Annotated in this window: 103 protein-coding genes and 2 tRNA genes (1 of these 105 only partly in view); 39 read left to right on the top strand and 66 right to left on the bottom strand. The window is 71.5% G+C overall.

Going from position 1 to position 115,059, the window contains the following annotated elements; genetic code table 11:
• A protein-coding gene (locus ABD466_RS21640; RefSeq protein ID WP_344658939.1) for a TetR family transcriptional regulator crosses the window boundary here: on the top strand, positions 1–170 show its 3' portion. 556 nt of this gene lie to the left of the window's left edge; the window shows 170 of its 726 coding nt (coding positions 557–726); its start codon lies beyond the left edge, outside the window; it ends in the stop codon at positions 168–170.
• On the opposite strand, the gene ABD466_RS21635 is transcribed toward ABD466_RS21640, so the two are convergent.
• The 3 genes from ABD466_RS21635 to ABD466_RS21625 form a co-directional block, all read right to left on the bottom strand.
• Positions 152–370 (bottom strand): hypothetical protein, encoded by a 219-nt coding sequence (locus ABD466_RS21635; protein ID WP_344658938.1) that lies wholly within the window; start codon positions 368–370, stop codon positions 152–154. The genes ABD466_RS21640 and ABD466_RS21635 overlap by 19 nt on opposite strands.
• An 89-nt stretch (positions 371–459) precedes the next feature.
• Entirely contained in the window at positions 460–678 is a 219-nt protein-coding gene (locus ABD466_RS21630) for a hypothetical protein (protein ID WP_344658937.1), read from the bottom strand.
• A gap of 230 nt (positions 679–908) precedes the next feature.
• Positions 909–1,436 (bottom strand): GNAT family N-acetyltransferase, encoded by a 528-nt coding sequence (locus ABD466_RS21625; RefSeq protein WP_344658936.1) that lies wholly within the window; start codon positions 1,434–1,436, stop codon positions 909–911.
• Between the two features lie 91 nt (positions 1,437–1,527).
• Between ABD466_RS21625 and ABD466_RS21620 the strand changes: the two genes are divergently transcribed.
• On the top strand, positions 1,528–1,869 hold the full coding sequence (locus ABD466_RS21620) for a VOC family protein (RefSeq protein ID WP_344658935.1): 342 nt from the start codon (positions 1,528–1,530) through the stop codon (positions 1,867–1,869).
• Positions 1,866–2,330, top strand: a complete 465-nt coding sequence (locus ABD466_RS21615) for an NUDIX hydrolase (protein ID WP_425558696.1) — start codon at positions 1,866–1,868, stop codon at positions 2,328–2,330. The genes ABD466_RS21620 and ABD466_RS21615 overlap by 4 nt, the downstream gene beginning before the upstream one ends.
• Positions 2,331–2,385: 55 nt before the next feature.
• Here the strand turns inward: ABD466_RS21615 and ABD466_RS21610 are convergent, their stop codons facing one another.
• The 8 genes from ABD466_RS21610 to ABD466_RS21575 all read right to left on the bottom strand — a co-directional run bounded on the left by ABD466_RS21610 (position 2,386) and on the right by ABD466_RS21575 (position 9,007).
• Complete coding sequence (locus tag ABD466_RS21610) at positions 2,386–3,735, bottom strand: cytochrome P450 (protein WP_344658934.1); 1,350 nt, start codon at positions 3,733–3,735, stop codon at positions 2,386–2,388.
• 60 nt (positions 3,736–3,795) lie between these two features.
• Positions 3,796–4,275 carry a GNAT family N-acetyltransferase gene (locus tag ABD466_RS21605; RefSeq protein ID WP_344658963.1) on the bottom strand — a complete coding sequence of 160 codons (480 nt, stop codon included), beginning with the start codon at positions 4,273–4,275 and terminating at the stop codon, positions 3,796–3,798.
• Positions 4,276–4,350: 75 nt separating this feature from the next.
• A complete protein-coding gene (locus ABD466_RS21600) occupies positions 4,351–5,004 on the bottom strand; it encodes a histidine phosphatase family protein (RefSeq protein ID WP_344658962.1) in 654 nt (217 codons plus the stop codon).
• Positions 5,005–5,291: 287 nt separating this feature from the next.
• Positions 5,292–5,774, bottom strand: coding sequence for a ribosome silencing factor (gene rsfS, locus ABD466_RS21595; RefSeq protein WP_344658933.1), 483 nt, complete (start codon positions 5,772–5,774; stop codon positions 5,292–5,294).
• Between the two features lie 66 nt (positions 5,775–5,840).
• On the bottom strand, positions 5,841–7,883 hold the full coding sequence (locus tag ABD466_RS21590) for an LCP family protein (protein WP_344658932.1): 2,043 nt from the start codon (positions 7,881–7,883) through the stop codon (positions 5,841–5,843).
• On the bottom strand, positions 7,880–8,539 hold the full coding sequence (gene nadD / locus ABD466_RS21585) for a nicotinate-nucleotide adenylyltransferase (RefSeq protein WP_344658931.1): 660 nt from the start codon (positions 8,537–8,539) through the stop codon (positions 7,880–7,882). The genes ABD466_RS21590 and nadD overlap by 4 nt, the downstream gene beginning before the upstream one ends.
• 38 nt (positions 8,540–8,577) lie before the next feature.
• The gene (locus ABD466_RS21580; protein ID WP_344658930.1) at positions 8,578–8,742 is read right to left on the bottom strand and encodes a hypothetical protein; all 165 of its coding nucleotides are present in this window, start codon (positions 8,740–8,742) and stop codon (positions 8,578–8,580) included.
• Positions 8,743–8,830: 88 nt separating this feature from the next.
• The gene (locus ABD466_RS21575; protein ID WP_344658929.1) at positions 8,831–9,007 is read right to left on the bottom strand and encodes a hypothetical protein; all 177 of its coding nucleotides are present in this window, start codon (positions 9,005–9,007) and stop codon (positions 8,831–8,833) included.
• A gap of 154 nt (positions 9,008–9,161) precedes the next feature.
• Here ABD466_RS21575 and ABD466_RS21570 point away from each other — a divergent pair, with 154 nt between their 5' ends.
• Complete coding sequence (locus ABD466_RS21570; protein ID WP_344658928.1) at positions 9,162–10,244, top strand: M48 family metallopeptidase; 1,083 nt, start codon at positions 9,162–9,164, stop codon at positions 10,242–10,244.
• A gap of 120 nt (positions 10,245–10,364) precedes the next feature.
• On the opposite strand, the gene ABD466_RS21565 is transcribed toward ABD466_RS21570, so the two are convergent.
• Positions 10,365–11,348 (bottom strand): hypothetical protein, encoded by a 984-nt coding sequence (locus ABD466_RS21565; RefSeq protein ID WP_344658927.1) that lies wholly within the window; start codon positions 11,346–11,348, stop codon positions 10,365–10,367.
• A gap of 96 nt (positions 11,349–11,444) precedes the next feature.
• The gene (locus ABD466_RS21560) at positions 11,445–12,704 is read right to left on the bottom strand and encodes a glutamate-5-semialdehyde dehydrogenase (protein ID WP_344658926.1); all 1,260 of its coding nucleotides are present in this window, start codon (positions 12,702–12,704) and stop codon (positions 11,445–11,447) included.
• A 180-nt stretch (positions 12,705–12,884) separates the two neighbouring features.
• Here ABD466_RS21560 and ABD466_RS21555 point away from each other — a divergent pair, with 180 nt between their 5' ends.
• Positions 12,885–13,649: a hypothetical protein gene (locus ABD466_RS21555; protein ID WP_344658925.1), complete on the top strand. Its 765-nt coding sequence runs from the start codon at positions 12,885–12,887 to the stop codon at positions 13,647–13,649.
• Here the strand turns inward: ABD466_RS21555 and ABD466_RS21550 are convergent.
• Positions 13,621–14,016, bottom strand: a complete 396-nt coding sequence (locus tag ABD466_RS21550) for a hypothetical protein (protein WP_344658924.1) — start codon at positions 14,014–14,016, stop codon at positions 13,621–13,623. The genes ABD466_RS21555 and ABD466_RS21550 overlap by 29 nt on opposite strands.
• 90 nt (positions 14,017–14,106) lie before the next feature.
• On the opposite strand from ABD466_RS21550, the gene ABD466_RS21545 reads away from it, so the two are divergent.
• Positions 14,107–14,928, top strand: a complete 822-nt coding sequence (locus ABD466_RS21545; protein WP_344658923.1) for a MerR family transcriptional regulator — start codon at positions 14,107–14,109, stop codon at positions 14,926–14,928.
• 290 nt (positions 14,929–15,218) lie between these two features.
• Here the strand turns inward: ABD466_RS21545 and proB are convergent, their stop codons facing one another.
• From proB to ABD466_RS21505, 8 genes are all read right to left on the bottom strand, one after another.
• Positions 15,219–16,322 (bottom strand): glutamate 5-kinase, encoded by a 1,104-nt coding sequence (gene proB / locus ABD466_RS21540; protein WP_344658961.1) that lies wholly within the window; start codon positions 16,320–16,322, stop codon positions 15,219–15,221.
• 70 nt (positions 16,323–16,392) lie between these two features.
• Positions 16,393–17,898, bottom strand: a complete 1,506-nt coding sequence (obgE, locus tag ABD466_RS21535) for a GTPase ObgE (protein ID WP_344658922.1) — start codon at positions 17,896–17,898, stop codon at positions 16,393–16,395.
• Between the two features lie 103 nt (positions 17,899–18,001).
• The gene (rpmA, locus tag ABD466_RS21530; RefSeq protein WP_344658921.1) at positions 18,002–18,259 is read right to left on the bottom strand and encodes a 50S ribosomal protein L27; all 258 of its coding nucleotides are present in this window, start codon (positions 18,257–18,259) and stop codon (positions 18,002–18,004) included.
• A gap of 16 nt (positions 18,260–18,275) precedes the next feature.
• Positions 18,276–18,596 (bottom strand): 50S ribosomal protein L21, encoded by a 321-nt coding sequence (gene rplU, locus ABD466_RS21525; protein WP_344658960.1) that lies wholly within the window; start codon positions 18,594–18,596, stop codon positions 18,276–18,278.
• Positions 18,597–18,884: 288 nt separating this feature from the next.
• Positions 18,885–22,706 (bottom strand): Rne/Rng family ribonuclease, encoded by a 3,822-nt coding sequence (locus ABD466_RS21520; protein ID WP_344658920.1) that lies wholly within the window; start codon positions 22,704–22,706, stop codon positions 18,885–18,887.
• Between the two features lie 229 nt (positions 22,707–22,935).
• On the bottom strand, positions 22,936–23,763 hold the full coding sequence (locus ABD466_RS21515; RefSeq protein ID WP_344658959.1) for a TIGR03936 family radical SAM-associated protein: 828 nt from the start codon (positions 23,761–23,763) through the stop codon (positions 22,936–22,938).
• Between the two features lie 269 nt (positions 23,764–24,032).
• Positions 24,033–25,982, bottom strand: a complete 1,950-nt coding sequence (locus tag ABD466_RS21510; RefSeq protein WP_344658919.1) for a cell wall-binding repeat-containing protein — start codon at positions 25,980–25,982, stop codon at positions 24,033–24,035.
• 220 nt (positions 25,983–26,202) lie between these two features.
• Entirely contained in the window at positions 26,203–27,462 is a 1,260-nt protein-coding gene (locus tag ABD466_RS21505) for a benzoate/H(+) symporter BenE family transporter (RefSeq protein WP_344658918.1), read from the bottom strand.
• Between the two features lie 65 nt (positions 27,463–27,527).
• Between ABD466_RS21505 and ABD466_RS21500 the strand changes: the two genes are divergently transcribed.
• Entirely contained in the window at positions 27,528–28,091 is a 564-nt protein-coding gene (locus tag ABD466_RS21500; protein ID WP_344658917.1) for a helix-turn-helix domain-containing protein, read from the top strand.
• A 37-nt stretch (positions 28,092–28,128) separates the two neighbouring features.
• On the opposite strand, the gene ABD466_RS21495 is transcribed toward ABD466_RS21500, so the two are convergent.
• From ABD466_RS21495 to ABD466_RS21390, 22 genes are all read right to left on the bottom strand, one after another.
• Positions 28,129–29,244 carry a hypothetical protein gene (locus ABD466_RS21495; RefSeq protein ID WP_344658916.1) on the bottom strand — a complete coding sequence of 372 codons (1,116 nt, stop codon included), beginning with the start codon at positions 29,242–29,244 and terminating at the stop codon, positions 28,129–28,131.
• A 40-nt stretch (positions 29,245–29,284) separates the two neighbouring features.
• Positions 29,285–30,322, bottom strand: a complete 1,038-nt coding sequence (gene galT / locus ABD466_RS21490) for a galactose-1-phosphate uridylyltransferase (RefSeq protein ID WP_344658915.1) — start codon at positions 30,320–30,322, stop codon at positions 29,285–29,287.
• A gap of 14 nt (positions 30,323–30,336) precedes the next feature.
• Positions 30,337–31,560 carry a galactokinase gene (gene galK, locus ABD466_RS21485; RefSeq protein WP_344658914.1) on the bottom strand — a complete coding sequence of 408 codons (1,224 nt, stop codon included), beginning with the start codon at positions 31,558–31,560 and terminating at the stop codon, positions 30,337–30,339.
• 341 nt (positions 31,561–31,901) lie between these two features.
• Complete coding sequence (locus ABD466_RS21480; protein ID WP_344658913.1) at positions 31,902–33,839, bottom strand: TIGR03960 family B12-binding radical SAM protein; 1,938 nt, start codon at positions 33,837–33,839, stop codon at positions 31,902–31,904.
• Between the two features lie 160 nt (positions 33,840–33,999).
• Entirely contained in the window at positions 34,000–35,178 is a 1,179-nt protein-coding gene (gene rodA / locus ABD466_RS21475) for a rod shape-determining protein RodA (protein ID WP_425558697.1), read from the bottom strand.
• Between the two features lie 121 nt (positions 35,179–35,299).
• Positions 35,300–37,510: a penicillin-binding protein 2 gene (mrdA, locus tag ABD466_RS21470; protein ID WP_344658911.1), complete on the bottom strand. Its 2,211-nt coding sequence runs from the start codon at positions 37,508–37,510 to the stop codon at positions 35,300–35,302.
• Positions 37,511–38,092, bottom strand: a complete 582-nt coding sequence (gene mreD, locus ABD466_RS21465; RefSeq protein WP_344658910.1) for a rod shape-determining protein MreD — start codon at positions 38,090–38,092, stop codon at positions 37,511–37,513. It lies immediately after the preceding gene.
• A gap of 187 nt (positions 38,093–38,279) precedes the next feature.
• Entirely contained in the window at positions 38,280–39,158 is an 879-nt protein-coding gene (gene mreC / locus ABD466_RS21460) for a rod shape-determining protein MreC (RefSeq protein WP_344658909.1), read from the bottom strand.
• Between the two features lie 9 nt (positions 39,159–39,167).
• Complete coding sequence (locus ABD466_RS21455; protein ID WP_344658908.1) at positions 39,168–40,205, bottom strand: rod shape-determining protein; 1,038 nt, start codon at positions 40,203–40,205, stop codon at positions 39,168–39,170.
• A gap of 234 nt (positions 40,206–40,439) precedes the next feature.
• On the bottom strand, positions 40,440–41,399 hold the full coding sequence (locus ABD466_RS21450) for a phosphatase PAP2 family protein (protein ID WP_344658907.1): 960 nt from the start codon (positions 41,397–41,399) through the stop codon (positions 40,440–40,442).
• A gap of 220 nt (positions 41,400–41,619) precedes the next feature.
• Positions 41,620–41,973, bottom strand: a complete 354-nt coding sequence (locus ABD466_RS21445; protein WP_344658906.1) for a DUF4233 domain-containing protein — start codon at positions 41,971–41,973, stop codon at positions 41,620–41,622.
• An 11-nt stretch (positions 41,974–41,984) separates the two neighbouring features.
• Positions 41,985–43,502, bottom strand: a complete 1,518-nt coding sequence (folC, locus tag ABD466_RS21440) for a bifunctional tetrahydrofolate synthase/dihydrofolate synthase (RefSeq protein ID WP_344658905.1) — start codon at positions 43,500–43,502, stop codon at positions 41,985–41,987.
• A gap of 28 nt (positions 43,503–43,530) precedes the next feature.
• A complete protein-coding gene (locus ABD466_RS21435) occupies positions 43,531–46,179 on the bottom strand; it encodes a valine--tRNA ligase (protein WP_344658904.1) in 2,649 nt (882 codons plus the stop codon).
• 128 nt (positions 46,180–46,307) lie between these two features.
• Positions 46,308–47,639, bottom strand: coding sequence for an ATP-dependent Clp protease ATP-binding subunit ClpX (gene clpX / locus ABD466_RS21430; RefSeq protein ID WP_344658903.1), 1,332 nt, complete (start codon positions 47,637–47,639; stop codon positions 46,308–46,310).
• Positions 47,640–47,859: 220 nt separating this feature from the next.
• Complete coding sequence (locus tag ABD466_RS21425) at positions 47,860–48,504, bottom strand: ATP-dependent Clp protease proteolytic subunit (RefSeq protein WP_344658902.1); 645 nt, start codon at positions 48,502–48,504, stop codon at positions 47,860–47,862.
• Positions 48,505–48,559: 55 nt separating this feature from the next.
• On the bottom strand, positions 48,560–49,186 hold the full coding sequence (locus tag ABD466_RS21420) for an ATP-dependent Clp protease proteolytic subunit (protein ID WP_344658901.1): 627 nt from the start codon (positions 49,184–49,186) through the stop codon (positions 48,560–48,562).
• Positions 49,187–49,412: 226 nt separating this feature from the next.
• Positions 49,413–50,813, bottom strand: a complete 1,401-nt coding sequence (gene tig / locus ABD466_RS21415) for a trigger factor (RefSeq protein WP_344658900.1) — start codon at positions 50,811–50,813, stop codon at positions 49,413–49,415.
• Positions 50,814–50,942: 129 nt separating this feature from the next.
• Entirely contained in the window at positions 50,943–51,401 is a 459-nt protein-coding gene (locus tag ABD466_RS21410) for a GNAT family N-acetyltransferase (protein ID WP_425558695.1), read from the bottom strand.
• Positions 51,402–51,444: 43 nt separating this feature from the next.
• Positions 51,445–51,975 (bottom strand): DUF3592 domain-containing protein, encoded by a 531-nt coding sequence (locus ABD466_RS21405; protein ID WP_344658899.1) that lies wholly within the window; start codon positions 51,973–51,975, stop codon positions 51,445–51,447.
• Between the two features lie 77 nt (positions 51,976–52,052).
• Positions 52,053–54,920: an acyltransferase family protein gene (locus ABD466_RS21400; RefSeq protein WP_344658898.1), complete on the bottom strand. Its 2,868-nt coding sequence runs from the start codon at positions 54,918–54,920 to the stop codon at positions 52,053–52,055.
• Positions 54,921–54,923: 3 nt separating this feature from the next.
• Positions 54,924–55,073: a hypothetical protein gene (locus ABD466_RS21395; protein WP_344658897.1), complete on the bottom strand. Its 150-nt coding sequence runs from the start codon at positions 55,071–55,073 to the stop codon at positions 54,924–54,926.
• 167 nt (positions 55,074–55,240) lie between these two features.
• Positions 55,241–56,821: a glycosyltransferase family 2 protein gene (locus ABD466_RS21390; protein ID WP_344658896.1), complete on the bottom strand. Its 1,581-nt coding sequence runs from the start codon at positions 56,819–56,821 to the stop codon at positions 55,241–55,243.
• Positions 56,822–57,240: 419 nt separating this feature from the next.
• Here ABD466_RS21390 and ABD466_RS21385 point away from each other — a divergent pair, with 419 nt between their 5' ends.
• Complete coding sequence (locus ABD466_RS21385; protein ID WP_344658895.1) at positions 57,241–60,186, top strand: cell wall-binding repeat-containing protein; 2,946 nt, start codon at positions 57,241–57,243, stop codon at positions 60,184–60,186.
• Between the two features lie 88 nt (positions 60,187–60,274).
• Entirely contained in the window at positions 60,275–60,997 is a 723-nt protein-coding gene (locus ABD466_RS21380) for a DUF2625 family protein (RefSeq protein WP_344658894.1), read from the top strand.
• Between the two features lie 94 nt (positions 60,998–61,091).
• Here ABD466_RS21380 and ABD466_RS21375 read toward each other — a convergent pair whose 3' ends face one another.
• On the bottom strand, positions 61,092–62,522 hold the full coding sequence (locus ABD466_RS21375; RefSeq protein WP_344658893.1) for an aldehyde dehydrogenase family protein: 1,431 nt from the start codon (positions 62,520–62,522) through the stop codon (positions 61,092–61,094).
• Between the two features lie 77 nt (positions 62,523–62,599).
• Positions 62,600–64,741, bottom strand: coding sequence for an MMPL family transporter (locus ABD466_RS21370; protein ID WP_344658892.1), 2,142 nt, complete (start codon positions 64,739–64,741; stop codon positions 62,600–62,602).
• Between the two features lie 183 nt (positions 64,742–64,924).
• On the opposite strand from ABD466_RS21370, the gene ABD466_RS21365 reads away from it, so the two are divergent.
• Positions 64,925–65,398: a ribose-5-phosphate isomerase gene (locus ABD466_RS21365; RefSeq protein ID WP_344658891.1), complete on the top strand. Its 474-nt coding sequence runs from the start codon at positions 64,925–64,927 to the stop codon at positions 65,396–65,398.
• A 156-nt stretch (positions 65,399–65,554) separates the two neighbouring features.
• On the opposite strand, the gene ABD466_RS21360 is transcribed toward ABD466_RS21365, so the two are convergent.
• The 3 genes from ABD466_RS21360 to ABD466_RS21350 form a co-directional block, all read right to left on the bottom strand.
• Positions 65,555–65,625: transfer RNA gene (locus tag ABD466_RS21360), tRNA-Gly, on the bottom strand.
• A 90-nt stretch (positions 65,626–65,715) separates the two neighbouring features.
• Positions 65,716–66,990, bottom strand: coding sequence for a PP2C family protein-serine/threonine phosphatase (locus tag ABD466_RS21355; protein WP_344658890.1), 1,275 nt, complete (start codon positions 66,988–66,990; stop codon positions 65,716–65,718).
• A gap of 148 nt (positions 66,991–67,138) precedes the next feature.
• Positions 67,139–67,969 carry an Fpg/Nei family DNA glycosylase gene (locus ABD466_RS21350; protein WP_344658889.1) on the bottom strand — a complete coding sequence of 277 codons (831 nt, stop codon included), beginning with the start codon at positions 67,967–67,969 and terminating at the stop codon, positions 67,139–67,141.
• Between the two features lie 56 nt (positions 67,970–68,025).
• Between ABD466_RS21350 and ABD466_RS21345 the strand changes: the two genes are divergently transcribed.
• Positions 68,026–68,460, top strand: a complete 435-nt coding sequence (locus tag ABD466_RS21345; protein WP_344658888.1) for a hypothetical protein — start codon at positions 68,026–68,028, stop codon at positions 68,458–68,460.
• A 103-nt stretch (positions 68,461–68,563) separates the two neighbouring features.
• On the opposite strand, the gene ABD466_RS21340 is transcribed toward ABD466_RS21345, so the two are convergent.
• Both ABD466_RS21340 and ABD466_RS21335 read right to left on the bottom strand, forming a co-directional pair.
• A tRNA-Pro gene (locus ABD466_RS21340) sits at positions 68,564–68,637 on the bottom strand.
• Between the two features lie 102 nt (positions 68,638–68,739).
• Positions 68,740–69,375, bottom strand: a complete 636-nt coding sequence (locus ABD466_RS21335) for a mycothiol-dependent nitroreductase Rv2466c family protein (RefSeq protein ID WP_344658887.1) — start codon at positions 69,373–69,375, stop codon at positions 68,740–68,742.
• 113 nt (positions 69,376–69,488) lie between these two features.
• Here ABD466_RS21335 and pepN point away from each other — a divergent pair, with 113 nt between their 5' ends.
• On the top strand, positions 69,489–72,065 hold the full coding sequence (gene pepN, locus ABD466_RS21330) for an aminopeptidase N (RefSeq protein ID WP_344658886.1): 2,577 nt from the start codon (positions 69,489–69,491) through the stop codon (positions 72,063–72,065).
• 94 nt (positions 72,066–72,159) lie between these two features.
• On the opposite strand, the gene ABD466_RS21325 is transcribed toward pepN, so the two are convergent.
• The 3 genes from ABD466_RS21325 to ABD466_RS21315 form a co-directional block, all read right to left on the bottom strand.
• Complete coding sequence (locus ABD466_RS21325; RefSeq protein ID WP_344658885.1) at positions 72,160–72,549, bottom strand: DUF5130 family protein; 390 nt, start codon at positions 72,547–72,549, stop codon at positions 72,160–72,162.
• Complete coding sequence (ctaJ, locus tag ABD466_RS21320; protein ID WP_344658884.1) at positions 72,536–72,952, bottom strand: aa3-type cytochrome oxidase subunit CtaJ; 417 nt, start codon at positions 72,950–72,952, stop codon at positions 72,536–72,538. The genes ABD466_RS21325 and ctaJ overlap by 14 nt, the downstream gene beginning before the upstream one ends.
• A 102-nt stretch (positions 72,953–73,054) precedes the next feature.
• Complete coding sequence (locus ABD466_RS21315) at positions 73,055–73,597, bottom strand: HNH endonuclease (protein ID WP_344658883.1); 543 nt, start codon at positions 73,595–73,597, stop codon at positions 73,055–73,057.
• A gap of 262 nt (positions 73,598–73,859) precedes the next feature.
• Between ABD466_RS21315 and ABD466_RS21310 the strand changes: the two genes are divergently transcribed.
• The 11 genes from ABD466_RS21310 (at position 73,860) to ABD466_RS21260 (ending at position 85,824) form a co-directional block, all read left to right on the top strand.
• A complete protein-coding gene (locus tag ABD466_RS21310) occupies positions 73,860–75,986 on the top strand; it encodes a prolyl oligopeptidase family serine peptidase (protein WP_344658882.1) in 2,127 nt (708 codons plus the stop codon).
• A gap of 5 nt (positions 75,987–75,991) precedes the next feature.
• The gene (locus ABD466_RS21305) at positions 75,992–76,921 is read left to right on the top strand and encodes an LLM class F420-dependent oxidoreductase (RefSeq protein WP_344658881.1); all 930 of its coding nucleotides are present in this window, start codon (positions 75,992–75,994) and stop codon (positions 76,919–76,921) included.
• 54 nt (positions 76,922–76,975) lie between these two features.
• Entirely contained in the window at positions 76,976–77,956 is a 981-nt protein-coding gene (locus ABD466_RS21300) for a mechanosensitive ion channel family protein (protein ID WP_344658880.1), read from the top strand.
• Positions 77,957–78,071: 115 nt separating this feature from the next.
• A complete protein-coding gene (locus tag ABD466_RS21295) occupies positions 78,072–78,938 on the top strand; it encodes an ABC transporter ATP-binding protein (protein WP_344658879.1) in 867 nt (288 codons plus the stop codon).
• On the top strand, positions 78,935–79,870 hold the full coding sequence (locus tag ABD466_RS21290) for an ABC transporter permease (RefSeq protein WP_344658878.1): 936 nt from the start codon (positions 78,935–78,937) through the stop codon (positions 79,868–79,870). Before ABD466_RS21295 ends, ABD466_RS21290 begins: the two co-directional genes overlap by 4 nt.
• Entirely contained in the window at positions 79,867–81,234 is a 1,368-nt protein-coding gene (locus ABD466_RS21285) for a sensor histidine kinase (RefSeq protein ID WP_344658877.1), read from the top strand. Before ABD466_RS21290 ends, ABD466_RS21285 begins: the two co-directional genes overlap by 4 nt.
• Positions 81,227–81,853 carry a response regulator gene (locus ABD466_RS21280; RefSeq protein ID WP_344658876.1) on the top strand — a complete coding sequence of 209 codons (627 nt, stop codon included), beginning with the start codon at positions 81,227–81,229 and terminating at the stop codon, positions 81,851–81,853. The genes ABD466_RS21285 and ABD466_RS21280 overlap by 8 nt, the downstream gene beginning before the upstream one ends.
• Before the next feature lie 22 nt (positions 81,854–81,875).
• Entirely contained in the window at positions 81,876–82,274 is a 399-nt protein-coding gene (locus tag ABD466_RS21275; protein ID WP_344658875.1) for a TIGR03668 family PPOX class F420-dependent oxidoreductase, read from the top strand.
• Between the two features lie 122 nt (positions 82,275–82,396).
• On the top strand, positions 82,397–83,581 hold the full coding sequence (locus tag ABD466_RS21270; protein ID WP_344658874.1) for an ROK family transcriptional regulator: 1,185 nt from the start codon (positions 82,397–82,399) through the stop codon (positions 83,579–83,581).
• Between the two features lie 36 nt (positions 83,582–83,617).
• Positions 83,618–84,886, top strand: a complete 1,269-nt coding sequence (locus tag ABD466_RS21265; RefSeq protein WP_344658873.1) for a 6-phospho-beta-glucosidase — start codon at positions 83,618–83,620, stop codon at positions 84,884–84,886.
• A complete protein-coding gene (locus tag ABD466_RS21260; RefSeq protein ID WP_344658872.1) occupies positions 84,877–85,824 on the top strand; it encodes an N-acetylglucosamine kinase in 948 nt (315 codons plus the stop codon). Before ABD466_RS21265 ends, ABD466_RS21260 begins: the two co-directional genes overlap by 10 nt.
• A 73-nt stretch (positions 85,825–85,897) precedes the next feature.
• Here ABD466_RS21260 and ABD466_RS21255 read toward each other — a convergent pair whose 3' ends face one another.
• Both ABD466_RS21255 and ABD466_RS21250 read right to left on the bottom strand, forming a co-directional pair.
• Entirely contained in the window at positions 85,898–86,326 is a 429-nt protein-coding gene (locus tag ABD466_RS21255) for an OsmC family protein (RefSeq protein ID WP_344658871.1), read from the bottom strand.
• 68 nt (positions 86,327–86,394) lie between these two features.
• Positions 86,395–88,104 (bottom strand): DUF2079 domain-containing protein, encoded by a 1,710-nt coding sequence (locus ABD466_RS21250; protein ID WP_344658870.1) that lies wholly within the window; start codon positions 88,102–88,104, stop codon positions 86,395–86,397.
• Between the two features lie 13 nt (positions 88,105–88,117).
• On the opposite strand from ABD466_RS21250, the gene ABD466_RS21245 reads away from it, so the two are divergent.
• Positions 88,118–88,540: a globin gene (locus tag ABD466_RS21245; RefSeq protein WP_344658869.1), complete on the top strand. Its 423-nt coding sequence runs from the start codon at positions 88,118–88,120 to the stop codon at positions 88,538–88,540.
• Positions 88,541–88,614: 74 nt separating this feature from the next.
• Positions 88,615–88,968 (top strand): DUF6204 family protein, encoded by a 354-nt coding sequence (locus tag ABD466_RS21240; protein WP_344658868.1) that lies wholly within the window; start codon positions 88,615–88,617, stop codon positions 88,966–88,968.
• A 277-nt stretch (positions 88,969–89,245) separates the two neighbouring features.
• On the opposite strand, the gene ABD466_RS21235 is transcribed toward ABD466_RS21240, so the two are convergent.
• Positions 89,246–89,776 carry a MarR family winged helix-turn-helix transcriptional regulator gene (locus tag ABD466_RS21235; protein ID WP_344658867.1) on the bottom strand — a complete coding sequence of 177 codons (531 nt, stop codon included), beginning with the start codon at positions 89,774–89,776 and terminating at the stop codon, positions 89,246–89,248.
• Between the two features lie 89 nt (positions 89,777–89,865).
• Here ABD466_RS21235 and ABD466_RS21230 point away from each other — a divergent pair, with 89 nt between their 5' ends.
• On the top strand, positions 89,866–90,366 hold the full coding sequence (locus tag ABD466_RS21230) for a YceI family protein (RefSeq protein ID WP_344658866.1): 501 nt from the start codon (positions 89,866–89,868) through the stop codon (positions 90,364–90,366).
• A gap of 10 nt (positions 90,367–90,376) precedes the next feature.
• On the opposite strand, the gene ABD466_RS21225 is transcribed toward ABD466_RS21230, so the two are convergent.
• From ABD466_RS21225 to ABD466_RS21205, 5 genes are all read right to left on the bottom strand, one after another.
• Entirely contained in the window at positions 90,377–91,093 is a 717-nt protein-coding gene (locus ABD466_RS21225) for a DUF8185 domain-containing protein (RefSeq protein ID WP_344658865.1), read from the bottom strand.
• Entirely contained in the window at positions 91,090–91,569 is a 480-nt protein-coding gene (locus ABD466_RS21220; RefSeq protein WP_344658864.1) for an acyl-CoA thioesterase, read from the bottom strand. The genes ABD466_RS21225 and ABD466_RS21220 overlap by 4 nt, the downstream gene beginning before the upstream one ends.
• Positions 91,569–93,233, bottom strand: coding sequence for an energy-dependent translational throttle protein EttA (ettA, locus tag ABD466_RS21215; protein WP_344658863.1), 1,665 nt, complete (start codon positions 93,231–93,233; stop codon positions 91,569–91,571). Before ettA ends, ABD466_RS21220 begins: the two co-directional genes overlap by 1 nt.
• Before the next feature lie 41 nt (positions 93,234–93,274).
• Complete coding sequence (locus ABD466_RS21210; RefSeq protein WP_344658862.1) at positions 93,275–94,381, bottom strand: hypothetical protein; 1,107 nt, start codon at positions 94,379–94,381, stop codon at positions 93,275–93,277.
• Positions 94,382–94,583: 202 nt separating this feature from the next.
• Positions 94,584–95,252, bottom strand: a complete 669-nt coding sequence (locus tag ABD466_RS21205) for a single-stranded DNA-binding protein (protein WP_344658861.1) — start codon at positions 95,250–95,252, stop codon at positions 94,584–94,586.
• A 205-nt stretch (positions 95,253–95,457) separates the two neighbouring features.
• Between ABD466_RS21205 and ABD466_RS21200 the strand changes: the two genes are divergently transcribed.
• Positions 95,458–97,323, top strand: coding sequence for an AMP-dependent synthetase/ligase (locus ABD466_RS21200; RefSeq protein ID WP_344658860.1), 1,866 nt, complete (start codon positions 95,458–95,460; stop codon positions 97,321–97,323).
• On the opposite strand, the gene ABD466_RS21195 is transcribed toward ABD466_RS21200, so the two are convergent.
• Complete coding sequence (locus ABD466_RS21195; protein WP_344658859.1) at positions 97,299–98,096, bottom strand: oxygenase MpaB family protein; 798 nt, start codon at positions 98,094–98,096, stop codon at positions 97,299–97,301. The genes ABD466_RS21200 and ABD466_RS21195 overlap by 25 nt on opposite strands.
• A 278-nt stretch (positions 98,097–98,374) precedes the next feature.
• Between ABD466_RS21195 and ABD466_RS21190 the strand changes: the two genes are divergently transcribed.
• Positions 98,375–100,783 carry a phosphocholine-specific phospholipase C gene (locus ABD466_RS21190; protein ID WP_344658858.1) on the top strand — a complete coding sequence of 803 codons (2,409 nt, stop codon included), beginning with the start codon at positions 98,375–98,377 and terminating at the stop codon, positions 100,781–100,783.
• A gap of 21 nt (positions 100,784–100,804) precedes the next feature.
• Here ABD466_RS21190 and ABD466_RS21185 read toward each other — a convergent pair whose 3' ends face one another.
• On the bottom strand, positions 100,805–101,317 hold the full coding sequence (locus ABD466_RS21185; RefSeq protein ID WP_344658857.1) for a GNAT family N-acetyltransferase: 513 nt from the start codon (positions 101,315–101,317) through the stop codon (positions 100,805–100,807).
• Between the two features lie 41 nt (positions 101,318–101,358).
• On the bottom strand, positions 101,359–102,165 hold the full coding sequence (locus ABD466_RS21180) for an SDR family NAD(P)-dependent oxidoreductase (RefSeq protein WP_344658856.1): 807 nt from the start codon (positions 102,163–102,165) through the stop codon (positions 101,359–101,361).
• 169 nt (positions 102,166–102,334) lie between these two features.
• Between ABD466_RS21180 and ABD466_RS21175 the strand changes: the two genes are divergently transcribed.
• The 6 genes from ABD466_RS21175 to ABD466_RS21150 all read left to right on the top strand — a co-directional run bounded on the left by ABD466_RS21175 (position 102,335) and on the right by ABD466_RS21150 (position 109,471).
• Entirely contained in the window at positions 102,335–103,534 is a 1,200-nt protein-coding gene (locus ABD466_RS21175; RefSeq protein WP_344658855.1) for an MFS transporter, read from the top strand.
• A 49-nt stretch (positions 103,535–103,583) separates the two neighbouring features.
• Complete coding sequence (locus ABD466_RS21170) at positions 103,584–104,888, top strand: D-arabinono-1,4-lactone oxidase (protein WP_344658854.1); 1,305 nt, start codon at positions 103,584–103,586, stop codon at positions 104,886–104,888.
• Positions 104,889–105,149: 261 nt separating this feature from the next.
• Positions 105,150–106,868 (top strand): nitrite/sulfite reductase, encoded by a 1,719-nt coding sequence (locus ABD466_RS21165; RefSeq protein WP_344658853.1) that lies wholly within the window; start codon positions 105,150–105,152, stop codon positions 106,866–106,868.
• Positions 106,865–107,047 (top strand): hypothetical protein, encoded by a 183-nt coding sequence (locus ABD466_RS21160; RefSeq protein WP_344658852.1) that lies wholly within the window; start codon positions 106,865–106,867, stop codon positions 107,045–107,047. Before ABD466_RS21165 ends, ABD466_RS21160 begins: the two co-directional genes overlap by 4 nt.
• Before the next feature lie 81 nt (positions 107,048–107,128).
• On the top strand, positions 107,129–108,115 hold the full coding sequence (locus ABD466_RS21155; protein ID WP_344658851.1) for a GH25 family lysozyme: 987 nt from the start codon (positions 107,129–107,131) through the stop codon (positions 108,113–108,115).
• Positions 108,116–108,370: 255 nt separating this feature from the next.
• A complete protein-coding gene (locus tag ABD466_RS21150; protein ID WP_344658850.1) occupies positions 108,371–109,471 on the top strand; it encodes a hypothetical protein in 1,101 nt (366 codons plus the stop codon).
• A 52-nt stretch (positions 109,472–109,523) separates the two neighbouring features.
• On the opposite strand, the gene ABD466_RS21145 is transcribed toward ABD466_RS21150, so the two are convergent.
• Positions 109,524–110,111, bottom strand: a complete 588-nt coding sequence (locus ABD466_RS21145; protein ID WP_344658849.1) for a hypothetical protein — start codon at positions 110,109–110,111, stop codon at positions 109,524–109,526.
• Positions 110,112–110,555: 444 nt separating this feature from the next.
• Here ABD466_RS21145 and ABD466_RS21140 point away from each other — a divergent pair, with 444 nt between their 5' ends.
• The 5 genes from ABD466_RS21140 to ABD466_RS21120 form a co-directional block, all read left to right on the top strand.
• Positions 110,556–111,254 carry a phosphoadenylyl-sulfate reductase gene (locus tag ABD466_RS21140; RefSeq protein WP_344658848.1) on the top strand — a complete coding sequence of 233 codons (699 nt, stop codon included), beginning with the start codon at positions 110,556–110,558 and terminating at the stop codon, positions 111,252–111,254.
• Between the two features lies 1 nt (position 111,255).
• Positions 111,256–112,179 carry a sulfate adenylyltransferase subunit CysD gene (gene cysD, locus ABD466_RS21135; protein ID WP_344658847.1) on the top strand — a complete coding sequence of 308 codons (924 nt, stop codon included), beginning with the start codon at positions 111,256–111,258 and terminating at the stop codon, positions 112,177–112,179.
• Entirely contained in the window at positions 112,179–113,525 is a 1,347-nt protein-coding gene (locus ABD466_RS21130) for a sulfate adenylyltransferase subunit 1 (protein ID WP_344658846.1), read from the top strand. The genes cysD and ABD466_RS21130 overlap by 1 nt, the downstream gene beginning before the upstream one ends.
• Positions 113,526–113,644: 119 nt before the next feature.
• A complete protein-coding gene (locus ABD466_RS21125) occupies positions 113,645–114,778 on the top strand; it encodes an ABC transporter substrate-binding protein (protein WP_344658845.1) in 1,134 nt (377 codons plus the stop codon).
• Positions 114,779–114,806: 28 nt separating this feature from the next.
• On the top strand, positions 114,807–115,059 hold a 253-nt coding region (locus ABD466_RS21120), incomplete at its 3' end, for an ATP-binding cassette domain-containing protein (protein ID WP_344658844.1).

Genomic DNA, 115,059 nt, shown 5'->3' with positions numbered 1-115,059 from the left:
CGGCCGAAGTGGTCGAACACGCCCTGGAGTGGGTGCGGGCGACGTACTCGGACGACGTGCCGTCGGCTCCGCGTGGCGGGGAAGCCGAGGAGGACGTCATGGTCGTCGTGGCGCGGCGGGGGACGCCGATGTGGCGGGTCGTGCAGCGGGTTCAGGAAGCGCTGGACTGAGGTCCGCCCCTCCACCCCGACTCCGGCGGGTTCGGATACGCCGACCGGCTGATGATCGCCGCCGGGTCGTACTCGAACAGCCCCCACAGCGCGGCGACGGTCGGATGCGCCGGGTCGGCCTGGTACGCGAGCCAGCACGCCCACCGCCCCCGCAGCGTGAACCAGCACTGGACGTGCCCGGGGAGCCAGCGCCCGTCCACGCGGATCCAGATCGCGTTCTCCCGCGGCTCGACCCGTCGGGCGTCCCTCGGCGGCCGCTGCAGCCGCCGAGCGTCCTGCCACGGCCCCCTCAACTCGGGTAGACGCGCAGCCGCCCCGCGCCGTCGTCCTCCACCCGCAGCCGCACCCGCCCCAGCTCGTACTGCAGCAGCGCGGCGACCTCGGGGCCGGCCAGCCCTTCGACGACGACCACCGACAACCGGTCGTCGATGTGGACGGCGGCGGGGTAGGCACCCAGCCGGTCGACTTCGGACGCCACCGCTCGGGCAAGGGGGATGAGGGGTTCCACGCCTCCCGATCCTACTCGAACAAACGTTCGCATCAAGGGGGTGGGGGAGATGGCCCAGGTCGTGGGGTTTGTGCGACTGGACTCGATAGCTGGCACCTTGACCCGATAGCCGGCGCCAAGATCGAGACAAGGGGGCTTCAGCGGCTCCGAGCCGAAGGCCAGGGCCGGGAGCCGATGCCAGGTATCGAGTCACGTCGCCGTTCGGCGCTGACGACCGGCTCGCCGGAGCTTCACGGATATCGCGCTTCCGCCTCGTCACGCAGAATGCTGTAGAGCACCGTGTCGTGCCAGCGTCCGCCACCGAATGCGTGGCTCCGCATCACGCCTTCGCGGGTGAACCCGACCTTCTCGAGGGCGCGTTGCTCGGCGAAGTTCGCCACATTGGTTCCCGCCTCGATCCGGGCCACCTGAGTGTGGGCGAACAGGTACTGCACCAAGAGCCGCTGGGCGGTCGTCCCGTGCCCCTTCCCCCGGTGCTCGGCCAGCAGCGCGATTCCGATGTTCCAGCAGAAGGAACCGCGCGCCGTGATGATCTTGCGCCAGGCGACGAAGCCGAGCACGTCACGGTCGCTGACGACCAGCAGCTGGCCGCCGTCGTCGTCGAGAAGACCGTTGACGGCCCACCTCTTGCGCCAGCGCCCCGGGTCGGCGAACCCGTGCCATTCGAACGGACCGACCTCCTCCGGGTCGATCAGGAATCGCTCCAGCGTCGGCAAGTCGTCTTCTAATATCGGGCGCAGTGCTGCGAGGCTCGTCATGGCCGATCACCATACTGGCCGGGCAGACCTGAACGACGGGTTCGACCTGCTACGGGGCCGCTCGCGACGGCCGGTTCGAGGAAGGATGCCGATGAGCCTTCACCTGTTCGCGGGCGTCTCCGTCGACGACTTCGGTGCCGCGGTGGCGTGGTACGAGAAGCTGTTCGGCGCGCCGCCGTCGTCGTTCCCGCACGAGACCGAGGCGGTCTGGGAGCTGGCGGAAGGCCGCCTGGTCTATGTCGTGCGGCGCCCGGAGCACGCCGGGCACGGGACCCTCACGCTCATCGTCGACGATCTCGACGAGACGATGGACGGCATCGCGGGACGGGGGCTGGAGCCGGTGAACGAGGAGCGCTACGGGGACGGGGTGCGGAAGGCCACGTACACCGACCCCGCCGGGAACGAGGCCGGGTTCGGGGAGGTGCCGCGGTGAAGCGCAGTGCCGGGATCCTGATGTACAAGCTCGAGGCCGGGGAGTTGCGAGTGCTGCTCGTGCACCCGGGTGGACCGCTGTTCGCGCGGCGGGATGAGGGATGGTGGTCGATCCCCAAGGGGGAGTACGTCGACGGCGAGGACGCTGTGACGGCCGCGGTGCGGGAGCTGTGGGAAGAGACCGGAGCGAAGGTCGACGCGGCGCGGCTCGTGGAGCTCGGGTCGGTGCGGCAGAAGAGCGGGAAGGTCGTGTCGGCGTGGTGCGTCGAAGGGGACTTCGACGTGACCAGCTTGGTGAGCAACGTCTTCGAGCTCGAATGGCCACCGCGGTCGGGGGTCTTGCAGGTGTTCCCCGAGGTGGACCGCGGGGAGTGGTTCGGCGTGGAGGCGGCGCGTGCCAAGATCAACAGCGCGCAGGCGGCGTTCATCGACCGGCTGGAGGCGCTGCTCGCCGCTGGTTAGTCCCGCCCTCGTCCCCTAGCCGCTGTGTCGGTCCTTGGTCCCTGGTCCCTGTTCCCTAGTCCCAGCGGACCGGCAGGTGCTTCAGGCCGTTCTGGAAGTTGGACGTCAGGCGCACCGGCTCGCCGTCCGGCCGGATCCGGGGCATCCGAGTGACGACCTGGCCGAACATCGCCCGCATCTGGGTCTTCGCCAGGTGCGCGCCGAGGCAGTAGTGCGGTCCGAAACCGAAGCTGACGTGGTCGTTGGGCGTGCGGCCGACGTCGAAGCGGTCGGGGTCGGGGAACACGGTCTCGTCCCGGTTCGCCGAGGCGTGGTAGACCACGACCTTCTGACCGGCGCGGATCTCGCGACCGCCGAGGGTGACGTCGCAGGTGGCCGTGCGGCGGAACTGCATCACCGGGGGCCAGTGGCGGAGCATCTCTTCGACCGCGGGGGCCAGCAGGGCCTCGGGGTCGCGGCGGAGGCGGTCGAACTGGTCGGGGTGGCGCAGCAGGCAGAGAAGGCCGCCCGGGATGCCGTTGCGGAGGGTCTCGTTCCCGGCGACCGCGAACAGGAAGAACATGTTCTCGAACTCGTCGTCGGTGAGGCCCTCGGCGAGGAGGCGGCCGACTATGCCGCCCCCGTCGCCCCCGTCGCCACCGTCGCGCCGGTCGCCACCATCGCCACCTTCGCCGCCGTCGCCGCTCTGGGCGTGGACGGCGGTGGCCAGTCCGTGTGCGTACGCGTACATGTCCGCCAGTCCGGCGCGCGAGCGCGGGCTGAGCGGCCGCCCGTCGGGCCGCGTCATCGTCGCCGGCCGCGCGGCGAGCGCCTCCCGCCCGAGCGGGCTGAGCGCCTCCGCGTCGGCGGTGCTGAGCCCGGCGTACTCCGCGTCCTGATAGCCGATCACCCGGTTGGCCCAGTCGTAGAGCAGCCGCCGGTCGCGGTCCGGCACGCCCATGATCCGGGCCAGGGTCCACACCGGCAGGTCGGCGGCGACCTCGACGAAGTCGGCGCGGCCGGTGTCGACGACGGCGTCCACGAGCTCCCGCGCGCGGTCCGCGATCGTCTCCTCCAGCCGGCGCACGGCGCGCGGCGTGAACGCGGCGGCGACGATGCGCCGCAGGCGGGCTTGGGCCGGCGGGTCCTGGTTGAGCATCATGGCCCGCACGAAGCGCAGGTCCTCGGGGGTCTCCGGATCGCGGATCTGGGTGCCGCCGAGGTGCGAGGAGAACGTCTCGGGGTCGCGGAGCACGCGCTTGACGTCGGCGTGCGCGAACACGCCCCAGTAGCCGGGCCCCTCCGGCCAGGCCCCGACCGCGGGCTCGTCGATCCAGCACACCGGCGTCGTGCGGCGCAGCTCGGCGAAGCGCTCGTAGGGCACCGCGTGCGCGTAGGTCTGCGGCTGGAAAATCTCCACGGTCACCGGTCCAGCGTGCCGCACCGGCGCGCGGGGTGAAAGCCCGTTACCGCAAAGCGCCTCAGGTCACAGTGCCTTGACCCAGCGAGACCACTCAGGCTGCGGGGCGTAGCCACCGGCCCGCCACGCGTGGTGCGCGAGGGCGTTCCCGTCGAGGACCATGGCGTCGGCCCGGGTGCCGCCGAAAGCGCGGAAACGGTCCTCGGCCGCGGCGACGAGCAGGCGCCCGATACCTTCACGCCTGCGGTCGGGGTGCACGGCGAGGCGGTAGACGTGGCACCGCCAGCCGTCCCACCCCGCGATGACACTGCCGATCAGCTCACCGCTCGCCGGGTCGACGGCCAGGAGCAGGGCCTCGGGATCGCGGGCGAGAAGGGCTTCGAGCGCGCTGGACGAGTCCGCGGGGCGATGCGCGTCCTCGGCGGCCAGCTGCCAGAACCCGAGAACGGCGGCGACGTCGGCGGCCGTGGCGGTGCGGAGGATCGGTTGCGGCATGGCGGCCAGGCTAGGACGGCGCCGACGATCACGGACAGCGGCGACCGGGATCCGGACCCCGTCCCCCGGCTCCGGGCCGGACCGGCTCCGGAACACACCCGACCGAACCGGACGACCCTCGTCCGGCTACTCGTCGTCGCCGATGACCGGTTCCAGCAGCGAGCCGGCGTTGTGCTCCAGCAGGCGCCAGCCGGCGCGGGCCTCGCCGAGGACCGACCAGCAGCAGTTCGACAGGCCGCCGAGGGCGCCCCAGAGCTCCTCGGGGAGGCCCATCATGCGGCCGAGGGCCACGCGGGCCGCGCCGCCGTGGGTGGCGACCACGAGGGTGCCGCCGGGTGGGACCTTCTCCAGGCCCCTGAGGATCGCGGGGACCACGCGGTCGGCGACTTCGCTCTCCAGCTCGCCGCCGCCGCGGCGGACGCGCTCGCCGCGGCGGAAGGCCTCGAACTCGTCGGCGTAGCGGGCGCGGATCTCGTCGTCGTCCAGGCCCTGCCAGCGGCCGGCGTACGTTTCGCGGAGGCCCTCGTCGAGGCTGACCGGGAGGTCGGTGAGGCGGGCCAGGGTCTCGGCGGTGCGGGTGGCGCGGATCAGGTCGGAGGCGACGATGACGCTCGGGCCCAGGCCCGCCAGGACGCGGGCCGCGCGCTCGGCCTGGGCCACGCCCACCTCGTCGAGCGGGATGTCGGTCTGGCCCTGGAACCGGCGCTCCAGGTTCCACGCGGTGCGGCCGTGGCGCCACAGCACCACCTGCCGGGAGCCGGGGGCCGGGCGGCGGTCCACGCCGGAGCCGGAGGGAGCGGTCTCGGTGGGTTCGCCGGCGGCACCGGCCCGGGCCGCGGCGCTGATCGCAGTCGTCGCGGCAGCGGAGGCGGCGGCCGATGCGCCGATCGAGGCCCGGGCCGCGCCGGTCGGCCGCGACGCCGGCTTGGCCGCGCCAGCGCCGGCGGTCGCCCCCGCCGCGCCGGCCCGGGCCAGGTCCCCGACCGCAGTGTCCCGGACCGGAGTGTCCCGGACTCCGGACCCGGTGGCGACGCCGGGCCTCGGCCCTATCCCTATCCCGCTCCCGCTCACTCCTCCGAACCGCCCGCGGCCAACGCTTCGGGTTCGTCGGCCTCGTCGGCCTCGTCGGTACCGGCCTCGTCCGCCGCGCCGCCCGCCGCCGTCGCCGGCCGCTCGTTGCGCCCGTTCGTCACCGACTCCGGCAGCTCGATCAGCGGGCAGTCCTTCCACAGCCGCTCGAGCGAGTAGTACGTGCGCTCCTCGGCGTGCTGGACGTGCACCACGATGTCGATGTAGTCCAGCAGCACCCAGCGGCCTTCCTGCTCGCCCTCACGGCGGGCGGGCTTGGCACCGAGCTCCAGCAGCCGCTCCTCGATGCCGTCGACGATCGCGCGCACTTGGCGGTCGCTGTTGGCGGAGGCCAGGACGAAGGCGTCGGTGATCACGAACACGTCGCTCACGTCGTACGCGACGATGTCGTCGGCCACCTTGTCGGACGCCGCCTGGGCCGCCGCGATGGCGAGCTCCCGGGCGCGGTCGGTTGCGGTCATGAGGGATGTCTTCCGTTCGTGGTTGCTTGCGGGGCGGTTACCAGGATCTCATGCGCGGCGGACGGCTCAGTGGGAGTTACCGGCCGTCGGGCGGCGCGAGGTGGTCGCCTTCGCCGTGCTGGACTTGCCGTCCGCGGGGCTGGTCGCGGCGCCGCCGGGCGGGGAGACCTGGCCGGAGCCGCCCGGCGTGGCGTCCGACGGCGACGGAGCCTGGTCGGCCGGCACCTGGCCGAGCTGCGTCCAGTCCGCGCCGAGCACCACCCGGGCGTCGGTGAGCGTGGTGTCGAACGGCTGCACCTTCACCGCGCCTTCCGGCAGCCCCATCGCCAGGGCCACCTGCTTGCCGAGCGACATCGCGTCCTGGTTCGGCACCAGCACCGTGGTGGTCGGCGTCGGCGCCACCACGCCCTGGTCCACCGGGGTGTAGCCGGTGCCGAGCAGCTTCGAACCGGCCATCGCGCGACTGGAGACGGTGTCCTGCCGCCCGGTGCCGTCGGCCACCGAGACCCGGGTCAGCCCGCCGTCGTCCTTGGCCCGGGCCGCGCCGCCGAGCAGCTGCTTGACCACCGCCGAGGCCTGGTCCAGCTCCATCACACCGGAACCGTCGCCGCGCAGCGGCAGCGTCTGCTGGTCGAAGCGCTTGCCCTGTTCCTCGCCGCCGAGCGCGGTGAGGATCCCGGCCAGCCGGTCGTTGGGCAGCGCCGGGTCCGGCACGGCGGCCAGGCTGTCCAGCACCGCCTGCGTGGTGGCGGCCTGGTGCGGCATCCGCGCCAGCATGCCGTCCACCACCTGGGCGAACCGCGCCAGCTGCTTGGACGGCGCCTCGCCCTTGGGCCGGTAGGTGGCGTAGTACGCGGCCTTGTCCCCGGTCATGTCCTGCGGACCGGGCTGGAACACCGGCTGGCCGTTGGGACCCAGGATCGCGGCGGCCGAGGCCGGGTCGACGTCCACCTTCACGCCGATCAGGTTGTTCAGCAGCGAGGCGAACGTCAGCGGGTCCAGCGACCACACGCCGTCGACGTCGACGCCGATCAGCGTACTGAGCGCGTCCTTGCCGGCCGGGGACGTGGTCGGCATGGCGCCGCCGAACGGCTGGCTGTCCAGCGCCGTGGACTCCACGGTCAGCTCCGACGGGATCAGCAGCGCCGCCCCCCGGGCCTTCGGGTCGGTCTTGCCCGCCACCTCGGTCTTGGCCGCGACCAGCACGACGTTCCCGACGGCGTTCCCGTCCGTGTCCTTGACCTGGAGCAGGACGGTGGTCTGGGTGGCCTTGGGCTTGTCGTCGCCGCTGAGCAGGAACCACGCCCCGCCCCCGACGACGAGCAGCACCAGCGCCACGACCGCGGAGACGAGCCGCACCCGACGGCGGCGGGCCCGCTCGGCCTTGGCGTCACCCTCCAGGAAGTGGAGCCAGTTCGAGATCTCGCCGTCGTTCTCGGGTTCCTTCTCCTCCTTCTCGGGCGCGACGACCGGCTCGGTCATCGGCGGGAAGGAGGGGGGAGAGGTGGGCTGCGCGACAATGGGCTGCTCGTAGGCCGGCTGTTCGTAGGAGGGCTGCTGAGACGCCGGCTGGTAGGACGGCTGCTCGTAGGCCGGCTGTTCGTAGGAGGGCTGCTGAGACGCCGGCTCGTACGAGGGCTGCTGTGCCGGAACCGTCGGCTGATAGAAACCCGAGGAGTTGGGGTCCCTATACGGGGTCGGCGTTTCGGGATAGACAGGTGTCGCGTAACCGTACGACTGCTCCTGGTAAGGAGTCTGCGGCTGCTGCTGGTACGAATCCTGCTGGTAGTACCCCTGGTACTGGTCCTGGTACCCCTGGTCCTGCTCTTGGTACTGATCCTGGTACGAGTCCTGGGGCTGCTGATATCCCCCCGACGGGTAGTACGCCGGATCCGCGTACCCGCTGTACTGGTCGTACGCCGCGGCTTCCTGTTCGGCCCGCTGCACGTACTCCGCCGGCCGCTCGAACTCCCCCGAACCGCGCCGCCCGGTCCCGCCCGGGCTCTGCGCGGCCGCGTACGGGTCCTCCGGAGGGCTGTCGGCGCGCCGCCGCCGTCCGCGTCCCCCACCGCCCCCGGTCGGCGGATCGTTCTCCCCCGGCCAGCTCATGTCGTCCCTGTCCCTGGGGTGTCCCGGTAGAGCCCCCGCTTGTTGATGTACTGCACGATGCCGTCGGGCACCAGATACCAGACCGGCTCCCCGTGCCGGACCCGCTCGCGGCAGCCGGTGGAGGAGATGGCCATGGCCGGCACCTCGACCAGCGACACCTTCCCCGGCGGCAGGCCCGGGTCGGCCAGCTGGTGGCCGGGCCGTGTGACGCCGATGAAGTGCGCGAGGTCGAACAGCTCCTCGGCGTCGCGCCAGGAGAAGATCTGCTCCAGCGCGTCGGCGCCGGTGATGAAGAACAAGTCGGTGTCCGGCCCGCGTTCGGCCGACAGCTCCCGCAGGGTGTCGATGGTGTAGGTGGGCCCGCCGCGGTCGATGTCCACCCGGCTCACCGAGAACCGGGGGTTGGACGCGGTGGCGATCACCGTCATCAGGTACCGGTCCTCGGCCGGGGAGACCCGGCGCTCGGACTTCTGCCACGGCTGCCCGGTCGGGACGAACACCACCTCGTCGAGCCCGAACAGGCTCGCAACCTCGCTGGCCGCGACCAGGTGGCCGTGGTGCACGGGGTCGAAGGTGCCGCCCATCACGCCCAGCCGCGTCCGGCGGCGGCGCTCAGGCCGCGCGGCCTGCGGCTGCGGCGGGACAGGAGGGGTCATGGCGCGTCACCCTACCCGGTCCGGGGCGGGCCGTGGGACTACCGATCCTTGTTCAGACGCGTGGTGATGAACAGCAGCACCAGCAGGATGCCCAGCACGATGGCGCCGTTGAGCGGCGGGTTGATGCCGGAGTGCTCCTTGCCCCCGGCCCCCTCGGCGAGGAGGGCGTTCGCGGCGTGGGCGGCGGAAGTGATGACGACCATGGAGGTCAGCATAGGGGGTGCCGGGGTGGGCGGCCTCGGCAGGGGTGCCTGTCGCGCCGGGACTGTCAGCCGCGCGGGCTACCGCCCGTCACCGGCCCTCGGAGTCCTTGTCGCGGTAGCCGCGCAAGCACAGCCAGGCGATGCCGATGATGAGGGCGACGGCGCCCACGAAGAACCACCGGAGCCAGCCGGCTTCCTGCGGACCGGTGCTGGCCGGAGGCAGCTTGGTCGGATCCGCGAGGTAGAGGGTCTGTGCCAAACGCATGTCTCCACAGTACGCCCCGCTCTCCGGGAACTCCCTGGCAGGTCCGCACGTACCTCCCTAGGAGAGAAGGCTCCTTGCCCGCCGCCGGGGGATCCTACGGGGACACGGTCGGGTCTACTGTGAGCCCAAGACATCACACAAGGGGGTTCCAGGCATGCCGGAACGCGAACGGACCGAGAACTCACCGGAACGGAGCCGCCGGCGCTTCCCCGGGATCAGCTCGCGCGCGTACGAGCACCCCGCCGACCGCACGGCCCTGGTGGCGCTGCGCAAGATCGACGGCTTCGACATCCTGCTGCGCAAGCTCTCAGGCTTCATCGACGAGCGCAAGATCCGGCTGTCCCTGCTGGCCGACGGGGTCAAGGTCGGCGACCAGCAGTTCACCCGCCTGCAGGCGATGCTCCAGGACGCCGTCGACGTGCTCGACCTCGGCTTCCTGCCGGAGATGTACGTGGTCCAGGACCCGCAGCCCTTCGCCTACACGATCGGCATGGACCGGCCCACGATCGTCCTGTCCACCGGCCTGTACGAGCTGATGGACGAGGAGGAGATGCGCTGGGTCATCGGCCACGAGACCGGGCACGTGCTCTCCGGCCACGCCGTGTATCGCACGATGCTGTTCTGGTTGACGAACCTGGCCACCAAGCTCACCTGGATGCCCGTCGGCAAGTGGGGCATCGAGATGTTCATCAACGCCCTGCTGGAGTGGTACCGCAAGGCCGAGCTCTCCTGCGACCGCGCGGGCCTGCTGGTCGAGCAGGACCTGGACGCCGCCATGCGGGCCCTGATGAAGCTGGCCGGCGGCTCCCACCTGGCCGAGATGAACCCGGTCGCCTTCCTGGAGCAGGCCCGTGAGCACGAGGGCGGCGGCGGCTTCCGCGAGTCGGTCCTGAAGCTGATCAGCCTGCAGAACCGCACCCACCCCTACACGTCGATCCGCGCCCTGGAGCTGACGCGGTGGGTGGAGGCCGGCGACTACCAGCGGGTGATGGGCGGAGACTACCCGCGCCGCGCCGACGACCCGCAGGCCAGCGTCCGCGAGGAGGCCAAGGCGGCGGCCGGGCAGTACAAGGAGAACTTCGAGCGGACCACCGACCCGCTGCTGTCGAAGGTGCGCGGCTTCGCCGACGAGGTGGCCGGGGTCGGCAGCCGCATCGGCGAGACGATGTACCGCAAGTGGGGCCCGGGGCGCAACGCCGAGGGCTCGGGCGCGCAGTCCGAGGACGGCGAGGACTGAGACCCGAACCGGGGCTCGCGCCTTCGCTAGAAGAACAAGAACAAGAACACGAACACGGTCCCGGCCCGGAGCGCGATGCTCCGGGCCGGGGCCGTTCCGTCGTACGGGTGACCCGGCGCGTCAGCCGATCTGTGCCTGCTCATAAGCGGCGACCTTGTCGGACACGGCCTTCAGCAGGGCGTCGGCGGGTCCGGACACAGCGGCCTTGTCATGGTCGCCGCCGTCGGAGTACTGGGCACCGACCACGACCACCGACCGCACCGTCATCACGCTGCTGGTGTAGCCGGGAGCGCCGTCGGGCACCGGCGGCACCCCGGAGCCGGCCGGCGGGTCCAGCTCCACCAGCTGATAGTCGAGCCCTCCGATCTTCAGGGCGGCCGCGACCGTGCCGGCGTCCTCAGCCCGCTTCATCGACAGCACCGAGACCGTGAACTGCATCCCGCGGTCCGGGGAGGTGTAGAGCCCGGCGGCGAGCTGCTGACAGCCGGCGCCGGAGAAGACGAGGTCGCCGAGCGCCTGGGTCATGGACTCGGTGCAGGTCAGGCTGACCTTGGTGGTGAGCCGGCGGTATCCGGCGCCGCCCACCGCGATCGAGGCGGGCAACGCCGCCGCGGCGTCGATCGCCGGCCACGGCTTGTCCACGATCGCCGCCCGCGACGGGTCCAGCGAGCCACTGGTGAAGCGGACCGAGGGGAGGTCGCTCGGGCGCGCCCCGCCACCGGCCGGCGGCGGTGAGTCCGAGTCCTTCGACGAGGAGAACAGCTTCGGGCCGCCGATGACGGCGCTGGTGACGAGCATGGCCACCAGGACCCAGACCAGGTTCCGCACCCAGGGCCGGCGGCGCCGGGCCGGCACGGTGGCGACGGGCCGGCCGCCGACCGGATACGGACGCCGGTCCTGCGTCGGGCCGTCAGTCCGCCAGCCGGTGTCCTTGGGCTGTTCCCTCTTCCATCGCTCGGTCAGCTCACGCTGCCGGGCCGACGGCTCCTTGTACGCGGCGCTCTTGGTCGACTCCTTGGTGAACGACCGCTCGAACTCCGCCCACTCCTCGTCGGAGAGGATCGGCCCCTCCCCGGGGTCGTTCTCGTCCTTCTGCTTGGCCACCGACGGCCTTCCCCACCCTGGTTCGAGCACGGCGCCCCCCGCCGCACTGTGGACATGACGGCGGAAGGCTACCTTGATCGGCTGGGCGCCGGAGGGCTACTCGCGGATCTGACCGTCGCCGACCATCAGGTACTTGGTCGAGGTGAGCTCCGGAAGGCCCATCGGGCCGCGGGCGTGGGTCTTCTGCGTGGAGATGCCGATCTCGGCGCCGAAACCGAACTCGCCGCCGTCGGTGAAGCGGGTCGAGACGTTCACGCCGACCGCGGCCGCGTCCACGCGCAGCTGGAAGGCGCGGGCGGCGTTCAGGTCGCGGGTGACGATCACGTCGGTGTGGCCGGTGTTGTAGGCGTTGACGTGGTCGATCGCGGCGTCCAGCGAGTCCACGACGGCCGCCGACAGGTCCAGCGACTCGTACTCGGCGGCGAAGTCCTCCTCGGTCGCCGGGACGACGGCCGCGGAGTAGCCGGCGACCCGCTTGTCGCCGTGCACCGTCACGCCCTTCTCGGCCAGCGCGGCGAGCGCCGCGGGCAGGAAGGCGTCGGCGACGTCGGCGTGCACCAGCAGCGACTCGGCGGCGTTGCAGACGCTGTAGCGCTGGGTCTTGGCGTTGATCAGGATCCGCAGGGCGGTGTCCAGGTCGGCGGAGGCGTCGACGTAGACGTGGCAGTTGCCGGTGCCGGTCTCGATGACCGGGACGCGGGCGTTGTCCACGACGGACCGGATCAGCGCCGCGCCGCCGCGCGGGATCAGGACGTCGACCAGGCCGCGGGCCGCCATCAGGTGGCCGACGGCTTCGTGCGAGTCGCCGGGGACGAGCTGGACGGCGTCGGCGGGGAAGCCGGCGGCGGCCAGCGCGTCGCGCATGACGGCGACGAGCACGGTGTTGGACTCCTTCGCGGAGCTGGACCCGCGCAGCAGGGCGGCGTTGCCGGACTTCAGGCAGATGCCGGCGGCGTCGACGGTGACGTTGGGGCGGGCCTCGTAGATGATCCCGACGACGCCGAGCGGCACCCGTACCTGCCGCAGCTCGATGCCGTTGGGCAGCACGGTGCCGCGCACCGTCTCCCCCACCGGGTCGGGCAGCGCCGCCAGCTGGCGCAGCGCCTCGGCGATGGCGGCGACCCGCTGCTCGGTGAGCGTGAGCCGGTCCACGTAGCCGGCCGGGGAGCCGCCGGCCCGGGCCCGCTCGGTGTCCCGGGCGTTGGCCGCGACGATCTCGGCGGTGCGGGCCAGCAGGGCGTCGGCCATGGCGTGCAGCGCCGCGTCCTTGGCGCCGCGCGGTCGCTGAGCCAGGTCGGCCGCGGCCTTCTTGGCTCGGCGGGCGCTGGCGAGGACTTCGGTCTGCAGATCGGTCATGGTCCCAGCGTACGGCGGCGGCCGCCGCGGCGGCGGGAGTTCCAGGGGCTGGGACGGGGCGCCGCGGCCGCCGGCCGGGTCACGCTGGGAGGTTGGCGGGTGACTCATGGTACTGATACGGTCGAGGCCGCTTGGACACCGGGTGAGGTGTCGGTGACCGACCGTGGGGGTGGCGCAGGCATGCGCGGAGCACTGGCCCGGGCGCTGGAGCGGGCGTGGAGCGGCCCCGGGGTCCGGGACCTGCTGGACCGCGCCGCCGGCCGGCCCGCCGGCGACGTCGTGGCGCTGGCGTCGCTGACGGCGACGCACCTGCTCGCGTTCGCCGGGGGCGAGCAGGCGCTGTGGGACGCGCCCGTCGAGCGCGCGTGGTCGGCGCTGTCCGTGCCCGAGAAGTGGCGGATCCAGCGCACCGGCCTGGAGAGCTTCCGCTCCGAGCGCTGGCTGGCGTGGGACGGCACCGAGGGCGGCTGGAACCGGAGGCTGACCGTGGATCCGGCGCTGGCGCTCATCATGCGGGCGCGGACCAGCCCGCGGTCCGTGGTGACGCTCCAGATCAAGGGGATGATGCCGGCGGTCCGCGCCTACGCGATCGACCACGGCGCCGAGCTCCCGCAGTGCTACCTCGCCGAGATGCCGGACCGGGGCCTGACCGCGTCGGTCCGGGGGTGGGACAACCCGTTCCACTGGTGCTACCGGTACGGGGTGGTGGCGCGGGACGGCCTGGTCCGGCTGGTGAAGGAGTACGCCGTCATGCCGATCGCCGAGGACTCCCCCTTCGCGGGGCAGCCCCGGCTGATCTCGGCGTACGTGCCGCCGGTCCGCGAGCAGAACCTGGTGACCAGGTTCGAGGTGCGGGGCGGCGAGGTGCCCTCCGATCTGGAGGCGGTCGTCGCCGGCCTGCTCGCCGTACGCGTCCCTACGCCGCCGCCAGCGGCTGCACCGTGAGCTGGTAGTCCTCCCGCACCCGGCCGTCCTCGGCGAGCACCAGGAACACGCGCGCCGACCAGGCGGTGTCACCGACCGGGCCGGTGGCGTGGTCGAGGCGGATGGTGAAGGTGACGACGTCGCCGTGCCGGGTGGCGTCCTCGCCGCCGACCGCGACGTAGGCGCCGTTGCCGACGAAGGCCTCGTGCGCCTCGGCGACCCGGCCGGTCAGAGCGGCGTGCCCGCGATACTGCACGCCCTCGATGTACTCGACGCCGTCCGGGCGCCAGAGCTCGGCGACGGCCTTGGCCCGGTCGTCGGGGTCCGGGAGGGCCCAGACGGCGAGGTAGCGGTCCACGATCTCGGTGGTCTCGATGCTGTTCGTCATGGCCATGACTCTGCGGGCGGCCGTAACAGGAGGGTCAAGGCCGAAGGCGGGACAAGACTCTCCCCCCGGGGGAGAGTCCACAATCGGATCATGGGCCTGTTCCTGACCATCGGCGACTTCTCGCGAGCGACACACCTGACCGTCAAGACCCTGCGGCATTATCACGAGCTGGGTCTGCTGGAGCCGGCGGACGTCGACCCGTCGACCGGCTACCGCCGCTACACCGCGGCGCAGATCCCGTCCGCGCAGGTGATCCGCCGCTTCCGCGAGCTGGGGATGCCGCTGGAGGAGATCCGCACGGTCATGGACGCGCCGGACGTCGGCACCCGGAACCGCCACATCGCCGCGCACCTGAACCGGCTGGAGGACGAGCTCGGCCGGACCCAGCGTGCGGTCGCCTCTCTGCGCGCGCTGCTGGCGCCGACGGACGACGCGGTGGCGGACATCCGGCTGCGAGAGGTCCCGGACGCCGGGGCGGCGGCCATCACGGAGACGGTCGACATGGTCGACGGCGCCGCGTGGATGCAGGGCGCGCTGGGTGAGCTCTACGCGACGGTCGCGAGCCAGGGCCTGGCGCAGACCGGCCCGGCCGGCGGCCTGTTCACCGAGCAGGTGTTCACCGACCACCGGGGCGAGGCGACGATCTTCGTCCCCTGCGACGGCCCGGTGCGGGCGGTGGGCCGGGTGCGGCCGGCCGTGGTGCCCGCGGCCGAACTGGCGGTGATCGAGCACTCCGGTCCGCCGATCGAGTCCGACCGGGCCTACGGCGCGCTGGCCGGCTACGTCTCGCGCCACGCCCTCGCCGTCCAGGGCCCGATCCGCGAGTACTACCTCGTGGGGCAGCGGGACACCGCGGACGTGACACGGTGGCGGACCGAGGTGTGCTGGCCGGTGTTCCGGGTCGGCGGCTGAGGATCCGTTGCGGATCCGGTGCAACGGATCCCTGCTCCGGCCGGGCTGCCAGGTGGGTGTCATCGCCCTGGTCCCCGAGCCCGCGCCGCTGATCGCGACTGACCGTGCCTGACCGCGCCTGACCGCGATCGGCGGTCCTCAGGGGCTGCTGAAACTCGTCACGTCACCGGGCGACGACCCCGCCGACGGGACGACGGACGTCATTCAACAGTCCAGAGAACGGAAGGCCGGGGCCGCTCATCCAGCGGGCCCGGCTCTTCGTGTCGGAACCCGAAGTCAGACGTCTGTCGTCAGCGCAGCACGACCAGGTCGTCCCGGTGCACCAGCTCCCGCTCGTACTGCGGTCCCAGCGCGGCCGCCAGCTCCCGTGTCGACCGCCCCAGCAGCTCGGGCAGCTCGCTCGCGTCGTAGTTCACCAGTCCGCGCGCCACCGGGATCCCGGCGTCGTCGACGAGGTCGACCGGATCGCCGGCGTTGAAGGACCCTTCGACGGCGGTCACCCCGGCCGGCAGCAGCGACAGCCGCCGCTCGACCACCGCCTGCACCGCGCCGGAGTCCAGGCGCAGCGAGCCGCGGGTGTCGGCGGCGTGCGCCAGCCACAGCAGGCGGGTCGGGGTCCGCGAGCCGGTGCGGTGGAACAGCGTGCCGACCACCTCGCCGCGCAGCGCGCGGGCGGCGTGCGCCGCGGACGTCAGCACCACCGGGATCCCGGCCTCGGTGGCGATGCGCGCGGCCTCGACCTTGGTCGCCATGCCGCCGGTGCCGACACCGGCCTTGCCGGTGCCGCCGATCCGGATGCCGGCCAGGTCCTCGGGGCCGCGCACGTCGGCGACCTGGGACGTGCCCGGCTCGGCCGGGTCGCCGTCGTAGAGCGCGTCGACGTCCGACAACAGCACCAGCAGGTCGGCGTGCACCAGGTGGGCCACCAGAGCGGCCAGCCGGTCGTTGTCGCCGAACCGGATCTCGTGGGTGGCGACCGTGTCGTTCTCGTTGACGATCGGCAGGACGTCCAGGTCCAGCAGCCGCGCCATGGTCTGGTGCGCGTTCCGGTAGTGCGAGCGCCGCGTCATGTCGTCGACGGTGAGCAGCACCTGGCCGACGGTGCGGCCGTAGCGCGCGAAGGAGTTCGTGTACCGGCCGACCAGCAGGCCCTGGCCGACCGAGGCGGCGGCCTGCTGGGTCGGCAGGTCCTTGGGGCGCCGGCGCAGGCCGAGCGGGGCCAGGCCGGCGGCGATGGCGCCGGAGGACACCAGCACCAGCTGGGTGCCCGGGACGCCGAGCCGCCCGGCCAGCGCGTCGACGAGGGCGTCGACGCGCTCACCGGACAGGCCGCCGAGCGCGGTGGTCAGCGACGAGGAGCCGACCTTCACCACGATCCGCCGGGCGTCGGTCACTTCCGCTCGGGACGACACGGTTTCTCGCTGCTGGCCGGACACGGTCGCTCAGGGCCCTTACTCTTCGGTCTTACTCGTCGTCGTCGGTGAACACGTCGATTGTCCCATCGGCGCGGCGCCGGTGGGCCTTGCGGTACGCGGCGTCTCGCGATGTGGGCCGCTCCTCGTGCAGGTGCAGGCGCGGGTCCTCACCGCGGCGGCCGCCGGTGGCGGTCACGCCCAGCGCCGCGGCGCCGGTCGGGATGGAGGGCTGCCAGTCGAAGACCACGGCCCGCGGGCCGTCGCCGATGACGACCGTGTCGCCCTCGTGCGCGCCCATCTTGACCAGCTGGTCCTCGACGCCGAGCTTGTTGAGCCGGTCGGCCAGGTACCCGACCGCCTCCTCGTTGTTGAAGTCGGTCTGCCGGACCCAGCGCTCCGGCTTCGCGCCGCGCACGAAGTAGGCGTCCTCGGGCTCGTCGTAGGTGATGGTGAAGCCGACCTCGTCGACCGCCTTCGGGCGGATGACGATGCGCTCCGGCTCCGGCTCGACCCGGTGCGCGCGGGCCTCCTCCACGATCCGGGCCAGGGCGAAGGACAACTCGCGCAGGCCGGCGCGGGACACCGCGGAGACCTCGAAGACGCTCAGGCCGCGGGCCTCCAGCTCCGGCCGGACGATGTCGGCCAGGTCCTTGCCCTCGGGGATGTCGGTCTTGTTCAGCACCACCAGGCGCGGCCGGTCGGACAGCTTGCCGTAGACACCCCACTCGGTCTCGTCCCGGGCCGCCTCGTAGGCGCGCAGCTCGGCCTCGATGACGTCGAGGTCGGAGAGCGGGTCGCGATCGGTCTCCAGGGTGGCGCAGTCCAGGACGTGCACCAGCACCGCGCAGCGCTCGATGTGCCGCAGGAACTCGTGGCCCAGGCCCTTGCCGTCGGAGGCGCCGGGGATCAGGCCGGGGACGTCGGCGATGGTGTAGACCGACTCGCCGGCGCTGACCACGCCCAGGTTCGGCACCAGGGTGGTGAACGGGTAGTCGGCGATCTTCGGCTTGGCCGCGGACATCGCCGCGATCAGCGAGGACTTGCCGGCGCTGGGGTAGCCGACCAGGGCGACGTCGGCGACCGACTTCAGCTCCAGGGTGAACTCGCCGTCCTCCCCCGGCTCGCCGAGCAGCGCGAAGCCCGGCGCCTTGCGCTTGGAGGTGGCCAGCGCGGCGTTGCCCAGACCGCCGACGCCGCCCTGCGCGATGACGAAGCGGGTCCCGGTGCCGACCAGGTCCGCGACCACTTCGCCGGCCGCGTCCTTCACCACGGTGCCGGAGGGCACCGGCAGCACCAGGTCGGTGCCATTGGCGCCGGTCTGGAAGTCGCCGCCGCCGGGCTTGCCGTTGGTGGCCTTGCGGTGCGGGGAGAAGTGGTAGTCCAGCAGCGAGTTGGTGTTCGGGTCGACGACCAGGACGATGTCCCCGCCGCGGCCCCCGTTGGCGCCGTCCGGGCCGCCGAGGGGCTTGAACTTCTCCCGCTTGACCGAGGCGCAGCCGTGGCCGCCGTTCCCGGCCGTGACGTGCAGCTTCACGCGGTCGACGAACGTCGCCATGGTGAGCGCCTCCTTGCTATGCGTGTCGATTCGAGAACAAGCGGAGGCGGACCGGGGATTCCCCGGCCCGCCTCCAAGAAAAGCTGGCTCGCGCCGCCGGTGGTTACTCCGCCACCGGGACGATCGACACGACGCGGCGACCGCGCATGGTGCCGAACTCCACCTTGCCGCCGGCCAGGGCGAACAGGGTGTCGTCCTTGCCGCGGCCCATGTTCAGGCCGGGGTGGAAGTGGGTGCCGCGCTGACGGACGATGATCTCGCCGGCGTTGACGCTCTGGCCGCCGAAACGCTTCACGCCGAGGCGCTGGGCGTTGGAGTCGCGGCCGTTCTTGGAGGACGATGCGCCCTTCTTGTGTGCCATGGTTCAGCCGCCCCTCTTACTTGTTTCCGCTGTCGATGGCGGTGATCTTGATCTGCGTGTGCTTCTGGCGGTGGCCCTGGCGCACGCGGTAGCCGGTCTTGTTCCGGTACTTGAGGATGTGGATCTTCGGGCCCTTGGTCTCCTCGACCACCTCGGCCTTGACCTTCACGCCCTCCAGCACCCACGGGTCGCTGGTGACCGAGTCACCGTCGACGAGCAGGATCGCGGACAGCTCGACTTCCTGGCCGGCGGGGGCGCCGGGGAGGCGGTCCACCTCGACGACGTCGCCGACAGCCACCTTGTGCTGCCGCCCGCCGCTCTTGACGATCGCGTACACCGCGAAACTCACTCTCTTCTCGTCGACTGTAGGTCGATCTAGGTCGATACCACGCGCTTTGACCAACTCAGCTGCTGGTCACAAGCGTCCGGCGCTTCTTGCGAGGCGCGAGACTGACGACCCATCGAGCCGATCATCATCCGGGCCGCCTCTGCTCGCGCAGGGGCCCTGAGGATGCGAGGCACACGTATCGCATGCCGAAGCTCAAGGGTACGGAAGTCCCCACCTCAGGGTCAAACTGAGGTCGGAGCGCTCCGGCCCGGGTTTCCACCGGGCCGGAGCGGTCCGTCAGCCGTGCGAGGCCGGCGGGCCCGCGGGGCGCTTGGCCGCGCGGCGGACGCGGAGGCCGCGGCGCTTCGGGGCCTCCTCGGCCGGCTCCGGTTCGGCGCCGGCCCGGGACGCCGCCGTGGGCTCCGCCTCGGCTTCGGCGCCGCCCGCGGTTCGGGTCAGGACCTGCCCGGCCTCCTCGGCCTCCGTCTCCTCCTTGTCCGCGGCGACGGCGCTGGTGACGCCGCCCGCGTGCGGGACGTAGAGGGTGTGGGCCTGCGCGTCGCCGACCGCGAGCCGCGCCGCGACGTCGGCCTCCTCGGCCGCCACCACGTCGCCGGGAGTCACGACCGGCGCCACCACGTGGGCGTGGTCGGCGACCTCTTCCACCCTGCTGTGCTCGGAGACCTCGACGACCTCGACGACCTCGGGGGTCTCGGGGCTCTCGGCGGGCTTGGCGGGCTTGGCGCCGTCGCCGGCCCCGCCGCCGTCCGCCGCGACCTTCGTCACACTGGTCACCGTCACGGGGCCGGCCACCGCCTGCTCGCCGTCGGCGAAGTCCCGGAACTCCTCCGGGACGCCGTCGACGTCGTACTGCGGCTCGAAGTGCTGCTGGCGGTCGGCGTGGCCGTGCGACTTGCGGCGCTTGCGGCGGCCGCGGCCACCCTCGTGCTCGTCGTCGTGGCCGGCGCCGGACTCGGCCCGGATCTCGCCGGCACGGGACTCGGCGCCGTTGCCGGCCTTGCCGCCCCTGCCCGGCTGGGCCTGGCCGCCCTGGCCCTTGCCGCCGCGGTCGTGCTGCGCCTCGTCGTGGCCGTGGCCGACCGGCACCGGCTCCATGTGCACCAGCACACCGCGGCCGTTGCACTTGTCGCAGGTCTCGGAGAACGCCTCCAGCAGGCCCTGGCCCACCCGCTTGCGGGTCATCTGCACCAGGCCCAGCGAGGTGACCTCGGCCACCTGGTGCTTGGTGCGGTCCCGGCCCAGGCACTCCAGCAGGCGGCGCATCACCAGGTCGCGGTTCGACTCCAGGACCATGTCGATGAAGTCGATGACGATGATGCCGCCGAGGTCCCGCAGCCGCAGCTGGCGGACGATCTCCTCGGCCGCCTCGATGTTGTTGCGGGTGACCGTCTCCTCCAGGTTGCCGCCGGAGCCGGTGAACTTGCCGGTGTTGACGTCGATGACGACCATCGCCTCGGTGCGGTCGATGACCAGCGAGCCGCCGGAGGGCAGCCAGACCTTGCGGTCCAGCCCCTTGGCCAGCTGCTCGTCCACCCGGTGCACGGCGAAGACGTCCTGCTCGGAGGTCCAGCGCTCCATGCGCGGGGCCAGGTCCGGGGCCACACCGCCGACGTAGTCGCGGATGGTGTCCCACGCCTGGTCGCCGGAGACGATCAGCTGGCTGAAGTCCTCGTTGAAGATGTCGCGCACCACGCGCACCGTCAGGTCCGGCTCGCCGTACAGCAGGGTCGGGGCCGAGCTGGCCGAGGACTGCGCCCGGCGCTGGATCTCCTCCCACTGCGCGGACAGCCGCTCCACGTCGCGGCGCAGCTCGTCCTCGGTCGCGCCCTCGGCCGCGGTGCGGACGATGACGCCGGCGTTCTCCGGCACCACGGCCTTCAGGATCGCCTTGAGGCGGTTGCGCTCGTTCTCCGGCAGCTTGCGGCTGATCCCGGTCATGGTGCCCTCGGGCACGTACACCAGGTACCGGCCGGGCAGCGAGATCTGGCTGGTCAGCCGGGCGCCCTTGTGGCCGATCGGGTCCTTGGTGACCTGGGTCAGGACCGCCTGGCCGCTCTTCAGCACGCTCTCGATGCGCTTGGCCTGGCCGGTGACGCCGGCCGCGTCGAAGTTGACCTCGCCGGCGTACAGCACCGCGTTGCGGCCCTTGCCGATGTCGACGAAGGCGGCCTCCATCGAGGGCAGGACGTTCTGGACCTTGCCCAGGTAGACGTTGCCGACGTAGGACGCCGACTGAGCGCGGTTGACGTAGTGCTCGACGAGGACGCCGTCCTCCAGCACGCCGATCTGGGTGCGGTCGCCGCTCTGGCGGACCACCATCACCCGCTCCACGCTCTCCCGGCGGGCCAGGAACTCGGCCTCGGTGATCAGCGGGGCGCGCCGGCGGCCGGTGTCCCGGCCCTCGCGGCGGCGCTGCTTCTTGGCCTCCAGGCGGGTCGAGCCGCGCACGCCCTGGACGTCGTCCTCCAGCACCAGTCCGCCCTTGCGGTCGCGGCTGCGGACCCGCGACTCGCGGACCTTCACCACGGTGTTCGGCGGGTCGTCCGGGCTGGCCTCGATGGCCTCGCCGCCGGCCCGGCGACGACGGCGGCGGCGCCGGCGGCTGGAGGAGGTGCCGCCCTCCTCGTCCTCGTCCTCCTCCTCGGCGGACTCGGACTCGGCGGTGGCGGCTCCGGTCGGCTCGGCGGCCTCGGCCTGCTCACCGCGGTTCCGGCCGCGGCTGCGCGTCCGGGTACGGCGGGTCGGGGCCGGCTCGGCCTCTTCCTCCTCCGGCTCCGCCTCCTCGGCGGCTCCGGCCTCGGCCTTCGCGGCCTTGGCCGCGGCCTGCTGCGCGGCGGCGGTGGTCAGGTCCGGCGCCTGGAACAGGACGCCGGCGGCGGCCGGAGCGGCGGCGCGGGCGGCGATGACGGCGCGGGCGCGGTCGGCCGGGGAGAGGCTGTCGAGGTCGACCTGCTCGGGGGCGGTCTCCTCGACCGCTTCCTCGGCGGCCTGCTCGGCGGCGGACTCGTCGTGGGCGGGCGGCGGACCGGCCGGGGCGCTGGCGGCGCGCCGGCGGGTACGGGTCTTGGCCGGCTTGGCCTCGGCCTCCGGCTCCGCCTCGGTCCGCGGACCGGCCTTCGGCTCGGCCTTGGCGGGCTTGCCCTCGGACTTCGCGTCGGCGGCGCGGTCGGCCTGCGCGGCCTGGTCGGCGCGTCCGGCCTTGGCCCGGTCGGCGCGCGAGCCCCGCTTGGGCTGCTCGGCCTGTTCGGTCGCCGCCTCCTCCTGCTTGGCGGTCTTGGCCGGGAGCTGCGGCGCCGCGAACGGGTTCGCGAACGGCGAGCTGAGGGCGGCGCGGGCCGCGGGCTCGGTGGTGGGCTCGGCGGCCGGAGCGGGCCGGCCGGTCGTGGCCGCGGCCTCGCCCGACTCGGCGGCCTCCGCGGTCTCCGACGGCTCGGCCGTGCGGCGGCTGCGGGTGCGCGAACGGCGCGTGGTGGGCTGGTCCGCGTCGGCTTCCGAGGCGGCGCCGGTGCCCTTCACCTCCTCGGCCTGGCCGGCGACCTCTTCGGCGTGCTCCGCACCCTCGGCGGCGGTCGAGCCGCCACGCGTGGCGGTACGCCCCTTGGCACGGGACGCACGAGTGGCACGGGACGGCGTACCGGTGGCCGCGGCCTCGTCCGAAGCCTCGGTGGCCTCACCGGCGACGGCGGCGCCACCCTCGGCGGCCTGCTGGGCACCGGCGTCCGGCGCCTCGTCCGCCTTCTTGCGGGTCCGGGTGCGGGTGGTCTTCTTGGCAGCGGGGGCGCTCTCGCCGTCCGCGTCGTCCGCCGGCTCGGGGGCGGCGACCTTCTTGGCGGCGGTCTTGCGGGCCCGCTTGGGCTTGGTCTCGGGCTCGGCCGGGGACTCGGCGCCGTCAGTGGACGCCGTGGCTCCGGCCGGCGCGGCGGACGTGTCGTCCGCCTTCGGCTGCGGCGGTCCGGCCGGGCGGCTGGCCGCCCGCCGGCGCGGGCGCTTGGGCGCCTCGCCGCCTTCGTTCGTCGCGGCCGTACCGGCCGCCTCCTGCAGGTCGCGCGTCTGTTCCGGCTCGTCGCCGGGGACGCCGTTGGGCTCGTTGTCGAGCATCCGGGCGGTTCTCCCGTCATGCCCCCCGGGCGCGCGCGAAGCGGTGCCCCACATCGTTCCCCCGGATACCGGGGCGATGGGCACAGCCAGCGAATCCCTGACAGATCCGGGTGCTCTGCGGCGCCACACAGGTGGCTGTTGTGGTCTTCACCTCGCCGATCCGGGGCCGCCCCGCCTCACGGGGGACCTTTGACCTGACGAGAAGTCTGGTTGGTTGGCGCTGCCGACGTCACCGCTCGGTCGTCGGCCCCGCGGCGGCCCGGTCCGGATCCAACGGATCGGACAACGCCTCCACGCTCACACTGGCCGCCGCCGCCTCGGAACCGACCCGCAGCGGGCCCTGCGCCAGCCGCGTCACCTGGGGAGGGACGGGCGGCACCAGGCCGGCCACACGGCCGAGTCCGGTCAGAACGTCGTCGGGCCGCACGGCGGGTGTCAGGTGCCGCACGACTAGTCGCAGTATCGCACAGGGGCGGTCCGCTTGCCCGTCACCCTCGCCGCCGACGCCCTCACCTGCGGAAACGCCGCCCCCGGCGGCGTCGGCCGCGATCGCCACCACAGCCGCCCGCGCGTCGAAGGACCGGACGCCGTTCTTGGTCATCCGCTCCACCGGCACCTCCCCCGCCGCCAGGAAAGCGGTGACCGCCCCCTCGGCCTCCTCCGGAAGCACCCCGGGCAGCCGGATCTCCCACACCGACGCCTCCAACCGCTCCATCAGGTTGGGCGTCGCGGCCTCCACCACCTCGAGGATGTCCAGGTCGGGCGGCAGCGACCCGTCCAACGCCGCGGCCAGCTCGGCGGGCACCAACGCCCGCGTGACCCCGATCTCGACGTACTCGGCCTCACTCGCCACCCCGGTCGGCGCGGCCCCGGCCCACGAGACCTTCGGATGCGGCGTGAACCCGGCGGAGTACGCCATCGGCACCCGCGCCCGCCGCAACGCCCGCTCGAACGCCCGCTGGATGTCACGGTGACTGGTGAACCGCAGCCGCCCCCGCTTGGCGTAGCGGATGCGAAGCTTCTGGACGGTCGGCGGCGGAGGCGGGCCTTCGGGCATGCGGGCCACGGAGCGGGTTCTCCTCGAGGTGCGGGTGCGGTGCGGTGGGCCGCGCGCGGGGCGCGGGGGTTGCTTGGTGCTGGCTGTCCAGGATAGCGGTCCGGGGCGGGTGGTCACACAGAGTGATTATCGACGTACGTCTGACTACGTCTTATGGCCTACAGCTCAGGGCTCACGGCTCACAAGTCACGGCTCACGGCAGAAGGCGGCGAGGGCGCTGTTTCGCGCCGTCGCCGCCCTCAGGTCTGTCTTCGGGTATTACCGCCTGCTTACCGCGGGCCGGGGTGCGCGCTCGGGTCGTTCTCCTTGTAGACCCACTGGCCGGGCTGCCCGATGAGATCGCCGACCTGGTTCTTGAGGCCGTCGTCGAGCACCGCCGGACCACCGAACATGATGGCGTCGGACACCGACCCCGAGGCGTTGCGAAGGTAGTCGGCCGTCTCGGTGGGCAACGCGGTCGGCCCGGTCAGCAGCAGCGGCCCCCCGACGGACCCGGCGAGGACACCACCGGCGAGCGCGTCCGGGAACTTGTAACCGGTCGCGATCCCGACCACCTGCGGCCCACCGAAGAACGTGTGCGCGACCAACGACGCGGTGACGAACCGGTCAGCACCGGCGACCGCCGGCCCCCCGGCCGGAGTCGCCGCGATGTGCACCGACTGCAACGCGGTGACACCCTGCCACCCGATCCCGTACACAGTGCGCTGCGACACCGCGTTGAGGAAATTGAGCGTGGCCTGCGGCATCGCCTTGTCATTGGTGAGCACCACCACGGTGTTCGGCCGCGACGCCGCAACCGCCCCGGCAGCAAGAGCGTCGGGGAAGTTCATCCCGGTAGCGGTCAGAATCGTCACAGGATCGTGGGTGTAAGTCGGCACGATCGTCTCAGCGACGTCGACCGCCGTCTCGAACCGATCCCGCCCACCGATCCGCAGAGGCCGGAACCCGGCATCAGCGATCTGCTGGAACGTATGCGCCGAAATAGCCTGCGTCTGCCCGAGCACATAAACGAAAGACCCCGGCTTCAGCACCCGCCGCATCTCCGCCAGCGTCCGCTGATCCAACGACCCGGTGTCCGTCAGCAGCAACGGCCCCTTACCACCCTTGAGCTGTCGCGCCAACGCAGTCCCGGACAACGCATCCGCAGCGATGTCAGAACGCGCGATGACCGCCATGTCCGCCTGCTTGTCAGCCGGCGGATGCGAAGCCGCGTCGGCGTAGGACCAGCGGGAGATCTGGATCGCGGTCTCGGTGCGGTCGAGCCCGTCGAGGCGCTCGACGAGGTTGACGGGGTTGGAGGCGGAGGGAGACTTGCTCGGGTCGCCGTTGGCCTGCCATGAGATGCGACCCAGATATTGGCCTGCCCCGATCTCCTTGGCGCCCGCAACCGGTTGCATGGTCATCAGCTCGCCGTTGCCCAGCGCGTTGAAGGCGATGGTGCTGCCGTCCGGCGACCAGGAGGCACGTACGTTCTTGACCGAGGATCCCTGGTCGTTAGTAAGCGGAGTCAGGTTTGAACCGTCGACGTTGACGATATAGAGCTGGGTTGCGGGTGTCGGCACCTGGCCGTCGAGCTTCGAGAAGACGACCTGCTTGGCATCTGGCGAGAGAGAGGGATCGCTCCCAGTGCCCGAATTGGCTATCGGCGAACCGTTGTCGGTACCGGAGTAGCCGTTGTAGATCCAGATTGCGGACGCATGGCTCTTCGCATCGATCCGCTGGAAGACGAGAACACCGTTGGCTCCACCTTGTGGCGCCGAGTCCTTGTCTCCCGGCTGGTGGCTGGCTGAAAGCTTGACCGGCGCGCTACCGCCCAGGCTGGGGACCTTGTAGAGGTCTCCGTTCAGTGCGTAGACAATGAAGCTGCCGCCGTTCAGCCACGTCGGGTGGGAGGCACCGTTCAAACCGGTGGCCACGACTATGAGGTCGCTGCCGTCGGCACGCACGCTCACCAACCGGCCGGACTCGTCCAAGTAGGCGACGCGGCTGCCGTCAGGCGCCCACTCGGCGTCGATGACCTTGCCCGAAGGCATGGTCTCAGTGGTCACACCACCCGCACTCACGAAGTGCAGCTGGTTGTCGCCCGTGGTCACCGTCAGTTTCCCGTTCATTCCCGGGAACGTGTGCGGCGTCGGTGTACTAGCACTGGCCGGCGCCGCCAAAGAAGTGGCTGCGGCGAGGGCGGTCGCGGCGGCGGTGGTGAGCTTCTTCGCGGACACCTTGTTCTCCCCTGTGCGTAGATCCGGGTGCTGAGATCCGGGGGGTCAGCCTATCCATCGAGGGGGCAGGGGTCTACCCTGCGCGATGTGGTGATTGCCGGGCGCCACCGGGGGCTAGCTGCGGTTGTGGGTGGGTGCGGACCATGATGGTCCTGATATCCGGAGCTTTGAGCTGGGGCTCGGTTGGTCAATATGCTGACTTGTTTCGGGTTTGCGAACCTCAAGGGCGGGGTTCGGGTTTTGATGCCGAAAGGGTCAGCAGGGCGAGGCCGACGAGGAGGCCCCAGAAGGGCGCGCCGATGCCGGCGACGGTGATACCTGACGCCGTGGTGACGAAGGTCGCTGTCGCTGCTTCGCGGTGGCGGGTGTCGGTGAGGGCCGTCGTGAGGGAGCCGCCGAGGGCGGGGAGGAGCGCGAGGCCTGCGACGCCCTCGATCAGGAGGGGTGGGGCGGCGATGAGGAGCGCGGTCGCCGTGGCGGCGCCCAGGCCGAGCAGGATGTAGAGCCCGCCTGCTGTGGTGGCGGCGATCCAGCGGCGGCGGGGGTCGCGGTGGGAGTCGGGGCTGGCGGCGAGGGCGGCGGTGATGGCGGCGAAGTTGATGGGGATGCCGCCGAAGGGGGCGGCGAGGATGCTGCCGGTGCCGGTGCCCATCAGGACTTCGCGGATGGGTGGCTCGTAGCCGTAGCTGCGCATGACCGCTATCCCGGCCAGGTTCTGGGAGGCCATCGTCACCAGGTACAGGGGTATCGCGAGGCTGATCAGTGTGCCGAGGTCGAAGCGGGGTGTGACGGTGGTCAGCGTGGGGAGCAGGCCGCCATCGAGGTGGCCGCGGGTGGAGGGGTCCAGCGCCAGTCCGATGAAGGCGGCGGCCAGGGCGGCGGGTACTGACCAGCGCTTGGCGAAGCGGCCCAGGATGGCCCAGACGGCGACCGCGGGAAGCGCCAGACGCGGCAGGTGCACCGCCGCCTGCGCCGATTCCAGGCAGATCGGTCCGATCACGCCCGCCAGCATCGCGGCCGAGATCGGTGCGGGAATGGCGGCGATCCAGCGGGTGAGAGTGCGCGAGTAGCCGGTGACCGCGATCAGCAGCCCCGCCACCGCGAACGCCCCCACCGCCTCGCGATAGCCGCTCGCGCCGCCATGCCCGGAATGCGTACGGCCCGCGCCGACGCTGACAAGGAGTGCGGCGCCGGGCGTGGACCACGCGATGCTGATCGGCATCCGGTGCCGGAGGCTGAACACGATCGCCGCCGCACCCATAAGGACGCATATGGTCAGCAAGCCCGACGCGGCCTGGCGTTCGGTGGCTCCCACCGCACGCAGGCCCGCGATCACGACCGCGAAGGAGCTCGAGAAGCCGACCAGCGCCGTCACGATCCCCGCGCCGAAGGTCGGCCCCAGTCCGGCCAGGCGGCCGCCGGCCTCCGACGTTCCCCTTATGGAACTCGGTGGTGACTCCGAAGACTCGATGGCACTCACGTCGACCCTCCCCTGTTCCGTATACGGAACAAGCTATCAGCTCGACTTCGTGTAAGTTGCCGCTTGTGGGAGACGGCACGGCGGCGGACTTCGCCACGCAGATCGGCGAGCGCATCCGACGCCTGCGGCACGAGCGCGGGGTCAGCCTCTCCGCCCTGGCCGCTGGCGCCGGCGTGGGCAAAGCCACCCTCTCCGGCCTGGAGGACGGCTCGCGCGGCAACCCGACCATCGAGACCCTCTACGCCATCGCCGGACACCTCGGTGTCCCCATCAAAGCGCTCCTCCCCGACCCGCCTCGCCCCGGAGACGCGCCGCTGGAGACGATCCATGGGACGGCCGTCTCGGCCTCTCTGTTGGAGACCTTCACGGATGCGGACGTGGACACCGAGCTCTTCCGCCTCCACATCCGCCCCGGCCACAAGCAGCTCTCCCCCGCGCATCCCCCGGGAACCCTCGAATACCTGACGGTCTTCACCGGCACCGCCCGCGTCGGACCACCGGACGCGCTCTTCGTCGTCCCACCGGGCGGCCACGTCTCGTGGGTCGCCGACGTACCGCACGTCTACAGCGCGATCGGCACCGACGACGTATATGCCAGCTTGCTGATCCGGACGCCGCGAACCGGCTGAAGAATCGGCCGAGGAATCAGCAACGACCAGCTGAGGCTCACTCGCCGCGCCGTCCACCGAACAGAGCGCGCCGAATGTCCCGCCGCGCCGCCCGCAACGCAGCGCGAACCGGCTCCGTGACCTCGTGCCGATACCAGGTCCGGACGGCCCGCAACCGACGGGCGACCGGCTGGGCCACAGCACGCAGTCCCCGCCCGACCCACTTCGCCGCGTCCCAGAAGCCCTTTGCCGCAAAGCGGATCGGTACCCAGAGCGAGTGCTGCCACAGCCAGACGAAACCGCGGCCGACCTTGGCGCCGACGCGTGCCGCGAAGTCGAAAGCCTGCACCAGGACCTGGAACAGCCCCACGATCCAGCTGCCGAAGAGCTTGAGCAGGTACCAGAGCCCGCGGCCCAGCAGGACGAGCGGTCGCGACAGGTAGTAGAGGCCCTGCACCAAGATGCGCCCGACCGCGCGGGCCGCAACGCCGATGGGACGCAGAACGAAGCGATAGATCTGCCGCCCGACCCAGCCGAATCCGTCCCGTACATACCGACCGACCGTGGCCAGACCTTGCCCGATCGGCGTGAGCACCGTGAAGTAGACCCACGTGGCCACGAAGCTGATCCCGTGACCGACCGCGTTCACCCCAGCTGCGACGGCACGAACCGTCGCGGCGATCCCGTGTCCGATCGGCGTCAGAACGACGCGGTAGAACGCAGCGAGCCCTCGCCCGATGACGACGAGCACCCGCCCCGTACCGCGTCCGATCCACCGCACCGGCCACCACAGAAAACGCGTCGCGGCCCAGCCGATGGCCCGTCCCACAGCACGGAACGGCCGCCCGAGCGCCGAGGCCGCCTTCCGGATCCCGCGACCGACGGCCTTCGCCGACTCCCAGGCCACCTGGAACGGCGCGATGACGATGACCGCCACGATCCGGATCGGCCAGCGCAACACCGTCCCGAGCCAGCCCGGGTCGTACTCGTCCTCGTCGTCCTCGTCGTCCTCGTAGACCCCGTCGTGTGCGTCGTGCGCGTCGTACGCACCTAGAGCAGCGGGTTCCGGCACCGCGACCCCCAGCCCGGGATCGGCTGCACCCAACTGCGCGAGATCGATCAGCTCCGCCTCGCGCTCGGGTATGCCGGCCTCCCGGTCCGGTGTCTCCTTCATGCCGACAAGATACCGACAGGTAGGGGGCCCTACCGGGGAGCTACCCCTCCCCGCGCAGCATCGCCGCCGCGCGCTCGGGACTGATGTCGTTCATGAACGCCCCGGCCCCGGACTCGCTTCCGGCCAGGAACTTCAACTTCCCCGGAGCCCGGCGCAGCGCGGCGAGCTGCCAGCGCAGGTGGGACTCGGCGCGGCCGGTCGCGACCGGGGCCTGGTACCACGAGCCGATGTACGGCATCGGCCCGTCGAACAGGGCGTCGAGCCGCTGGACGCAGTCCTTGCCGAGCGCGGCGAGTTCGTCGCGCTCGGCCGCCGTCAGCGCCGGGAGGTCGGGGACGTGGCGGTGCGGGACGATGTCCACCTGGAACGGCCAGCGGCCCGCGTGCGGGACGTAGGCCGTGAAGTGCTCCCCGACCGTGATGACCCGCGTGCCCTCGGCCTTCTCCTCGGCCAGAGCGTCACAGGCTACGCAGCCGCCTGTGCTCTCGTGGTACGCGATCGCCACGTCGAGGATCTTCTGCATGCGCGGCGGCACATACGTGTACGCATAGATCTGCCCGTGGGGATGGTGAAGCGTGACGCCGACCTCGACGCCGCGGTTCTCGAAGCAGTACACGTACTCGACGCCCGAACGCTGCGCCAGTTCCGCGGTGCGGTCCGCCCACACGTCGACGATGCTGCGGATCCGCGCCACCGGCAGGGAGCCGAACGACGAGGCGTGGTCCGACGAGAACACCACGACCTCGCAGCGTCCGGTGTCGCCGGCCAGTGACGGGAAGCGGTTCTCGAACACCGCCACGTCGTAGTCGGCCGCCGGGATCTCCGTGGGGTGCCCCGGCCGCGACGGGTCCAGGGGGCACTGGTCGGCGGCCGGAAGGAAGGTCCGGTCCTGGCGGTGCCCGGCGACCGTGGTGAACTCGCCGGTGAGCGGGTCGCGCCGGAGTTCGCTGGTGGTGGACACGGTCGGCAGGTCGCGCCGGTCAGGAGCGGAACGGTCGTGGCCGGGGGTCTCGTCGTAGTAGATCAGCTCGCGGCCGTCGGAGAGCTTGGTGACGGTGCGCGTCAGGCTGAGGTCCATGGGCGGGGCCTCCATCAGGCGGTCCGGCGCGCGCCGGCGGAGGCGACGGCGGGGAAGAACTGGGGCTCGGTGTATCCGTGCTCGGCGAAGGCGGTGCGGACGGCGTCCTGGACCGCCTCGAGCTGGTCGCGGTCCACCAGGGCGATGGCGCTGCCGCCGAAGCCGCCGCCGGTCATCCGGGCGCCGTGGGCGCCGGCGGCGACGGCGGTGGCCACGGCGAGGTCGAGTTCGGGGGCGCTGACCTCGTAGTCGTCGCGGAGGGAGGCGTGGGACTGCATCATGCGGTGGCCGAGCGGCGGCAGCGAGGAGTCCTCGTGGTTCAGGATGGCGACGAACTGCTGCACGCGGGCGTTCTCGGTGACCACGTGGCGGACGCGCCGCGCGGTGGTCTCGTCGAGGCCGACGGCGACCTTGGCGAAGGTCTCGGGGAGTTCGGCGAGCGGGATGTCGCGCAGGGCCCGGACGCCGAGGAACGCGGCGGCGCGCTCGCAGGCGGCACGGCGGTCGGCGTAGCCGTTCTCGCCGTGGGCGTGCGACACCCGGGTGTCGATGACGAGCAGCAGCGCGTCCTCGGCCGCGAGGTCGAAGGGCTGCGGCCGGACCTCGCCGCTGCGGGTGTCGATGAACAGCACCGCGCCGTCCTCACCGAACGCGGACGACATCTGGTCCAGGGGCCCGCAGGGGACGCCGGCGTAGATGTTCTCGGCGCGCTGGGCGTGGCGGGCGAGTTCGGCCTTGGTGAGGTCGAAGCCGGAGACGCCGGCCAGGGCCAGGCCGGTGGCGCACTCCAGGGCGGCGGAGGAGGACAGGCCCGCGCCGACCGGGACGGTGCTGGTGAGGTAGACGTCCGCACCGCTGACGGGGTAGCCGGCCTGCTGCAGGATCCAGGCGACGCCGACCGGGTAGGCGGCCCAGCCCTTGACGGCCGGGTCGGCGAGCGGCGACATGTCGGAGTCGTCGGCGCCCCGGGTGTCGGCGGCCGAGCCCGGGCCGACGAGGGCGTCGAGCGAGACCTCGACGGTCTCACCGAGCTGCGCGGCGTGCACACGCAGGATCCGGTCGGCGCGGGGGGCGGCGGCCGCGTAGCAGGCGCGGTCGATCGCCATGGGCAGCACGAAGCCCTCGTTGTAGTCGGTGTGTTCGCCGATGACGTTCACGCGCCCCGGCGCGGTCCACACGCCGGCGGGCTCGCCACCGAACTGCTCGGTGAACCCGCGCCGCACGGCGTCTGCGGACACGGCCGATCCGGTCTGACGGCTCACCGCCACCCCTCACCTACGCTGTTGCGATCCGTTTGATTCTGTTCGGATCTGGTGAGGTCAGGGTAGCGGTGAGATCATCCCTCCGACAAGCGAGGTCCAGGGAGGTGCCTCGTAGGCAAGATACCCAGGAGCCGAGGTACCTCGTAGACGAGGTACCCAGCAAGCGAGGTACCGGGCGGGCGAGGTATCTAACTGGCGCCTCGCACGAGATCCGCTCGGAGTCAGGTGCCGCACCATCTTCGACTAGCTCTGCAGAATGACCACCGAGGTACCTCGGAGGCGAGGTACCTCGGAGACGAGGTACCTCGGAGGCGAGGTCAGACCACCGTCAACGGCAGCAACTTCACCCCAGTCGGCCCCACCTGAATCTCCGTCCCCATCTGCGGACACACCCCGCAGTCGTAACACGGCGTCCACCGGCAGTCCTCGACCTCGGCCCCGCCGCCCTCGGCCGCCTCCAGCGCGTCCTGCCAGTCCTCCCACAGCCAGTCGCGGTCCAGGCCGGAGTCGATGTGGTCCCACGGCAGGACCTCGTTGTACTCGCGGTCGCGCGTGGTGTACCAGTCCAGCGACACCGGGGTGTCCGCCAGCGCGGTCTCGGCGGCGTCGGCCCAGCGCTGGTAGGAGAAGTGCTCGCTCCAGCCGTCGAAGCGGCCGCCGCGCTCCCACACCTCGCGGATGATCTTGCCGACGCGGCGGTCGCCGCGCGACAGCAGGCCCTCGATCACGCCGGGCTTGCCGTCGTGGTAGCGGAAGCCGATGGCCTTGCCGTAGTTCTTGTCGGCGCGGATGGCGTCGCGGAGCTTCACCAGGCGGGCGTCGGTGGCCTCGGCGTCGAGCTGGGCGGCCCACTGGAACGGGGTGTGCGGCTTGGGGACGAAGCCGCCGATGGACACCGTGCAGCGGATGTCGCGGGTGCCGGAGGCCTCGCGGCCGGCCTGGATCACCTTGCGGGCCAGTTCGGCGATCTGCAGCACGTCGTCGTCGGTCTCGGTGGGCAGGCCGCACATGAAGTACAGCTTCACCTGCCGCCAGCCCGCGGAGTAGGCCGCGGTGACGGTGCGGATCAGGTCCTCCTCGGTCACCATCTTGTTGATGACCTTGCGCATCCGCTCGCTGCCGCCCTCCGGGGCGAACGTCAGGCCGCTGCGGCGGCCGTTGCGGGACAGTTCGTTGGCCAGGTCGATGTTGAAGGCGTCGACGCGGGTCGAGGGCAGCGACAGCGAGGTGTTGGTGCCCTCGTAGCGGTCGGCCAGGCCCTTGGCGATGTCGGCGATCTCGGTGTGGTCGGCGCTGGACAGGGACAGCAGGCCGACCTCCTCGTAGCCGGTGGCCTTCAGTCCGGCCTCGACCATCTCGCCGACGCCGGTGATGGAGCGCTCGCGCACCGGGCGGGTGATCATGCCGGCCTGGCAGAAGCGGCAGCCGCGGGTGCAGCCGCGGAAGATCTCCACGGACATGCGTTCGTGCACGGTCTCGGCCAGGGGCACCAGCGGCTGCTTCGGGTACGGCCATTCGTCCAGGTCCATGACGGTGTGCTTGGCGACGCGGAACGGCACGCCGTGCCGGTTCGGGGCGACGCGGCGGATGCGGCCGTCGTCGAGGTATTCGACGTCGTAGAAGCCGGGCACGTAGACGTTGCCGGTGCGGGCCAGCCGCATCAGCACTTCTTCGCGGCCGCCGGGGCGCCCCTCGGCCTTCCATGCCCGCACGATGTCGGTGATGGCCAGCACCGCGCCCTCACCGTCGCCGACCACGGCGGCGTCCAGGAAGTCGGCGATCGGCTCCGGGTTGAAGGCCGCGTGCCCGCCGGCGATCACCAGCGGATGGTCCTCCGTGCGGTCCCCGGCCTCCAGCGGGATGCCGGCCAGGTCCAGCGCGTTGAGCAGGTTCGTGTAGCCGAGTTCGGTGGAGAAGGAGACGCCGAACAGGTCGAAGTCCTTCACCGGCCGGTGCGCGTCCACGGTGAACTGCGGGATCCCGCGCTCCCGCATCGCCTTCTCCATGTCCGGCCACACCGAGTAGGTCCGCTCGGCCAGCACGCCCTCGCGCTCGTTGAGCACTTCGTAGAGGATCATGACGCCCTGGTTGGGCAGCCCCACCTCGTAGGCGTCCGGATACATCAGGGCCCAGCGGACGTCGCAGGCGTCCCAGTCCTTGACGGTCGAGTTGAGCTCGCCGCCGATGTACTGGATCGGCTTCTGCACGTTCGGCAGGACCGCTTCGAGCTGCGGGAACACGGATACGACTGGCATCTGGATACTCGACCTTGGGCTTTCTGGCTCTCACCTGGCGAGAGCCGCGGCGGTGTGACGGCTGTCACGGCTCGGGCGCGCTGCGGCGCAGATCCAGCCTAACGCGTGCGCGCAGCGTGCTCTCCCGCGTCCGGTCCAGCGTCACCGTCCCGGGGACCGCTCAGTCCAGCGTCACCGCCGGCCGCGTCGACCGCAGCCGCACGTTCTCGATCAGCCCGATCGCGATGAAGCTGGCGAACATCGAGGAGCCGCCGTAGGAGACGAACGGCAGGGGGATGCCCGCCACCGGCATGATGCCCAAGGTCATGCCGATGTTCTCGAAGGTCTCGAAGGCGAACCAGCTGACCACGCCGGCGCAGACCAGCATGCCGAACAGGTCGTCGCACTGGCGGGCGACGGCGATGCCGCGCAGCAGGAGGACGGCGAACAGGGCGATGAGGACCACGCCGCCGACGAAGCCGAGTTCCTCGCCGGCGACCGTGAAGACGAAGTCCGTCTGCTGCTCGGGGACGTAGCGGCCGTTGGTCTGGGTGCCGTTGAACAGGCCCTTGCCCAGGACGCCGCCGGAGCCGATGGCCAGGCGGGCCTGGGCCGTGTTGTAGCCCACCCCCTGCGGGTCCAGGTGCGGGTCGGCGAAGGCGGCGAAGCGGTTGACCTGGTGCTGGGCCAGCAGGTGCAGCCGGGTGGCGGCCACCGCGCCGGCCGCGGCGGCGACACCGAGCAGGGCCAGCCACTTGACGCTGGTGCCGGCGAAGACCAGCAGGCCCGCGGTGGCGACCAGGATCACCATGGCCGAGCCCAGGTCCGGCAGCAGCATGATGATGGCGGTCGGCACGCCGGTCACCACCGCGGCGGCGGCGATGCGGCGCGGCGGGACGGCCTCGGAGACGTGCTCGGACAGCACTCCCTTGGCCGGCTTCAGGGTCAGCACCACGGCCAGGCCCAGCACCACCGCGACTTTCGCGAACTCGGCCGGCTGGATGGAGAAGCCGCCGCCGAGCACGATCCAGGAGTGCGCGCCGTTGATCGTCGTGCCCAGCGGGGTCAGCACGGCCAGCAGCCCGAGCAGCGCCAGCACGTAGTACACCGGTGCACAGGCCCGCACCCAGGCGTAGGACAGCACCGACGTCAATGCCATCAGCACCAGCCCGATGACCAGGTTCATCAGGTGCCGCTTCAGGAAGAACTGCGGGTCGCCGCCGGTGAGGCTGGTGCGCCCGCGGGTCGCGGACCACACCAGCACGGCGCCGTACACCGACAGCGCGAGCGCCGCGCCGGGCAGGACCCAGTCGAAGCGGCGCAGCCGGCTGGCGCGGCGGCGGGTCTCGGCGACCGGCATCGCGGCCGGGCCCTTGTTGACGGCGGGGTTCAGGGTCACGGGCGGGCCTCACACATCTCGGGGCTCGGGGTGGGGCACGAAGCGGCCACGGCTGCGGCGCTCATGTCGTCGGCCGCGGCGCTCATGTCGTCGGCTTCGTCGCGGCCGCTTCCTGCCCGTTCTGCCCGGTCTGGCCGGCCGGCGGCGGGGGCGGAGGCGTGGGCAGCGTCGTGGCCGGCGGCAGCGCCGGCAGCAGCCCGTCGGGGCGGATCGCCGGCAGCGCGGTCGGCAGCGTCCCGTGCGGGTCCGGCTTGCCCATGTCGACCCCGAACAGCGCGGCCAAGATCGCCGCCACCGACGGTCCCGAGGTCCCGACACCGGTGCCACCCTGGGAGACCATCATCGCCACCACGTACCGCGGCCCGGTCTCGGTCCCGGCGTACGCGACGAAGCACGACGTCGTCTGCTTCCCGTAGACCTCCGCGGTCCCGGTCTTGGCGTACGTCGGGATCACGTTCTGCGGCCAGCCGGCGAACGCCGGGCCCGCGGTGCCCTCGATCGCGGTGCCGTGCAGCGCGTCCTCCAGGAACGACAGCGTCGAGCCGGACAGCGGCAGCTTGCGGGTGACGATCGGCGGCAGGTCCTTCACCAGCTTGCCGTCCGGGCTGATCACCGCCCGGCCGATCTGCGGCTGCATCAGCGTGCCGCCGTTGGCGACGGCCGCGTACACCCGCGCCAGCTGCAGCGGGCTCACCAGGTCGCCGCCCTGGCCGATCGCCGAGATCACGGCGTCGCCGGGCTTGTACTGGTAGCCGTCGGCGCAGTTCTCCTTGGCGATCGCCTGCAGGTACTTCGCGCGATCCGGGTCGGAGCCGGTCAGCTCGGGGTAGCCGTTCTTGGCCCGCTTGCACCAGATGTCGTGCATCTTGTTCCAGGTGGCCTGCTTCTCGGCCCGGTCCTGGATGTCGCCGGCCGCCTCGCCGGGCAGGTCGATTCCGGTCTTGGAGCCCAGCCCGAAGGCGTGTGCCATGGTGGCGATCGGCTCGGCCGGATGCGGCACCGGCTTCATCCCGCCGTCCTTCTGCCACATGTCGAAGGCGACCCGGTAGAACACGGTGTCGCAGGAAACCTCGATGGCCCGCTTCAGGGAGATCGGCCCGAACGCCTCGCCCTCGAAGTTGGTGAACGACTGGCCGCCGTAGGAGAACGAGGGCGAACAGTCGTAGGTGCCGGTGCCGTAACCGTTCTGCAGCATCGCGGCGGTGGTCACCGCCTTGAAGGTGGAGCCCGGTGCGAACTGGCCCTGATAGGCCCTGGACAGCAGCGGGACGCCGGCCGCCTGGTCGCTCAGCGCCGCGTAGTCGGCCTGCGAGATGCCGCCGGTCCAGATGTTGGGGTCGTAGGTCGGGGTGCTGGCCATCGCCACCACCCGGCCGGTGCGGGCCTCCATCACCACCACGGCGGCCGAGTCGGCGACGTACGGCCGGCCGTTGGTCGGCGACGTCTGCGAGCGGGCCCGGGACACCGCGTTGCCCAGCTCCTTCTCGGCGATCGCCTGGATCCGGGAGTCGATCGAGGTCACCAGGTGGTCGCCGTTCACCGGCGGCGTATTGGCGACCGTGGACTGCGCGTGCCCCACGATGTCCACCGACACCTGGGTCACTCCCGGCTTGCCGCGCAGGTAGGAGTCGTACGTCTCCTCCAGCCCGGACCGCCCGACCACGTCCGAGCGCTGCATCACCTCGTTCTTCGCCGAGGCCTTGTCGAGCTCCTTCTCCGTGATCGGCGACAGGTAGCCGAGGATGTGCGCGGCGTTCAGATGGTACGGCGCCGGGAACCGGCGGATGGTGTCCGGGCCGGCCAGCACGCCGGGGAACAGCTCGTGCTGCTCCGAGATCGCGAGCGCCTGCTGCACCGTGACGTTGCGCCCGACCGGGATCGGCTGCAGCGGCGATCCGTTCCAGCACGGCTTGGGGACCTTGGGCGTGCAGGGGCGGATCTGGTCGGAGATCGCCTGCGGCGTCGTGTTCAGGACCGCGGCCAGGCGCGCCAGCGTGGCGGCGCCGTGGTCCTTGCCGCTCAGCAGGGTGTTGCGGTCCACGGACAGCGTCAGCGCCGATCGGTTGTCGACCAGCGGCCGGCCCTCGTCGTCGAGGATGTCGCCGCGGACCGCCGGGGTCACCACGGTCCGGACGTCGTTCGCCGCGGCGGCGTCGCGGAAGGTCTGGCCGGTGCGCACCTGGAGATACCAGAGTCGCGCGACCAGGGTGGCGAGCAGTGCGAGCACCAGCACCCGCAGCACCATCAGGCGGGTGTGGCGGCGGTCGGCCAGGCGGCTCTGCGCGGAGGCCATCTAGAGCACCTGCGTGCTGCCGGCCGAGGCGCGGCGGTTGAGCGTCTTGACCCCGGGCAGCTTGGTGTGCGAGCGCTGCGTGGGCAGACCGCGCGACTCGCCGCGGCTGAGCACGAAGCCCACCACCGGAACCACGAACGGGGCGAGGACGCCGGTGTAGAGCGCCGAGGCCGCGGCGGCGGCCGTCACGCCCTGGAACTCGCCACTCCCGACCGCGTAGTCCAGCGCCCGGTAGAGGAACGGCGCGAGGCCGGCCAGGCAGGCGACGCCCAGGATCGGCCGCAGGACCGTGCCGCGCACCGCCGGGGCGAGGCGGCCGGCCAGGTAGCCGGACAAGCAGAGCACGAACGCCTGGCTGCCGATCGCGTGCGCGGCCGGCGGGGTCAGGTCGGCGGCCAGGCCGAGCAGGAAGCCGAGGATCAGGGCGGCGCGCGGGCCGCGGACGAAGGCGACGGCGGCCACGACGGCCAGCAGCAGGTCGGGGGCGGCGAGCGGGAGGTGCACCGCGGTGAGCAGGAGGTCCTGCAGCACCAGGACCAGGGCCAGGCCGCACAGCAGCGCCAGGATGCCGGTGAGTCTCAAAGTTCTACGTCTTCCGAGTCGGAGCGGGGTGGGCGGACACGGCGGGTCGCCTCGGCGGCACCGGTCACAGCACCGGTCACAGCACCGTTCACAGCACCGTTCACAGCACCGGTCACGGCACCGTTCACGGCGCCGTTCACGGCATCGGGCACGCCACCGGCCAGGCCGGCGGTCACCGCGGCGCCGCTCATTTCGGCGGCACCAGCGCGTCGCGCGGGTCGGTGCGGGGCGGCGCGACCACGACGCCGATCAGCTGGAGCGCGCCGTAGTCGACGTACGGCTTCACGGTCGCGGTCCGCGTCAGGGCCCCGGGCGTGGGCTGCACCGAGGTCACGGTGCCCAGCGGCACGCCGGGCACGAACGGCGACCCGCCGGCCGAGCCGAACGTCAGCACCGGGGTCCCGATCGGGATGTCGGCCTGCGGGTCGTAGAACTGCACGCTGAACCCGGCCGCGCCGCCGCCGGTGGCCAGGCCCACCTGGCCGCCGCCGCCCGGGCCCCCGGCGCCGGGGGTGCGCACGCCGACCGTGAAGCGCGGGTCGTTGGCCAGCAGCACGGTGGCGGAGTCGGAGCCGACCGCGGTGGTGCGGCCGACCAGGCCGTCGCCGTCGAGCACGGTCATGCCCGGCTTCACGCCGTCCACGGCGCCGGCGTCGATGGTCGCCGACCACGTGCCCTGCTGCCGCGGCGAGAACGCCAGCACCCGCGCGGGGATGGTGCGGAACGTGCCGACCGAGGCGACGTGCAGCAGCTTGTCCAGTTCGGAGGCCCGGGCCCGGGCGTCGGCGGAGGTCTCGTTCAGCTCGCGCAGCGCGGCGTTGTCCGCCTTCAGCCGCGCGATCTGCTTCCGGTCGGCGTCGCTGTGCCCGAGTCCGTGCACGAAGGAGGTCACCGGCGTGGCCACCGCGGCGACCGTCCGCTGCACCGGGCCGAAGGCGGCCTCGCCGCCGGAGCGCAGCGGGCGCAGCGGCGACCGCGCGCCGCCCCGGGCGTCCACCGTGATCATGGCGAAGGCCGCCGCCAGCAGTACCGCCAGCAGCAGCCTCGTCCGCTTGTCGTCACGCACGCTCCCGTGCTACCTCCGCCCGGGACGGCGACGGTTGTTGAGCGAGCCGAGCACGGGCGCCAGTGCCTCGAACTCCTCCAGGCAGCGGCCGGAGCCGAGCACCACCGAGTCCAGCGGGTTCTCCGCGATGTGCACCGGCATGCCGGTCTCGTTGCGGATCCGCTCGTCCAGGCCGTGCAGTATGGCGCCGCCGCCGGTCAGCACGATGCCCCGGTCCATGATGTCGCCGGCCAGCTCCGGCGGGCACTTGTCCAGGGTGTCGCGGACCGCGTCGATGATCGCCGCCACCGGTTCCTCGATCGCCTTGCGGACCTCGGTGGAGGACAGCAGGATCACCTTCGGCAGGCCGGAGACCAGGTCCCGGCCGCGCACCTCGGCGCGGGTCTCCTCGCCGGCGTCCCAGGCCGAGCCGACCGTCACCTTGATCTCCTCGGCGGTGCGGTCGCCGAGCAGCAGCGAGTACTCCTTCTTGACGTACTGGATGATCGCGTTGTCCAGCTCGTCGCCGGCCACCCGGACGCTGAGCGCGGTCACGATGCCGCCGTAGGAGATGACCGCCACCTCGGTGGTGCCGCCGCCGATGTCCACGACCATGTTGCCGGTGGCCTCCTGGACCGGCAGGCCGGCGCCGATCGCGGCGGCCATCGGCTCCTCGATCAGGTGCACGCTGCGCGCACCGGCGGCGCTGGCCGCGTCCTCGACCGCGCGCTTCTCGACACCGGTGATGCCGGAGGGCACGCACACGATGACCCGCGGCTGGGCCAGCCAGCGGCGTTTGTGCGCCTTGCGGATGAAGTAGCGCAGCATCCGCTCGGCCACCTCGAAGTCGGCGATGACGCCGTCCTTGAGCGGGCGGATGGCGACGATGTTGCCGGGGGTCCGGCCGATCATCTTCTTGGCCTCGGCGCCGACCGCGAGCACCGCGCCGGTCCCGGTGTCCACCGCGACCACCGACGGCTCGTTGAGCACGATGCCCCGACCGCGTACGTACACCAGGGTGTTGGCGGTCCCCAGGTCCACCGCGATGTCCCGACCGATGACCGCCATCCCGGAGCCCATACGCGATCCCCATCTTCCGTCGCTCTGAGTTGTGCAGAAGTCTTACCGTTCGTCGCCAACCAGATGCTCTGAGTGACGCCTGCGATCGATCCTAACCAGGGTTATGCCCGATGCATCCCGGGGGATCCGATTCACCCCGAAGGTGTACGCCCGAACGGGTGAGAACGTTGATCTCAGCCCTCTGGGCGGCTCCCTCAAGGGGCGGGATCCGGGGTCTTCCGGTCAGTCATCCGGGATCGTCAGGGTGCGCCGCGGCCGTTGCCCCACCGACTCCAGGCGCCGACACACCCCGAGCATCGCGCCGGCCGTCGCGACGGCGGCGCCCACGGCGAGGGCCTGCGAGGACCAGTAGGCGGCGTCGCCCCGCACCGAAGGCGTGGTCGAGCCGTGGTAGCGCAGGGCGTAGCCGGCGCCCACGGCGAGGGCCGCGGTGGCCAGACAGATCAGGAACGCGTACATCAGCCGCTGCCCGAAAGTGCTCCGGGTCTCGCCGCGGGTGGGCAGCACCAACCCCAGCTGCGCCACCACCGCGAGGCCGGCGAGCCCGGCGGCGAGCACCAGCAGGTCGGCGGCGACGGCGTCGGAGAGCCGGTGCCAGTGCGCGGCCACGGTCGCCGCCCCGGCGATGGCGGCGCCGGGCAGGCCGAGCAGCGTCACCGGGACGTACCAGCGGCCGCTGACGACGATGATCGCGGCGCAGAACAGCCCCATCACGGCGGCGGCGTGGCCGGAGGGGAGGGTGTTCGGGGCCTGGAGCGCCGCGTGCCCGGCCCCGGCCGGCGCGCCGAGCACCGGGCGGCCGGGCAGCACGTCCTTCAGGATCCGGGCCCCGACGACGGCGGCGAGCCCGGCGAGCACCCCGCACACCGCGAGCAGATGGCGGCGGCGCAGCAGCCCGACCGCACCGATCACCGCCAGCGACAGCCCGAAGCTCTCGGCGCTGATCCGGTTGAGCCACCGGTCGGCCTCGGCGTACCAGGTGCCGTCGCGATGCTGCCGCGCCCCGGCCAGCGCGGCGTTCTCGAAGTCCTGGCCCCAGCGGGTCCGCACCGCGAGCAGGTAGACGAGGAAGACGCCGACGAAGGCGACGACCGCGGCGGCCAGCAGCCTGGTGCGCAACTCGCGGCGGGCACCGACGGTCGCGGTGTGGCGGTCGACGGCGAGAGCCGGTTGGTAGAGCATGCCGGGGACGTACCCGCTGAGGTGGGGCCGGGTAGCGGAGTTGACCTGAATGAGTGATCAAGTCCTTGACGGGAGGGTGGCAGCCCACGGTTGCGGCCACGACTACCGTGTTCCGCGCGGCGCCGGACGCCGTGCGCCGTGCGCCGGACGCCGTGCGCCGTGCGCCGGACGCCGTGCGCCGGACGCCGGACGCCGTGCGCCGGACGCCGGCCCGGGCTTCTCAGCCCTCGGCGCCGCCGGCCTGCGCCGCCTCGTAGGCCGCGTAGGCCGCGGCCTTCTCCGTGTCGATCTTGTGACCGGCCTTCAGGCCCCAATACCAGAGCAGGGCGAAGAAGCCGCCGATGAAGAACATGTCGACGATCACGAACCCGCCCAGGATCAGGGCCGCCTGGAGGACCCAGCCGATCTGGTAGGCCCAGGGCTTGCGCAGCATGCCGCACAGCAGGGCGGCCAGCGCCATACCGGGGCCGCAGATCGCCCAGACCGTGCCGGTGCCCAGGTCCGAGAGCTTCATCGCCACCAGGGCGAAGAACAGGATCACCAGGACCTCGAAGCAGAGCACCGAGGTCGCCATCCGTCGGACCATCACCGGTCGTCACCGCCGTACTCTTCGTCAGCCGTCTCGTCGCGGTCGCCGCCGCGCTCCCCGAACAAGTCGAGGTCGCGGTCGTCGAAGTCCTCCTTCTCGGCGTCCTCGAACTGGACGTCCTCGAAGGTGTGCCGGTCCTCGACGCGCTCGGCACGGTCCCGCACCAGCAGGGTACGCGCCTCCCCCGCGGTCACCACCGACCCGGTCACGATGACGCCGGCGCCGCTGGAGGTGCCGGCCGGGACGGCCGCCTCGGCCAGGCCCAGGGCCAGGTCGATCGCGTCGTCCAGGCGCTTGGCCTGGTGGACCCGGTCGGCGCCGAAGACCTCCGCGGCCAGTTCGGCGAGCTGGGCCGACGGCAGCGCCCGCTCGGTGGTGTTCTGGGTGACCACCACCTCGTTGAGCACCGGCTCCAGGGTCTCCAGGATCCCGGCGACGTCCTTGTCCCGCATGGCCGCGATCACGCCGACCAAGTGGTCGAAGGTGAAGTCCTCGGCCAGGGCCTGCGCGGTGGCACGGGCGCCCGCCGGATTGTGGGTCGCGTCGATGATCACCGTCGGTCCGCGGCGCACGACTTCCAGGCGGCCGGGCGAGGTGACCTTCGCGAACGCCTCGCGGACCACGTCCGGGTCGAGCGAGGTGCCGCCGCGGCCGGCGCCGAGGAAGGCCTCGACGGCGGCCAGCGCGGTGGCGGCGTTGTGCGCCATGTGCGCTCCGTACAGCGGCAGGTACACGTCGGTGTACTCGCCGGCCAGGCCGCGCAGCGTCAGCAGCTGCCCGCCGACCGCCTGCTGCCGGTCCAGCACGCCGTACTCCAGGCCCTCGCGGGCCACCGTGGCGTTCACCTCGGCGGCACGGCGCAGGATCACCTCGGCGGCCTCGACCGGCTGCTGCGCCATGACGACGAGCGCGTTCTCCTTGATGATCCCCGCCTTCTCGGAGGCGATCTGCGCGGGGTCGTCGCCGAGGATGTGCGCGTGGTCGACGTCTATCGGGGTGATCACCGCGACCTGGCCGTCGGCCACGTTGGTGCAGTCCCAGGTGCCGCCGAGGCCGACCTCCAGCACCGCGACGTCCACCGGGGCGTCCGCGAAGGCCGCGAACGCCATGCCGGTGATCACCTCGAAGAAGGACATCGGGAACTCCTGCGAGCCGTCCACGATGTCGACGTACGGCCGGATGTCCTCGTAGACCTCGACGAAGCGCCGGACCGGGATCGGCGCCCCGTCGAGGGTGATGCGCTCGTTCATCGACTCCAGGTGCGGCGACGTGAACCGGCCGGTGCGCAGGTTGAGCTCGCGCAGCAGGGTCTCGATCATCCGCGCGGTGGACGTCTTGCCGTTCGTCCCCGTGAGGTGGATGACCGGATAGGCCCGCTGGGGGTCGCCCAGGATCTCGGTCAGGGCCCGGACCCGTGCCAGGGTCGGGTCCATCTTGGTCTCCGGCCAGCGCTCCAGGAGCTCGCGCTCGACTTCCTCGTACTGCTCCTGGAGCTCCGGGTCGATGTTCGCCATGGACTCGATGGTTCCTTACTCCGGCCGGTTACGCGGACGGCAGGGTGTCGAGCTGCGCGCCCAGGCGCGCGACGTCGCCCTCGGCGTCGGCCAGCCGCTTGCGGATCTTCTCGACCACCGCGTCCGGCGCCTTGGCCAGGAAGTCGGCGTTCCCGAGCTTGGCGTTCGCCTGCTCGATCTCCTTGCGCGCCGTGGCCAGGCCCTTCTCCAGCCGCTTGCGCTCGGCGGCCACGTCGATCGTGCCGGACGTGTCCAGCTCGACCTTCGCGCCGGGCACGGTCAGCGTCGCGGTGGCGCTGAAGCCCTCCTCGGGGGCCGTGAGGCGGTTCAGAAGCCTGATCGCGGGCTCCTGCCCGGCCAGCTTCGCATCGGTCAGCGTGAGCCGTGCCGCCACCCGCTGGGTGTCCTTCACGCCCTGGTCGGTGCGGAACCGGCGGACCTCGGTCACCACGGCCTGCACGGCCTCGATCACCGCCTCGGCGCCGGCGTCCACCCGGGACAGGTCGGCCTTCGGCCACTCGGCGATCACGATCGACTCGCGGCCGGTCAGCGCGGTCCACAGCGTCTCGGTCACGTACGGCACCACCGGGTGCAGCAGGCGCAGCATCACGTCGAGCACGTGGCCGAGCACGGCACGCGCGGTCTGGGCGTCGGGGTCGTCGGCGGACACGCCGAGCGGCAGGCGGAGCTTCGACAGCTCGATGTACCAGTCGCAGACCTCGTCCCACGCGAAGTGGTAGAGCGCCTCCATGGCCTTGGCGAACTGGAAGTCCTCGTAGAGGGCGTCCACTTCGGCCACCACCTCGTTGAGGCGGGACAGGATCCAGCGGTCCTCGACGGTGAGCCGGTCCGCGGCCGGGAGCTCGGACGGCACGAAGGCGCCGTTCATCATCGCGAACCGGGTGGCGTTCCACACCTTGTTGGCGAAGTTCCGCGCGCCCTGGATCCAGTCGTCGGCGATGGCCTGGTCGGTGCCCGGGTTGGCGCCGCGCAGCAGGCCGAAGCGCACCGCGTCGGAGCCGTACTTGTCCATCCACTCCAGCGGGTCGACCACGTTGCCCTTGGACTTGGACATCTTCTTGCCGAACTGGTCGCGCACCAGACCGGAGAGGACCACCTTGTCGAAGGGCTGCACGCCGTCCATGGCGTACAGGCCGAACATCATCATCCGGGCCACCCAGAAGAAGATGATGTCGTAGCCGGTGTGCAGCACCGAAGTCGGATAGAACTTCTCCAGATCCGGGGTCCGCTCCGGCCAGCCCAGGGTGGAGAACGGCCACAGGCCCGAGGAGAACCACGTGTCGAGCACGTCGGTGTCCTGGGTCCAGCCCTCGCCGGCCGGCGGCTCCTCGTCCGGGCCCACGCACACGACCTCGCCGTTCGGGCCGTACCAGATCGGGATCCGGTGGCCCCACCACAGCTGGCGGGAGATCGTCCAGTCGTGCATGTTGTCGACCCAGGCGAAGTAGCGCGGCTCCATCTCCTTCGGGTGGATCTGCACCCGGCCGTCGCGCACCGCGTCGCCGGCCGCCTTGGCCAGCGTCTCCACCTTCACCCACCACTGGAGCGACAGGCGCGGCTCGACCACGGTCTCGCAGCGCGAGCAGTGCCCCACCGGCCGCAGCAGCTGCTTCTGGCCCACGATCCGGCCCTGCTCGCGCAGCGCGGCCACCACGGCCGGGCGCGCCTCGAACCGGTCCATGCCCAGGAACGGGCCGTGCACGGTGATGACGGCGTGCTCGTCCAGGATCGAGGGCATCGGCAGGTTGTGGCGCCGGCCGATCTCGAAGTCGTTCGGGTCGTGGGCCGGGGTCACCTTCACCGCGCCGGTGCCGAACTCCGGGTCCACGTGCTCGTCGGCCACGATCGGGATCCGGCGGCCGGTGAGCGGGAGCTCCACCTCGCGTCCCACCAGGTGCCGGTAGCGCTCGTCGTCGGGGTGCACGGCCACGGCGGTGTCGCCGAGCATGGTCTCGGCCCGCGAGGTCGCCACCACGATCGAGTCGTCGCCGTCGCCGTAGCGGATCGAGACCAGCTCGCCGGGCTCGTCGAAGTGGTCCACCTCGATGTCGGACAGCGCGGTCAGACAGCGCGGGCACCAGTTGATGATGCGCTCGGCGCGGTAGATCAGGCCGTCGTCGTACATCTTCTTGAACATGGTCTGCACCGCCTGGGACAGACCCTCGTCCATCGTGAACCGCTCGCGGGACCAGTCCACGGAGATGCCCAGGCGCCGCTGCTGGCCCAGGATCCGGCCGCCGTATTCGGCCTTCCAGTCCCACACCTTGCGCACGAAGGCCTCACGGCCCAGGTCGTGCCGGGACAGGCCGTCCTTGGCCAGCTCCCGCTCCACCACGTTCTGGGTGGCGATGCCGGCGTGGTCCATGCCCGGCAGGTACAGCGTCTCGTAGCCCTGCATCCGCTTGCGGCGGATGATCGCGTCCTGGATCGACTGGTTGAGCGCGTGGCCGACGTGCAGCGAACCGGTCACGTTCGGCGGCGGGATCACGATGGTGAACGGCTCCTTGTCGGAGGCCGCGTCGGCGGTGAAGTAGCCGTTCTTTACCCACCGCTCGTACAGCTCGCCCTCTACCTCTACCGGCGCGTAGGCGGTCGGCAGAGTGGTGGCGGCGCCGGCGGCAGCGCCCTGGGCGGCTGGATTGGTGGTCTCATTCACGGGTCAAGCTTAATGGTGCCCAGGTGGGGATTCCGCCGAGTATCCGGACTGCGGCTGGAGCGCGAGGTGCAAAACGGCGGTCCGCCGAAGCGAACCGCCGTCTGTCGTTCCGGGTGAGCGCCGACCGCCTAGGCCGACCGCTCCCGCCGCTCGTTGAGGTTCTGCTGCTGCCCGGTCCGCCGACCCTGCTCGTTGAAACCGCGCTGGTCCCGCGGCACCAGTGTGGGCAGCACGTGCTCGCGCACCACCTCGCCGGTGATCACCACGGTGCCGACGTCGGAGTGGCTGGGGACCTCGTACATCACCGACATCAGCACCTCCTCCATGATCGCGCGCAGACCGCGGGCGCCGGTGCCGCGCAGGATCGCCTGGTCGGCGATGGCCTCCACGGCGTCGTCCTCGAAGACCAGCTCCACGCCGTCCAGCTCCATCAGGCGCTGGTACTGCTTGATCAGGGCGTTGCGGGGCTCGACCAGGATCCGCACCAGGGCGGCCCGGTCCAGCTTGTGCACCGAGGTGACGACCGGGAGCCGGCCCACGAACTCCGGGATCATGCCGTACTTCAGCAGGTCCTCGGGCAGCACGTCGGCGAAGACGTCGGTGGTGTCGATGTCGTAGCGGGAGCGCAGCTGCGCGGTGAAGCCCATGCCGCGCTTGTTCACCCGGGCGTCCACGATCTTGTCCAGGCCCTCGAAGGCGCCGGCCACGATGAACAGCACGTTGGTGGTGTCGATCTGCAGGAACTCCTGGTGCGGGTGCTTGCGGCCGCCCTGCGGCGGCACCGAGGAGACCGTGCCCTCCAGGATCTTCAGCAGCGCCTGCTGCACGCCCTCGCCGGAGACGTCGCGAGTGATCGACGGGTTCTCGGCCTTGCGGGCGATCTTGTCGATCTCGTCGATGTAGATGATCCCGGTCTCGGCCTTCTTGATGTCGTAGTCGGCCGCCTGGATCAGCTTGAGCAGGATGTTCTCGACGTCCTCGCCGACGTAGCCGGCCTCGGTCAGCGCCGTGGCGTCGGCGATGGCGAACGGGACGTTGAGCATCCGGGCCAGGGTCTGCGCCAGGTAGGTCTTGCCGCATCCGGTGGGGCCGAGCAGCAGGATGTTGGACTTGGCCAGCTCGATGTGCTCGCCGCGGCGCCCGCCGCGCTCCCGCTGGTAGTCGCCCGCCTGCACCCGCTTGTAGTGGTTGTAGACCGCCACCGACAGGCTCTTCTTGGCGTTCTCCTGCCCGATCACGTACTCGTCGAGGAAGTCGTAGATCTCCTTGGGCTTGGGCAGTTCGGCCAGCCCCCGGGCGGCCGCGGGCTCGCCCGGCTCCTCCTCGATGATCTCGTTGCACAGATCGATGCACTCGTCGCAGATGTACACGCCGGGGCCCGCGATGAGCTTCTTGACCTGCTTCTGGCTTTTGCCGCAGAAGCTGCACTTCAGCAGGTCGGCGTTGTCGATGCGTGCCACGGTGGAGCTTCTCCTTCGTGAAGATCCCGGTGCTGGACTGACTACGACTATGACGCGCGGACGCGCTTCGTAGTCTGTCCCCCAAGACGGTACCGCTCATACCCCCGGCAAGGCGTGATGTACGTCGATCGCATCGCCGAGGACGGCCGTGGCACCGAATGATAATCCGACACCACGGCCCGTGGCGGGCGACCCCGCCGAATTCCCCGCGGCACAGCGCTCAGCTGAACGCGAGCGTCTCGGTCCGGGTGGTCAGGACCTGGTCGATGATCCCGTAGTCCTTGGCCTCCTCGGCGGACAGGATCTTGTCCCGGTCGATGTCCTTGTGCACGTCCTCCAGCTCGCGCCCGGAGTGCTTGGCCAGCATCTGCTCCATGACGCTGCGCATCCGCAGGATCTCGTTGGCCTGGATCTCCAGGTCCGACAGGTCGCCGCGGCCGCCCTCGCTCCAGGGCTGGTGGATCAGGATCCGGGCGTTCGGCAGCGCCAGGCGCTTGCCCGGGGTGCCGGCGGCCAGCAGCACCGCGGCGGCCGAGGCGGCCTGGCCCATGCACACCGTCTGGATGTCCGGCTTGACCCACTGCATGGTGTCGTAGATCGCGGTGAGCGCGGTGAACGAGCCGCCGGGGCTGTTGATGTAGATGGAGATGTCCCGGTCCGGGTCCATCGACTCCAGCGTGATCAGCTGGGCCATCACGTCGTTCGCCGAGGCGTCGTCGATCTGCACGCCGAGGAAGATGATCCGCTCGTCGAACAGCTTCGAGTACGGGTCCCACTCGCGGAAGCCGTAGCTGGTGCGCTCGCTGAACTTGGGGACGATGTAGCGGGCGTCGTGCTGCGGCCCGCGGTACTGCATGTCGTTCATATCAGGGTCCTCCGGGAAGGGCGGCCAGGGGGGATGTCGGGGCTGGGCCGGGGCGTCAGGACCCGGATGTGCCGCCGCCGCCGGGGACGTCGGTGGCGTGCGTCATGATGTCGTCGATGAGGCCGTACTCCTTGGCCTCCTCGGCGCTGAACCAGGTGTCGCGGTCGGAGTCCTTCTCGATCTTGTCCAGCGACTGCCCGGTGTGCCGCGCGGTGAGCTCGGCCATCCGCTTCTTGCTGCGCAGCAGCCGCTCGGCCTGGATCCGGATGTCCGCCGCCGAGCCGCCGATCCCGGCCGAGCCCTGGTGCAGCAGGATCTCGGTGTTCGGCAGCGCGAAGCGCTTGCCGGGGCTGCCGGCGGTGAGCAGGAACTGGCCCATGGAGGCCGCCATGCCCATGCCCACGGTCACGATGTCGTTGGGGATGTACATCATCGTGTCGTAGATCGCCAGACCCGCCGAGACCGAGCCGCCGGGGCTGTTGATGTAGAAGTAGATGTCCTTCTCGCTGTCCTCGGCGGTGAGCAGCAGCAGCTGGGCGCACAGCGAGTTGGCGATGTCGTCGTCGACCTGGGTGCCCAGGAAGATGATCCGGTTGCGCAGCAGCCGGTTGTAGACCTGGTCGCTCAGGCCGAGGGGGCTCTCTGCGCCCGCGCGGGCCGTCGGGGTCAGCGGCGTCGTCATAGGTTCACCCTGCCTGGTTCGTCGGAAGCGAATGCTCGGACCGCCGATGACGGGCCCTATCGGGGGTCTGATCGCCAGGTCCTAGGACGACCCTAACGCGCCGGTCCCCCGCCACGTCGGCGCCCCGGGTCTTGTTCGCTGACGGCATACGCCCGCGCCGCGGGCGGGGACGCGAAAGCCCTGCCGTGTTACCACGGCAGGGCTTTCGTATTACCGGAGCTTCCGGCTAGTCGTGCTTGTGCCCGTAGTGCTCGTCGTCCGGGGTGCGGCCGTGGCTGTCCGGGTTCTCGCCGTCGGTCTCCTCGACGTCGGGCTCGTTGATCTTCTTGACGTCGACCTCGTTGCCGGAGGCGTCCTTGACGGTGGCGGCCTCCAGCACCAGGTTCAGCGCCTTGCCGCGGCGGACCTCGCCGACCAGGGCCGGGATCTGGCCGGCCTGGGAGATCTGCTGGGCGAACTCGTCCGGGCGCATGCCGGCCTGCGACGCGCGCTGGATCAGGTGGTTGGTGAGCTCGCCCTCGTTGACCGAGATCTCCTTGTCGTTGGCCAGCTTGTCCAGGATGAACTGGGCCTTCACCCCGTCGCGCACCTCGGCGTCGAGCTCGGCGGTGTACTCGTCCTCGGTCTTGTCCTGGAGCTTGAAGAAGCCCTCGCGGGTCATGCCGCCCATGGCGATCTGCCGGTCCAGGGCCTCGTTGCGCCAGGCCAGCTCGGCCTCCACGACCGACTTCGGCAGCGGGATGTCCACGCGCTCCAGCAGGACCTCCAGCACCTTGTCCCGGGCCGAGGCGACCTGCTCGAACTGCTCCGAGCGCTCCAGCGTCTCGCGGACGTTGGCGCGGAACTCGTCCATGGTGTCGAACTCGCTGGCCAGCTGGGCGAACTCGTCGTCCAGCTCCGGCAGCTCGCGCTCCTTGACCGCGGTCACGGTGACCTCGATGGTGGCGTCCTCGCCGGCGTGCGAGCCGCCGAGCAGCTTCGAGGTGAACGAGGCGGTCTCGCCGGCCTTCTTGCCGATGATCGCCTCGTCGGTGCCCTCCACCAGCTGGGTGGAGCCGACCTCGTAGCTCATGCCCTTGGCGGTGCCGTCCTCCAGGACCTCGCCGTCGATCGAGGCGGTCAGGTCCAGCGTCACGAAGTCGCCGTCCTGGACCTCGCGCTCGACCTCCTTGAGCGAGCCGAAGCGCTTGCGGATCAGGTCGATGCGCTCGTCCACGGCCTCGTCGGTCACGGTCGCGTCCTCGACCTCGACCTCGATGTCCTCGTACGCCGGCACCTCGAAGTCCGGGCGCACGTCCACCTCGGCGGTGAACTTCAGCGTCTGGCCCGGCTCCAGCTCCTGCAGGTCGACGTCGGGCTGCCCCACGACCTCGATCTTGTTCTCCTCGACCGCCTGGCCGTAGAACTGCGGCAGGGAGGCGTTGATGGCCTCCTCCAGGGCGGCGCCGCGGCCGAAGCGCTGGTCGATGACCGCCGCCGGGACCTTGCCCTTGCGGAAGCCCGGGATCGAGACCTGCTCGGCGATCTTCTTGTAGGCCGCGTCGAGGCTCGGCTTGAGCTCCTCGAACGGGACCTCAACGGTGAGCCGGACCCGGGTCGGGTCCAAAGTCTCGACAGCGCTCTTCACTGCTGCTCTCCTTGCGGCGCTGCCGGCGCCGGCAGCCTCGAGTCATGGCGCGACGTCGCGCGTGGACGGGATACGAAGCCCCATCGTAACCCGGAGTGCCGCCCCCGAAGGAAACGGTCCCGGAACTCGCTAGAGCTCTCTTTGGTAGCACTGGGAGGTCGGGTCATCCGCATAAGCGCCGAAGCAGGGGACCCGGGCGTAGCCGGAGCGCTCGTAGAACCGGATCGCGGCGGCCTGCCGAGGGCCGGTCTCCAGCTTCAGGGTGGTCCGGCCCCGGGCCGCGGCCCCGGCCTCCAAGGCGGACAGCACGGCGCTGGAGACCCCGCGGCCGCGCCAGTCCGGGACCACGTACATGCGCTTGATCTCGGCCGCCCCGGGCTCCAGCGGCCGCAGCGCGCCGCAGCCCACCGGCGCCCCGCCGGCGTAGGCGACCACGAACAAGGCGATGTCGGCGGCGGAGGGCGCGACGCCGGGCTCGCTGTCCGGGCCGTACATCTCCTCGATCTCGGCCCGCTGCGCGGCCCGGAGCGCGGCGGCTTCCGGGTCGTCCCACGGGACCTCTTTGACGACGATGCTCGGGGGGATCACGCCGTCCAGTCTGGCTCGGGTGTGTGTCGGGAGTGTTTCCGCGTCAGTTCAGGATCGACTGCACCGTCATCACGGGCATCATGACCAGCAACATCGCCCCCAGGAGCCCCAGGAACAGGAACACCGCGGCGTTGAAGCGGCTCAGCGGCCCGACCGCGAAGTCGGCCTCCGAGGGCAGGTACCGCACGTCGGCGGTGTCCCCGACGGCCAGGGCCCGGCTGGACGCGTCGGCGTGCCGGTGAGTGACCCCGTCGGGGGTCGCGTACTCGAAGACCGGATAGGTGAACTCGCTGTTGTGGAAGGCGACCACGGCTGCGACGGTCGCCTGGGCCCGCTCGGCCCCGTCGCGCAGCCGCCACCGCAGTCGCATCGCCCTCAGATAGTCGGTGCGCAGTGCGGCGGCGGCCAGGCCCGTACCGAACGCTGAGGTGAAGGCCCCCATCACGAGGTCGGCGTAGCCGGTGGGGCGGCTGAACGCGGTCGCGAGGATCACGATCGCCTCCATTATGTAGAGGAGGGCCGCGATCAGCACATACCGAGTGCCCTTGGCCGTCGCAGACCATTTCCCGGCCATCCGCCGCCCTCCCCTTCGCTCGTCCACCACGCTCGTCCCCCGGCGGTGGTCACAACCCGTGGCCGTGATGGTAGCCGTCATCCTGCCCGCGTCGAGACCTCCAGGCTCTCGATCGTCATCGGCCGGCCGCTGACCGTGGCCGCCCCGGGGCGCTCGGCAGCCGGACCGCCGACCGAGCCCGGGAACGTGCCGCCGACCGCGACGTCGAAGACCACGAAGAAGCCGTGGTGGACGGCGGCGTCCCAGGTGGCGGCGTCGACCCGGGCGGCGTCGACGCGGAAGACCTCGGTGCCGTCGATCGACCAGCGGATCTGTTCCGGGCTGCGCGAGCGGTCGACCTCCACCGCGTACTCGTGCGGGCCGGAGGCACAGGCCGGGCACGGGTGCTCACCGGAGCTGACCCCGCCGGGCTCGCCGCAGGGCCCGGTCGGCAGAGCGCCGCAATGCAGGGTGGACCAGATCGAGGCCCGGCCGTTCAGGGCCTCCAGGACGTCGATCTCACCGCCCCCGGGCCACGGGCGCGTCCCGTCGCGGACCCCGCTGCCGAGCAGCCAGAAAGCGGGCCAGTAGCCGGCGCCGTTCGCGGGGGTGACGTCCGGCAGCGTCACCTTGGCGCTGAGCCGCAGGACGCCGCCGGGTGGTGCGGCGAAGTCGGAGCGCCGGGTCTCGACACGGCCCGACGTCCAGGTGCCGTCGGTGCCCCGCAGCGGGGTGAGGCGCAGGGCGCCGTGGCCGTCGAGACCGACGTTCGCCGGGTCGGCGCTCATCGCCTCCACCTCACCGGTGCCCCAGTTCGGCGCGGGGCAGCCGGGATAGCAGTGTCCGGTGTCGACGATCCAGTCCTGCTGGGGCAGCGGAGCCCCCGCCGCCCCGCGGAAGTCGGCGGTGAACACCGTCTGCCAGGGCTTCGCGAACGGCAGCTGGGCCGCCAGCCGCGGCGCCATGAGATAGGCCGCGGTGTTGGTGAGGTGCGAGTCGTCGCGGTAGAGCAGGACGCCGTCCAGCACTGCCGGGCAGGTGGTGTCCGGACACAACAGGGAGCTGAAATCGACCGGTGTCACCCGGGGATCGATCGCGAGCGGGTCCACCGCGAGCGCGTCGCCGCGGCGGAACGCGCAGTCCTTCCACTGCTCTTGCGCACCGGAGACGCAGACCGGGATGTCGGTGTCGGGCTTGGGCGTGTCCCGGATGCCGGCGATCGGGACGCCGAGCGCCGCCAGGCTGGTCAGCGGCCCCTCCCAGGCCTCGGCGGTCGTGGCGGCCGGGGCGTACCAGTCGAGCTCGGACACGATGATCAAGGCCGGGCGCGTCTCCCGGCGCAGCTGCTCCAGGACCGAGGCGCGCCAGGTGTAGCACTCCCGGTAGTCCCGGCCGAGGACCGGGCTGGTCACCTTCAAGTCGGCGAAGGGGCAGCCCTGTTTGACGCGCTCCTCGACGGCGAGGTGGCGGTCGGCCGCGACTCGGCTGACGGCGGAGAACCACTGGCCGGCGTGGGAATCGCCGATGAGGACGATGCGGCCGGCCGGAAGCCCGTCCGGGGACGGCGGGTCGAGGTCGCGGACCAGGCCGGTCGCCGTGGGGCTTCCCGGCGGGGCCGGCCTGAACAGGCACAGCGTGCTGACGGCGGCCTCGGGGGCCACCTCGCAGCCTTCGTCGGGCGGGAAGTCCTTGCGGGCTTGGGCCGGACTGGGCACCGTGGTGCCGCCGGTGCGGGCGGCGGCCGGGACCGCCAGCAGGTGCGGACCGGCCGGAGCCGCGGTCGGCAGGGCCCTGACGTCGAACGGCTGGGCGTCGCCGAGGGTCCGCGCGGCGCCGGTGCCGACCACGAGACCGGCGGCCAGCGGGAGCATCACGGCCGTCGCGCCGATCGCCAGGCCGCGCCGGGGCGTCGAGGTGATGAGCTTCGAGAACCGGAGCGGCTGCTCGACGAGGCGCATCGTGGCGTAGGCGGGGACGGCCGACAGAGCGGCCAGCGCCGCGGCGGTGCCCCAGGCCAGATCGCCCCATTCCGCCTGCGCCAGCACCAGGATCGGCCAGTGCCAGAGGTACAGGGCGAAGGAGAGCCGGCCGACGGCGCGCGCCGGGCGGATCGCCAGCAGAGACGGGATCGAGGCCTTCGGGTACTCCCCCGCGCCGGCGAACAGGACGAGGACCGTTCCGGCGACCGGCATCAGCGCCGCCGTTCCCGGATACGGGGTCCGGGCGTCGAAGGCGACGGTCGCGGCGAGCACGAGGGCCAGGCCGGCGAATCCGGCGGCGGTGCGGACGTGCCGCAGTCCCACGGTCCGGCCGGAGACGGCGACGGCGAGGATCGCTCCGGCGCCGAACTGCCAGGCGCGCGAGGGCGAGCCCATGTAGGCGAGCGGCGCCGAGGTGGTGGTCCAGTGCAGCGACAAGGCGAGCGAGACCGCGGACAGGAGCAGGATCTCGGCGAGCACGAAGGCGCGGACGGAGCTGCGGCGCCGGCGGGCGGCGACGATCGCGAGCAGGACGAGGGGCGCCCACACGACGTAGAACTGCTCCTCGACGCCTAGCGACCAGTAGTGGAGCAGCGGGCTGGGGGCGCGTGAGGCGGCGAGGTAGTCGGTCTGGTCGGCCACGAAACGCCAGTTGCCGCCGTTCAGCGCGGCGGTCAGGAGGTCGTAGGCGACGTCGTGCTGGCGCAGGGGTGGGAGCAGGATCCAGGTCGCGAGGGCGGTGAAGAGCAGCACCACACAGGCCGCGGGCAGGATCCGGCGGGCTCGGCGGGCGTAGAACTCGGAGAGCGAGAAACCCTGGCGCCCGAGAATCTGCCCGGTGATGAGGAAGCCGGAGACGACGAAGAACACGTCGACGCCGACGTAGCCGCCGGCCATGCCCGGCACCGCGGCGTGGAAGCCGAGCACGGTCAGCACGGCGACGGCGCGCAGTCCTTCGATGTCGGGCCGGAAGTCGCGGTCGGCCACGGTTCAGCCCAGCCAGGGCAGCATCGGGCGGAACACACCGGACGCCACCGCGCCGCCGAGGAGGAGGGCGAGGGTGATGGCGAGGGCTTCGGGCCAGCGGAGGCGGTGGTCGGGGGTCGGGGTGGGGGCTGCGGGCTCTTGGCCGGCCCCCATTGCGGGTGGGGTCGGTACGGCGGCGTTTCGCTGGGCCGGTAATAAGTGGGATGAATCGCGCTCGACGGCGGGCTCGCCAGCCGCGGCGCTCGTGCTCCCACTCGCGCTCGTGCTCGTGCTGGTGCTCGCGCTCTCGGCCACACGGTTGTCGGTGGTGCGGGCGGTGCTCACTTCGACTCCTTCAACACGGGCGCGGCCGCGCGGCGGGCACCCAGCGTCGGTATCAGGTCCTTGATCAGCGGCGCGGTGAGGTACACCGTCACCGCCACGTACACGGCCACGCCCCAGAACCGGGCCGGCCCGAAACGCGCGAGGTCCGCGGCCAGCGCGGCCACGGCCGCGCCGGTCGTCGCCCCGAGCCACAGCACCGCCAGGCGGGCGATGTCGCGCGCCAGCTTGGAGCGGCCGCCGCCGGCTCCGGTCGGCACCCAGTCGGCTCCGCGGCCGCGGAGCGTGTGCAGCAGGGCGGCGCCCGCGGCGAAGGCCACGAGGTAGTTCGCGCGGATCACCTCGATGCGCCAGCGGCTGCGGGAGACCGCGGGCAGCAGCACGAACCAGACCCACAGAGGGGCCAGCAGCGGCAGCACATGCCAGGGCCGGATCTGCTCGGGGCGGGCGGCCAGCATGAGCAGCGGCGGGAGCGGAGCGGCGAAGACGTTGACGGCCATGACCACGTAGCCCAGGACGCCGTTGTAATAGCAGACGCGGGTCCGCCATGCGGCACCGACGCGCTTGAGGTCACGGCCGGTCAGCAGGTGCAGGTTGCCCATCGCCCAGCGGTACTGCTGGTTGACGTAGGACGGCAGGCTCTCCGGGGAGATGCCCTTGGCCACCAGCACGGGCACGTACTGGGTGCGGTAGCCGTGGCCGAGCATCTCCAAGCCGGTGTACATGTCCTCGGAGTGGTCGAGCTTGGCGAAGCCGCCGATCGCGTCCAGCGCGGCTCGGCGGTAGACGGCGTTGCTGCCGCAGCAGATCGCGGCGTCGGCGGCGTCACGCGAGGGCTGCACCCAGCGGAAGAACCACTCCTGGGCGGCGCCGGCCGCGCGCTGGAGCCAGGACATGGTCTCGTCGGTGTCGAAGAACTGAGGGCTCTGGACGATGCCGACCGCGGGGTCCGCGAGGTAGGGAACGAGGTGGTCGAGGAAGTCGGGGCGCGGGCAGAAGTCGGCGTCGAGGATGGCCACGACCTCGCCGTCGGCGACGGTGAGAGCGTGGTTGAGGTTGCCGGCCTTCTTCAGGTGTCCGCGATCGGGGCGGACGACGTAGCGGAACCCGTACTCGCGGGCCAGGGCGGCCACCGCCGGGTTGGCGGCGTCGTCCAGGACGTACACGGCGAGCGCGCCGCGCCAGCGGACGCGGGCGACGTGCTCGTAGGCGTTGCGCAGGACGTCGAGCGGCTCGCCGCAGGTCGGCAGGAACACGTCGACGCTCGGGACCCGCTCCGGCTGCCAGGCGCGGACCAGGACGTCGTGGCCGGCGCGGGTCAGGCGGCGCTGCTTCTGGCCGTCGGCCAGCGAGAACGCCAGGCCCGCCAGGTTCAGCGCCAGAACGCCGAAGAAGACCCAGAGCAGCGGGGTGCGGAGCGAGAAGAAGAACAGCGTGATCGCGGTGAAGATGAACGACAAAGACGAACAGAGCAGGACCCAGCGGCGTTGCGGGCCGAAGTACCAGTAGAGCTCGTCGTCGTCGGGCGGTGCGGGCAGGAACGGTGTCTGTGTCGCGGTGAGCGTTGTGCTCGGCGCCATGGCCGATGGTCCCCCTGTGATTTCGTGCATTGACTCACCGCCACGATAGCCCACTGGTCTAGACCTGTTGGCGACGCCCGCGTGAACGGGCCCTGAATCGCGCCCCGTGACGTTGATCACGCCGGAATGCCAAGAGCTTGATGAATTCGCTCGATCCGACGTCGGATCAGCTCCGCCGGCACCCCTAAAAGACCACCCTGACCTGTGGTGCCACCGGGGTGAACAAAGGTGCGCACCGTACGTCACGACGCGAGTTCGCAACGTCAGGACACGAACGTGTCACAGAGTCCGGGTCCGGCTTGTGGCCGAGGTCCTGACGTGGATAGACACGTGGTTCGTCCCTGAAGATTTCATGAGTTCCGCTGCGTTTCGCGCGGAACGTCGGGGGCTTCAGAACACAGGGGAAAGGGACTTCATCTATGCCGAACGCCGCACACCGGCGGCGTGTCCAGGCGCTCGCCACGGGGGCGATAGCCATGGTCGCCGCGGCCACGCAGGCCATGCCGGCCCAGGCCGACGACACGCAGCACAGCAAGCACAACGACAAGACCCTGAACAACGCGCACCCGGCGTGGGCGACCGCCGACAAGGACCGCGGCGCGGTCCCGGCGTCGCAGACCATCACCACGCGCGTGTTCCTCACCGGCCAGGACGACGCCGGTCTCGCCGCACTGGCGAAGGACGTGAACGACCCGAACAGCCCGAACTACGGGAAGTTCCTGACGCCGGAGCAGGTCAAGCAGCAGTTCGGCGCGACGCCGGCGCAGGTCGCCGCCGTGCAGCAGTGGCTGAAGGACTCCGGCCTGACGGTGACCTCGGCGTCCACCAACTGGATCGACGCCAAGGGCCCGGCCGAGGCCGTGCAGCGCGCCTTCGGCACGCAGCTGAAGAACTACCAGCGTCCGGACGGCTCCGTCGGCTACGCCGCGTCGTCGGCGGCCGTGGTGCCGGGTGCGGTCGCGAACTACGTCTCGGCCGTCTCGGGTCTTTCGCAGAACACGATGATGGCGCACACGGACTCGGTGAAGAAGCCGGTCGCCACGCCGAACAACACCGTGACCCCGAACGCCGGCGCCCAGAGCTGGTGCGGCGCGTACTGGGGCCAGTCGAACGTCACGGGCCTGCCGGCCACCAGCAACGCCACCACCCCCCTGCTGCCCTGCCCCTACACGGCGCAGGACCTGCGGTCGGCCTACGGCCTGACCAAGACCGGCAAGGGCGCCACGATCGCGGTCGTGGACTGGTACGCGGCCCCGAACATGATCGACGCCGCCAACCAGTGGTCGAGCCACAACGGTGTCCCGGCCTTCCGGTCCGGCCAGTACTCCGAGTACTACAACCAGGGCGCCTGGAACAACACGGACGCCTGCCCCGACGCCGGCGGCGAAGAGGCGCTGGACGTCGAGATGGCGCACGGGCTGGCCCCGGACGCCAACGTCGTCTACGTCGGCGCCAACTCCTGCACCGACGCCGACCTGATGGCGGCCGAGCAGCAGATCGTCGACCAGCACCTGGCCGACGTGGTGTCCAACTCGTGGGGCGCCATCATGCACGGCAAGGACGGGGACCAGGACCCGGCCGTGATGGCGCAGTACGACCGGATCTTCCAGAAGGGCGCCGCCGAGGGCATCAGCTTCACCTTCTCGACCGGCGACTGCGGCGACGACGACCCGGCCAACAAGGCCGGCGGCGCCGTCAACTGCAACGGCAACTCCGCGCGCAGGCAGACCGAGTGGCCCGTGAGCTCGCAGTGGGTGACCGCCGTCGGCGGTACCACGCTGGCCACCAACTCCGGCGGCGGCTACGCGTGGGAGGTCGCGATGGGCGACCACCGGGCCACGCTGAACGGCGGCTCGTGGAGCTCGCCCCCCGGCCACCTCCCGTTCTTCTTCGGGGGCGGCGGCGGCACCTCCGAGGACATCACGCAGCCGTGGTACCAGGCGGGCAAGGTGCCGGCCGGACTGGCCAACACCACGTCCGCGGGCGTGCACACGACCCGGCCGATGCGCGTCCTCCCGGACGTGGCGATGAACGGCTCGCTGGCGACCATGGTGCAGGTCGACACCACGGAGTGGGACGGCGCCAACAACCGGTGGCTCGAGACGAGCATGGGCGGCACCTCGGTGGCCGCGCCGGAGTTCGCCGCGGTGCTGGCGGACACCAAGGAGGCGGCCGGCCACGCCGTCGGCTTCGCCAACCCGTCGCTGTACGCGCTCAACAGCAGCGCCTACCACGACGTGACCTCGCGCCCGGGCATCACCGAGGGCGTGTTCAGCGGTGGCAGCAAGAGCGAGCTGTACCAGGTCGGCATGGACACCTCGCTGACCGCCACCCCCGGCTACGACAACGCCACCGGCCTCGGTTCGCCGAACGCCGGCTTCGTCGACGCCCTGGCCGCGCAGAAGCCCCCGGTCGGCAACCCGGCCGGCCCGGCGGTGAGCCGCGTCGCCGGCGCCACCCGCTACGAGACCGCGATCGCGGTGTCGAAGCAGGCGTTCCCGGCGGCCGGGTCGGCCCCGGCGGTCGTGCTGGCCGTCGGCGAGAACTTCCCGGACGCGCTGGCCGGCGTGCCCTTCGCCAAGTCGAAGAACGCCCCGCTGCTGCTGACCCCGAGCAAGGGGATGGACGCGGGCGTGGCGGCCGAGATCAAGCGGGTGCTCGCCCCCGGCGGCAAGGTGTACGTGCTCGGCGGCGTCAACGCGGTCAGCCCGGCGGCGGTCAACGCGCTGAAGCTGCCCGCGAGCCAGATCCAGCGGATCGCCGGCGCCACCCGCTACGAGACCTCGGTCGCGATCGCCCAGGCCATGGGCAACCCGAAGAACGTCGTGGTGGCCACCGGCAAGAACTTCCCGGACGCGCTGGCGGCCGGTCCGTACGCCTCGGACGTCTTCAGCGCCCAGGGCACCGGCCCGGCGGCGATCCTGCTCACCGAGGACACCGTCGTCCCGAAGCCGGTGTACGACTACATCATGAACAACAAGGTCGACAGCCTCGCCGCGATCGGCGGCCAGGCGGTCACGGCCGTCTCGTCGTGGGGCCCGACGCTGAAGGCGTTCAAGGGGTCGGACCGGTTCGAGACGGCGGCCATGGTCGCCAAGGCGTTCCCGTACCCGCAGATCGCCGGGGTCGCCACGGGCATGCAGTTCGCGGACGCCCTCACCGGCGCGGCGCTGCTCGCCCGCTCGAACAGCCCGCTGCTGCTGACCATGCCGGGCGCGCTGCCGGACACCACCAAGAGCGCGCTGCAGGGCCTGGCGCACTCGCTGGCCGGCGGCGGCTTCGTCGACATCTTCGGCGGTCCGGTCGCGGTGTCGAACGCCGTGGTCAACCAGGTCGCCGCGGCGGTCGGCGGCCACGTCAAGTAGGTTCACCGCACGAGCAGGTCAGGGGCCGTCCTCGACGTTCGTCGGGGGCGGCCCCCGCATCGTTTCCGGGGTCTGCCATCATCTCCGGATGCGTGAACTCAACGAGCTGACGGACGTGGCGGATCCGGCGTGGCCGGAGCTCCTGGCGATGGTCGACGCGTGTCCGACGCCGGTGGCGGTGGCCCCGGCCGACCTGGGCGAAAGCCGCCGCGGGCTGCTCCAGCTGCAGATCACCGCTCGGTCGATGCTCGGCGGCATCGTCCTGAACTCCGGCGGCCTGGTCTTCGACGACGGCTGGGTGCGGGTGTACGGCGGCGGCTCCGGGCGCGACGGCGCGCTGCCGAGCCTGGCGCAGGTGAACGGCTTCCCCGAGGTGGCCGACCCGGCGTGGCAGGCGCCCGGGCTGGTCGTGGGCCACGACGTGCTGGGCGGCGTGTTCGCCCTGAACGGGATCGATCCGGCCGCGGAGGGGAAGCCTGGAGAGCCGGGGCAGATCGTGTACTTCGCCCCCGACTCTTTGGAGTGGGAGGCGCTGGGAGTCGGCCACTCGACGTGGATCCAGTGGCTGCTGTCCGGGGACGTCGAGGGCTTCTACAGCCGTCTTCGATGGGACGGATGGCGGGAGGAGGCTTCCGCCGCGGGATTCTCGCAGGGGATCACGGTCTTCCCCTACCTGTGGACCAAGGAAGCACACGAAGACCTCGGCGCGACCACGCGGCGCGCCGTGCCGATGCGCGAGGTCCTGGGGATGGCCGCGGACTTCGCGCGGCAGTTCGGGCCCGCGGACCCGGGGTTCCTCGGGGCGGTGTGACGGAGGGCCTGCGCGGAGGTAGCCGGGCGGCGATGCGGGCTCGGGCGGGTGCGCCGCTCCGAGCCCGCCACGGTCGGTCGCTCGGGACGCCTGGTCAGGCGCGGAACTGGAGCGACTTCGTCTGCAGATACTCCTCCAGGCCGTAGCGGCCCAGCTCGCGGCCGATGCCGGAGTCCTTGTAGCCGCCGAAGGGCGCGGCGAGGTTGAAGCGGCCGCCGTTGATGTCGACCTGGCCGGTGTCCATGCGGCGGGCGAAGGCGACCGCCTCGGCGTCGTCGGCGGCCCACACCGCGCCGGCCAGGCCGTAGTCGGTGGCGTTGGCGATGCGCAGCGCGTCCTCGGCGTCGTGGAAGGACATCACCGAGATCACCGGGCCGAAGATCTCCTCGCGGGCCACGGCCATGTCGGTGGTGACGTCGGCCAGGATGGTGGGGCGGACGTAGTAGCCGGCGGTCAGGCCCTCCGGCGGCTGCGATCCGCCGACGACGACCCGGGCGCCCTCGGCGACGGCGTCGTTGATGTAGCCGCGGACGCGCTCCAGCTGCTTGGCGTTGACCAGCGGGCCGATGCGCGTCTCGGGGCTGGCCGGGTCGCCGGGGACGTACTTGGCGGCGGCCTCGGCGGCGACGGTGAGCGCCTCGAAGTAGTGCTCGTCGGGGACCAGCAGCCGGGTCCAGGCCGAGCAGGTCTGGCCGGAGTTGGCGAAGACGTTGCCGACCGCGGCGGCCACGGCCTTCGGCAGGTCCGCGCCGGGCAGCACGACGCAGGCCGACTTGCCGCCGAGCTCCAGCGTCACCCGTTTGACGTCGCGTCCGGCCTGCTCGGCGATGCGGCGGCCGACCGCGGTGGAGCCGGTGAAGGAGACCACGTCGACGTCCGGGTGCCCGGCCAGCGCCGCCCCGGCCCCGGCCCCGGTGCCGACGACCAGGTTGAACACGCCGGGCGGGAAGCCGGCCTCGTCGACCAGGCGGGCGAACAGGCGGGCGGTCAGCGGCGTGTCCTCGGCCGGCTTGAGCACCACGACGCAGCCCGCGGCCAGGGCCGGGACCACCTTGGCCACGATCTGGTGCAGCGGGTAGTTCCACGGCGTGATGGCCCCCACCACGCCGGCCGGCTCGTGGTAGACGGTCGAGTGGCCGACCCGCTCTTCGAACTCGTAGTCGGTCAGGATCTGCAGGTAACTGTTCGCCACCCCCAACGGCAGCGCGGCCTGGACCGACGTCGCGAAGCCGATCGGGCACCCCAGCTCGGCGGTCACGGTCTCGGCGATCTCCGTCTGCGCGGCCGCCAGGCCGGCGACCAGCCGCCCGAGCAACTCCAGGCGCTCGCCCTTGCTGCTGGCGCCCCAGGCGCGGGCGGCCGAGCGCGCGGCGGCGACGGCCGCGTCCACGTCGGCGGCGCCGCCGTCCGGCACCACGGCGAGCACCTCCTCGGTCGCCGGGTTGCGGACGTCGAGCGTCGTGCCGGACGCCGAGGGGATCCACTTGCCGCCGATGTACTGGTCGGTGAAGGTGAGCGCGCTCATGAGGGGCCGTCCCGGAAACTAGCGGTGGGAGATTTCTGCGGACGCTAGCGCCGCGCGCCACACGGCACAAGGACGCTTCAGGAGGATTCGGGCGTGGTGTTGCTCACGGGGGACGCCCGGGTGCGCAGGACCCGGGCCGACCACCCCGGCAGCCACCAGTTCCAGCGGCCGAACAAGGACACCAGGGCCGGCACCAGCAGGGCCCGTACCACCGTCGCGTCCAGCAGGATGCCGACGCCGAGGCCGGTGGCGAAGATCTTCAGGAACGTGAACGGCGCGCTCGCCAGGGCGGCGAAGGCCAGGAAGAGGATCAGGGCGGCGCTGGTGACCAGACGACCGGTGCGGCCCAGGCCGATCACCACGGCCTCGTTCGTCGAGGCGCCGGCGTCGTACTCCTCCCGCATCCGGGACAGGATGAAGACCTCGTAGTCCATCGACAGCCCGTAGAGGAAGGCGAAGACGATCATCGGGATCCAGAAGGGGATGCCGCCCGTGGCCGGAATGCCCCAGATGGCGTGTGAACCGTAGCCGTTCTGCCAGATCAGGACCATGCCGCCGTACGCCGCCGCGACCGAGAGCAGGTTGGCCAGCACCGCCTTGGCGGGCAGCAGCAGGGAGCGGAACGTCCGTGCCAGGACCACGAAGGTGACGATGGCCAGGACGGTCAGCAGCAGCGGGAACTGGCCGTACATCTTGTGGATGTTGTCGATGTTGGCCAGGGCGCTGGAGACCACGAGCGTGCCCGGCACCGTGCGCTCCAGGCCGGTGCGGACCAGTTTGGCGATGTGCTGGCCCTCGGAGCTGGCGGCCTCGTCGACCGGCAGGATGACGGTGAGCGGCCACCGGCCGGGACTCGCGGCCGCCGCCCCCGTGCCCTGGCCCGGCACCACGGCGTAGATGCCGGTACCCCCGGTCAGGCTGTCGGCGCCCGGGGCGCCGTTCGCCGGCGGCGGGGTCAGGACTTCGTACGGGGTGAGGACGCCGCTGGGGATCCCCGCGTTCCGCAGCGCGACCAGCCCGGCGTGGGCGTCGCCGGACTTGGCCAGCGAGTCGGTGGTCGGATCGCCCTCGTGCATGCCGAGCGCGATGACGGCGAGCGTGACGAGCACGGCCAGCGACGCCGCGGCGGCCACCCACCGGTGGCGCACCACCCCGCGGGCCCACGCGATCCAGGCCCGGCTGGGCTTGTCCTCGTGCCGCAGCCGCGGCCAGTCCAGCCGGCGGCCGAAGCCGGTGAGGATGATCGGCAGCAGGGTCAGCGTCACCGCCACACTGACCACCGGGATGAGCATGCCGCCGATGCCGATGGACCGCATGAACTGGATCGGGACCACGATCAGCGCGAGCAGGCCGAGCGCCACGGTCAGGCCGCTGACCAGCACCGCGCGCCCGGCGGTGGCCATCGCGCGGTGCACGGCGGTCTCGTTGTCGGCGCCGTGCGCCACCTCCTCCCGCCACCGGGTGACCAGCAGCAGCGAGTAGTCGATGGCCACGCCCAGGCCGATCAGCCCGACCATGTACTGGACCACCGCCTGCACCTTCATGACGTGGGTCAGCAGCAGGATCACGAGGTAGCTGGACAGGATGGAGACCGCGGCGACCAGCAGCGGCAGCAGCGCCAGCAGGGAGCCGAAGACGAAGGCCAGGACCACCAGCGCGCCGGCGCCGCCGAGCAGCGCCTCGGTCAGCACCCCCTGGCCGCCGCTGTTGCCGCTGTTGGTGCTCAGCGGGCCGGTACCGGTGACGTGCACCTGAGTGCCGGGCGGGGCCTTGGCGGCGAGCTGCGCCGGCAGGACCTTGGCGAGGTCGATCTGGGTGCGGGCGTCCTTGGGCTGGTCCCCGGTCGCGGGCGTGTAGACGAGGGCGAACATGGTCCGGCCGTCGGAACCGATGAACCGGCGGTCACCGGTGGTGTAGTAGTCGACGACGCGGCCCGGGATCGCCGCCAGCGCGGGCTCCAGGACGGGCCGCGCGGCCTCGGGCGTCACCCCCGGCGGCAGCTGGAGCACCGGGACCAGCGGGTCGAGGTCGCCGCCGGTGTGGTACTGGGCCGTGACGGCCTGGGAGGCCCGGATGCTGGGGGTGCCGTCGATGGTGAAGCTCTGGTTCAGGTGCTTCGCCAGGATGGAGGACGCCCACCCGCCGACCACGAACAGCACGACCCACAGCACACTGATCACGCGCCGGTGCGTCAGCACGAAGCGCGAAAACCGCTCCATGGGCTCACCCCCCTCTCGGTCGGGTCTCCGGTCGGGCCGCCGGTCGCGTTCGGTCCCGCTGCACTCCCCACTCGGTCAGAAAAACTCGGTTCACACAACAGTGCACCCGCCACTCGGGCCACGCAATCGGCCGAACGGGTGGCTCGTTCAGCCGCCCCGCCCCCAGATGGGATAATCCTCCATATGCGCATCTACCTCGGCAGCGACCACGCCGGCTACGACCTGAAGAACCACCTCGTCAGCTGGCTGACCGCCGCCGGCCACGAAGCCGTGGACTGCGGCCCCCACACCTTCGACGCCCTGGACGACTACCCGCCGTTCGTCATGCTCGCCGCCAGCAAGGTGGCCGCCGACCCGGACTCCCTCGGCGTCGTCATCGGCGGCTCCGGCAACGGCGAGGCCATCGCCGCCAACAAGGTCGACGGCATCCGCGCCGCCCTCGCCTGGAGCGAGGAGACCGCCCGCCTCGGCCGCGAGCACAACAACGCCAACGTCGTCAGCATCGGCGCCCGCATGCACACCGAGGACGACGCCACGAAGTTCGTCGAGGTCTTCATCACCACCCCGTTCTCCAACGAGGAGCGCCACATCCGCCGCATCGAGATGATGAGCGGCTACGAGAAGACCGGGGAGCTGCCGGCCCTGCCGGAGAGCTGAGCGGACACCGCCGCTATACGCGGATCGACACAGTGCCGAGGGCCGGGACGAGATCCCTCGGCACTCCCCACCAAGCTCGCACGGGGACGGGTTCATCGGAGCATGTAAAAACCCAGCTCATGCGGCGAAAGCCTGAGCTGGGCTCTGAACAAGAAGAGCGGATGACGGGAATCGAACCCGCACAATCTGCTTGGAAGGCAGAGACTCTACCATTGAGCTACATCCGCACCCGCCGCTCCTGCGAGCCGCGCGTGCGTCTATCTTGGCACACTCCCCGCCCCGTTCTCACCTCAGTTCGGCGGGTGGCCTGTGGGGTGTCAGGTGCGCCAGACGACGACGAGGGCGCGATCGTCCTTGACGTTCGGGGCCACTTCGTTGATCAGTCGGTCGGCGCCGCCGGTGAAGCCGGTGGTGAGGCGGGTTTCGGCGGCGCCGAGGAGGCGGTCGAGGCCTTCTTCGAGGTCGCGGCCGGGGCGTTCGACGAGGCCGTCGGTGAACAGGAGGAGGGCGTCGCCGCGGTCGAGGCAGCCTTCGGTGGCGGGGAACTCGGCGTCGTCGAGGATGCCGAGGAGGGGGCCTTCGGCTTCCTCTATCGACCAGCGGCCGGTTTTGGCGGTGAGGCGCGCGATCGGGGGGTGGCCGGCGCTGTGGAAGCGGTAGTGGCCGGTCTCGAGTTCGACCACCAGGTGGACGGCGGTGGCGAAGCCTTCGTCCCAGTCCTGGCGGAGGAGGTACTTGTTCGCGGCTGCGAGGAAGTCGCGGGAGGGGACGGTGCCGAGGAGGCCGCCGAAGGCTCCCGACAGGAGGAGGGCGCGGGTCCCTGCGGCCAGGCCCTTGCCGCTGACGTCGACCAGGCCGAGTTCCAGGGTCTGGCCGCGGGCGTGGGGTTCGTCCGGGTCGGGGTGGTCGGGGTCGGGTGTCGGGGTGGGCGGTGGGGCGGTGACGGTTCCGCTGGGGACGCCGAGCACGCTCTCGGCCGGTTCGGGGCGGCGCGGGGCCGGGAACGCGGGGCGGGAGAGGGCGGCGATGAGGAAGTCGCCGGCGAAGGACTGGCCGCCGGCGGAGCGGATGGACATGTCGACGTGCCAGTCCGCCGGGAGGCGGGGCACCAGGCCCTGGGCGCGGAGGCGTTCGCGCAGGTCGAACAGCATGGCCTCGCCACGGGTGCCCTGGACGCCCAGGCGGAGGCGGGAGCGTGAGGTCAGTATCACCAGGGCCGCGGTGGCGAACACCGCCAGTGCGGCGCCGAAGGCCACGCCGGCGCGCTCGCGGTGCCAGGACACCGCCACCAGGACGGTGATGCAGACCACGAGCAGCAGCAGCTGCCCGCGCAGCTTCATGAGGAGCCCGCCGGCCAGCACCGGGAGCGCCAGCATCGCCGGCGTCCAGCCCTCGGGGAAGGCCACCGTCAGCATCCCGAAGCCGACGGCCACCATGCCCAGGGCCGGCAGCAGGTAGAGATCGGAGGCCATGGCGTGGTCGGTGATCCACCGGCCGATCCTGCCGTCCCCGAAGCGGCCGTCGCCGAAGCGACGGCGTCGCCCGGTGGCCGCTCGCCCGCCGGACCGCCCGTTCCCCGAGTCCGCGGTCATGGGCGAACCATATCGGGAGTGCGCCCTCTTCGTCACCCTCCGATCATCGCGCGGTCACAGTACGCGGCCGACGGGACCGTTTGAGGTCCCTGAGCAACCACGCGGGGCTTCGCGCGACGTCCGAGGTGGGTCAGCATCCGGTCGGTGCTCAGCCAGCCTTCTGACACCCCGGGCACCAGAACAGGTTCCGGTCCCGCACCCCCGCGGTGGCGATCGGCGTCCCGCACACCAGGCACGGCTGCCCGTTCCTCCGGTACGCGTACACCTCCCCGCCGTGGTCGTCCTTGCGCGGCGGCCGTCCCATCGCTTCCGGCGTGTGCTCCGGCCGCACCGTGTCGATCCGTCCGATCCGCACCCCCTCGGCCATCAGCGTGACGAGGTCGGCCCAGATGCCGTCCCACTGCTCGCGGGTGAGCTCCCGTCCCTTGCGGTACGGGTCGATCCCGGCGCGGAACAGCACCTCGGCCCGGTAGACGTTGCCGACGCCGGACAGCACCGACTGCTCCATCAGCAGCTCGGCGATGGTCAGCGAACTGGCCGAGACCTTGCGCCAGGCCTGCTCCGGATCGGCGTCCGCGCGCAGCGGGTCCGGACCGAGCTTGCGCAGCATGGCCCGGCGCTCGTCCGGCCCGTACAGATCGCACGCCGAGGCGCCGCGCAGGTCCGCGTGCCCGGACTTGCCGACCAGCCGCACCCGCACCTGACCCACCACCGGGCCGGGCGGCTCCGCGCTGACGGCGAACTTGCCGTACAAGCCGAGGTGCACGTGGATCCAGCGCTCGGCGCCGAATCCTATGAAAAGGTGCTTACCGTGCGCGTCCGCGCCCGTATAGGGCAGGTCGGCGATCAGTTCCGCCCCCGCGTCGAATCGCCCTTGCGGGCTTGTGACCTCGGACAAGGGCGACCCGGAGTCAAGCTCCGGAGTGAACACGGCGTCGAGTTTGCCGGCAAGACGGTGAATCACGTGACCTTCGGGCATACCAAAGACACTACGCGTCCCCACTGACACTCGATCTTGACGAAGGCGGAAGCCCGATGACCATTGAGAGCCTCGGTCGCAAGAACGGCCCCAAGCCCGGGGAGCACGGCCTCGCGGCCGCGCGCCACGGACGCCGGCCGCAGCCGGAAACGCGTACGGTGCCCACGGCCCGGCCCAAGCCGGCCCCGCCGCGCACGGCGAACGGCGAGGAGGCCCGGCGGCCCGTCCCGCAGCCGCAGCCGCAGGCCCAGGCGCGTGCCCAGGCCAAGGAGGGCGAGGGCGACAGCAAGACGGCCGAGGCCCAGGGCGGCCGGGAACGGGGCCCCGGACAGGGACCGATGCAGAGGCGCGGGCGCGGCGACGCGAAGCCGGAAGGACAGAACCGCGGCGGTGACCGCTCGCTCTACGACGGCGGCTCCCCCTCCGCGAACCGCCTCGGCCCGGCCAAGGCGATGCGCGCGCGAGACGTGTCACGTCCGCGGGACTTGTAGCCGGGACTGGTAGCACTGTCAGCTTTATACCGTCAGCTCAATCGGAGACGCCGTAGCATGTCGAAGGCCCGGCCACCTGGTGGCCGGGCCTTCGCCGCTGAAGTCGGGATGACAGGATTTGAACCTGCGACATCGTGCCCCCAAAGCACGCGCGCTACCAAGCTGCGCCACATCCCGGTTCTCGCGACAGCAGGTTAGCACTGAGGTCCTCCCCCAGTCCTGACGCTTTTTCGCGATGGAGGGCGGGGGTCCGGGTCGCGGCCCCCGCCGGCCGGCGACTCAGTCGAAGATCGGGTCCTGAGTCCGCGTGCGCTTCAGCTCGAAGAAGCCGGGGGTGGAGGCCACCAGCAGGCAGCCGTCCCACAGCTTGCCGGCCGCCTCGCCCTTGGGGGCCGGGGTGACCACGGGGCCGAAGAAGGCCACGCCGTTCACCGCCACCACCGGGGTGCCGACGTCCTGGCCGACCAGGCCGATGCCCTCGGCGTGCGACTTGCGGAGGGCCTCGTCGTAGCGGTCGGTGTCGGCGGCGTCGGCCAGGGAGGCGGGCAGGCCGACCTCCTCCAGGGCCTCGACGATCACCTCGCGGGTGAAGTCGCGGCCGCCGGGGTGCTTGCGGGTGCCCAGGGCGGTGTAGAGCGGCAGCACGTACTCGTCGCCGTGCTCCTGCTGGGCGGCGATCACCACCCGGACCGGGCCCCAGCCGCGGTCCATCATCTCGCGGTACCGCGCCGGGAGGTCGTCGCGGTGCTCGTTGAGAACAGAGAGCGACATCACATGCCAGCGCACGTCCACGGGGCGGACCTTCTCCACCTCCAGCATCCAGCGGGAGGTCATCCAAGCCCAGGGGCAAAGCGGATCGAACCAGAAGTCGGCCACGGCGCGGGATTCCGCATCGGCGGAGGCAGGTGAGGTCATACCCCGATGCAACACCCGGAGACCTGCGCGTAATCCCGGAGGCGTCCGACCGGACGGTCGTGCAAGGATCGTTGGAAAGCAGTCCACTCAAGGTGACAAGGAGCCGTGCAAGGGTGCCCGGTACTAATCTGACCCGCGAGGAGGCCCAGGAGCGCACGGCGCTGCTGGACGTCCAGTCCTACGAGGTGAAGCTGGACTGGTCCGGCGCCCCGGATCCGGAGGCGAAGACCTTTCAGTCCGAAACGACGGTGCGCTTCCGAGCGACGACGCCCGGCGCCTCCACCTTCATCGATCTGATCGCCCCGAACGTGCGGGAGATCACGCTGAACGGTGTGTCCGTGGACCCCTCCGAGGCGTTCAAGGACAGCCGCATCGCACTGGCCGACCTGCAGGCCGAGAACGAGCTGCGGGTGGTCGCCGACTGCGCCTACGTCAACACCGGCGAGGGCCTGCACCGCATGATCGACCCGGTGGACGGCGAGGCCTACCTCTACACCCAGTTCGAGGTGCCGGACTCGCGCCGCGTCTTCGCGGTGTTCGAGCAGCCCGACCTGAAGGCGACGTTCTCCTTCACCGTCGTCGCACCGGAGAGCTGGGAGCTGTTCTCGAACTCCCCGACCCCGGCCCCGGAGCCCCGCGGTGAGGGCCTGGCCGTCTGGGCCTTCTCCCCGACCCCCCGCGTCTCCTCCTACATCACGGCGCTGGTGGCCGGGAAGTACCGCGTGGAGCGGGCGGAGCACACGACCAAGCGCGGCCAGAAGATCCCGATGGCGGTGGCGGTGCGCACCTCGCTGGGCGAGTACCTGCGTGCCGAGGAGATCTTCGAGATCACGCGGCAGGGCTTCGACTTCTTCACGGAGAAGTTCCGGCGCGACTACCCGTTCGCCAAGTACGACCAGCTGTTCGTGCCGGAGTTCAACGCCGGCGCGATGGAGAACGCCGGCTGCGTCACCTTCCGCGAGGAGATGATCTTCCGCTCGAAGGTCACCGACGCCGCCTACGAGCAGCGCGCCGAGGTCATCCTGCACGAGATGGCGCACATGTGGTTCGGCGACCTGGTCACCATGCAGTGGTGGAACGACCTGTGGCTGAACGAGTCGTTCGCCACCTTCACCGCCTTCTACGCGATGGTGGCGGCCACCCGCTTCAAGGACGGCTGGACCACTTTCAACAACGGCGAGAAGTCCTGGGGCTACCGCCAGGACCAGCTGCCCAGCACGCACCCGATCGTCGCGGAGATCCGCGACCTCGAGGACGTGATGGTCAACTTCGACGGCATCACCTACGCCAAGGGCGCCTCGGTCCTGAAGCAGTTGGTGGCCTGGGTCGGCGACGACCACTTCTTCGAGGGCGTGCGCACCTACTTCGGCCGGCACGAGTGGGGCAACACCACTCTGGCCGACCTGCTCGGCGCGCTGGAGGAGACCTCGGGCCGGGACCTGAAGGAGTGGTCCAAGCTCTGGCTGGAGACGGCGGGCCCGAACACGCTGCGGCCGGTCTACGAGGTCGACGGCGAGGGGAACTTCACCAGCTTCGCGGTCGAGCAGGAGGGCTTCTCCGAGCAGTACCCGACGCTGCGCCCGCACCGCCTGGCCATCGGCCTGTACAACATGGTCGACGGCGCCCTCGTGCGCACCGACCGGGTCGAGCTGGACGTCACCGGCGCCCGCACCGAGGTCGCCGACCTGGTCGGCCGCGCCCACCCGGCGCTGGTGCTGCTCAACGACGACGACCTCACCTACGCCAAGATCCGCCTGGACGAGCACTCGATGGCGACCCTGGTGGACCACGTCGGCGACTTCGCCGAGTCGCTGCCGCGCGCCCTGTGCTGGGGCGCCGCCTGGGACATGCTGCGCAACGCCGAGCTGGCCGCGCGCGACTACCTCAAGCTGGTGCTCAGCGGGATCGGCCGGGAGACCGACATCGGCGTGGCGCAGCTGCTGCAGCGGCAGGCCAAGTCCGCGGTCGAGCTGTTCGCCGACCCGGCGTGGCGCCCGACCGGGCAGGTCATGCTCGCCGACGCCTCCTGGCAGCACTTGAAGACGGCCGAACCCGGCTCCGACTTCCAGCTGGCCTGGGCCCGCTCGTTCGCCGGCACCGCGCTGACCGACGAGCAGCTGGACTACGTCGCGGCGCTGCTGAACGGCTCACAGACGCTGGCCGGCCTGCAGGTCGACACCGAGATGCGCTGGACGCTGCTGCTCGCGCTGGTCATCGCCGGCCGGGCGGACGTGCCGGAGATCGAGGCCGAGCTCGAGCGGGACAAGACCGCCACCGGCGAGCGCTACGCGCTGCAGGCGCGCGCCGCCCGCCCGACCTCCGAGGCCAAGGCCGAGGCGTGGGCCTCGGTGGTGGACAGCGACACGCTGGCCAACCACACGGTCGCCTCGGTGATCAGCGGCCTGCAGTCGGTGCCGGCCGACAAGCGCGAGGAACTGCTCGCGCCTTACGTCGAGAAGTACTTCGCGGCGATCGAGGGCGTGTGGAACAGCCGGACCCACGAGATCGCCACGCAGATCGCGACCGGGCTGTACCCGACCTTCGTGATCGAGCAGGCCACGCTGGACGCCACCGAGCGGTTCCTGGACGGCGCACAGCCGGTCCCGGCGCTGCGGCGGCTGGTCGTGGAGGCCGCGGACACGGTCGAGCGGTGCCTGAAGGCGCAGGCGAAGGACCGTTCGGCGGCCTGATCGGCGGCCTGATCCCCAGCCGCGGCCGCGGCTGGGGACAACGGAAAGCCCGGGCGGTGATCCGCCCGGGCTTTCGTCTACGCCACGGGTGCGACTACGGCTGCCCGCCGTGCAGCACCGGCGCCTTCTGCGCGTGCTCCATCAGCGAACCCAGGCCGTTGACGATGCCGCCGGCCAGGTCGCCGAGCGCGAAGGTGGAGGCCATGGCGGCCGCGGCCAGGCCGGCGGCCCGGTCGTCGACCCGGCGCTTGGCCTCCGCGCCGGTCACGATCTCGAGCTGGTTGCGCCGCGGGTCGACGACGACCAGCACGGCGTTGTCGGCGTCGGCCAGCTGCCGCTGCAGCCGCACCGCCTGGGCGCGCAGGTCGCCCTCGATCGAGCCGACGTACACGGAGAACGTCAGGCCGGTCTGCGCCTCGGCGGTGGCGATCGCCTTGGCGATGTCCTGTTCCTGACGGGCGCTGAACGCGTCACCAGCGGGCACTGGCGCCTCCCTCGGTCTGGGCCACCGTGGCGACCGCGGTGAGCTCCTTGAGCGAGGTGCCGGTCAGCGCGCGGGCCGCGGAGTCGCCCTGCTCGTCGCGGGGGCCGCCGAACCAGACCGGCGCGGCCCACCAGCTGAGCTGGTGCGGGCGGTAGCGGTTGCCACGTGCTATCGAGGGCGCGAGCACCAGCAGCGCGATGACGCAGAAGATCGCCAGCGGGATGCCGATGTAGACGAGGATGGTCGCGACGGCGGACATGCCGGGGCCCGGGTCGTCGCCGGCTTCCCGGTGCAGGGCGAACGCCGGGGCCGCCAGCAGCAGAGGCACCGCCGCAAGCGAACCAACCGTCGCCGCCCGCAACGCCCGGCGCGTGAGCGCTTCGGGGGTGGTCGGTGTTTTCACGTCTCCACCGTATCTGACGTGGCCTCACGCTCGAAAAGCAGGGGCCGCCCCCGGATCGCTCCGGGGACGGCCTCTGGTGCGGATCTCCGCCGGTGGTTCACATCAGGCGGCCGCGAACGCGCCGTCGAACATGAACCCCTTCGCGTCTCCGCCATACGCCTCCAGATAGGGCGTCCAGCGCGGGTCCTGTCTTCCTGAGGACAGAATCCGCCAAGCCGAACCGGCCGGCTGCACCGGGGCCTTGCGCATGCGCCAGCCCAGGTCCGAGAACGGTCGGTCCGCCTTCACATGGTTGCAGCGTCGGCAGGCCGAGACGACGTTGTCCCAGGCGTGCTGTCCGCCGCGCGAGCGCGGTATCACGTGGTCGATGCTGGTCGCCGGGGCGTCGCAGTAGACGCACCGGCCGCCGTCGCGCGCGAAGATGGCACGGCGCGTGAGCGGCACCGCCCGGCGGTTCGGGACCTTGATGTAGCGGGTCAGCCGGATCACCGAGGGGGCGGGCATCGACCAGGTGGCCGCGTGGAGCAGGTCGCCGGATCCCTCGAGGGTGACGGCCTTGTCGCTGAGGATCAGAACCACTGCGCGGCGTTGGCTCACGACGCATAACGGCTCATACGAAGCGTTCAAAAGTAGTGCGTGCGGCACTGGTGGCCTCCTGACCGAGTCCGACGCGTGGCTCGCGCCGGAACCAACGTTCCCGGTCCGCGTTCACGCGCCCTCCCCACAGCCGACGCTTCAGCTGGCGCATCGCCGCACGTCGGGGCACGTGTCCTCGGACCGGTTCACGGGTAGATCCAGTCTGTCCGCTGTTGTGGTTCCCGCGCTACCAGATTTCACGCACATCTTCAAAATCATCAGTCACGAGCGGGTTAACGCAGATCGACCACAACACATAGTGTTCTGAAGCATGTCGCCCTTCAGGTACCCGGAGGCCGAGCGCCTGCCGCTTGTCGATCACCTGCACGGACGAGCCGTGCCCGACCCGTACCGCTGGCTCGAGGATCCCGCCGACCCGCGGACCGTCGCCTGGGAGAGCGGGCAGGCCGCGCTGCTGGCGCAGGCCCGGCGGGAGTGGAAAACCACGGAGCCGTTCGCCGCGCGCCTGACCGAGTTGCTCGGGACCGGCGACGTGGCGGCTCCGGTCTGGCGCGGGAAGCGCCGGTTCGTCACCCGCCGGCTGCCGGGGCAGGAGCACGCGGTGCTGCTGGTCGTCGAGGCCGACGGCGGCGAGCGGGTCCTGGTCGACCCGATGGCGCTGGACCCGTCCGGGACCACGACGCTGGACGGCTGGCTGCCCTCGAAGGAGGGCGACCGGCTGGTGTACCTGGTGTCGGAGGCCGGCACCGAGGAATCCGTCCTGTTCGTGCTGGACGTGGCCACCGGGGAGCGGATCGAGGGCCCGATCACGCGCACCAAGTACTCGCCGGTGGCGTGGCTGCCGGGCGGCGAGTCCTATTACTACGTCCGCCGGCTGCACCCGGACCTGGTCCCGGCCGACGAGCGGCAGTACCACCGCCGGGTGCTGCTGCACCGGATCGGCACGGACCCGGACGCCGACGACGTCGAGATCTTCGGCGCCGGGCAGCCGATGACCAACTACCACGAGGTCGAGGTGACCCGCGACGGCCGCTGGCTGGTGATCTCCACCAGCTCCGGGACCGCCCCGCGCAACGACCTGTATCTCGCCGACCTGACCGCGAGCCCGGCCCACGCCCCGGCGCTGGTGCCGGTGCAGGTCGGCCTGGACAACCTGACCGCGCTGGAAGTCTGCGCGGCGGACTCCGCGCTGGCCGGCAGCATGCTGGTGTGGACCGACCGGGACGCCCCGCGCGGCCGGATCTGCGTGGTCCCTGTGGACGACCCGGCGTATGAGAACTGGCGCGAGCTGATCCCCGAGGACCCGGAGGCGGTGCTGGACGCCCACGCCCTGCTCGACGGCCCCGAGCTGGACCGGCCGCTGCTGGCGGTGGGCCGCATCCGGCACGCCGTCGGCGAGCTGACGTTGCACGACGCGGTCACCGGCGCCAAGGTCGCCGACGTCCCGCTGCCCGGCCTGGGCACGCGGACCGGGCTGAGCGTGCGGCCGGAGGGCGGCCACGAACTGTGGTTCGGCTACACCGACTTCACGACACCGTTCGAGATCCACCGCTACGACGCCGCCACCGGCCGGACCTCGCTGTGGGAGCGGCCGCCGGCCGACGTGGAGATCCCGCCGGTCCGCTCGCGGCACGTCACGTACACCTCGAAGGACGGCACCCAGGTCCGGATGTTCCTCATCGAGGGCGCGGGCCCGGCGGACGACGGCCCCAAGCCGACCATCCTGTACGGCTACGGCGGCTTCAACATCCCTCTCACCCCGTCCTACAACCCGCGCATCCTGGCCTGGGTCGAGGCCGGCGGCACGTACGCGGTGGCGAACCTGCGCGGCGGCTCGGAAGAGGGCGAGCAGTGGCACCGCGACGGGATGATGGAGAACAAGCAGAACGTCTACGACGACTTCCACGCCGCGAGCGACTGGCTGGTCGACAACGGGGTCACGACCCGCGACCGGCTCGGCATCTACGGGGGCTCCAACGGCGGCCTGTTGGTCGGGGTGGCGCTGACCCAGCACCCTGAGAAGTACGCGGCCGTCGTCTGCTGGGCGCCGCTGCTGGACATGATCCGCTACGAGAAGCACGGTCTCGGCGTGACCTGGAACGAGGAGTACGGCACGGTCGAGGACCCCGAGCAGTTCGGGTGGCTGATCGCTTACTCGCCGTATCACAACGTGCACGACGGCACCGCGTACCCGGCCACGCTGTTCACCGTCTTCGACGGCGACAGCCGCGTCGATCCCCTGCACGCCCGCAAACTCGCCGCCGCGCTCCAGCACGCCGCCGGCGACGGCGCCGGGCCGATCCTGTACCGCATGGAGCGCGAGGCCGGGCACGCCACGCGCGCGGTCTCCCGCACCGTCGAGGTGGTGGCCGACATGTGGGGCTTCCTGGCCGCGCGACTCGGCCTGGAACCGCCCGCGGCGGCCGTGCGAAGCTGATCTTCATGGATCTCCGCATTCTCACCGAGCCGCAGCAGGGTGCGTCCTACGACACCCTGCTGCGGGTCGCCCGCGCCGCCGAGGACCTGGGCTTCGGCGGTTTCTTCCGGTCCGACCACTACATGCGCGGCGGCGACGGCGACGGCCTGCCCGGCCCCACCGACTGCTGGACGACGCTCGCCGGCCTGGCCCGGGAGACGAAGACCATCCGGCTGGGCTCGCTGGTGACCCCGGTGACGTTCCGGCTGCCGGGTCCGCTGGCGATCCAGGTCGCGCAGGTCGACCAGATGTCCGGCGGCCGGATCGAGCTGGGGCTGGGCACCGGCTGGGACGCCGCGGAGCACACCGCCTACGGGATTCCCTTCCCGGAGAAGCGGTTCGAGCGGCTGGAGGAGCAGCTCGAGATCGTCAAGGGGCTGTGGACCACTCCGGTCGGCCAGACCTACTCGTTCAAGGGCGAGCACTACCAGCTGACCGACTCCCCCGGGCTGCCCAAGCCCGCGCAGCATCCGCATCCGCCGATCATCGTCGGCGGCCGCGGCCCGAAGCGGACGCCGCGGCTGGCCGCGACGTACGCCTCGGAGTACAACTCGAACTTCCGGCCCGCCGACCAGGTCGGCGAGAGCTACACCCGGATCCGGCAGGCGTGCGAGGCCGTCGGGCGCGACCCCGGCACCTTGACGCTGTCGGTGACACTGGTCGTGGCCTGCGGGCGCACGGAAGCCGAGATCGAGCGGCGGGCCGAGGCGATCGCCCGGATCACGCCGCCGAACCAGGTGATCTGGCGCTTCACGCCGGAGCGGATGCTCGAGAAACTCGGTGAATATCACGCGATCGGCACGCGGCGCGTCTACCTGCGGACCTTCGACCTCCAGGACCTGGATCAGCTGGAGCTGATCGCCTCGGCCGTACTGCCTCACGCCGCGATCCTCTAATCTGGCGGATGATTCGATGAACCGCCGAGTGGAATCAGTGAGGCCCCGAACCCCGTGTCCGCCGCAGTCCCCGCCTTCGCCACCGCCTTCGCGACCGAGAGTCCGACGACTCCCGGCTCGCCGCCCCCGACCACGTCGCTGAGCGACAAGGCGAAGGGCGTGGGGAACTGGTTCAGCAACAACTCCGGCACGATCGTCACCGACGTGGTGACGATCGTGGCGATCATCGTGGCCGCCCTGATCATCCGCAAGATCACCCTGACCTTCATCCACCGCGCGGTGGACAAGGCGGCGATGCGCGCGGAGTCCAAGCCGGGGCGGTTCCTGGAGGCCGGACTGCTGATGGGCGCCGAACGCCGGCTGCAGCGGACCCGGGCCCTGGGCTCGGTGCTGAGCAGCGTCGCCAGCGCCGCCATCATGATCATCGCGGCCCTGATGGTCATCGACCAGCTGCACATCTCGACCGGGCCGATCCTGGCCAGCGTCGGCGTGATCTCCGCGGCGATCGGCTTCGGCGCCCGGGACGTGGTCACCGACCTGCTGGCAGGGATCTTCATGATCATGGAGGACCAGTACGGCGTCGGCGACTACATCGACGCCGGCGACGCCAAGGGCACCGTGGAGGACGTGGGCCTGCGCATCACGCAGCTGCGGGACATCGACGGCGTGGTCTGGTACGTGCGCAACGGCACCATCAAGCGGATCGGCAACCAGTCCCAGGGCTACGCGCGGGCGATCGTGGACGTGCCGGTCTCCTACGCCGAGAACCCCGGCCGCGTGCGGGACGTCATGGTCGAGACCGCGCACCAGATGTTCGAGGACCCGGAGTGGAAGGACAGCTTCCTCACCGAGGCGCCGACCGTCGCCGGCATCGAGTCCATCGAGGGCGACCACATGATGATGCGCGTGACCGTGCGCACCGCCGCCCGCCGGAGCGCCGAGGTCGCGCGGGAGCTGCGCGGGCGCCTGCTGATGGCGTTCGACGAGGCCGGAGTGAAGGTCGGCATCCCGGCGGCGGCCGGCACCGGCACCTGATCCCGGAACGGCACCCGGCCCGCTGATCGCCCTTCGGAGTCCATCGACCGGTTGACCCCCGGGTTCAACCGGTCGCACCTCATGCCCGCCCCTCCTCCGCGGCCACTCTGAAGGCATGACCACAGCACTGCGCACCAGGGGGCTGCGCAAGAACTACGGGGACGCCGCGGCACTCGACGGCGTCGACCTGGACGTCGCGACCGGCGAGATCTTCGCCCTCCTGGGGCCGAACGGAGCCGGCAAGAGCACCGCGGTGGAGATCCTGGAGGGCCTGCGCGACCGCGACGGCGGCGAGGTGTCGGTGCTCGGCACCGACCCGGCGCGCGCCGACCACCGCTGGCGGGCCCGGATCGGGGTGGTCCTGCAGGAGGCCCGCGACTTCACGATGCTCCGGGTCGGCGAGGCCGTGCGGCAGTTCGGCTCCTACTACCCCGAGCCCCGCGACCCGGAAGAGGTGATCGCCGCGGTCGGCCTGACGGAGCAGACCCGCACCCTCACCTCCCGGCTCTCCGGCGGGCAGCGGCGGCGCCTGGACGTGGCGCTCGGCATCGTCGGCGATCCGGAGCTGCTGTTCCTGGACGAGCCGACCACCGGCTTCGACCCGGCCGCCCGCCGCCGGTTCTGGGAGCTGATCCGGTCTCTGCGCGACTCCGGGACCACGGTCCTGCTCACGACGCACTACCTGGAGGAGGCCGAGGCGCTGGCCGACCGGGTCGGGGTGCTGGCCGCCGGCCGCCTGGTGGAGGTGGCCGCGCCGGAGCGGCTCGGCGGCCGGGACCGGGCCGAGGCGGTCGTGGCCTGGGACGAGGACGGCAGGCGCTGCGAGCAGAGGACCCCGGAGCCGACCCGGTTCATCGCGGAGCTGGCGACGCTGTTCCGGGGCGAGATCCCCGGGCTGGCAGTGGTGCGGCCGTCGTTGGAGGACATCTATCTGGGGCTGATCGGCGCGCAGGAGACGGCGCGCGCAGAAGGGGGACGGTGAGCACTGTGACGGCCGACGGAGTGATCGACGCGCTGGGTACGAAGACGGGGGCGGAAGCGGAAGCGGAAGCGGAAGCGGAAGCGGAAGCGGAAGCGGAAGCGGAAGCGGAGACGGAGAGTGCACGGCGGCGCGCGCCGCTGAGCGAGGTCTGGCGGATCGGCCGGGTCCGGATGGCGGTCGAGGTGGTGCAGCTGACCCGCAACACCGGCCTGCTGGTCTACACCTTCGCGGTGCCGGTGGTGATGCTGCTGCTGTTCGGCTCGATCTTCCGGGGGCGGATCGAGGGGACCGACGCCACCTACCAGCAGGTGTACGCGACCGGGATGATCGGCATGTGCGTGATCAACGGCGCGCTGCAGAACCTGGCTTTCCAGGTGGCTGCCGAGCGGCACACCAAGGCGCTGAAGCGGCTGCGCACCACGCCGATGCCGGCCGCGTCGTACTTCCTCGGCAAGGTGGCCTCGGTGCTGGCCGCGACCCTGGCCCAGATCTCGGTGATGTTGTTGGTCGGGGTGGGCCTGATGGGCCTGAAGCTGCCTGCCGACCTGGGTCGCTGGTTCACCTTCACGTGGGTGTTGCTGCTCGGCGCGACCGCCTGCAGCCTGCTGGGGATCGGGCTGAGCGGCCTGATCCGGTCGGAGCAGGGCGCCGCGATCGTCTGGTTGCCGATCATGGTGCTGCAGTTCGTCTCCGGAGTGTTCCTCCTGTTCTCGACACTGCCCCGGCCGGTGCAGGACATCGGGGCGGCGTTCCCGGTGAAGTGGCTGTGTCAGGGGATGCGGTCGGTGTTCCTGCCGGAGAGCTTCAAGTACTCGGAGCCGGCCCGGAGCTGGGAGCACGGGCGGCTCGCACTGGTGCTGGCGGCGTGGTGTGTGGTCGGCTTGGTGCTGTGTCTGAGGACGTTCAGCTGGCGGGGACGGGACGACGGGTGAGCGAGCCCGCCTTTCCGGACGCCGTCCTCACCGCCGGACCTGCCGGAGCCGCCGAACCCGCTGGAGCCGCCGAACCCGCTGGAGCCGCTGGAGCCGCGGCGACCGCCGGACCCGTCCACGCGAGCCCGGCCGGCGCACCGCTCACCGCTGCCGTCGCCGAGGACTCCCGCGAGTCCTTCGCCTCCTGGCGCCGCATCGCGCGCCTGTGGGCGCTGGCGTGGCACTTCGCACTGGGCGTCGGCGTCGTGCTGGTCGTGGTCGGGCACCAGCCGCTGTGGCTGCTGGCGGCGCTGGCCGGGATGTCGGCGTCGTACCTGTCGCTGTCGTACCGGTGGCAGATGGACAAGGCCGGGTTCCAGGTGGCGCTCTGCCACCTCGGCATCGTCTCCGCACTCTCCTTCGCCGTGGTGTGGGCGGATCCGAGCCTGGTCTTCCTGTCGAGCGTCGTCCTGTCCCAGTACACCCCGCTCACCGGGTTCCGGCTCCGGGGCATCGCCTTGCTGGCTCTGACCGCGGCGGTCCTGACCCTGCCGATCCTGCTGCGTGCCGGCGTCGACGCCGGCACCTTCGCCGGCTGGACGCTGACCGCCGGGTCGGCGTGGCTGTTCAACCTGTTCATCGGCGGCTTCTTCGTCGAGATGCTGAACGACCACGACCGCCGCGGGGCGCTGATCCGGGAGCTGGAGGCCACGCGCGCGGAGCTGGAGCGGGTGAACCACGAGGCCGGGGCGCGCGAGGAGCGCGAGCGCCTGGCCCGCGAGATCCACGACACCCTGGCGCAGGGCTTCACCAGCCTGCTGATGCTGGTCCAGGCGGCCGAGGCGACGCTGGACACCGATCCGGCGACCACCCGCGGGCGGCTGGAACTGGCCGCCCGCACCGCGCGCGAGAACCTGGCCGAGGCCAGGGCCCTGATCGGCGGCGACCCGACCGCCGGGCTGCCCCTGGACGCCGCGGTCAAGAGGGCCGTGGCGCGGCTCGGCGAGGAGCTGGGGATCGGCACGCTGGTCGCCATCGAGGGCAGTCCCCAGCCGCTGTCGGCCGGCCGTCAGGTGGTCACGCTGCGGGTGGCGCAGGAGGCGCTGGCCAACATCCGCAAGCACGCGCGGGCGGCGTCGGCGTCCGTGCGCCTGGCCTACGGCGCCGACCGCCTCACGCTGCGCGTCGAGGACGACGGCGTGGGCATGGACGCCGTGGGCGAGGACGCCATGGGCCCGGACGACGTCGGCACGGACAGCACCGCGCGCGGCGGCTTCGGGCTGCGGTCGATGCGGGAGCGCGTCGCCGAGGTCGGCGGGACGGTCACCATCACCAGCGCCGTCGGCGCCGGAACCCGGGTCGAGGCGGAGGTGCCTTATGAATGAGGGTCTGCGGGTCCTGATCGTCGACGACCACCCCGTGGTCCGCGCCGGACTGACCGGCATGCTCGCCGCCGAGCCGGACCTGGAGGTCGTGGCCGAGGCCGCCGACGGCGCCGAGGCCGTCCGGGCCGCGCTGGAGCTGGCGCCGGACGTCGTCCTGATGGACCTGCGCATGGCCGGGATGGACGGCGTCGAGGCCACCGCCCGGCTGGCCGCCGCGGCCCCGGCGATCAAGGTGCTGATCCTCACCACCTACGACACCGACGCCGACATCGTGCGCGCCGTCGAGGCAGGCGCGACCGGCTACCTGCTCAAGGACACGCCGCGCGCCGAGCTGGCCGCGGCGGTGCGGCTGGCGGCCCGCGGCGAGACCGTGCTGGCTCCCGCGGTGGCCGCCAAGCTGGTCAGCCGGATCCGGCAGCCGGCGCCGCAGCCGCTGACCCCGCGCGAGCGCGAGGTGCTGGCTCTGGTGGCGCGCGGGCTGGCCAACGCCGAGATCGGCCGCGAGCTGTTCATCAGCGAAGCGACCGTGAAGACCCACCTGGTGCGGGCGTTCGGCAAACTCGGGGTCGACGACCGCACCGCGGCGGTGACCAAGGCGATGGCCCAGGGATTGCTCTGACCGGCCTCTACCCTCGGAAGGCATGACCCCCGACGAGGCCCGCGCCGCCTTCCTGCGCCAGCCGCACGCGATCCTGGCCACCGCGGACGCTTCAGGCGTTCCTCATCTGGTCCCGGTAGTCTTCGCAGCGGTCGGCGCGTCGTTGGCCCTGGTGGTCGACCACAAGCCGAAGCGCACCACGGATCTGAAGCGCCTCAGGAACATCGCGGCGAACCCGCACGTCTCCCTTCTGGCGGAGCACTACGCCGACGACTGGAGCGCTTTGTGGTGGGCGCGGGCCGACGGCATCGCGCGCGTCAGCCCGCTGACCCCCGCTGTGCTGGCGGCGTTCCAGGCCCGGTACCGGCACTATCGGGCGGATCCGCCGGACGGGCCCGCGGTGCTGGTGACCGTCGTGAAGTGGTCGGGCTGGGCGGCCTGATCCGGCGCGCGCGGGGAAGACTCTTGACGGGCGGGGACGGGACCAGTAGCCTCCCGTTTCGTTAGTAAACTTTCCTAATAGATGCGCGACCGGCACCGGGAAGCGGGGAGGAGAATGCCGCCGTGGCCACTTCCGACACCACCCCCGGCACCCCCCGCCTGCTCCGCTCGATCAACGACCGCTCCGCACTGGAGCTGCTGCTCGAGCACGGTCCGCTGACCCGGACCCGGATCGGGGCCCTGACCGGGCTCTCCAAACCCACCGCCAGCCAGCTGGTGGACCGGCTGCTGACCGCCGACCTGGTGGTGCCGGCCGGCACCGCGGCCGGCGGCCCCGGGCCCAGCGCCCAGCTGTACGCCGTGAACCCCGCCGCCGGGTACGCCGGCGGCGTCGACGTCACCCACACGCGGGTCACCGCGGCCGTGGCCGACCTGGCCGGCCAGGTGGTCGGCGAGTTCGAGGTCCCGGTGGTCGGGCGCAGCGCGGCCGGCAGCGTGGAGCGGGTGCGCGACGCCCTGCACGGTGCCGCCGAGGCGGCCGGCGTCGCGCCCGAGGCGGTGCGGCACGTGGTGATCGGCGTGCCCGGCGCCCCGCACCCGGAGACCGGGCAGCTCGGCTTCGCCCGCGACCTGCCCGGCTGGCACGGCGGCAACCTGGCGCGGCTGCGCGAGCTGCTCGGCGTCCGGGTCGAGGTGGAGAACGACGTCAACCTGGCCGCCATCGCCGAGCAGCACCACGGCCAGGCCCGCGGCGCCGACGACTTCGTGGTGCTGTGGCTGGGCAACGGCATCGGCTTGGCGATCGTGCAGGACGGCCGCTTCGTGCGCGGCGCCAGCGGCGGCGCCGGCGAGATCGGCTACATGCCGGTCGCCCTGGACCCGGACGACCCGGTCCTGCGGGCCGGCGCCAAGCCGGTGAAGAACACCTTCCAGAACCTGGCAGGCCGCCCCGCGGTCCTGCAACTGGCCCGTGAGCACGGCATCCGCGTGACCGACCACGCCGAGGCGGTCCGCCGCGCGGTGGAGGTGGGCGACACCGCCATGCTCACCACTCTGGCCCGCCGCACCGCCCGCGGCCTGGCCCCGGTCCTGGCCGTCCTGGACCCCTCGCTCGTCGTCCTGTCCGGCGGCACCCTGCGCGCCGGCGGCGACCTCCTCAAAGACCTGATCGCGCACGAACTGCACGCCGTCGCGGTCCCCCGCCCCACGCTCGCGGTGTCCACCGTGGAGGGCAACCCGGTGCTGGCCGGGGCCATCCACGGAGCGCTGCGCGCGGTGCGGGAGGACCTCTTCAGCCGCGGGGCGTAGCGCAGATGTTGCTACCGACCGGGACAGGAGCCTGATATGAAACTCGCCGTCGTCGGCGGAGGATCGACGTACACCCCGGAGCTGGTCGACGGCTTCGCGCGGCTGCGCGACACCCTGCCGCTCACCGAGCTCGCCCTGATCGACCCCGCCGCCGACCGGGTGGAGCTGATCGGAGGGCTGGCGCGGCGGATCTTCGCCAAGCAGGGGCACCCCGGCACGGTGACCACGCACACCGAGCTGGAGGCGGGGGTCGAGGGCGCGGACGCGGTGCTGGTCCAGCTGCGGGTCGGCGGGCAGGCGATCCGGAACGTGGACGAGACGTTCCCGCTGGAGTTCTGCTGCGTCGGACAGGAGACGACCGGGGCCGGCGGGTTCGCCAAGGCTCTGCGGACCGTGCCGGTGGTGCTGGACATCGCCGAGCGGGTGCGCCGCATAGCGCCGCAGGCCTGGATCATCGACTTCACCAACCCGGTGGGCATCGTCACCCGGGCCCTGCTCGACGCCGGGCACCGGGCGGTGGGCCTGTGCAACGTGGCCATCGGCTTCCAGCGGCGGGCCGCCGCCCACCTGGGCGTCGAGCCGTCGCGGATCAAGCTGGACCATGTCGGGCTCAACCACCTGACCTGGGAGCGCGGCTTCTACCTGGACGGCGTCGACGTGCTGCCGAAGTATCTGGCCGAGTCGCTCGACGAGATCGCGCACGACATCGAGCTGCCCGCGGAGCTGATCAGCCGGCTCGGCGTCGTCCCCTCCTATTACCTGCGCTACTTCTATGCCCACGACATCGTCGTCAAGGAACAGATCGACCAGGTGGCCAGGGGCGAGAACCGGGCCAAGGCGGTCGCGGCGGTGGAGGCCGAACTGCTCGCCCAGTACGCCGACCCGGCGCTGGACACCAAGCCCGAGGCGCTGAGCAAGCGCGGCGGCGCGTTCTACTCCGAGGCCGCGGTCGAGCTGCTCGCGTCGCTGCACGGCGACCTCGGCGACGAGCTGGTGGTCAACGTCCGCAACGACGGCACCTTCCCGTTCCTCGCCGACGAGGCGGTGATCGAGGTCCCGGCCGTCGTCGACGCCTCCGGCGTGCGGCCGGCGCCGCTGCGCTCCCCGGTCGAGCCGCTGTACCGGGGCCTGATCGCGCACGTGAGCGCGTACGAGGAGCTGGCGATCCAGGCGGCCGTGCACGGCGGCGTGGACCGCGTGCGCACCGCTCTGCTCGCGCACCCGCTGGTGGGCCAGGCCGACCTGGCCGACAAGCTCGCCGACGCGCTGGTCGCGAAGAACCGCGACTTCCTGCCGTGGGCGTGACCCGCGCGGCCGTCCTGGCGATCGACGGCGGGAACAGCAAGACCGAGGTGGCGCTGGCCGCCGCGGACGGCACGGTGCTGGCCTGCGTCCGCGTCGGCGGCTTCACCCCCTACCTGGACGGGGTGCCCGGCTCGGTGTCGGTGGCCGCCCAGGGCGTGGCGCTGATCCGGGCCGAGCTCGGGCTGCCGGCCGACGAGCCGCTGGCCGACCTGCTCGCCGCGTACGTCGCCGGCGCCGACTTCCCCGTCGAGGTGGACGCGCTGACCGCGGAGTTCGCGGCGCGCGGCTGGGCCCGGCGCACCGTGGTCGACAACGACGCGTTCGCGCTGATGCGCTCGGGGACGTCCCGGCCCTGGGGCGTGGCGGTGGTCTGCGGCGCCGGCATGAACGCCGTCGGCATCGCCCCGGACGGCCGCCACGCCCGGTTCCCCGCGATCGGCGTGGTGTCCGGCGACTGGGGCGGCGGCGCGGGCATCGGCGAGACGGCGCACTGGTTCGCGGTCCGCGCCGAGGACGGCCGCGGCGCGCCGACCGTGCTGCGCAAGGCGGTCGCCGAGCACTTCGAGTGCGCCTCGATGGCCGAGCTGGTGGAGGCGATCCACTTCGGGCGGATCGCCGACGACCGGTTCGGCGAGCTGGCGCCGCTGGTGTTCGAGGTCGCCGGACTCGGCGACGAGGTGGCGCTGTCGATCGTGGAGCGGCTCGCCGACGAGGTGTGCGCCTGGGCGTTCGCGGCGATGGGCCGGCTGGAGCTGATGGACGCCGACACCGAGGTGGTGCTCGGCGGCGGGGTGCTGCGGGCACGGCAGCCGCTGCTGATGGCCGGGATCGAGCGCCGCTTCGCCGAGCGGGCGCCGCGCGCGGTGCTGACCGTCGCCGACGAACGGCCGATCCACGGCGCGGTGCTGCTGGGGCTGGACGAGCTGGCCCGGCGCTAGAGACGTACGGGCCCTGCTTCGCGCGGCCATGAGAAAGGCTCCCCACGCGCGTGGGGAGCCTTTCTCATGGTTTTCAGACGAGCGCGGCGTCCAGGGTGATCGACGGAACGCCGGCCAGCGCCTTCGACACCGGGCAGTTCGCCTTGGCGTTCTCGGCCGCGGCCTGGAAGTCCTCGGCGCTCAGGCCGGGCACCGAGGCGCGGACCGTGAGGCGGATCTCCGTGATGCCGGTGCCGGGCTGGAAGTCCACCTCGGCGTGGGTGTCGACGCTGGTCGGCGGGGTGCCGGCCTGCGCCAGGCCGTGCGAGAGGGCCATCGAGTAGCAGGTGGAGTGGGCCGCGGCGATCAGCTCTTCGGGGCTGGTCACGCCGTTCGGCTCGGCCGAGCGCGCGGGCCAGTTGACGTCGAAGGTCCCGATCTCGGAGGAGGCCAGCGTGACGGCCCCCTTGCCGTCCATCAGGCTGCCTTCCCAGTGAGTGTCGGCCTTGCGCGTGGTCGCCATGGATTCCCTACCTTCTTCAGTGCAGTCGCGGCTTTGACGCGATCCTCTCACGGGGTCGGCGGGCTCGCTCAGTCAGTCCGTCTGAACACGTACACGTTGTTCGCGGCGTCGGCGAACACTTGCTCGTACCCGTATCCGGGGTGCCGCGAGCGCACGAAGTCCAGGGCCGACGGCTGCCCGTTCCAGCCCGCGCGGTCGATGTCGAAGGCCTCGTATTCGGGCGGTTCGACGATGTTGGGGTTGCCGATCCACAGCGCCTCGGTGCGCGCGGCGAGCGCCGGGAGCATGGTGACCGTGGTCTCCACGGTGACGCCGGACGGCACCGCCGCCTCGCCGCGTTTGACGGCCGCGACGTGCGCGTCCGGGAACCAGGTCTCGTGGTGCCACAGGTCCTGCAGCGGGAAGGACTGGGTCAGCGCGGCGGCGACCGCGAGCATGGCGACGGCGCCGTGCTTGAGCTGGGCGTCGCCGACGGCGCGCAACCAGCCCTGGACGGGGGACCCGGACCGGCGGGACGGCTGGGGCGGGGCTTGGATCCGGTGCTGGTCCTGGGGCTTCCGGGACGCCTGCCGCCGCGCGGCCGCCTCCCGCGACTCCTTCATCAGCACCAGGCCGTGGACCGCGGCGGCGAAGACGATGACCATCGGGATGACGCTGTAGTGGAAGTCGGTGCCCCAGTAGGCCGAACCGACGTTGACGAAGCGCGCCAGCATGGCAGGGACCGCGAGCAGCACCAGTGGGGAGCGCACGGCGACGAAGGCGACCGGCAGCAGCGTCAGCAGGATCGTACGTTCCTTGACGCCCAGGCCGTCCAGGAGCTGCCCGGGCACGCAGGTCATCAGCCGGCCGAGGCCGGCGTGCTGCCCGGGGTCCAGGCAGCCGCCCTCCTTCCAGTAGAGGTAGGCGTTGTCCGGGTTGAAGTGCGGGATGACGACCTTCACCAGGAACGAGGTCAGCAGGGCGCCGCAGGCGACGCCGACGCCGATCGCCGCACCCTGGTACCCGGCCCGGCCGCGAAGCCGGGTGCGGGCCACGACCATGGCGATGATGACCGGGACCAGAAGAGCCAGGTCTTCCTTGACGAACAACAGGGGCAGCGACCACAGGACCGTTCGGGCGTCGTCGCGGCGGATGTAGGCGCAGAGGCTGAACGCCAGGGCGGGGACGGCGAAGGCGACTTCGTGGAAGTCGAAGTTGGCGGCCTGGACCACGCCCCAGGACAGGCCGTAGGCGATGCCGATGGCCGAGCCCTGGCGGGGGCCGAGGAGGTCCATCGCGGTGCGGGTGAGCGGGACGGCCGCTAGCGCGAGGAGGAAGGACTGGGCGACCAGGAGGGTAATCGGGGAGGGGAAGACGCGGAAGACCGGCCCCAGGAGCATCAGGATCGGGTGCCAGTGGTCGCCGAGCAGGTCCAGGTTCTGGCCCCGGATGTTGACCATCGGGGCTTGGAAGTGGGCGTAGGCGCGGACCGCCTGGGTGAATATGCCGAGGTCCCAGGACATGGACTCGCGGCGTTCGTAGCGCAGGACGGAGATCAGGGAGTAGATGAAGAAGGCGCCTGCGGAGATGAGCCAGGGGGCGGCCGAGCGGAGGCGGCGGCCGAGGAGGTTCGATCGTCCGGGCTGGATGCCCGCATCGGTGACGGTGCCGTTGGCCGGTGGCTGCGGCGGTTCGTACTCGTGACGGGGCTCCGGCAGGTGGACGGCGAGCGGGAGGCCCGCGGCCTCGCCATTCGTGGGTATGGATCCCGTATCCAGCGCTTTCGACTCCCCCGGCATGGATGAAGCATAGATGCCGGTCCGCGCACGGTGGGACAATGGCGGGGTGAGTGATCGCGAGGAACCCGTCACGTTCTACGAGGCGGTCGGCGGAGCGCCGACCTTCCGGAAGCTGGTCGCCCGGTTCTACGAGGGGGTGGCGTCCGACCCGCTGCTGCGGCCGATGTACCCCGAGGAAGACCTCGGGCCGGCCGAGGAGCGTCTGCGGATGTTCCTGGAACAGTACTGGGGCGGACCGACGACGTACTCCGAGCAGCGGGGGCACCCGCGGCTGCGGATGCGGCACTTCCCGTTCAAGGTCGACCCGGCGGCCCGGGACGCGTGGCTGACGCACATGCGGGTGGCGGTGGACGAGCTGGAGCTGCCGCCGCTGTACGAGGCCGAGCTCTGGGACTACTTGGTGCGCGCCGCGCACAGCATGGTCAATGCGGAATGACCGGGACGGTACGAGTCGGCGACCGCTGAGGAATTCATTCGTGGCCCCGCCCGGCCGTGGTTAGGGTCGGGGCCATGAGCGAACGCACTTTCCGGATCATGGTCCGCGGGTCCTTCGACGCGTTGAGCGAGGAGCAGCGGGCCGAGCTGCTGGCGCGGGCAGCGGAGCACGACGTGTTCAACGCGGCCTTCACCGCGGAGGGCAGCCTGACGTACGATCTGGCGATGCGGCCGTTCTTCACCTTCCGGTACCTGGAGTACGGCGAGCGCGAAGAGGACATCGTCGCGGCCGGGGAGCGGGCGCAGGCGAAGGCGGAGCTGTGGCTCGGCGAGCGCGGGTACGCGTACAAGGCGTTGAAGGTCAGCGCGGAGGACATGGCGTTGATGCCGTTGGCCAAGCGGCAGCGGAAGGCGCAGGCCGCAGGATAAGCGGGTTCGGCGCCGTTTCGACGCGAGTCGCCTCACATCGCGGTGCGGGCGGCCACGTTCGGCATGCGGCTTCGACATGTCGCGTGAGCTGGAACGGCGCCGATGCCTGGCCCGCACCTGCATCTGGAGATCACCCACCGTCAGGGCACGCTGATCGACCCGCTCACCTGGCTGCGCGACAACGGCGTCACCGTCTGAGGTGATCGCGCCCGGGCCGGTTCGACCACCGCTGAGGCGCTGAGGCAGGCGGCTCACGCCAGAGCTCAGCGACCGGCCCTCACCCGCCCGGCACCGCCACCACGCACTCCTCCGCCCCACCCTCCGGATCCAGCCCGGCCACCGACCGCACCAGCGCCCCGAAGCCGTCTTCCCCCAGCGGCTCTACGGCCCGCTCGCGAAGCGCCGCGAGGAACGTGCGGATGGCCCCCGCGGCGACCTCGAGGCCGTGGGCCGTCAGCGTCACCAGGATCACACGGCGATCGGCGGCCGACGGACTGCGCTCGATCAGGCCGGCCTCGGCCAGGCGGTCGGCGACCTTGGTGGTGCCGGCCGTCGAGAAGCCGAGGATCGCCGAGAGCTGGCTCATCTTCGCTGTGCGCTCAGGGCTGCCGACCAGGAACCACAGCGCCTGGAAGGCCGAGGGCGACACGCCCGAGCTGGCCTCGACGTCGTCCAGCAGCCGGCCGTTCAGCCGGCGGAAGGCCCCCTGGAGCTGGTTCCACTGGTGCAGGAGGGCCAGGTCCGCCGGCGAGGGGCAGTCTTCCTCGGCGCAGGGGGTGCGCCCGTCCATCCCGTTCACGTCCGCCACGTTGACCAGGATAGGTCACCCGGTTATTATCTCGCCAGTTAGCTAATTGCTAGCGAGAAGATATCGCGCTACCTACCTGGGAGCCCGCCATGACCGAGAAATGGACCCTGGACCCGTCGGGGCACGAGGTGACGTTCAAGAACAAGACCTTCTGGGGTCTCGCGACCGTCCGCGGCGTGTTCAGGACCGTTCACGCCGAGGGCGTCGTGGCCGACGACGGCACCGCCGAGGGCACGGTCACCGTCGACTCCGCGTCCCTGGACACGCGGCTGGCCAAGCGCGATGAGCACCTGCGCTCGGCCGACTTCTTCGACGTGCGGCGACATCCGACTTTCACGTTCGCCGCCGAGCACGTCGCACCGGTCGCCCCGGACAGCTCCGAGGTGCGGGTGCGGGGCACGTTGACGGTCCGCGACGTCGTCAAGCCCCTGACGTTCGTGGCGCACGCCGACCGGCAGGGCGACAGTGTGACACTGACCGCGACCATCCCCTACGTGCGCGCGGACTTCGGGATGACGTGGAACCAGCTCGGCATGATGGCCGGCAAGGGCGAGATAGGCGTGAAGCTGCGGTTCACGCAGCAGGGGTGAGGCCTCCGCCTCAGGGCAGCAGGCCGGACCCGGTTCGCAGGACGACGGTCCCGTACGGCGCGTCCAGGCGGAGCCAGCGGCCGGCCGAGCGCACCGTGGCGGTCGCCGACTGCGCGGGGCCGAGGAACGCCATCGCGCGCGCGGCGTGCGCGGCGCGGACCGGCAGGCCATAGGCGAGCGAACGGTCCCAGATCTCGGCCGCGACCCGGTCGACGGCCGCGCGGGTCCGCTCCCGGTCCGGAATCGCCTCGGCGCGCTCCTTGAAGGCCGCGATCCCGGCCAGCGCGGCGGCCTCGACCTCGGCGACCGGAAGGCCGCCGACCGGCTGCCAGCCCGCGCGGGGCGGCAGGAACCCGGTCCAGGCGGTCGCCCCGGCCAGCGGGCGAGGCAGGGGCAGCGCGCCGTCCGGGGCGATGGCGTGCAGCAGGTCGCCCGCGGACACCGTGACGTCCACCTCCGACACCGTCTCGACGAGGGTGGTGGTGGTGTCGGCTCCAGCAGTGCCCACTCCAGCCCGCGCGGCCGCCGACCCCGCCGGCGCCAAGGCCAGCGTCCGCAGCGTCAGCACGTCGAACGGCGGCTGGCCGTAGACCCCGACCGCCGTCCCCGTAGCGACCACCCGCACCGCCGCCGCCTTGTCGAACCGAAGCAGCCGCGTGAGGTAGCCGCCGAGGTCCTCGGCCTCATCGGCCCCGGCCAGGACGAGCTCGGACACCACGGCGCTCATGCCGCCGCCGGCGTGTAGTACTCGGCGAGGTAGTCCTTCTCCATCTGCGACAGGCGCCGCAGCCGGCCGGCCGCCACGTCGTAGGGCACCAGGATCGACGACGCGGTCGCGTAGACGCCGTCGTCGTCACAGACCTCGTAGGCGACGGTGAACTTCGCGTTGGCCACATGCGTCACCCACACCTCGACCCGCACCGGCTCCGGGCGGTAGACGAGCGGGCGCTTGTAGGCGATCTCGTGCTTGGCGACGACCGTGCCGAAGGTGGCGAAGCCCTCGACCCCGGCCTCGGAGGCGCGGCGGAACATCCAGTCCACCCGCGCCTCCTCCAGGTACCGGAGGTAGACCACGTTGTTCACGTGCTGGTAGGCGTCCATGTCCGACCACCGCAGCGGGCAGAGGTACACGTGCCGCTTCCCCGCCGGCGAGATCGCCGACGCGGAAGAGGAGGTGGTGCTTATCCCGGTGCCGCCGGTCATCAGTCGCGCTTCAGCTTCCGGTAGGTGGCGCGGTGCGGGCGCAGCGACTCCGGGCCGAGGCGCTCGGCCTTGTTCTTCTCGTAGCCCTCGAAGTTGCCCTCGTACCAGAACCACTTCGAGTCGCCCTCCCACGCCAGGATGTGCGTGGCGACCCGGTCCAGGAACCAGCGGTCGTGGGAGATGACCACGGCGCACCCGGGGAAGTCGAGGAGCGCGTTCTCCAGCGAGGAGAGCGTCTCCACGTCCAAGTCGTTGGTGGGCTCGTCGAGGAGCAGCAGGTTGCCGCCCTGCTTCAGGGTCAGGGCCAGGTTCAGCCGGTTGCGCTCGCCGCCGGACAGGATGCCGGCCGGCTTCTGCTGGTCCGGGCCCTTGAAGCCGAACGCCGAGACGTAGGCGCGGGACGGCATCTCGACCTGGCCGACCTTGATGTAGTCCAGGCCGTCGGAGACGACCTCCCACAGGGTCTTCTTCGGGTCGATGCCGGCGCGGTTCTGGTCCACGTAGGAGATCGAGACGGTCTCGCCGACCTTCACCGAGCCGGAGTCCGGCTTCTCGAAGCCCACCAGGGTCTTGAACAGCGTGGTCTTGCCGGCTCCGTTCGGGCCGACGATGCCGACGATGCCGTTACGCGGCAGCGTGAAGGACAGGTCGTCGATGAGGACCCGCTCGTCGAAGCCCTTGACCAGGTGGTCGACCTCGATCACGATGTTGCCCAGGCGCGGGCCCGGCGGGATCTGGATCTCCTCGAAGTCCAGCTTGCGGACCTTGTCCGCCTCCGCCGCCATCTCCTCGTAGCGGGCCAGACGGGCCTTGCTCTTGACCTGGCGTGCCTTGGCGTTGGAGCGGACCCACTCCAGCTCTTCCTTCAGACGCTTCTGGCGCTTGGCGTCCTTCTGACCCTCGACCCGCATACGCTGGGCCTTGGTCTCCAGGTAGGTCGAGTAGTTGCCCTCGTAGGGGTAGGCGCGACCGCGGTCGAGCTCCAGGATCCACTGGGCGACGTTGTCCAGGAAGTACCGGTCGTGGGTGACGGCGACCACCGTGCCCGCGTACTTCTCCAGGTGCTGCTCCAGCCAGTTCACCGACTCGGCGTCCAGGTGGTTGGTGGGCTCGTCGAGCAGCAGCAGGTCCGGGGCCTCCAGCAGCAGCTTGCACAGCGCCACCCGGCGGCGCTCGCCTCCGGAGAGCACCGAGACGTCGGCGTCGCCGGGCGGGCAGCGCAGCGCGTCCATCGCCTGCTCGATCTGGGAGTCGAGCTCCCAGGCGTTCCGGTGGTCCAGCTCGTCCTGCAGCTTGCCCATCTCGGCCAGCAGCTCGTCGGAGTAGTCCGTGGCCATCTGCTCGGCGATCTCGTTGAACCGCGTGAGCAGCCCCAGCGTCTCCTTCACGGCCTCCTGGACGTTCTCCAGCACCGTCTTGGACTCGTCCAGCGGCGGCTCCTGCAGCAGGATGCCGACGGAGTAGCCGGGCGCGAGCATGGCGTCACCGTTCGACGGCGTCTCCAACCCGGCCATGATCTTCAGCACCGTCGATTTGCCCGCGCCGTTCGGGCCGACGACACCGATCTTCGCCCCCGGCAGGAACGACAGGGTCACGTCGTCGAGGATGACCTTGTCGCCGTGGGCCTTACGCGCCTTGCGCAGGGTGTAAATGAACTCCGCCATAAGTCACAAGCTTAGTTGGCGGCGGGAGGTGGTTTTTACGCTCAGCAGGCCAGGGGGTAACCCGCCCCCTGACCGGGGCGTGGCCGCGCGGCCCCGGTGAGGTCGACGCAGCCGCCGTACGCCGCGGCGGCCCGCGCGTAGACGGCGACGAAGTCCCGGGCCGAGTGCGAGAAGTAGCGCTCGGCGGCACGCGGGTAGTCACCCCACTTGAAGGGCCGCGGATCGGTCGGATCGACGGAGGAGTCGTACGCCATGAAGCTGGGCCAGCTGATGTTGATGTCCAATTCCATCGCCCGCACCGCCCCGGCCTGCTGAAGCGCGGTGGCCAGCGAACGCGGCGACATCACCGGCCCGAGGGCGAAGACGACGTCCCCGGCCCTGGTGACGCCGACACCGGAGCGCCGGACATAGGTGGCACCCCCGTCGGTGACACCCCAGGTGAAGAGCGAGTCGATGGTGCTCGCGATGCGCCCGCCGTCGATCATCAGCTGCCGCTGCTGCCGGACACCGACGACGGAGGAGTCCATCCTGACGTCCCGCCCCCAGACCCCGACGGTGAAGGACCCGTCCCGATGGAACACCTCGGCGGCGACCCCGGGGACGAGCGGACCGTACTGCTTACCGTCGAGGAAGAAGCCACCCCCGGAGTCACCCATGAGGAAGCCACCGTTCCAGGTCGCGATCAGACCGGAACGGCTCTCACGCGGCAGCATGTCGGGCTGCGACCAGGTCCCACCCGGCTGCGCGTAACCGGGGTGCAGCTCGAAGCGCGCGGCCGACTGCCGGATCCACGCGATCGCCACCGGCGACGAACTGCCCCCGGCCCGAAGCATGGTGCCCTGCACGACGGGCTCACCGTGCGAGTCGGCCGCGAGGACACGCCACTCGCCCTCCCCGGCGAACGACCGCTCGGCGGGCCGCACCAGCGGCGCCTGCAACGGCGCGACGGGACGGGAGACGCGGACGCGACCGGACAAGCCGACCGGCGCCGCACCGGCCTTGCCATCGTGCTGCGCGGCCGAGGCGGCCGCCGTCTGCTCGCCCGGTCCCGCGTTCGAACCGTGCGCCCACACGGCACCCGTGACCGCCGCGGCCGCCGCCATACCGACGGCCGCCACCGGGATCCATCGCGCTCGAACGCGCTTCACGTCTGCACCCACGAGCGGGTTTTTGCCCAGGTCGGGGGGCGGGCAGACGGCGCCGAATGGCTGAGTTGGGGGGTGGACAGGCGGGCTGGCGGCCGCTTCGGATGGTGGGCTCGGCCAGCCCACACGGCGGTGGGCTCACCACCTGGCCGGGTGGGCTCGCGGCCTTGCGCACAGGCCGCGAGCCTCCAGTGGCGGCTGTTCGTCAGGCCGCGAGAGGCAGTTCCGTCGCCGCCACGTTGCTGCGGCTCGCGGACGCCTCGGCAGCTGAGCCGGCGGCAGCCGGGGTGGCTGCGGCCGTGAGGGCGGGCACCAGCGTGCCGGTCTCCGCCTCCTCCCGCTCAGACTCGCCGGCCGAGCCCGGCGAGCCCGGCGACCCCGGCGACCCCGGCGAGCCGGGCAGCCCCAACGCCCCGGGCGAGCCACCCGGCCCCGTGCCCGCGCCGGCGCCGGTGCCTACGCCCGCGCCCGCCGCCTCGTGCCGGTGCCGACCCGGGCCGGGGATGCGGGTCGGCGGGTTGGCGCGGCGGTAGACGGTGGTGCCCCAGCGGAGGTCGTGGCCGATGGCCTGGACGTCGAGTTCGGCGGTGGTCATCTGTTCCTCGCCGCGGCGCCAGCGGCTGATGCGGAGGCGGCCGGTGGCGACGACGGGGTCGCCGACGCCCATGGAGCTGGCGACGTGGTCGGCGAGGGTGCGGAAGCAGATGGCGCTGTAGTAGCTCGGGTCGCCGTCACCCCAGGTGCCGGTGCGTTTGTCGTAGCGGCGGGGGGTGTTGCGGATCTGGAAGCGGGCCGTGGGGGTCTCATCGGAGGCCTGGCTGTAGCGGACGTCGCTGCAGACTGTGCCGACGACGGTGACGGTGGTTTCGTTCATCGGGCATCCCCCTGGATGTCTGGATCGGCGGGGTGCGATCGCCGGCCCCCCGGTGTTTCGTTGGTGGGACCAGATTCGCATTCTTCGCCAATCGGGCACAAGGGTTCGAAGGACGGTGCACTCTTTCGGCTCAGTCAGGGCTCTTCCGTGCGGGGGCCTGCGGTTTTAGTGTGCTCCGAAACGAAGCCGACGCAGGAGGCCCGTCGTGACCGGTACCGAGAGAGACGTCGAGGACTTCATCGCCGCCGTGCGGGGGCAGACCGTGCCGTCGCTGCTCGACCGCAACGCGTCCGAGCACGCGGAGCGGCCCGCGCTCACGGGTGCGCCGGACGCCGACGGGAACGCCGTCACCCTCACCTGGGCCGAGTTGCGGGAGCGGTCCGCGGAGTTCAGCGAGGGACTGGTGGCGCTGGGGCTGGAGCCAGGGGACCGGCTGCTGACCATGATGTCCAGCCGCCTTGAGCACTGGATCACCGACTACGGCGCCCAGCACGCCCGCGCCATCCCCTGCACGGCCTACGCCACGCTGTCCACCGACCAGATCGGCTACGTCGCCGCGCACAGCGCCGCGCCGATCGTCGTGCTGGAGGGGCGCGCCGAGATCGAGCGCTGGCAGCCGGTGCTGGGCGATCTGCCCGAGCTGCGACATGTCGTGGTGGTCGAGGAGGCCGACGCCGTCGTGGCCGGTGAGGCTGCGCACGGCAAGCAGTTCCTGCCGTTCAGCGCCGTCCTGGCCATCGGGCGCGAGCGCCTGGCCTCCAACCCCAGTGTCTTCGAGCAGCGCTGGCGCCAGATCAGACCCGAGGACCCGGTCGGGATGATGTACACCTCGGGCACCACCGGCGATCCCAAGGGCGTCGTCCTGTCCCATCTCAACGTGCTCTACGAGGCGGCGGTCGTCGACGGCATCACCACCATCGAGGACTTCCCGGAGACCATCGCCTACCTGCCGCTGGCCCACATCGCCGAACGCGAGCTCAGCCTCTACGGGTCGGTGTTGAAGGTCGCGCACGTCCACCTGTGCCCGGATCCGCGCCAGGTGGCCGGGGCCCTCGGCCGCGTCCATCCCGGCGGCCTGTTCGGTGTCCCGCGGGTCTGGGAGAAGCTCGCCGCGGGCGTCCAGGGCCTGCTCGCGATGGCCGAGCCGGCGCAGCGGGAAGAATTCGAACGGGCCCACGCGCTCACGCTGGAGGCGTTCGAACTGCAGACCGCCGGCAAGCAGGTGCCGGAGGACCTGGCCGAGGCGGTCGCGGAAGCCGACCGCAAGGTGCTGGCGCCGGTGCGGGCGATGCTGGGGATGGACCGGATCACGCGGGCGACCAGCGGGGCCGCGCCGATCTCCGTGGAGACGCTGCGGTTCCTGCACGGTCTCGGCGTCCCGCTGATGGAGGTCTGGGGCATGTCCGAGACCAGCGGCGCCGCCACCTGCTGCACGCCGGAGGCCAACCGTGTCGGCACCGTCGGCAGACCGATCCCGGGCGTGGACCTGAAGCTCGGCGACGACGGCGAGGTCTTCGTCCGCGGCCCGATCCTGCTCTCCGGCTACCTGCAGCCCGACGGCACCGTGGTCTCGCCGCTCGACGCGGACGGCTGGCTGGCCACCGGGGACGTCGGCACCCTCGACGCCGATGGCTTCCTGACCATCACCGACCGCAAGAAGGAGCTCATCATCACCTCGGGCGGCAAGAACATCGCCCCGACGCTGATCGAGAGCCACCTGACGACGCACCCGGCCGTCGGCTTCGCCACCGCGATCGGCGACCGCCGCCCCTACGTCACGGCCCTGATCGTCCTGGATCCCGACGTGGTCCCCGCCGATGCCACCCACTCCCCCGAGACCCGCGCCGCGGTCGACCGGGCGGTGGCGAACGCCAACGCGAAGCTGTCGCGCGTCGAGCAGGTGAAGAAGTACACGATCCTCGACGGGCCCTGGACGCCGGACACCGGCGAAGTCACACCGAAGCTGAGCCTGCGCCGCCGCGTCATCACGGAACGCTACGCACAGGTGATCGACGACATGTACGCGCAGATCGAGGAAGAGGAAGGTCAGGCGGAAGCAGACAAGACATAGGCGCGATACCGCCTACGAAAGTCCCGCATATAGAACGTCATCGGCAGCTGACGTATCCGCCGGGGTACCCACGGATACGTCAGCCGCGTCAGCCGCATCGCCAGCCGGAACGCCCGCTCGCGGCGGGGGCTCCAAGCGAGCCCGTACTGTTCTCTGATGCGCTCCGGCAGGAGTCCCGCCGTGATCAGCCGGTTCGTGGGCAGCAAGGCGCGCAGGTACCAGGGCAGCGCCCGGCTGTACATCAGGTCGCGGTAGATGCGCTTGGCATCGTCGGAGATCTCCAGCGTGTCCACTTGGCGCTGCCAGTATTCGTCGAACTCGGCGACCGACGACGGCCACATGTCCTGCGGGCAGCCCAGCTGCGTCGCGTACCGCCCGCTCTCCCGGCAGTACTCCTCCTGCATCGCCGGCGGCATCGGCCCGAGCGTCAGTTCGTAGATCCGCACGCCGGAGTCGTAGAGCGTCGCGGCCACCCACAGCTGGAGCTCGGGGTCGTCGGCCGAGTACCCGGGCCCGACGACGTGCTTGTGGACGCGGTTCACCGTGGCGGCGATCCAGGCGCTCTCGTCCGAGGTCCCGAACGACGAGCCGTAGACGTAGTCCAACGTCCCGCGCAGCCGTTTGAGCGGATCCTCGGTGAAGCGGCTGTGCTCGGCCACCCCGCGCCCCACCATCGGATGGGCGACCTGGAGCAGGATCGCCCGGGCCGCGGCCGCGAGCACGCAGGCCTCACCGCTCACCCGGCGGAGCGCGATCTCCTCGTCATGCCTCACGACCACCACGCTAAAGGGCATCTCGAACGCCCGCTATTTGTCCATGGCGCCCATAGCCGAATCACACCCCGCCGGACGTTGACGCGCTGGCCACAGGCTCCACGCCCCCGGGAGGGAGGTCCGGCCGGGGTTCGCTTGGAGTCTTCTCCCCCGCTGCTTGGATTTTACCGTTACGTCTCAGATCACGCATTTACAAGCACTGCGATGCGCACCTACATTCACAGGGCATCTCGCGCGAGTGCCACCCTCACCGCCGTCCCCCATCGCCCTGGAGTGAGATGTCTCCTCTGACCAGACGCAAATTCCTGTCCGCCTCCGCCGCCACGGCGGCCGGCGCCGCCTTCCTGCCGGAATCCCTCCGCACCGCCATGGCCGCGACCGCGGGCATGAGCGGCACCCTGAGCGACGTCGCCCACATCGTCGTCTTCATGCAGGAGAACCGCAGCTTCGACCATTACTTCGGTTCGCTGGCCGGGGTCCGCGGCTTCAACGACCCGACGCCGTTCCGGTTCCAGAACGGCACCTCGGTGTTCACCCAGCCCAACGGGTCCGGCACGCTGCTGCCCTGGCACCTGGACACCAGTACCACCAGCGCGCAGTGCGTCGCCGACCTGGACCACGGCTGGAGCGGCACCCACAACGCCTGGGCCGGCGGTTCCTACAACGGCTGGGTCGCGGCCAAGACCAACAAGACGATGGGCTACTACACCCGCGCGGACATCCCGTTCCAGTACGCGCTGGCGGACGCCTTCACCATCTGCGACGCGAACTTCTGCTCGGTCATGGGACCGACCAACCCGAACCGGCTGTACCTGTGGACCGGGATGATCGACCCGAACGGCACCGGCGGCGGCCCCGTCACCGACAACTCCGAGGCCGGCTACACCTGGACCACCTACCCCGAGCGCCTTCAGGCGGCGGGCGTGACCTGGAAGGTGTACCAGGAGACCGACAACTACGACGACAACGCGCTGGCCTGGTTCAACCAGTTCAAGAACGCGAGCACCAGCAGCCCGCTCTACCAGCGCGGCATGGTGAAGGCCGCGGACTCGGTCGCGGCGTTCCAGGCCGACGTCACGGCCGGGACGCTGCCCCAGGTGTCCTGGATCGTCGCCCCGGCCGGCAAGTCCGAGCACCCGAACTACGCCCCGGCGCTCGGCGCGGACTACGTCTCGAAGATCCTCATGGCCCTGTCCTCGAACCTGAACGTGTGGTCGAAGACCGTGCTGATCCTGAACTACGACGAGAACGACGGCTTCTTCGACCACGTCATCCCGCCGACCCCGCCGGCCGGCACGCCCGACGAGTTCGTGAGCGGCGTGCCGATCGGGCTGGGCGTCCGGGTGCCGCAGATCGTGATCTCCCCCTGGTCGCAGGGCGGCTGGGTGGACTCCACGATCTACGACCACACCTCCTCGATCCGGCTGATCGAGAAGTGGACCGGCGTGCAGGAGCCGAACATCTCGGCGTGGCGGCGCGCGACCTGCGGCGATCTCACCAACGCGCTGAACTTCGCCACCTCGACCACCACGTTCCCGAGCCTGCCGGCGACCGGCCCACTGGTGACCGCGGCCAACAACCAGTGCTCGACGCTCCCGGCGCCGACACCGCCGGCCAGCCAGAGCATGCCGGCCCAGGAGTCGGGCACGAAGGGCCAGCGCCCCACCCTCTACCAGCCGAACGTCACCGGCCGGTACGACCTGGCCGCCGGCCGGTTCTGGACCGACTTCTCCAACGCCGGTACGCAGGCCGTGCCGTTGCAGGCCTACACGATGGCCTACCGCGCCTTCGCGAACTGGCAGTACCTCGTCCAGCCGAACTCCACGTCCTCCGACTACTGGAGCGCGCAGAGCGTCAGCGCCGGCAAGTACTCGATCGACGTGCACGGTCCCAACGGTTTCCTGCGCTCCTTCGTCGGCGACCTGACCACCATCGGCAACGCCTCCCTGGCGCACCTGGAGGTGAAGCCGAGCTACGACACCGCGAACAACAAGCTGGTGCTGACGATGACCAACACCGGCGGCGCCTCCGCGGTCGTCACGGTGAAGGCCAACACGTACATCACCGGCGGCCCGTGGACGTTCACCGTCGGCGCCGGCGCCACGGTCACGAACGCGTGGGCCACCGCCGGCGGCTGGTACGACCTGACCGCCACCGCGGACGTCGGCGACAACTTCCTGCGCCGGTTCGCCGGCAAGATCGAGGTCGGGCAGCCGGCGGCGCCGACCGGCGGCCCGGCGCCGGGGGTGCTGGACCGCACCGGCTGGACCGTGAAGTATTACGACAGCCAGGAGACCGTCGGCGAGAACGCCCCGGCGACCAACGCCGTCGACGGCAGCACCACGACGTTCTGGCACACGCAGTGGTACAACATCACGCCGAACCCGCCTTGTCCGCACGAGATCCAGCTCGACATGAAGTCCTCGCACTCGGTCTCCGGCTTCACCTACCTGCCCCGCCAAGACGGCAGCAAGAACGGCTGGGTCGGCCAGTACGAGTTCTATGTCAGCGCGGACGGCACCGACTGGGGCACGGCGGTCGCGACCGGCACCTTCGCCAGCAGCAACAGCCTGAAGACCGTGAACTTCGGCGCCGTGACCGGCCGCTACGTGCGGTTCCGGGCGCTGACGGAGGTCAACGGGAACCCGTGGACCTCCTGCGCCGAGCTGAACGTCATCGGCATCTGACGTCCTCGCCCCGGGGATGCGCTACCTGAAGGCCGGGTAGCGCATCTCCAGCAGGTCGTGGGACGGGTCCAGGTTGTGCGGTTCGGACCCTCCGGTCAGGACGAACCCCTCGCGCTCGTAGAAGCGGCGCCCACGATCGTTGTCGTCGCGGACCAGGAGCATGAGCTCTTTGGACTCGGTGGTCTTCGCGAAGTCGATGGACGCCTGGTTGAGGCGCCGGGCGACGTCGGTGCCCCGCGCCTCGGGCCGGACATAGACGCCGATGACGATGTGCGTCGCGGGCCTGGTGAAGTGCGGCATCACGCCCCACATGCCGACCAGCTTCCCGGTGGCGTCGTCGACGGCGACGTAGAAGGCCTGAACGTGCGAACCGGCGTTGTCCCGGGCGCGCTCCTGCCAGAGCTCGTCGGGGTGGGCGAGGGCGTTCTCGTGCGTCTGCCCATAGTTGGTCGGCGAATCAAGCAGCGCTTCGAGACGCAGCTCCCGGAACTCTCGCCATTCCTCCGCAGTGGTGCGGCGCACGGTGTAAGCCATGCGCCGATCTTCACAGGCGTACAGAGCCGGACGCTACTCAGTTACATGTGGGTGCCGCCATCGATCCGGATCTCGGTCCCCGTGATGAACTTGCCGTCCTCCGATGCCAGCATCGCCACCACGCTCGCCACGGCCTCCGGGCCCGCGAAGCCCTGACCGATCGCCGGCAGCAGCTTCATGATCAGGTTCCAGTCGACATCGTGCTCGGGGAACCCGGGGCCGACGTTCTCCTTGGAAGTCCCGGAGGCGTCGGTCATGCCGGAGGAGATGGAGCCCGGGCAGACACTCACAGCGCGCAGGTTCTGCTTGGAGTACTCCAGGGCTATCGCGTGCGTGAAGCTCTGGATGGCGCCCTTGGAAGCGGCGTAGGCGGCCATGTAAGGGTGCGCGAAGGACGCGGAGGTCGAGGAGAAGTTCACGACCACCGGCGTCTCGGTCTTCAGGAGCTCCGGCAGTGCCTCGCGGGTCATCAGGAAGGTGCCGGTGAGGTTGACTGTCAGGACCCTGTTCCAGTCGGCCAGCGGCATCTCGTGGGTGTGCGCGGCGCGCAGGATGCCAGCGGCGTTCACCAGCACGTCCAGCCCGCCCAGCACGCGCACGGCCTCGGCCACGCCGGCTCGCGCCGAGTCCTCGTCAGCGATGTCGACCACGACCGTCGCCAGCCGTCCGGCCGTCCCCTCCTGCTCGGCCTTGGAGACGGTCGCCTTCAGCCCCTCCTCCGAGACGTCGGCGGCCACCACCGACCCGCCCTCGGCCAGCAGCCGCAGGACCGTGGCCTGGCCGATGCCGGAGCCGCCACCGGTGATCAGGACGCGGCGGCCCGCATAGCGGGAGAGGGCGGTGGTCATGGTGAGTTCCTTCCGGTTGGGTGTATTTCTATTAGAAATACTATGGCGTAGCGCGGCCGAGGGCGGACCCACCGTAACGAGAGCTGCGCCACCCCGCCAGAGCCGTTTCCGGCCACCCGCGCGGCTGTCCCAGCAAGCGCAGCAGTCCCACAGAACCGACCATCACCGTATGGTCGCCAAGCATTACGCCGAGATCTTCCGGGCCCCGGGCTCGAAGGGGTTCTCGTCGGCGGCCTTCGTCGGGCGGCTCCCGATGTCGATGCTGGGCCTCGGGACCATCCTGATGATCAAGGAGTCGACCGGGAAGTACGCGCTGGCCGGCGTGGTGTCCGGGACGCTGGCGCTGGTCCAGGCGTTCTTCGGGCCGTTCCTGGCGCGGCTGGTGGACCGGCGCGGGCAGGCCGAGGTGGTGTTCCCGATGCTGGCGGCGTCGGCGACCGCGCTGGTGGCGCTGATGCTGTGTGTCCGCTTCGACGAGCCGACCTGGTCCTGGTTCGCCTCCGCGGCGGTGGCCGGGGCCTTCATGCCGAACGTCGGCGCGCTGGTGCGGGCCCGCTGGGCCAAGATCTACACCGGCACCAAGCGGCTGCACACCGCGTACTCGTTCGAGGCGGTGATGGACGAGGTCGTGTTCATGATCGGCCCGATCCTGGTGACCTTCCTGACCCTGCAAGTACACCACGAGGCCGGCGTCGGCCTGGCGACCGCGCTGCTCGTCGTCGGCACCACGGCGTTCCTGCTCCAGCGCGGCACGCAGCCCGCCCCGCATCCGCACGAACACCTCACCGGACCGGCCGCGATCGCCATCCCGGGCATGCGCGTGGTGCTGGTCTGCGCCATCGCGATCGGCGTCATGTTCGGCTCGGTCGAGGTGGTCACCGTCGCCTTCGCCGAGGAACACGGCCACAGCGACTGGGCCGGCTTCCTGCTCGCCGTGTACGCCGGCGGCTCGTTCGTCGCCGGCCTGATCTTCGGCGCGGTGCACTGGAGGATGCCGCTGGCCCGCCGGATCATGATCCTGCTGGCGGCGGTCCTGGTCACCGCCGCGCCGATGGCGCTGGCCCCGAACATCGGCGTGCTGGCCCTGGTGCTGCTGCTGGCCGGGTTCGCCATCTCCCCCACCCTGATCACCCTGGCCGCCCTGGTCGAGGACCTGGTCCCGGCGGCCCGGCTGACCGAGGGCATGGTGATCGAGACCACTGGCGCCGCGCTTGGCATCACCACCGGTTCGGCGGTGGCCGGCTGGGTCATCGACAAGTCCGGAGCGCACACCGCATATCTGGTCCCAGTGGCAGGAAGCGCCCTCGCGCTCTTGACTGCGCTGCTCGGCTCGCGTTGGCTACGTGCGGGGGATCCGGCGATCGAATGAACCGGCGCGGAGCGACGAGCCGCACCGGCGGAAAGAATGCGGGTGAGGCGTGGCGGGCGCGAACGAGTGGTCCAACTGGGCCGGCAACCAGAAGGCGAAGGCGGCCCGTGTGGCCACGCCCCAGTCCGCCTCCGAGGTCGTCGAGGTCCTGCGCGCCGCGGCGGACGACGGCCTGACCGTGAAGGCGGTGGGCTCCGGCCACTCCTTCACCCCGGCCGCGGTCACCGACGGCGTGCTGATCAAGCCCACGGGCCTGACCCGGCTCAAGCAGATCGACAAGGAGGCCGGGCTGGTCACCGTCGAGTCCGGGATGCCGCTGCACCAGCTCAACGCGCTGCTGGCGGAGAACGGCCTGGCGCTGACCAACATGGGCGACATCCAGGTGCAGACGGTGGCCGGCGCGATCGGCACCGGCACCCACGGCACCGGCCGGACCTCCGGCTCGATCGCGGCCCAGGTGGCGGCGCTGGAGCTGGTGCTGGCCGGCGGCGAGATCGTGAACTGCTCGCCGGAGCAGAACGCCGAGCTGTTCCAGGCCGCCCGCCTGGGCGTCGGCGCGGTCGGCTACGTCACCGCGGTGACGTTCCGCACCGAGCCCGCCTTCCTGCTGACCGCCCGCGAGGAGCCGATGCGGCTGGACGCGGTGCTGGACGGCTTCGACGACCTGGTCGCCGACAACGAGCACTTCGAGTTCTACTGGTTCCCGTACACGGACCGGACCAACATCAAGCGCAACAACCGCGCGACCGGCCCGGCCGCCCCGCTGTCCGGGTTCCGGCACTGGATGGACGACGAGTTCCTGTCCAACTCGGTGTTCGGCGCGGCGCAGCGGCTGGCCCGCACCGCGCCCCGGCTGACCCGGACCGTGCAGAAGGTCTCCGGCTCGGCGCTGTCCGCCCGCACCTACACCGACCGCTCGGACAAGGTCTTCACCTCGCCGCGCCGCGTGAAGTTCGTGGAGATGGAGTACGCCATCCCGCGCGCGGCCTTCGTCGAGGTGTTCCGCGAGGTCACCCGGACGATCAACGCGTCCAGCTGGAACGTGAACTTCCCGATCGAGGTCCGCGTGGTGCCCGGCGACGACCTCTGGCTGTCCACCGCGCACGGCCGCGAGACCGCCTACATCGCCTGTCACATGTACCAGGGCACTCGGTTCGACGAGTACTTCAAGGCCGTCGAGCAGATCTTCACCGCCCACGAGGGCCGGCCGCACTGGGGCAAGATGCACACCCGCGACGCCGAGTACCTCGGCAAGACCTATCCGCGGTTCGAGGACTTCCTCGGAGTGCGCGACCGGGTGGACCCGAAGCGGCTGTTCGCCAACGAGTACACGCGGCGCGTGTTCGGGGAGTGAGCCGCAGCGCGACCGCGCCGCGTTCCGGCCCGGTCGCGCGCACCGCGTGAGACGCACAGTCCGCATCCCGGACGACAGTGGACGCTTCCCGGAGACGCTGCCACGCTGAGGAACATGTCCCGTGCCGGAATCGCCCTCGTCAGTCGACGCCACGTCGACTACGGACGTCTCTCCAGCATGGTCTGTACCGCCGCGCGCTGACCCAGACCGCTCTGCTTGTCTCCCCGCCGGCCGTACGACCTCCTAAAGGACCCTCCCGACATGTCTGCCACGCAGCCCACGCCTGCCCGCGCCGCTCGTCCCCGCCCGCAGCGCGGCGAGGGCCAGTGGGCCAAGGGCTACTTCACCCCGCTGAACGGCAACGAGCAGGTCAAGAAGGACGACGACGGCCTGAACGTGCGGGCCCGCATCGAGAACATCTACGCCTACGGCGGCTTCGACTCGATCGACGGCTCCGATCTGCGCGGCCGCTTCCGCTGGTGGGGCCTGTACACCCAGCGCCGCCCCGGGATCGACGGCGGCAAGACCGGGATCCTGGAGCCGCACGAGCTCGACGACGAGTACTTCATGCTGCGCGTCCGCATCGACGGCGGCCGGCTCACGCTGGAGCAGCTGCGGGCGATCGCCGAGGTGTCGGAGAAGTACGCGCGCGGCACCGCCGACGTCACCGACCGGCAGAACATCCAGCTGCACTGGGTGCGGGTGGAGGACGTGCCGGCGATCTGGAAGACGCTGGAGGGCGTCGGCCTGAGCACCGCCGAGGCCTGCGGCGACACGCCGCGCGTGATCCTCGGCTCGCCGGTGGCCGGCATCTCCGCGGACGAGGTCCTCGACGCCTCGCCGGCGATCGACGAGATCCAGCGGCGGTTCATCGGCAGCAAGGAGTTCTCCAACCTGCCCCGCAAGTTCAAGACCGCGATCAGCGGCCTGCAGGACGTGGTGCACGAGATCAACGACATCTCGTTCGTCGGCGTCGTGCACCCCGAGCTCGGCCCGGGCTTCGACCTGTGGGTGGGCGGCGGCCTGTCGACGAACCCGCACTTCGCCAAGCGGCTCGGCACCTTCGTGACGCTCGCCGAGGTGCCCGAGGTCTGGGCCGGCGTCTGCGGCATCTTCCGCGACTACGGCTACCGCCGCCTGCGCAGCCGCGCGCGCCTGAAGTTCCTGGTCGCGGACTGGGGCGCGGAGAAGTTCCGCGAGGTGCTGGAGACCGAGTACCTCAAGCGCGCGCTGCCCGACGGCCCGGCGCCGGAGGCCGCCCCGGCCTACGACCGCGACCACATCGGCGTGCACCCGCAGAAGGACGGCAACCACTACGTCGGCTTCGCCCCGCGCGTCGGCCGGCTCGACGGCGCCACCCTGGCCAAGATCGCGGACCTGGCCGAGGCGGCGGGCTCGGACCGGGTGCGCACCACCGCCGAGCAGAAGCTGATCATCCTCGACGTCGCCGCGGACCGGGTCGACGAGCTGGTCGCCAACCTGGAGGCGCTGGACCTCCAGGTGCGGCCCTCGGTGTTCCGCCGCTCGACCATGGCCTGCACCGGCATCGAGTTCTGCAAGCTGGCGATCGTGGAGACCAAGAACCGGGCCTCGACGCTGATCGACGAGCTGGAGCGGCGGCTGCCGGACTTCGACCAGCCGCTGACCATCAACGTCAACGGCTGCCCGAACTCCTGCGCGCGGATCCAGGTCGCCGACATCGGCCTGAAGGGCCAGCTGGTGATCGACGAGCACGGCGAGCAGGTCGAGGGCTACCAGGTGCACCTGGGCGGCCACCTGGGCGCCCAGACCAAGCCCGCCGACGAGACCGCCGACGCGCAGGACGGCGCGTTCGGCCGCAAGGTGCGCGGGCTCAAGGTGACGGCCGCGGCACTGCCGGACTACGTCGAGCGCCTCGTGCGCCGGTTCCAGGAGCAGCGCGCCGAAGGCGAGACCTTCGCCCAGTGGACCGCGCGCGCCGGCGAGGCGGACCTGTCGTGAGCGAGCGCGCGGCGCCGGCGTACTGCCCGTACTGCGGCGACGAGGACCTGCGGCCGGAGGAGGGCGGTCACCGGCGCTGGTCCTGCCGGGGATGCCGAAGGGTGTTCGAGGTCTCCTTCGTCGGGTTGCTGGCGCCGGGCGGCCCGCCTTCGGGTTCTGACATCCGCGGCGAGGATTAACCACTCGTTTCAGCGGAGTCGGCTCGGCCGCAACGGGTAAGCCGCAACAATGGTCGTCTTACCCTCGACGAGGAGCCGCCCGTGACGATATTCGGCCCCGACATCTCCTCATATCAGAGCGGCCTGGACCTGTCCCGGCTCTCCTCCGCCTCGTTCGTCATCGCGAAGACGACCGAGGGCACCTACTACACCGACGCCGACTACCAGGCGTGGCTGCGGCAGACCCAGAACCTCGGCAAACCGTTCGTCTGGTACCACTTCCTGTCCGGCGAGGACGCGAACGCCCAGGCACGGCACACCCTCGCCAACGTCGGCGACAGCGCGCTGCCCGGCATGCTGGACGCCGAGCCGGCCGGCTCGTTCTCACCGTCGCTGGCGCAGATGGTCGCGTACGTCGACGCCGCGCACGCCGCGGGTCTGAACCTGCGGCTCGTGTACCTGCCGCGCTGGTACTGGCAGCAGATCGGCTCGCCGAGCCTGTCCGCCTTCACCAGCCGCGGCCTGTCCCTGGTGTCGTCGTCGTATCCCGGCGGCTCCGGCAGCGCGCCGAGCATCTATCCCGGCGACGGCGCGGCCGGCTGGGAGTCCTACGGCGGCATGGCGCCGCTGCTGTATCAGTTCACGAACCAGGCGTCCGACGGCGGGCAGCTGCTGGACTACAACGCCTTCCGAGGCTCGGCCGGCCAGCTGGCCGAGGCTCTCGCCGCACCCACCCAGAACCCGACGGAGGACGACGACGTGCCCGCATTCGCGACTGGAGAAGTCAAGCCCGGCCAGGGCGTGGTGACGATGGTGTGCCCGCCTCCGGCCAACCTCGGCGCCGCGGGGTGGGGCAACGTCTGGTTCAGCCTCGGCGCCGACTTCGGCGAGGCCCATGTCCGGGTGGCGATCTTCACGCACGGCCAGGGCTGGTCGCACATCTACGACGACGTGACGGTCCGCGCGACCGACGACCGCGTGAACCCGTTCGGCGGGCCGCTGCCGACCGGCGTGCAGAAGATCAGCATCTCGCGCGTGTCCAACGTGGACGTGCCGCTGGCCTACCTGATCGAGGCGGCGCACCGCTGAACGCCGCCTTAACCGTTTGAGGCCGACCCGTTGACCCGGGTCGGCCTCGTTGCTAGTTTCCCCCTCGCCGACGATCTCAGGGCCCTGGATGGACCGGTTTCGTCGGGCACTGCGCAACAGGCCCCATCGCACCACGGACCACGGACCGCCGGCGCGCCCCACCCCCGCGTGCCCTGATTCCGTGCGCCCTCGCACCACACGCCGGCGCGGCCGACCCGGCCGACCGGCGAGGTCCCAGCGAGAGGAAGCCATCGCATGTCCCCCACCTTCCCCGCCCGCCGCCGCGGCAAGGCGCGCGTGGGCGCCGCGCTCGGCGTCAGCGCCACGCTGCTCGCGGCGTTCGGCACGGCCGGTTCGGCCCAGGCCACGTCTGCCACGGTCCGCCACGGAGTCTTCCCCACGGTCTCCGGGGCCGCGCAGATCCGTGCGAACGCCGTCGGCCAGGCGAGCTCCGACGAGACGCTGTCCTACGGCGGCGGCATCGACGGCATCGGCGTGATGAGCGGGCAGCCCAAGGTCTACCTCGTCTTCTACGGCAGCCAGTGGGGTACGCAGACCACCGACGCCAACGGCAACCTGAAGTTCTCCAACGACGCCAAGGGCGGCGCCCCGGTCGCCCAGATGATGTTCAAGGGCATCGGCACCGGCAGTGAGGCATGGTCCGGGACCATGACCCAGTACTGCGACGGTCCGCTGGTGAGCACCGGCGCGACCAGCTGCCCGTCCGGTGCCGCGCACGTGCCGTACCCGACCGGCGGGGTGCTCGCCGGCGTCTGGTACGACAACTCGGCGAAGTCGCCGCGAGCGGCGTCCGGGCACCAGCTGGGCGCCGAGGCGCTGAAGGCCGCGCACCACTTCGGCAACACCACCCCGGCCTCGAACCGGTACGCCTACTACGTGATCCTCTCGCCGCACAACACGAACCCCGACCACTACCAGAACGCGTACTGCGCCTGGCACGACTACAACGGCGACACCACGCTGACCGGCGGCGCCGTCGCCTCCGACGTCGGCGACTTCGCGTTCAGCAACCAGCCGTACAACATGGACAGCGGCGCCGGCTGCGGTGTGAACTTCCTGAACTCCGGCAGCGCGGGCACGCTGGACGGCTGGACGATCACCCTGGGCCACGAGTACAGCGAGACCATCACCGACCAGAACCCGGCCGGCGGCTGGACGAACAACATCGCCGGCTCGCCGTACCAGGGTCAGGAGAACGCCGACGAGTGCGCCTGGCTCAAGGGCGTGACCGGCGGGGTCGGCAACGTGACGATGGGGAACGGGACGTACACCGAGCAGGGCAGCTGGTCGAACGACACCGACCAGTGCGCGCTGACGCACTCGACCGTGAGCTGATCTCCGCACGAAGCGGTGCGGCGGCCGCCCTTCCCGGGGCGGCCGCCGTCCTTCACTCCGAGATCGCGATCGTGTCCGCCGGCCCCGAGGCTTCGAGCGCGGGCCCGGGCCCGCCATGACGCGGCGCGTCCACCTCGATCTCGCGCGCCCGCGCGGTCTCCGTCAGGCTCCGCCGCACGTCCGGCCACGTCGCCATGACCAGCGACGCGAAGACTCCGGCCTGCATGGTCTTCTCCCGCCCGAGCATCCCCCGGTACACGATCACACTCACCACGTCGCCGCCGCGGGCCTTGGTCAGGCGGGGGCCGGCTATGTCGCCGAGCAGGGCCATCGCGTGGTCCACGACCCACTTGCGGCCGGGGACCGGCGGGAGCATCGACCGGATCTTCTCCGCCTCGCGGGCCATGGCCGCGTCCGAGACCACCTCGACCACGTCGCGCACCTCGAGACGGACGACCTTCTCCCAGGGCACGTCATCGCCGTCGAAGCCGACGGTCTCCGGACCGACGGCGACCGCGCCGTATCGGCTGAGCAGACTCAGGGGCTTGAGCGCCAACGCCGGAAGGTCGGTCGTCTGTCTGAGGTACCCCGCCAGCGAGAGTTCCCATGGTGCCTCAGCGGGCGCGGACGGCATGGACATCGACAGTCTTCTCCGGTCCCCCACGCGGCTCACTCTAGCGGCCCGGCCGCGTACACCCGCGCCCAGTAGGCTCTGAGCGGGCATTTCGGCGAAGTCGCCGAGGAGGCCGCGCGCGACGTGCGGCTCCTGTAGTGTCGTGAGACACACAGTCCGCATCATGGACGGCAGTAGACGACCCGCGTGGCGCGTGCGACTCTCTAGTCATGTCTCGTGCTGGAATCGCGCTCGTCGGTCGACGTCACGTCGACTTCGGACGGCTGTCCAGCATGGTCTGTATGCCGGCCCAGTAGACCTCGCCCGCGATCTGTAGACCGAAGATCCACAGGGCGCACGGTCCGCCGGCGCTTCCCCACGCCACCCGCGAATCCGCCGCATCGGCGCGGCCGCGGCGCGTCGGGCGTCCGGTACGCCCGCGCGCCCGCCAGTTTGAGGGGAAGCCCCGAAATGTCAGCGGACACCAGGACGGACCTGCGGGCGCTGGCCGAACAGGCCAACGCAGAGCTGGAACACGCCCCGGCCGGGCGGATCGTCGAGTGGGCCCACGCCACCTTCGGCGCGGACCTGGTCGTCGCCTCCTCCATGGCCGACACCCACCTGGTGCACGTGGCCTCGGCCGCGGCACCGGGCATCGACGTCGTCTTCCTGGACACCGGCTACCACTTCGCCGAGACCGTCGGCACCCGCGACGCGGTCGCCGAGGTCTACCCGGTGCGCCTGCTGAACATCACGCCCCTGCGGACCGTCGCCGAGCAGGACGCCGAGCACGGGCCGCGCCTGTACGAGCGCGACCCGGACCGGTGTTGCGCGCTGCGCAAGGTCGAGCCGCTGGAGCGGGCGCTGAAGCCCTACACGGCCTGGATCAACGGCATGCGCCGGGAGGAGGCGCCGACGCGCGCCGCCATCCCGGTCATCGGCTACGACGCCAAGCGGGACATGGTGAAGATCTCCCCGCTGGCCACCTGGACGCAGGACGACGTCGACGCCTACGTCGCCGAGCACGGCGTCCTGACCAACCCCCTGTTCCTCGAGGGCTACACCTCGATCGGCTGCGAGCCCTGCACCCGCAAGCCCCTGCCGGGCGAGGACCCGCGGGCCGGGCGCTGGGCCGGAAGCGCCAAGACCGAATGCGGACTGCACACCTGACATGAGTACCCTGACCCACGACGAGCCGGCCCCGTCGCGCACCCATCTGCGCACGCTGGAGGCCGAGGCGGTGCACATCATCCGCGAGGTCGCGGCCGAGTTCGAGCGGCCGGTGCTGCTGTTCTCCGGCGGCAAGGACTCGATCGTGATGCTGCACCTGGCGCTGAAGGCGTTCGCACCGGCGCCGCTGCCGTTCGGACTGTTGCACGTGGACACCGGCCACAACTTCCCTGAGGTGCTCCAGGTCCGCGACCGCACGGTCGAGCAGCACGGCCTGCGGCTGTACGTGGCGCACGTGCAGGACTACATCGACGACGGCCGCCTGGTCGAGCGCCCCGACGGCACCCGCAACCCGTTGCAGACGGTGCCGTTGCTGGACGCGATCCAGTCCAACAAGTTCGACGCCGTGTTCGGCGGCGGACGCCGCGATGAGGAGAAGGCCCGCGCCAAGGAGCGGGTCTTCTCGCTGCGGGACGACTTCGGGCAGTGGGACCCCAAGCGGCAGCGCCCGGAGCTGTGGCGGCTCTACAACGGCCGGCACCGGCCCGGCGAGCACGTGCGGGTCTTCCCCCTCTCCAACTGGACCGAGCTCGATGTGTGGCAGTACATCGCCGAGCAGCGGATCGAGCTGCCGGAGATCTACTACGCGCATGAGCGCGAGGTGTTCGCGCGCGGCGGGATGTGGCTGGCGCCCGGGGACTGGGGCGGGCCGCGCGAGGGCGAGACGCTTCAGCGCCGCCAGGTGCGCTACCGCACCGTCGGCGACATGTCCTGCACCGGCGCCGTGGATTCCGACGCCACCGACATCGAGGCGGTCATCGAGGAGATCACCGCCTCCCGCATCACCGAGCGCGGGGCCTCCCGCGCCGACGACAAGCTGTCCGAGGCCGCCATGGAAGACCGCAAGAGGGAGGGCTACTTCTAATGACCGTTCTGCTGGACGCGCCGGTGGAGAAGGACACTGAGGTCGCCGGGCTGCTGCGGCTGGCGACCGCGGGCTCCGTGGACGACGGCAAGTCGACCCTGGTGGGCCGGCTGCTCTACGACACCAAGTCGGTGTTGGCCGACCAGTTCGAGGCGGTCGAGCGCACCTCGCGCGACCGCGGCCTGGAGCAGGCCGACCTGGCGCTGCTGACCGACGGCCTGCGCAGCGAGCGCGAGCAGGGCATCACCATCGACGTCGCCTACCGCTACTTCGCCACCCCCCGGCGCCGGTTCATCCTGGCCGACACGCCCGGGCACGTGCAGTACACCCGGAACATGGTCACCGGCGCCTCGACCGCCGAGCTCGCGGTGATCCTGGTCGACGCCCGCAAGGGCCTGGCCGAGCAGACCCGCCGCCACACCGCGGTGTCCGCCCTGCTGCGGGTGCCGCGGGTGCTGCTTGCCGTGAACAAGATGGACCTGGTCGGCTTCGACAAGGACCGCTTCCACGAGATCGAGGCCGACTTCGCCGCCTACGCGACCGCCCTGGGCGTGCAGCACCACGCGGCGCTGCCGGTGTCGGCGCTGCGCGGGGACAACGTGGTCGAGCCCTCGGCGGATCTGGCCTGGTTCGAGGGCCCGACGCTGCTGGAGTACCTGGAGAACGTGCCGGTGGAGGCCGAGCGGGCCCCGGCCGGCCGGTTCCCGGTGCAGTACGTGATCCGGCACCAGGCCGACGACTACCGCGGTTACGCCGGCACCGTCACCTCCGGGCACCTGGAGGTCGGCGACCAGGTCGTGGTGCTGCCCTCCGGCCAGCGCTCGACGATCGCCGGGATCGACCTGCTCGGCCGCCCCGCCGGGCGCGCCGCCGCCGGGCAGGCCGCCACCCTGCTGCTGGCCGACGAGCTCGACGTCTCCCGCGGCGACCTCATCGCCCCGGCCGACGCCGCGCCGGTCGCGGTGCAGGACGTCACCGCGACCGTGTGCCACCTGTCCGAGCGGCCGCTGAACGTCGGCGACCGGGTGCTGCTCAAGCACACCACGCGGACCGTGAAGGCGATCGTCAAGGAGATCTCCGCCAAGCTGGACATCTCCGACCCGCTGGCCGCCGCCGGGGCTCCGGACGCCGGGACCGACGAGTTCGACTGGGACGACGCCGCCCCGGCCGGGCACAGCCTGCACGCCAACGACATCGGCCGCGTCGTGCTGCGCACCGCCTCCCCGATCCTGCTCGAGCCCTACGCCGCCGACCGCGAGACCGGATCGTTCCTGCTCATCGACCCGGCCAGCGGCGACACGCTGACCGCCGGCATGTCCGGCGACCCGCTGGGGGTCTTCTCGTGATCGAGCACGCCTTGTTCTCCCACAACTTCACCGGTGACATGCGATGTCGCGTCCTGGCCTGCCGCGCGGCCCACTTCCGCCATAGACCTGCCTGGTAAGCGCACTGCTTGGAGCTTCCGTTGATACGTAAGGCCTTTTCGGCTGCCGCCGCGACCGCGGCCGCCGTCTGGATGATCGCCTCGCTGGTGATCGTCATCGCCGCGTATGCCTCGGCGGCCCAGGGCTCCAGCGGCTCCGGCTCGTCCCAGTCCGCTTCGACGTCCTCGGAGACCTCCTCCGGGACGGCGTCCACCGCGGCCTCCGAGCTGCGGCTGGGGTACTTCGCGAACGTCACGCACACCACCGCCGTGGTCGGCGTCGCGCACGGCGACTTCGCCAAGGCGCTGGGCTCCACCAAGCTGACCACGCAGATCTACAACGCCGGCCCGGCGGAGATGACGGCGCTGCTCGGCGGCCAGCTCGACGCCGCCTATGTCGGGCCCTCCTCGGCCCTGGCGGCGTTCACGCAGTCCCACGGCGAGGCGCTGCGCATCGTCGCCGGCGCCACCACCGGCGGCGCCGAGCTCGTCGTGCGGCCGTCCATCGGTTCCGCGGCGGACCTGAGGGGCAAGGTCCTGGCCACGCCCCAGAAGGGCAACACGCAGGACGTCGCGTTGCGCTCCTGGCTCAAGCAGAACGGCCTGACCGCGAACGCCGACGGCACCGGCGACGTGTCGGTGGACCCGCAGGACAACGCGGCCACCCTGGACCAGTTCAAGGCCGGCCACATCGACGGCGCCTGGCTGCCCGAGCCCTGGGCCTCGCGGATGGTGCTCGAGGCCGGCGCCAAGGTGCTGGTGGACGAACGCGACCAGTGGCCGGGCGGCCGGTTCGCCGCCACCAACCTGGTGGTGTCCGCCGACTTCCTGGCCGCGCACCCGGACACCGTCAGGGCCCTGATCGCGGGGCAGCTCGCCGCCAACCAGTGGATCACCGCGAGCCCCGACGAGGCGCGGCAGCTGGTCAACGACCAGCTGAAGAAGCTCACCGGCAAAGCCCTGAGCCCCGCGGAGATCCAGCGCGCGTTCGGCGAACAGGCGGTCACCGACGACCCGCTGGCCGCCTCGCTGCACGCCTCGGCCGACCACGCGGTGGCCGCCGGCCTGCTGAAGAAGACCGACCTGCACGGCATCTTCGACCTGACCGCGTTGAACACCGAGCTGGCCGCCCAAGGCCGGCCGGCGGTGTCCGACGCCGGGCTGGCGAAGAAGTAGCGCAGAAGACCGCGAAGGGGAGAGCGTCATGACCGCCACCATCGAGAGCACCGTGCGGCCCGGCACCGGCACCAGCATCGGCACAGGCAACGGCATTGGCACTGGCGCCGGCACCGGCACCGGCGCCGGTGTCATTCAGAGCGCGGTCCGCATCTCCGGGGTCGGCAAGGCCTTCCGCGGCAGCCCCACGCCGGTGCTCGACGGCATCGACCTCGATGTCGCCCCCGGCGAGTTCGTGTGCCTGCTCGGGGCCTCCGGTTGCGGCAAGTCGACGCTGCTGA

The sequence above is a fragment of the Catenulispora subtropica genome (assembly GCF_039531675.1).
GTDB lineage: Bacteria > Actinomycetota > Actinomycetes > Streptomycetales > Catenulisporaceae > Catenulispora > Catenulispora subtropica.
The sequence above is the reverse complement of the archived record's forward strand: the minus strand, read 5'-3'. Positions and strand labels throughout refer to the sequence as shown.

Bases quoted from the DNA above. Each gene is read 5' to 3' on its own strand.
- ABD466_RS21310 (WP_344658882.1), top strand. From the start codon at position 73,860: ATGTCGCCCTTCAGGTACCCGGAGGCCGAGCGCCTGCCGCTTGTCGAT.
- ABD466_RS21130 (WP_344658846.1), top strand. From the start codon at position 112,179: ATGACCGTTCTGCTGGACGCGCCGGTGGAGAAGGACACTGAGGTCGCC.
- ABD466_RS21515 (WP_344658959.1), bottom strand. From the start codon at position 23,763: ATGCCCGAAGGCCCGCCTCCGCCGCCGACCGTCCAGAAGCTTCGCATC.
- ABD466_RS21140 (WP_344658848.1), top strand. From the start codon at position 110,556: ATGTCAGCGGACACCAGGACGGACCTGCGGGCGCTGGCCGAACAGGCC.
- ABD466_RS21145 (WP_344658849.1), bottom strand. From the start codon at position 110,111: ATGTCCATGCCGTCCGCGCCCGCTGAGGCACCATGGGAACTCTCGCTG.
- obgE (WP_344658922.1), bottom strand. From the start codon at position 17,898: ATGGCGACGTTCGTCGACCGCGTGAAGCTGCACGTCACGGCCGGGAAC.
- ABD466_RS21495 (WP_344658916.1), bottom strand. From the start codon at position 29,244: ATGAAGGAGACACCGGACCGGGAGGCCGGCATACCCGAGCGCGAGGCG.
- ABD466_RS21405 (WP_344658899.1), bottom strand. From the start codon at position 51,975: ATGGCCGGGAAATGGTCTGCGACGGCCAAGGGCACTCGGTATGTGCTG.
- ABD466_RS21275 (WP_344658875.1), top strand. From the start codon at position 81,876: ATGACCCCCGACGAGGCCCGCGCCGCCTTCCTGCGCCAGCCGCACGCG.
- folC (WP_344658905.1), bottom strand. From the start codon at position 43,502: ATGGCGAACATCGACCCGGAGCTCCAGGAGCAGTACGAGGAAGTCGAG.
- ABD466_RS21570 (WP_344658928.1), top strand. From the start codon at position 9,162: ATGCCGGAACGCGAACGGACCGAGAACTCACCGGAACGGAGCCGCCGG.
- ABD466_RS21380 (WP_344658894.1), top strand. From the start codon at position 60,275: ATGCGTGAACTCAACGAGCTGACGGACGTGGCGGATCCGGCGTGGCCG.
- ABD466_RS21150 (WP_344658850.1), top strand. From the start codon at position 108,371: ATGTCCCCCACCTTCCCCGCCCGCCGCCGCGGCAAGGCGCGCGTGGGC.
- ABD466_RS21350 (WP_344658889.1), bottom strand. From the start codon at position 67,969: ATGCCCGAAGGTCACGTGATTCACCGTCTTGCCGGCAAACTCGACGCC.
- ABD466_RS21375 (WP_344658893.1), bottom strand. From the start codon at position 62,522: ATGAGCGCGCTCACCTTCACCGACCAGTACATCGGCGGCAAGTGGATC.
- ABD466_RS21450 (WP_344658907.1), bottom strand. From the start codon at position 41,399: ATGCTCTACCAACCGGCTCTCGCCGTCGACCGCCACACCGCGACCGTC.
- ABD466_RS21225 (WP_344658865.1), bottom strand. From the start codon at position 91,093: ATGAGCGCCGTGGTGTCCGAGCTCGTCCTGGCCGGGGCCGATGAGGCC.
- ABD466_RS21165 (WP_344658853.1), top strand. From the start codon at position 105,150: ATGTCTGCCACGCAGCCCACGCCTGCCCGCGCCGCTCGTCCCCGCCCG.
- ABD466_RS21250 (WP_344658870.1), bottom strand. From the start codon at position 88,104: ATGCCGGGGGAGTCGAAAGCGCTGGATACGGGATCCATACCCACGAAT.
- rpmA (WP_344658921.1), bottom strand. From the start codon at position 18,259: ATGGCACACAAGAAGGGCGCATCGTCCTCCAAGAACGGCCGCGACTCC.
- ABD466_RS21560 (WP_344658926.1), bottom strand. From the start codon at position 12,704: ATGACCGATCTGCAGACCGAAGTCCTCGCCAGCGCCCGCCGAGCCAAG.
- ABD466_RS21180 (WP_344658856.1), bottom strand. From the start codon at position 102,165: ATGACCACCGCCCTCTCCCGCTATGCGGGCCGCCGCGTCCTGATCACC.
- ABD466_RS21575 (WP_344658929.1), bottom strand. From the start codon at position 9,007: ATGCGTTTGGCACAGACCCTCTACCTCGCGGATCCGACCAAGCTGCCT.
- ABD466_RS21545 (WP_344658923.1), top strand. From the start codon at position 14,107: ATGGGCCTGTTCCTGACCATCGGCGACTTCTCGCGAGCGACACACCTG.
- ABD466_RS21335 (WP_344658887.1), bottom strand. From the start codon at position 69,375: ATGACCTCACCTGCCTCCGCCGATGCGGAATCCCGCGCCGTGGCCGAC.
- ABD466_RS21370 (WP_344658892.1), bottom strand. From the start codon at position 64,741: ATGGAGCGGTTTTCGCGCTTCGTGCTGACGCACCGGCGCGTGATCAGT.
- ABD466_RS21245 (WP_344658869.1), top strand. From the start codon at position 88,118: ATGCCGGTCCGCGCACGGTGGGACAATGGCGGGGTGAGTGATCGCGAG.
- ABD466_RS21480 (WP_344658913.1), bottom strand. From the start codon at position 33,839: ATGCCAGTCGTATCCGTGTTCCCGCAGCTCGAAGCGGTCCTGCCGAAC.
- ABD466_RS21220 (WP_344658864.1), bottom strand. From the start codon at position 91,569: ATGACCGGCGGCACCGGGATAAGCACCACCTCCTCTTCCGCGTCGGCG.
- ABD466_RS21295 (WP_344658879.1), top strand. From the start codon at position 78,072: ATGACCACAGCACTGCGCACCAGGGGGCTGCGCAAGAACTACGGGGAC.
- ABD466_RS21255 (WP_344658871.1), bottom strand. From the start codon at position 86,326: ATGGCGACCACGCGCAAGGCCGACACTCACTGGGAAGGCAGCCTGATG.
- ABD466_RS21240 (WP_344658868.1), top strand. From the start codon at position 88,615: ATGAGCGAACGCACTTTCCGGATCATGGTCCGCGGGTCCTTCGACGCG.
- ABD466_RS21365 (WP_344658891.1), top strand. From the start codon at position 64,925: ATGCGCATCTACCTCGGCAGCGACCACGCCGGCTACGACCTGAAGAAC.
- ABD466_RS21550 (WP_344658924.1), bottom strand. From the start codon at position 14,016: ATGACGAACAGCATCGAGACCACCGAGATCGTGGACCGCTACCTCGCC.
- ABD466_RS21185 (WP_344658857.1), bottom strand. From the start codon at position 101,317: ATGGCTTACACCGTGCGCCGCACCACTGCGGAGGAATGGCGAGAGTTC.
- ABD466_RS21395 (WP_344658897.1), bottom strand. From the start codon at position 55,073: ATGGGGGCCGGCCAAGAGCCCGCAGCCCCCACCCCGACCCCCGACCAC.
- ABD466_RS21205 (WP_344658861.1), bottom strand. From the start codon at position 95,252: ATGAACGAAACCACCGTCACCGTCGTCGGCACAGTCTGCAGCGACGTC.
- ABD466_RS21625 (WP_344658936.1), bottom strand. From the start codon at position 1,436: ATGACGAGCCTCGCAGCACTGCGCCCGATATTAGAAGACGACTTGCCG.
- mrdA (WP_344658911.1), bottom strand. From the start codon at position 37,510: ATGGCCTCCGCGCAGAGCCGCCTGGCCGACCGCCGCCACACCCGCCTG.
- ABD466_RS21555 (WP_344658925.1), top strand. From the start codon at position 12,885: ATGCGCGGAGCACTGGCCCGGGCGCTGGAGCGGGCGTGGAGCGGCCCC.
- nadD (WP_344658931.1), bottom strand. From the start codon at position 8,539: ATGACCCCTCCTGTCCCGCCGCAGCCGCAGGCCGCGCGGCCTGAGCGC.
- ABD466_RS21620 (WP_344658935.1), top strand. From the start codon at position 1,528: ATGAGCCTTCACCTGTTCGCGGGCGTCTCCGTCGACGACTTCGGTGCC.
- ABD466_RS21520 (WP_344658920.1), bottom strand. From the start codon at position 22,706: ATGCTCGACAACGAGCCCAACGGCGTCCCCGGCGACGAGCCGGAACAG.
- ABD466_RS21230 (WP_344658866.1), top strand. From the start codon at position 89,866: ATGACCGAGAAATGGACCCTGGACCCGTCGGGGCACGAGGTGACGTTC.
- rodA (WP_425558697.1), bottom strand. From the start codon at position 35,178: ATGCCGGTCGCCGAGACCCGCCGCCGCGCCAGCCGGCTGCGCCGCTTC.
- ABD466_RS21305 (WP_344658881.1), top strand. From the start codon at position 75,992: ATGGATCTCCGCATTCTCACCGAGCCGCAGCAGGGTGCGTCCTACGAC.
- ABD466_RS21190 (WP_344658858.1), top strand. From the start codon at position 98,375: ATGTCTCCTCTGACCAGACGCAAATTCCTGTCCGCCTCCGCCGCCACG.
- ABD466_RS21590 (WP_344658932.1), bottom strand. From the start codon at position 7,883: ATGAGCTGGCCGGGGGAGAACGATCCGCCGACCGGGGGCGGTGGGGGA.
- ABD466_RS21355 (WP_344658890.1), bottom strand. From the start codon at position 66,990: ATGACCGCGGACTCGGGGAACGGGCGGTCCGGCGGGCGAGCGGCCACC.
- ettA (WP_344658863.1), bottom strand. From the start codon at position 93,233: ATGGCGGAGTTCATTTACACCCTGCGCAAGGCGCGTAAGGCCCACGGC.
- cysD (WP_344658847.1), top strand. From the start codon at position 111,256: ATGAGTACCCTGACCCACGACGAGCCGGCCCCGTCGCGCACCCATCTG.
- ABD466_RS21445 (WP_344658906.1), bottom strand. From the start codon at position 41,973: ATGGCGACCTCGGTGCTCTGCTTCGAGGTCCTGGTGATCCTGTTCTTC.
- ABD466_RS21425 (WP_344658902.1), bottom strand. From the start codon at position 48,504: ATGAACGACATGCAGTACCGCGGGCCGCAGCACGACGCCCGCTACATC.
- galT (WP_344658915.1), bottom strand. From the start codon at position 30,322: ATGGACCTCAGCCTGACGCGCACCGTCACCAAGCTCTCCGACGGCCGC.
- ABD466_RS21580 (WP_344658930.1), bottom strand. From the start codon at position 8,742: ATGGTCGTCATCACTTCCGCCGCCCACGCCGCGAACGCCCTCCTCGCC.
- ABD466_RS21175 (WP_344658855.1), top strand. From the start codon at position 102,335: ATGGTCGCCAAGCATTACGCCGAGATCTTCCGGGCCCCGGGCTCGAAG.
- ABD466_RS21420 (WP_344658901.1), bottom strand. From the start codon at position 49,186: ATGACGACGCCGCTGACCCCGACGGCCCGCGCGGGCGCAGAGAGCCCC.
- ABD466_RS21280 (WP_344658876.1), top strand. From the start codon at position 81,227: ATGAATGAGGGTCTGCGGGTCCTGATCGTCGACGACCACCCCGTGGTC.
- ABD466_RS21455 (WP_344658908.1), bottom strand. From the start codon at position 40,205: ATGGCGGTCATCGGTCGGGACATCGCGGTGGACCTGGGGACCGCCAAC.
- ABD466_RS21385 (WP_344658895.1), top strand. From the start codon at position 57,241: ATGCCGAACGCCGCACACCGGCGGCGTGTCCAGGCGCTCGCCACGGGG.
- ABD466_RS21390 (WP_344658896.1), bottom strand. From the start codon at position 56,821: ATGGCGCCGAGCACAACGCTCACCGCGACACAGACACCGTTCCTGCCC.
- ABD466_RS21345 (WP_344658888.1), top strand. From the start codon at position 68,026: ATGACCATTGAGAGCCTCGGTCGCAAGAACGGCCCCAAGCCCGGGGAG.
- rsfS (WP_344658933.1), bottom strand. From the start codon at position 5,774: ATGACCGCAACCGACCGCGCCCGGGAGCTCGCCATCGCGGCGGCCCAG.
- ABD466_RS21265 (WP_344658873.1), top strand. From the start codon at position 83,618: ATGAAACTCGCCGTCGTCGGCGGAGGATCGACGTACACCCCGGAGCTG.